Source organism: Acinetobacter pittii ANC 4050, from assembly GCF_000399685.1.
GTDB classification, from domain to species: domain Bacteria; phylum Pseudomonadota; class Gammaproteobacteria; order Pseudomonadales; family Moraxellaceae; genus Acinetobacter; species Acinetobacter pittii_E.
Window position 1 is genome coordinate 517545 of the sequence record NZ_KB976987.1, and the last position, 107641, is coordinate 625185.

Annotated in this window: 104 protein-coding genes and 4 pseudogenes (1 of these 108 running past the window's edge); 68 read left to right on the forward strand and 40 right to left on the reverse strand. The window is 37.4% G+C overall.

Annotation, left to right across the window (positions count from 1 at the left end; genetic code table 11):
- The 4 genes from yhbW to F931_RS06385 form a co-directional block, all read right to left on the reverse strand.
- On the reverse strand, positions 1 to 716 hold the 5' portion of the coding sequence (gene yhbW / locus F931_RS06370) for an LLM class flavin-dependent oxidoreductase (RefSeq protein WP_016140572.1). The gene continues 289 nt to the left of window position 1, outside the view; only the first 716 of its 1005 coding nucleotides appear in the window; the start codon lies at positions 714 to 716; the stop codon falls past the left edge of the window.
- A 133-nt stretch (positions 717 to 849) separates the two neighbouring features.
- Positions 850 to 1356, reverse strand: a complete 507-nt coding sequence (locus F931_RS06375; protein WP_016140573.1) for a hypothetical protein — start codon at positions 1354 to 1356, stop codon at positions 850 to 852.
- A gap of 237 nt (positions 1357 to 1593) precedes the next feature.
- The gene (locus F931_RS06380) at positions 1594 to 2013 is read right to left on the reverse strand and encodes a glycine zipper domain-containing protein (RefSeq protein WP_016140574.1); all 420 of its coding nucleotides are present in this window, start codon (positions 2011 to 2013) and stop codon (positions 1594 to 1596) included.
- 192 nt (positions 2014 to 2205) lie between these two features.
- Complete coding sequence (locus tag F931_RS06385; RefSeq protein WP_016140575.1) at positions 2206 to 3111, reverse strand: LysR family transcriptional regulator; 906 nt, start codon at positions 3109 to 3111, stop codon at positions 2206 to 2208.
- 119 nt (positions 3112 to 3230) lie between these two features.
- On the opposite strand from F931_RS06385, the gene F931_RS06390 reads away from it, so the two are divergent.
- The 3 genes from F931_RS06390 (at position 3231) to prmC (ending at position 6273) form a co-directional block, all read left to right on the forward strand.
- Positions 3231 to 4070: a type 1 glutamine amidotransferase domain-containing protein gene (locus tag F931_RS06390; RefSeq protein ID WP_016140576.1), complete on the forward strand. Its 840-nt coding sequence runs from the start codon at positions 3231 to 3233 to the stop codon at positions 4068 to 4070.
- Positions 4071 to 4363: 293 nt separating this feature from the next.
- The gene (prfA, locus tag F931_RS06395) at positions 4364 to 5452 is read left to right on the forward strand and encodes a peptide chain release factor 1 (protein WP_002119588.1); all 1089 of its coding nucleotides are present in this window, start codon (positions 4364 to 4366) and stop codon (positions 5450 to 5452) included.
- On the forward strand, positions 5452 to 6273 hold the full coding sequence (gene prmC / locus F931_RS06400) for a peptide chain release factor N(5)-glutamine methyltransferase (protein WP_016140577.1): 822 nt from the start codon (positions 5452 to 5454) through the stop codon (positions 6271 to 6273). The genes prfA and prmC overlap by 1 nt, the downstream gene beginning before the upstream one ends.
- Positions 6274 to 6280: 7 nt before the next feature.
- Here the strand turns inward: prmC and F931_RS06405 are convergent, their stop codons facing one another.
- Positions 6281 to 7309 (reverse strand): AraC family transcriptional regulator, encoded by a 1029-nt coding sequence (locus tag F931_RS06405; RefSeq protein ID WP_016140578.1) that lies wholly within the window; start codon positions 7307 to 7309, stop codon positions 6281 to 6283.
- Positions 7310 to 7478: 169 nt separating this feature from the next.
- Here F931_RS06405 and F931_RS06410 point away from each other — a divergent pair, with 169 nt between their 5' ends.
- Together F931_RS06410 and acads are read left to right on the forward strand one after the other, a co-directional pair.
- On the forward strand, positions 7479 to 8249 hold the full coding sequence (locus F931_RS06410; RefSeq protein ID WP_016140579.1) for a 3-hydroxyacyl-CoA dehydrogenase: 771 nt from the start codon (positions 7479 to 7481) through the stop codon (positions 8247 to 8249).
- Between the two features lie 19 nt (positions 8250 to 8268).
- On the forward strand, positions 8269 to 9405 hold the full coding sequence (gene acads / locus F931_RS06415) for an acyl-CoA dehydrogenase family protein (protein WP_016140580.1): 1137 nt from the start codon (positions 8269 to 8271) through the stop codon (positions 9403 to 9405).
- Between the two features lie 129 nt (positions 9406 to 9534).
- Here acads and F931_RS06420 read toward each other — a convergent pair whose 3' ends face one another.
- Entirely contained in the window at positions 9535 to 10113 is a 579-nt protein-coding gene (locus tag F931_RS06420) for a flavin reductase family protein (RefSeq protein WP_016140581.1), read from the reverse strand.
- A gap of 172 nt (positions 10114 to 10285) precedes the next feature.
- Between F931_RS06420 and moeB the strand changes: the two genes are divergently transcribed.
- From moeB to F931_RS06445, 5 genes are all read left to right on the forward strand, one after another.
- Positions 10286 to 11062 carry a HesA/MoeB/ThiF family protein gene (gene moeB, locus F931_RS06425; RefSeq protein ID WP_016140582.1) on the forward strand — a complete coding sequence of 259 codons (777 nt, stop codon included), beginning with the start codon at positions 10286 to 10288 and terminating at the stop codon, positions 11060 to 11062.
- 58 nt (positions 11063 to 11120) lie between these two features.
- Positions 11121 to 12419, forward strand: coding sequence for an ABC1 kinase family protein (locus tag F931_RS06430; protein WP_016140583.1), 1299 nt, complete (start codon positions 11121 to 11123; stop codon positions 12417 to 12419).
- Positions 12420 to 12434: 15 nt separating this feature from the next.
- The gene (gene folB / locus F931_RS06435; RefSeq protein WP_016140584.1) at positions 12435 to 12815 is read left to right on the forward strand and encodes a dihydroneopterin aldolase; all 381 of its coding nucleotides are present in this window, start codon (positions 12435 to 12437) and stop codon (positions 12813 to 12815) included.
- Positions 12772 to 13209, forward strand: a complete 438-nt coding sequence (locus tag F931_RS06440; protein WP_016140585.1) for a 2-amino-4-hydroxy-6-hydroxymethyldihydropteridine diphosphokinase — start codon at positions 12772 to 12774, stop codon at positions 13207 to 13209. The genes folB and F931_RS06440 overlap by 44 nt, the downstream gene beginning before the upstream one ends.
- A 281-nt stretch (positions 13210 to 13490) precedes the next feature.
- Complete coding sequence (locus F931_RS06445) at positions 13491 to 14039, forward strand: DUF2799 domain-containing protein (protein ID WP_016140586.1); 549 nt, start codon at positions 13491 to 13493, stop codon at positions 14037 to 14039.
- A gap of 43 nt (positions 14040 to 14082) precedes the next feature.
- Here the strand turns inward: F931_RS06445 and coq7 are convergent, their stop codons facing one another.
- Positions 14083 to 14718, reverse strand: a complete 636-nt coding sequence (gene coq7 / locus F931_RS06450) for a 2-polyprenyl-3-methyl-6-methoxy-1,4-benzoquinone monooxygenase (protein WP_016140587.1) — start codon at positions 14716 to 14718, stop codon at positions 14083 to 14085.
- A gap of 3 nt (positions 14719 to 14721) precedes the next feature.
- A complete protein-coding gene (gene lplT, locus F931_RS06455; protein WP_025470276.1) occupies positions 14722 to 16044 on the reverse strand; it encodes an MFS transporter in 1323 nt (440 codons plus the stop codon).
- A 166-nt stretch (positions 16045 to 16210) separates the two neighbouring features.
- Between lplT and ytfM the strand changes: the two genes are divergently transcribed.
- The 7 genes from ytfM to F931_RS06490 all read left to right on the forward strand — a co-directional run bounded on the left by ytfM (position 16211) and on the right by F931_RS06490 (position 30193).
- Positions 16211 to 18943 (forward strand): autotransporter assembly complex protein TamA, encoded by a 2733-nt coding sequence (gene ytfM / locus F931_RS06460; protein WP_016140589.1) that lies wholly within the window; start codon positions 16211 to 16213, stop codon positions 18941 to 18943.
- Positions 18944 to 18969: 26 nt separating this feature from the next.
- Entirely contained in the window at positions 18970 to 23478 is a 4509-nt protein-coding gene (locus F931_RS06465) for a translocation/assembly module TamB domain-containing protein (RefSeq protein ID WP_016140590.1), read from the forward strand.
- A gap of 318 nt (positions 23479 to 23796) precedes the next feature.
- Positions 23797 to 25032, forward strand: a complete 1236-nt coding sequence (gene ykgB / locus F931_RS06470; protein WP_016140591.1) for a lactonase family protein — start codon at positions 23797 to 23799, stop codon at positions 25030 to 25032.
- Positions 25033 to 25167: 135 nt separating this feature from the next.
- Positions 25168 to 25530 carry a hypothetical protein gene (locus F931_RS06475; protein ID WP_080649438.1) on the forward strand — a complete coding sequence of 121 codons (363 nt, stop codon included), beginning with the start codon at positions 25168 to 25170 and terminating at the stop codon, positions 25528 to 25530.
- A 253-nt stretch (positions 25531 to 25783) separates the two neighbouring features.
- Positions 25784 to 28423 carry a bifunctional aconitate hydratase 2/2-methylisocitrate dehydratase gene (acnB, locus tag F931_RS06480; RefSeq protein WP_016140593.1) on the forward strand — a complete coding sequence of 880 codons (2640 nt, stop codon included), beginning with the start codon at positions 25784 to 25786 and terminating at the stop codon, positions 28421 to 28423.
- A 228-nt stretch (positions 28424 to 28651) separates the two neighbouring features.
- Positions 28652 to 29086, forward strand: coding sequence for a hypothetical protein (locus tag F931_RS06485; RefSeq protein ID WP_016140594.1), 435 nt, complete (start codon positions 28652 to 28654; stop codon positions 29084 to 29086).
- A gap of 123 nt (positions 29087 to 29209) precedes the next feature.
- Entirely contained in the window at positions 29210 to 30193 is a 984-nt protein-coding gene (locus F931_RS06490) for an ion transporter (protein WP_016140595.1), read from the forward strand.
- A 25-nt stretch (positions 30194 to 30218) separates the two neighbouring features.
- On the opposite strand, the gene F931_RS06495 is transcribed toward F931_RS06490, so the two are convergent.
- On the reverse strand, positions 30219 to 31418 hold the full coding sequence (locus tag F931_RS06495) for an MFS transporter (RefSeq protein ID WP_016140596.1): 1200 nt from the start codon (positions 31416 to 31418) through the stop codon (positions 30219 to 30221).
- Positions 31419 to 31644: 226 nt separating this feature from the next.
- Here F931_RS06495 and F931_RS06500 point away from each other — a divergent pair, with 226 nt between their 5' ends.
- The 3 genes from F931_RS06500 (at position 31645) to metR (ending at position 34233) form a co-directional block, all read left to right on the forward strand.
- The gene (locus F931_RS06500) at positions 31645 to 32073 is read left to right on the forward strand and encodes a hypothetical protein (RefSeq protein WP_025470278.1); all 429 of its coding nucleotides are present in this window, start codon (positions 31645 to 31647) and stop codon (positions 32071 to 32073) included.
- A 153-nt stretch (positions 32074 to 32226) separates the two neighbouring features.
- On the forward strand, positions 32227 to 33024 hold the full coding sequence (locus F931_RS06505) for a DUF4198 domain-containing protein (protein ID WP_016140598.1): 798 nt from the start codon (positions 32227 to 32229) through the stop codon (positions 33022 to 33024).
- 288 nt (positions 33025 to 33312) lie between these two features.
- The gene (metR, locus tag F931_RS06510; RefSeq protein ID WP_016140599.1) at positions 33313 to 34233 is read left to right on the forward strand and encodes a LysR family transcriptional regulator; all 921 of its coding nucleotides are present in this window, start codon (positions 33313 to 33315) and stop codon (positions 34231 to 34233) included.
- A 62-nt stretch (positions 34234 to 34295) separates the two neighbouring features.
- Here the strand turns inward: metR and F931_RS06515 are convergent, their stop codons facing one another.
- Complete coding sequence (locus F931_RS06515; RefSeq protein WP_016140600.1) at positions 34296 to 34748, reverse strand: DUF441 domain-containing protein; 453 nt, start codon at positions 34746 to 34748, stop codon at positions 34296 to 34298.
- 252 nt (positions 34749 to 35000) lie between these two features.
- On the opposite strand from F931_RS06515, the gene F931_RS06520 reads away from it, so the two are divergent.
- The gene (locus tag F931_RS06520) at positions 35001 to 35219 is read left to right on the forward strand and encodes a hypothetical protein (RefSeq protein ID WP_016140601.1); all 219 of its coding nucleotides are present in this window, start codon (positions 35001 to 35003) and stop codon (positions 35217 to 35219) included.
- A 102-nt stretch (positions 35220 to 35321) separates the two neighbouring features.
- Complete coding sequence (gene rsuA / locus F931_RS06525) at positions 35322 to 36026, forward strand: pseudouridine synthase (RefSeq protein ID WP_016140602.1); 705 nt, start codon at positions 35322 to 35324, stop codon at positions 36024 to 36026.
- Here the strand turns inward: rsuA and F931_RS06530 are convergent.
- The 3 genes from F931_RS06530 to F931_RS06540 all read right to left on the reverse strand — a co-directional run bounded on the left by F931_RS06530 (position 36019) and on the right by F931_RS06540 (position 37889).
- Entirely contained in the window at positions 36019 to 36462 is a 444-nt protein-coding gene (locus F931_RS06530; protein WP_016140603.1) for a GNAT family N-acetyltransferase, read from the reverse strand. The genes rsuA and F931_RS06530 overlap by 8 nt on opposite strands.
- Positions 36463 to 36560: 98 nt before the next feature.
- Entirely contained in the window at positions 36561 to 36869 is a 309-nt protein-coding gene (locus F931_RS06535; RefSeq protein WP_016140604.1) for a type II toxin-antitoxin system RelB/DinJ family antitoxin, read from the reverse strand.
- Between the two features lie 111 nt (positions 36870 to 36980).
- The gene (locus F931_RS06540; RefSeq protein WP_016140605.1) at positions 36981 to 37889 is read right to left on the reverse strand and encodes a pseudouridine synthase; all 909 of its coding nucleotides are present in this window, start codon (positions 37887 to 37889) and stop codon (positions 36981 to 36983) included.
- 120 nt (positions 37890 to 38009) lie between these two features.
- Between F931_RS06540 and tsaE the strand changes: the two genes are divergently transcribed.
- The 5 genes from tsaE to F931_RS06565 all read left to right on the forward strand — a co-directional run bounded on the left by tsaE (position 38010) and on the right by F931_RS06565 (position 42987).
- Positions 38010 to 38483 (forward strand): tRNA (adenosine(37)-N6)-threonylcarbamoyltransferase complex ATPase subunit type 1 TsaE, encoded by a 474-nt coding sequence (gene tsaE / locus F931_RS06545; RefSeq protein ID WP_031945487.1) that lies wholly within the window; start codon positions 38010 to 38012, stop codon positions 38481 to 38483.
- Positions 38476 to 40425: a DNA mismatch repair endonuclease MutL gene (gene mutL / locus F931_RS06550; protein ID WP_016140607.1), complete on the forward strand. Its 1950-nt coding sequence runs from the start codon at positions 38476 to 38478 to the stop codon at positions 40423 to 40425. The genes tsaE and mutL overlap by 8 nt, the downstream gene beginning before the upstream one ends.
- A gap of 6 nt (positions 40426 to 40431) precedes the next feature.
- Positions 40432 to 41376 (forward strand): tRNA (adenosine(37)-N6)-dimethylallyltransferase MiaA, encoded by a 945-nt coding sequence (gene miaA / locus F931_RS06555; protein ID WP_016140608.1) that lies wholly within the window; start codon positions 40432 to 40434, stop codon positions 41374 to 41376.
- Positions 41377 to 41470: 94 nt separating this feature from the next.
- Positions 41471 to 41986 (forward strand): RNA chaperone Hfq, encoded by a 516-nt coding sequence (gene hfq, locus F931_RS06560; RefSeq protein ID WP_016140609.1) that lies wholly within the window; start codon positions 41471 to 41473, stop codon positions 41984 to 41986.
- A gap of 140 nt (positions 41987 to 42126) precedes the next feature.
- On the forward strand, positions 42127 to 42987 hold the full coding sequence (locus F931_RS06565) for a DMT family transporter (RefSeq protein WP_016140610.1): 861 nt from the start codon (positions 42127 to 42129) through the stop codon (positions 42985 to 42987).
- Positions 42988 to 43023: 36 nt separating this feature from the next.
- Here F931_RS06565 and nfsB read toward each other — a convergent pair whose 3' ends face one another.
- Entirely contained in the window at positions 43024 to 43680 is a 657-nt protein-coding gene (gene nfsB, locus F931_RS06570) for an oxygen-insensitive NAD(P)H nitroreductase (protein ID WP_016140611.1), read from the reverse strand.
- A 139-nt stretch (positions 43681 to 43819) separates the two neighbouring features.
- Here nfsB and F931_RS06575 point away from each other — a divergent pair, with 139 nt between their 5' ends.
- Positions 43820 to 44038, forward strand: coding sequence for a hypothetical protein (locus F931_RS06575; protein ID WP_016140612.1), 219 nt, complete (start codon positions 43820 to 43822; stop codon positions 44036 to 44038).
- A 7-nt stretch (positions 44039 to 44045) separates the two neighbouring features.
- Here F931_RS06575 and lpxH read toward each other — a convergent pair whose 3' ends face one another.
- Positions 44046 to 44765, reverse strand: a complete 720-nt coding sequence (lpxH, locus tag F931_RS06580; protein WP_016140613.1) for a UDP-2,3-diacylglucosamine diphosphatase — start codon at positions 44763 to 44765, stop codon at positions 44046 to 44048.
- Between the two features lie 15 nt (positions 44766 to 44780).
- On the reverse strand, positions 44781 to 45290 hold the full coding sequence (gene ppiB / locus F931_RS06585; protein WP_002122280.1) for a peptidylprolyl isomerase: 510 nt from the start codon (positions 45288 to 45290) through the stop codon (positions 44781 to 44783).
- A 167-nt stretch (positions 45291 to 45457) separates the two neighbouring features.
- On the opposite strand from ppiB, the gene F931_RS06590 reads away from it, so the two are divergent.
- Positions 45458 to 47185, forward strand: coding sequence for a glutamine--tRNA ligase/YqeY domain fusion protein (locus F931_RS06590; RefSeq protein WP_016140614.1), 1728 nt, complete (start codon positions 45458 to 45460; stop codon positions 47183 to 47185).
- A gap of 408 nt (positions 47186 to 47593) precedes the next feature.
- On the opposite strand, the gene F931_RS06595 is transcribed toward F931_RS06590, so the two are convergent.
- From F931_RS06595 to aldA, 3 genes and pseudogenes are all read right to left on the reverse strand, one after another.
- A complete protein-coding gene (locus tag F931_RS06595) occupies positions 47594 to 48316 on the reverse strand; it encodes a glutamine amidotransferase (RefSeq protein ID WP_016140615.1) in 723 nt (240 codons plus the stop codon).
- Positions 48317 to 48482: 166 nt separating this feature from the next.
- Positions 48483 to 48776, reverse strand: a pseudogene (locus F931_RS06600) (ethanolamine ammonia-lyase light chain EutC); the annotation flags it as partial.
- Between the two features lie 261 nt (positions 48777 to 49037).
- Complete coding sequence (gene aldA / locus F931_RS06605) at positions 49038 to 50549, reverse strand: acetaldehyde dehydrogenase ExaC (protein WP_016140617.1); 1512 nt, start codon at positions 50547 to 50549, stop codon at positions 49038 to 49040.
- Positions 50550 to 50691: 142 nt separating this feature from the next.
- Here aldA and F931_RS06610 point away from each other — a divergent pair, with 142 nt between their 5' ends.
- Positions 50692 to 51882, forward strand: coding sequence for a helix-turn-helix domain-containing protein (locus F931_RS06610; protein WP_016140618.1), 1191 nt, complete (start codon positions 50692 to 50694; stop codon positions 51880 to 51882).
- Here F931_RS06610 and F931_RS06615 read toward each other — a convergent pair.
- Positions 51879 to 52847, reverse strand: coding sequence for an alpha/beta hydrolase (locus F931_RS06615; RefSeq protein ID WP_016140619.1), 969 nt, complete (start codon positions 52845 to 52847; stop codon positions 51879 to 51881). The two genes, F931_RS06610 and F931_RS06615, sit on opposite strands and share 4 nt — an antisense overlap.
- A gap of 194 nt (positions 52848 to 53041) precedes the next feature.
- Positions 53042 to 54214 carry an iron-dependent methanol dehydrogenase gene (mdh, locus tag F931_RS06620; RefSeq protein WP_016140620.1) on the reverse strand — a complete coding sequence of 391 codons (1173 nt, stop codon included), beginning with the start codon at positions 54212 to 54214 and terminating at the stop codon, positions 53042 to 53044.
- 229 nt (positions 54215 to 54443) lie between these two features.
- On the opposite strand from mdh, the gene F931_RS06625 reads away from it, so the two are divergent.
- The 3 genes and pseudogenes from F931_RS06625 (at position 54444) to F931_RS0103670 (ending at position 57496) form a co-directional block, all read left to right on the forward strand.
- Positions 54444 to 56156 carry an AAA family ATPase gene (locus F931_RS06625; RefSeq protein WP_016140621.1) on the forward strand — a complete coding sequence of 571 codons (1713 nt, stop codon included), beginning with the start codon at positions 54444 to 54446 and terminating at the stop codon, positions 56154 to 56156.
- A 47-nt stretch (positions 56157 to 56203) separates the two neighbouring features.
- Positions 56204 to 56563: a 5-carboxymethyl-2-hydroxymuconate Delta-isomerase gene (locus F931_RS06630; protein WP_016140622.1), complete on the forward strand. Its 360-nt coding sequence runs from the start codon at positions 56204 to 56206 to the stop codon at positions 56561 to 56563.
- An 82-nt stretch (positions 56564 to 56645) separates the two neighbouring features.
- Positions 56646 to 57496, forward strand: a pseudogene (locus F931_RS0103670) (AraC family transcriptional regulator).
- A gap of 27 nt (positions 57497 to 57523) precedes the next feature.
- On the opposite strand, the gene thiM reads toward F931_RS0103670, so the two are convergent.
- The 3 genes from thiM to F931_RS06645 form a co-directional block, all read right to left on the reverse strand.
- On the reverse strand, positions 57524 to 58351 hold the full coding sequence (thiM, locus tag F931_RS06635; RefSeq protein WP_016140624.1) for a hydroxyethylthiazole kinase: 828 nt from the start codon (positions 58349 to 58351) through the stop codon (positions 57524 to 57526).
- Between the two features lie 35 nt (positions 58352 to 58386).
- Positions 58387 to 59544, reverse strand: coding sequence for a hypothetical protein (locus tag F931_RS06640; RefSeq protein ID WP_016140625.1), 1158 nt, complete (start codon positions 59542 to 59544; stop codon positions 58387 to 58389).
- A 149-nt stretch (positions 59545 to 59693) separates the two neighbouring features.
- Positions 59694 to 59951 carry a hypothetical protein gene (locus tag F931_RS06645; protein WP_016140626.1) on the reverse strand — a complete coding sequence of 86 codons (258 nt, stop codon included), beginning with the start codon at positions 59949 to 59951 and terminating at the stop codon, positions 59694 to 59696.
- Positions 59952 to 60268: 317 nt separating this feature from the next.
- Here F931_RS06645 and pepN point away from each other — a divergent pair, with 317 nt between their 5' ends.
- From pepN to F931_RS06685, 8 genes are all read left to right on the forward strand, one after another.
- Positions 60269 to 62875 carry an aminopeptidase N gene (pepN, locus tag F931_RS06650; RefSeq protein WP_016140627.1) on the forward strand — a complete coding sequence of 869 codons (2607 nt, stop codon included), beginning with the start codon at positions 60269 to 60271 and terminating at the stop codon, positions 62873 to 62875.
- Positions 62876 to 63438: 563 nt separating this feature from the next.
- Positions 63439 to 63969, forward strand: a complete 531-nt coding sequence (locus tag F931_RS06655; RefSeq protein WP_016140628.1) for a Csu type fimbrial protein — start codon at positions 63439 to 63441, stop codon at positions 63967 to 63969.
- Between the two features lie 71 nt (positions 63970 to 64040).
- The gene (locus F931_RS06660) at positions 64041 to 64745 is read left to right on the forward strand and encodes a fimbrial biogenesis chaperone (RefSeq protein WP_016140629.1); all 705 of its coding nucleotides are present in this window, start codon (positions 64041 to 64043) and stop codon (positions 64743 to 64745) included.
- A 9-nt stretch (positions 64746 to 64754) separates the two neighbouring features.
- The gene (locus F931_RS06665; protein ID WP_016140630.1) at positions 64755 to 67214 is read left to right on the forward strand and encodes a fimbria/pilus outer membrane usher protein; all 2460 of its coding nucleotides are present in this window, start codon (positions 64755 to 64757) and stop codon (positions 67212 to 67214) included.
- Positions 67205 to 68224 carry a Csu type fimbrial protein gene (locus F931_RS06670; protein WP_016140631.1) on the forward strand — a complete coding sequence of 340 codons (1020 nt, stop codon included), beginning with the start codon at positions 67205 to 67207 and terminating at the stop codon, positions 68222 to 68224. Before F931_RS06665 ends, F931_RS06670 begins: the two co-directional genes overlap by 10 nt.
- A gap of 241 nt (positions 68225 to 68465) precedes the next feature.
- The gene (locus tag F931_RS06675; RefSeq protein WP_025470280.1) at positions 68466 to 69227 is read left to right on the forward strand and encodes an SDR family NAD(P)-dependent oxidoreductase; all 762 of its coding nucleotides are present in this window, start codon (positions 68466 to 68468) and stop codon (positions 69225 to 69227) included.
- 9 nt (positions 69228 to 69236) lie between these two features.
- Positions 69237 to 69920: an SDR family NAD(P)-dependent oxidoreductase gene (locus tag F931_RS06680; RefSeq protein WP_016140633.1), complete on the forward strand. Its 684-nt coding sequence runs from the start codon at positions 69237 to 69239 to the stop codon at positions 69918 to 69920.
- Positions 69921 to 70577: 657 nt separating this feature from the next.
- A complete protein-coding gene (locus tag F931_RS06685) occupies positions 70578 to 71129 on the forward strand; it encodes a TetR/AcrR family transcriptional regulator (RefSeq protein ID WP_016140634.1) in 552 nt (183 codons plus the stop codon).
- 71 nt (positions 71130 to 71200) lie between these two features.
- On the opposite strand, the gene F931_RS06690 is transcribed toward F931_RS06685, so the two are convergent.
- Both F931_RS06690 and F931_RS06695 read right to left on the reverse strand, forming a co-directional pair.
- A complete protein-coding gene (locus F931_RS06690; protein ID WP_016140635.1) occupies positions 71201 to 73393 on the reverse strand; it encodes a TonB-dependent receptor family protein in 2193 nt (730 codons plus the stop codon).
- A 153-nt stretch (positions 73394 to 73546) separates the two neighbouring features.
- Positions 73547 to 74035, reverse strand: coding sequence for a hypothetical protein (locus F931_RS06695; RefSeq protein WP_031945489.1), 489 nt, complete (start codon positions 74033 to 74035; stop codon positions 73547 to 73549).
- A 302-nt stretch (positions 74036 to 74337) separates the two neighbouring features.
- Here F931_RS06695 and F931_RS06700 point away from each other — a divergent pair, with 302 nt between their 5' ends.
- The 6 genes from F931_RS06700 (at position 74338) to F931_RS06725 (ending at position 77472) form a co-directional block, all read left to right on the forward strand.
- Positions 74338 to 74562, forward strand: a complete 225-nt coding sequence (locus tag F931_RS06700) for a hypothetical protein (protein ID WP_016140637.1) — start codon at positions 74338 to 74340, stop codon at positions 74560 to 74562.
- Positions 74563 to 74711: 149 nt separating this feature from the next.
- Positions 74712 to 75086, forward strand: coding sequence for a TonB C-terminal domain-containing protein (locus tag F931_RS06705; protein ID WP_016140638.1), 375 nt, complete (start codon positions 74712 to 74714; stop codon positions 75084 to 75086).
- 307 nt (positions 75087 to 75393) lie between these two features.
- Positions 75394 to 75663, forward strand: coding sequence for a hypothetical protein (locus F931_RS06710; protein WP_025470281.1), 270 nt, complete (start codon positions 75394 to 75396; stop codon positions 75661 to 75663).
- A 254-nt stretch (positions 75664 to 75917) separates the two neighbouring features.
- Positions 75918 to 76376, forward strand: coding sequence for a hypothetical protein (locus F931_RS06715; RefSeq protein WP_016140640.1), 459 nt, complete (start codon positions 75918 to 75920; stop codon positions 76374 to 76376).
- 152 nt (positions 76377 to 76528) lie between these two features.
- A complete protein-coding gene (locus tag F931_RS06720) occupies positions 76529 to 76729 on the forward strand; it encodes a hypothetical protein (RefSeq protein ID WP_005073749.1) in 201 nt (66 codons plus the stop codon).
- Positions 76730 to 76899: 170 nt separating this feature from the next.
- On the forward strand, positions 76900 to 77472 hold the full coding sequence (locus F931_RS06725; protein WP_016140641.1) for a lysozyme: 573 nt from the start codon (positions 76900 to 76902) through the stop codon (positions 77470 to 77472).
- Positions 77473 to 77482: 10 nt separating this feature from the next.
- On the opposite strand, the gene F931_RS06730 is transcribed toward F931_RS06725, so the two are convergent.
- Positions 77483 to 77899 carry a carboxymuconolactone decarboxylase family protein gene (locus tag F931_RS06730; protein ID WP_025470282.1) on the reverse strand — a complete coding sequence of 139 codons (417 nt, stop codon included), beginning with the start codon at positions 77897 to 77899 and terminating at the stop codon, positions 77483 to 77485.
- A 110-nt stretch (positions 77900 to 78009) separates the two neighbouring features.
- On the opposite strand from F931_RS06730, the gene F931_RS06735 reads away from it, so the two are divergent.
- From F931_RS06735 to F931_RS06750, 4 genes are all read left to right on the forward strand, one after another.
- On the forward strand, positions 78010 to 78324 hold the full coding sequence (locus F931_RS06735) for a winged helix-turn-helix transcriptional regulator (RefSeq protein ID WP_016140643.1): 315 nt from the start codon (positions 78010 to 78012) through the stop codon (positions 78322 to 78324).
- A gap of 585 nt (positions 78325 to 78909) precedes the next feature.
- Positions 78910 to 79152, forward strand: coding sequence for a hypothetical protein (locus F931_RS06740; RefSeq protein ID WP_016140644.1), 243 nt, complete (start codon positions 78910 to 78912; stop codon positions 79150 to 79152).
- A 192-nt stretch (positions 79153 to 79344) separates the two neighbouring features.
- Positions 79345 to 80451, forward strand: coding sequence for a minor capsid protein (locus F931_RS06745; RefSeq protein ID WP_016140645.1), 1107 nt, complete (start codon positions 79345 to 79347; stop codon positions 80449 to 80451).
- A gap of 161 nt (positions 80452 to 80612) precedes the next feature.
- The gene (locus tag F931_RS06750; RefSeq protein WP_016140646.1) at positions 80613 to 80876 is read left to right on the forward strand and encodes a hypothetical protein; all 264 of its coding nucleotides are present in this window, start codon (positions 80613 to 80615) and stop codon (positions 80874 to 80876) included.
- Positions 80877 to 80931: 55 nt separating this feature from the next.
- On the opposite strand, the gene F931_RS06755 is transcribed toward F931_RS06750, so the two are convergent.
- Entirely contained in the window at positions 80932 to 81786 is an 855-nt protein-coding gene (locus F931_RS06755; RefSeq protein WP_016140647.1) for a DMT family transporter, read from the reverse strand.
- A 225-nt stretch (positions 81787 to 82011) separates the two neighbouring features.
- On the opposite strand from F931_RS06755, the gene dgdR reads away from it, so the two are divergent.
- The 4 genes and pseudogenes from dgdR to F931_RS0103675 all read left to right on the forward strand — a co-directional run bounded on the left by dgdR (position 82012) and on the right by F931_RS0103675 (position 84362).
- Complete coding sequence (gene dgdR, locus F931_RS06760; RefSeq protein WP_016140648.1) at positions 82012 to 82881, forward strand: LysR family transcriptional regulator; 870 nt, start codon at positions 82012 to 82014, stop codon at positions 82879 to 82881.
- Between the two features lie 183 nt (positions 82882 to 83064).
- The gene (locus F931_RS06765) at positions 83065 to 83196 is read left to right on the forward strand and encodes a hypothetical protein (RefSeq protein WP_016140649.1); all 132 of its coding nucleotides are present in this window, start codon (positions 83065 to 83067) and stop codon (positions 83194 to 83196) included.
- Between the two features lie 273 nt (positions 83197 to 83469).
- Positions 83470 to 83757: a hypothetical protein gene (locus F931_RS06770; RefSeq protein WP_016140650.1), complete on the forward strand. Its 288-nt coding sequence runs from the start codon at positions 83470 to 83472 to the stop codon at positions 83755 to 83757.
- Between the two features lie 241 nt (positions 83758 to 83998).
- Positions 83999 to 84362, forward strand: a pseudogene (locus F931_RS0103675) (NirD/YgiW/YdeI family stress tolerance protein).
- Between the two features lie 88 nt (positions 84363 to 84450).
- Here F931_RS0103675 and yhbS read toward each other — a convergent pair.
- The 4 genes from yhbS to F931_RS06790 form a co-directional block, all read right to left on the reverse strand.
- Positions 84451 to 84957 (reverse strand): GNAT family N-acetyltransferase, encoded by a 507-nt coding sequence (gene yhbS, locus F931_RS06775; RefSeq protein ID WP_016140652.1) that lies wholly within the window; start codon positions 84955 to 84957, stop codon positions 84451 to 84453.
- A 177-nt stretch (positions 84958 to 85134) separates the two neighbouring features.
- Positions 85135 to 86088 carry a HEAT repeat domain-containing protein gene (locus tag F931_RS06780; RefSeq protein WP_025470283.1) on the reverse strand — a complete coding sequence of 318 codons (954 nt, stop codon included), beginning with the start codon at positions 86086 to 86088 and terminating at the stop codon, positions 85135 to 85137.
- Between the two features lie 67 nt (positions 86089 to 86155).
- Positions 86156 to 86542, reverse strand: coding sequence for a hypothetical protein (locus F931_RS06785; protein ID WP_016140654.1), 387 nt, complete (start codon positions 86540 to 86542; stop codon positions 86156 to 86158).
- Between the two features lie 125 nt (positions 86543 to 86667).
- Positions 86668 to 87120 carry a hypothetical protein gene (locus tag F931_RS06790; RefSeq protein WP_016140655.1) on the reverse strand — a complete coding sequence of 151 codons (453 nt, stop codon included), beginning with the start codon at positions 87118 to 87120 and terminating at the stop codon, positions 86668 to 86670.
- A gap of 470 nt (positions 87121 to 87590) precedes the next feature.
- On the opposite strand from F931_RS06790, the gene F931_RS06795 reads away from it, so the two are divergent.
- From F931_RS06795 to F931_RS06800, 3 genes and pseudogenes are all read left to right on the forward strand, one after another.
- Positions 87591 to 88703, forward strand: a complete 1113-nt coding sequence (locus F931_RS06795) for an OmpW/AlkL family protein (protein WP_016140656.1) — start codon at positions 87591 to 87593, stop codon at positions 88701 to 88703.
- A gap of 45 nt (positions 88704 to 88748) precedes the next feature.
- Positions 88749 to 88847, forward strand: a pseudogene (locus F931_RS22355) (hypothetical protein); the annotation flags it as partial.
- Positions 88848 to 88868: 21 nt separating this feature from the next.
- Positions 88869 to 89297 (forward strand): hypothetical protein, encoded by a 429-nt coding sequence (locus tag F931_RS06800; RefSeq protein ID WP_016140657.1) that lies wholly within the window; start codon positions 88869 to 88871, stop codon positions 89295 to 89297.
- A gap of 65 nt (positions 89298 to 89362) precedes the next feature.
- Here the strand turns inward: F931_RS06800 and ydiF are convergent, their stop codons facing one another.
- Positions 89363 to 90949 (reverse strand): ATP-binding cassette domain-containing protein, encoded by a 1587-nt coding sequence (gene ydiF, locus F931_RS06805; protein WP_016140658.1) that lies wholly within the window; start codon positions 90947 to 90949, stop codon positions 89363 to 89365.
- Positions 90950 to 91209: 260 nt separating this feature from the next.
- Complete coding sequence (locus F931_RS06810; RefSeq protein WP_002115225.1) at positions 91210 to 91653, reverse strand: universal stress protein; 444 nt, start codon at positions 91651 to 91653, stop codon at positions 91210 to 91212.
- A gap of 288 nt (positions 91654 to 91941) precedes the next feature.
- Between F931_RS06810 and F931_RS06815 the strand changes: the two genes are divergently transcribed.
- From F931_RS06815 to F931_RS06825, 3 genes are all read left to right on the forward strand, one after another.
- The gene (locus tag F931_RS06815; RefSeq protein WP_016140659.1) at positions 91942 to 92169 is read left to right on the forward strand and encodes a hypothetical protein; all 228 of its coding nucleotides are present in this window, start codon (positions 91942 to 91944) and stop codon (positions 92167 to 92169) included.
- Positions 92170 to 92344: 175 nt separating this feature from the next.
- Complete coding sequence (locus F931_RS06820; RefSeq protein WP_016140660.1) at positions 92345 to 92518, forward strand: hypothetical protein; 174 nt, start codon at positions 92345 to 92347, stop codon at positions 92516 to 92518.
- 232 nt (positions 92519 to 92750) lie between these two features.
- Positions 92751 to 93194, forward strand: a complete 444-nt coding sequence (locus F931_RS06825; RefSeq protein WP_016140661.1) for an RDD family protein — start codon at positions 92751 to 92753, stop codon at positions 93192 to 93194.
- A 56-nt stretch (positions 93195 to 93250) separates the two neighbouring features.
- On the opposite strand, the gene F931_RS06830 is transcribed toward F931_RS06825, so the two are convergent.
- Positions 93251 to 94426, reverse strand: coding sequence for a benzoate/H(+) symporter BenE family transporter (locus tag F931_RS06830; RefSeq protein WP_016140662.1), 1176 nt, complete (start codon positions 94424 to 94426; stop codon positions 93251 to 93253).
- A 186-nt stretch (positions 94427 to 94612) separates the two neighbouring features.
- On the opposite strand from F931_RS06830, the gene F931_RS06835 reads away from it, so the two are divergent.
- Positions 94613 to 95086, forward strand: a complete 474-nt coding sequence (locus F931_RS06835; protein ID WP_016140663.1) for an Lrp/AsnC family transcriptional regulator — start codon at positions 94613 to 94615, stop codon at positions 95084 to 95086.
- A 51-nt stretch (positions 95087 to 95137) separates the two neighbouring features.
- Here F931_RS06835 and leuE read toward each other — a convergent pair whose 3' ends face one another.
- The 3 genes from leuE to yahB form a co-directional block, all read right to left on the reverse strand.
- Positions 95138 to 95788, reverse strand: coding sequence for a leucine efflux protein LeuE (leuE, locus tag F931_RS06840; RefSeq protein ID WP_016140664.1), 651 nt, complete (start codon positions 95786 to 95788; stop codon positions 95138 to 95140).
- Between the two features lie 73 nt (positions 95789 to 95861).
- A complete protein-coding gene (gene tal / locus F931_RS06845) occupies positions 95862 to 96851 on the reverse strand; it encodes a transaldolase (RefSeq protein ID WP_016140665.1) in 990 nt (329 codons plus the stop codon).
- A 130-nt stretch (positions 96852 to 96981) separates the two neighbouring features.
- Positions 96982 to 97875, reverse strand: a complete 894-nt coding sequence (gene yahB, locus F931_RS06850) for an HTH-type transcriptional regulator AceR (protein WP_016140666.1) — start codon at positions 97873 to 97875, stop codon at positions 96982 to 96984.
- A 90-nt stretch (positions 97876 to 97965) separates the two neighbouring features.
- Here yahB and aceI point away from each other — a divergent pair, with 90 nt between their 5' ends.
- A complete protein-coding gene (aceI, locus tag F931_RS06855) occupies positions 97966 to 98400 on the forward strand; it encodes a chlorhexidine efflux PACE transporter AceI (RefSeq protein ID WP_016140667.1) in 435 nt (144 codons plus the stop codon).
- A 64-nt stretch (positions 98401 to 98464) separates the two neighbouring features.
- On the opposite strand, the gene fadI is transcribed toward aceI, so the two are convergent.
- On the reverse strand, positions 98465 to 100033 hold the full coding sequence (gene fadI, locus F931_RS06860; RefSeq protein ID WP_016140668.1) for an acetyl-CoA C-acetyltransferase: 1569 nt from the start codon (positions 100031 to 100033) through the stop codon (positions 98465 to 98467).
- A gap of 234 nt (positions 100034 to 100267) precedes the next feature.
- Between fadI and F931_RS06865 the strand changes: the two genes are divergently transcribed.
- The 3 genes from F931_RS06865 to lipL all read left to right on the forward strand — a co-directional run bounded on the left by F931_RS06865 (position 100268) and on the right by lipL (position 103919).
- The gene (locus F931_RS06865; RefSeq protein ID WP_016140669.1) at positions 100268 to 101659 is read left to right on the forward strand and encodes a 3-oxoacyl-ACP reductase; all 1392 of its coding nucleotides are present in this window, start codon (positions 100268 to 100270) and stop codon (positions 101657 to 101659) included.
- 74 nt (positions 101660 to 101733) lie between these two features.
- Positions 101734 to 102588, forward strand: a complete 855-nt coding sequence (locus F931_RS06870; RefSeq protein ID WP_016140670.1) for a MaoC family dehydratase — start codon at positions 101734 to 101736, stop codon at positions 102586 to 102588.
- Positions 102589 to 102659: 71 nt separating this feature from the next.
- Entirely contained in the window at positions 102660 to 103919 is a 1260-nt protein-coding gene (gene lipL / locus F931_RS06875) for a serine hydrolase domain-containing protein (RefSeq protein WP_016140671.1), read from the forward strand.
- Between the two features lie 47 nt (positions 103920 to 103966).
- Here lipL and F931_RS06880 read toward each other — a convergent pair whose 3' ends face one another.
- Positions 103967 to 104545, reverse strand: a complete 579-nt coding sequence (locus tag F931_RS06880) for a TetR family transcriptional regulator (RefSeq protein ID WP_016140672.1) — start codon at positions 104543 to 104545, stop codon at positions 103967 to 103969.
- A gap of 125 nt (positions 104546 to 104670) precedes the next feature.
- Between F931_RS06880 and amvA the strand changes: the two genes are divergently transcribed.
- On the forward strand, positions 104671 to 106149 hold the full coding sequence (amvA, locus tag F931_RS06885) for a multidrug efflux MFS transporter AmvA (protein WP_016140673.1): 1479 nt from the start codon (positions 104671 to 104673) through the stop codon (positions 106147 to 106149).
- A 170-nt stretch (positions 106150 to 106319) separates the two neighbouring features.
- Positions 106320 to 107641: DNA polymerase III subunit gamma/tau (gene dnaX, locus F931_RS22360; RefSeq protein WP_016140674.1), on the forward strand; the 1322-nt coding region annotated here is incomplete at its 3' end.

The window sequence follows — 107641 nt, forward strand, 5'->3', positions numbered from 1 at the left end:
AAATATTGTGCTTCTTCATCCGTGTCTGCCACAACAACAGGCACACCCATTGAAACATATGGTTTATCTAGATATTCAGAGGGCTCAAAGTTCTCTCGATAGAGTTGAATCGCTTGGCCTAACATACGTGGTGCGAAATGCGAGGCAAATGAGTACGGAAGTCCAAGTTTTGCCGCAAGTTGTGCACTAAAAAGGCTAGATCCCAGTAACCAAACAGGAACATGTGTGCTTTGCCCAGGTGTTGCAATAATTTTTTGACCTGCCTGAGGTACATCGAAATATTTTAAAATTTCGACAACATCTCTTGGAAATTGATCTTCTGTTTCTTGATGACCACGACGTAGAGCTCGCATTGTGAGTTGGTCTGTACCAGGAGCACGACCTAAACCAAGTTCAATACGATTTGGATAAAGTGTAGCAAGTGTCCCAAATTGTTCTGCAACAACGAGAGGGGCATGATTAGGGAGCATAATTCCGCCCGAGCCTAAACGAATATGCTGTGTATGTGCTGCAATGAAACCGAGCAAGACGGCTGTAGCTGAACTTGCGATACCATCCATGTTGTGATGCTCTGCAAGCCAGAAACGTTCATAACCCAGCTTTTCTGCATGTTGTGCTAATTCTAGTGCGTGGCGTAATGAAAATTCGATAGTTTTATCATTACGAATGGGAGCAAGTTCCAAAATTGAAAACTTGGTATCTTGAAGTGATCGCATGCGATATTCTCGAATAAGGATATATCGAAATACTACGATATATGAAGTTCGATGTATATCGTTTTTTTTCGATATTAATTTTTATCATGCAATAAAAAAGCACCCGAAGGTGCTATTTTGACTCATATATAAATTAACGGTTTTTATACCAGCCACGGTGTAAGCCATTGTCATGGCGACGGCTACCACCTTTATAATAACGACGGTCACCATCGTAATATCTACGGTCATCACGATCATAACGACCACGGTCGTAACGGTCATCGTAATTACGGTCTTCAGCTACTTTACGACCGAGTGCCGAACCACCAGCTGCACCTACTGCTGCACCGATGTAACCACCATTTGTACCGCCCATATTTTTTCCAACGGTATAACCAGCACCACCACCTAATGCACCGCCAATCGCAGCTTCTGTACGATTGCGACGATCACTCGCTGCGGCTGCACCACCAGCTCCACCTAAAGCAGCACCAATTGTCGCTCCAGATGTACCACCAATGCTTTTACCAATCGCTGTACCAACTACACTACCTAAAGCAGATGTTGCAGCAACACGCGTACCATTATCTGCATGTGCAACTGTTACCATAGAAGACGTTGCAAGTACTGCACTAGCTAACCAAATATTCATTTTCATCTTGGAACTCCATGTCCTTTTTACTGAAAGGACAGTATTTTTATCTTGAGGTAAATGTAATAAAAAATTTCGTGATAATTATGGAGAAGCCAAACGGAGATACGAGTGTTTTGTGTCGGTTTGTATGGTTTGTATTAATATGTGGATAAATCATGTGCATACAAAAGGGTAGCGTGAAAATCTATCAAAAAGAAAAAAGCACCCGAAGGTGCTTAAATGTCTATTCATCAACTTTGATTAGTGATGACGACGGTGTTTTTTCTTCCAGTGCTTAGACGATCTGTCAGCATCACGGTCTTTAGAGATTTTATTACCTAAAGCAGAACCACCTGCCGCGCCTAAAGCAGCACCGATGTAACCACCGTTTGTACCGCCCATGCTTTTACCAACGGTATAACCAGCACCACCGCCTAAACCACCGCCAATTGCAGATTCTGTACGGTGACGACGATCACTTGCAACAGCTGCACCACCAGCACCACCTAAAGCAGCACCAATTGTTGCGCCAGAAGTACCGCCCATACTTTTACCAATTGCAGTACCAGCGACACTACCTAGAGCAGAAGCAGCTGCTACATGTGTTGTATTGTCAGCATGCGCTACAGTAACCATAGAAGTTGCTAAAACAGCGCTACATAACCAAGCATTTAATTTCATTTTCTACTCCGTGTCCTTAACTGCAGGACCCCTAATCTTTTGTTACGGCAAATGTAACAAAACACTTCTCCTAAAATATGGAGAACCATCTTTTGAGTATTGCAGTTTAGTGTCTGGTTTGTATGTTTTCTATTAAAATAGAATATTTAATACTCATGTAGAAAAAGTAATTCTCATTTAACATTCTTAAGTTTATTTACGGTCAGTTGAACACAAGAAGTCAATGAAAGCTCGTGTGGCGGAAGACATATGCTTATGTTGTGCATATAGTAAAGAGAAAGGGCGGGTGTGACCTGCATATGGCTCAAGTAAAGGCTGTAGCGTTCCTTGTTGAATTTTTTCATTAACGATAAAGTCGTAACTCTGGCATATCCCTAGTCCATTTTCAGCAAGAGAAACGACTCCTAAAATATCTTCTTTTACTAAAATCCGATTTGTTGGTATCCACTGAATTTCCTGATCTATATCTTTAAGAAACCATGGAGTGACCTTGCCATTACTTGGTAACTCAAAGGCTATACATTGATGATGATTTAATTCTTCTAGCGTTTTTGGAATACCCATACGCTTTAAATAAGTGGGTGAGGCAACAAGTTTTAAAGGGGCCTGCTCTAAAGGTCGAGCTACAAAAGAGCTATTTGGAAGATGTCCTTGACGAATAGCTAAATCAAATCCTTCAGCAATTAAATCAACGTTTCGATTAGAAATACTGATTTCAATTTGAATGTCCGGATATTGCAAAAGAAATTTTTCTAATAAGGGAGGTAACCGATAATGCCCATAAGTTGTAGGAACACTTAATTTAATCTTTCCAGAAATTTGTAGTTGTTCACCTTGAATCACACGCTCTGCATGGTCAATTAACTGAAAAGCATGTTGCATTTTTTCATAATAAAGTTGACCAGCTTCAGTCAGGCTTAAATGGCGAGTCGTTCGTCTAAAAAACTGTATCCCTAATTTTTTCTCTAGCCGTGTAATTGTTCTACTAATAACGGAGGGTGTGGTGGACAAATAAATTGCCGCTGCGCTAATAGAAAGCTTCTCAGCTACAATTAAAAACACTTCAACATCGGCAAGGTAGTCAAATTGACGAGACATTTTGTCCTCAAACGCAAAAAAGATTTGTAAATGGAGTTGTTTTTCTACCTCTGGGGTAAAAATAGAATATATCCATCCCAGTTATAAATCCAGCAAATGCTTGGAATGAAGGTCGAATAATGAAGATGTTAAATAAAATAATGTTTGCAATGATTACCGCTTCAGCAGCGTTAAGTGCAAATGCAGCTCATGTATTGGTTGTGTTGTCTGATGAAGCCCAATTAGAGCTAAAGAATAATCAGGTTTTTAAAACAGGTTTTTACCTTAATGAATTGATGCAGCCTACAAAAATGCTTTTAGATGCAGGCCACACAGTAACTTTTGCGACCCCTCATGGTAAAGCTCCGACTTTAGATGAGTCATCAAATAGTGCAATGTATTTTAACCAAGATGAAAAAGCGTTAAAGCAATATGCAGGTTTATTGCATAATCTAAAGTTAACCTCTCCTCAAGATTCTCCAGTTTTGAGTTTGTCTCGTATCGAGCAAATTGGGTTTGATAAGTTTGATGCGATTTATATTCCGGGTGGACATGCGCCCATGCAAGACTTATTAAAAGATAAACAACTTGGCAAAGTTCTCACGGCTTTTCATAAAGCTGGAAAACCTACCGCATTGGTTTGCCATGGTCCTATCGCTTTAATGTCAACTTTACCTAATGCTTCGGAAGTAGTTAGCCAACTAGAACAAGGTAAAACAGTCAAAACTGGTGAATGGATTTATAAAAATTATCGAATGACGGTGATTAGCAATCAAGAAGAAGAGCAAGCAAAAGCTTTGTTAAAAGGTGGTGAAATGAAGTTCTATCCGCAAACGGCTCTACAGTCTATAGGAGGTAAATATCAAAGTAATACAACTGCCTGGACTCCAAACGTGGTAGTAGATCGTGAGCTTATTACTGGACAAAATCCAGCCTCGGCTGTTCTTGTCGGTAAAACTTTGTTAGGGAAATTAAAATAAGATAACCGTGATAGAGAGGCTTTAGAAATAAAGTCTCTCTTGTCATAGACGCTTTAAAAAGCTGATTTATTATTCTTAATAAAAAGCAAAATTCTAGATTACTCGATAAATCTCATCTGAAATCATTGTATTGATATATCGCTACTGACTATGAAAGTTGATGAATTGGCTGATTATATATGTCATTTAAGCGCCATAATCTGTAAACTATGCGCTATTTTTACGATTTTGCTTATCTTCTATACTTACATAGCGTTCGATAAGCTTTTTGGACTTTTGAGATATTTCCTCTTATGAAAGCGTCACTCCGTTTACGACTTGATCAACTCTGTGATCGACATGAAGAACTTACTGCATTGCTTGCAGATGCTGAAGTGATCTCCGATAACAAACGTTTCCGTAAATTGTCTCGTGAACATAGTGATTTATCTGAAATTACCGAAGTTTGGGGTAAATACCGTCAAGCAGAAGAAGATATTGAAACTGCTGAGATGATGAAGTCTGACCCAGACTTCAAAGATATGGCAGAAGAAGAGATTCAGGCGAATAAAACATTGCTTGAAGAATTAGAAAGCCAGCTCAATATTTTAATGATTCCAAAAGATCCAAATGACTCTAACGCGGCTTATTTAGAAATTCGCGCTGGAACAGGTGGTGATGAGGCCGCAATTTTCTCTGGTGATTTATTCCGCATGTACAGTAAATATGCCGAGACACAAGGTTGGCGTATTGAAGTTCTTTCTGAAAATGAAGGCGAGCATGGTGGTTTTAAAGAAGTCATTTGCCGCGTAGATGGTGATGGCGTTTACGGTCGCTTAAAATTTGAAAGTGGTGCTCACCGAGTGCAACGTGTTCCTGCAACTGAATCACAAGGGCGCGTTCATACTTCAGCATGTACAGTTGCGATCTTGCCTGAAATTGATGTCGATACCAACGTTGAAATTAATCCGGCAGATTTACGTATTGATACTTACCGTGCATCTGGTGCAGGTGGTCAGCACATTAACAAAACTGACTCGGCAGTGCGTATTACCCACATCCCAACGGGTACAGTGGTTGAGTGCCAAGAAGAACGTTCACAGCATAAAAACAAAGCTAAAGCGATGGCTCTTTTGGTATCGCGTTTAGAAAATGCCAAACGTGCAGCGGCTGATGCAGCAACGTCTGAAATGCGTCGTGATTTAGTAGGTTCTGGTGACCGTTCGGAACGTATCCGTACTTATAACTACCCACAAGGGCGTATGACTGACCATCGTATTAACTTAACTTTATATAAGTTAGACGCGATTATGGAAGGCGATTTAACTGAGTTGCTTGATAGCTTACACCGTGAATATCAGGCAGATCAGTTAGCGATGCTTGCACAGGAAAATGGCGGCTAATGAATATTGCTCAAGCGCTTACAATTCGTGGTGAGCCTGACAGTTATGAACGACAAGAAAATGCTTGGTTACTTGAGCATTTTCTAAAAATAAATTCGCTTGAATTAAAGTTTAGACTTGAGCAAGAGTTAACAGCCCAACAAGAGCAAGACTACTTGGCTGGTATTGAACGTATTCAAAATGGTGAGCCTTTAGCTTACGTGACTGGTTCGCAACCTTTTTGGACGCTCGATTTAAAAGTAACGTCAGATACTTTAGTACCACGACCAGATACTGAAGTTTTAGTTGAAACCGTTTTAAATCTGAATTTGCCAAAGAATGCAAATATTGTGGATTTGGGAACAGGGACAGGTGCAATTGCACTTGCGTTAGCGAGTGAACGTCCAGATTGGCAAGTCACGGCAACGGATATTTATGCACCTACTTTAGAAGTCGCAAAAGAAAACGCACAAGCACATGATTTGCAACATGTGAAATTTGCTCTTGGAGCTTGGTTTGAAGCGCTGGAACCACAAAAGTTTGATTTAATTGTTTCTAATCCGCCGTACATTGATCCCGAAGATGAACACATGCAAGCTTTGGCTACAGAACCACGCCGTGCATTAGTTGCAGATCGTCAGGGGTTGGCTGATATTGAAATTATTATTTCTCAAGGTAAGAGCTGGTTAAACCCAAAAGGCTGGATTGCTCTGGAACATGGTTATGATCAAGGGCAAGCTGTTCGAGGCATTTTCGCAGAGCATGGTTTTAGTGAGATAAAAACTATTCAAGACTATGGCCAAAATGATCGGGTCACTTTGGCTTCATTATTAATAGAATAAGAACGATTTAATCTATAGAGTTAAAGGTTGCTTCCCGATAAGCACCTGGACTAACACCTGTCCATTTTTTAAAGGCACGGTGAAATGCACTTGGGTCATGAAAGTTTAGATCTTCACTAATATCTTGAATTGAGTCATTCGTTTTACTTAAGCGTTCAACCGCAATATCACAGCGGATTTCATTTTTAATTTGTTGATAACTAACTCCTTCATGTTTCAGTCTGCGTTGAACGGTAGCCTCAGAAATATTAAGTTGTTGTGCAACATCTTTGAGTTCTGGCCAGTGCGCAGGGTGGAGTTTTAATAAATGGCGACGAATAAGAACACTCAATGCATTCTCATTTTTAAAACGAACTAAAAGATTTTGCGGCGTTTGCTTTAAAAAATCATAAATCGCTTTTTTATCTTTTTTAATTTTAATATCTAAATAATGAGCATCGAATTCAACTCGATTTACCTCAGTATTAAATTGAATATCTTCACCAAAACGTACGAGATAATCCTGAATATCTTGAGGTTTAGGGCAGCGCACCATAATATTATTTAAGCCTATTCGTTGATCAACTAACCAACATATAAGTCCATGTACCAGTATTAAAAAGGTTGCATAGGTAAACATGCGTTTAGGCTGTTCACGATCATAAATAACCAAATAAGCTTTTTCTTGCTCTCGAATGAGTTCTGCACGTATGTCATCAAGCACAAAGTTAAAAAACTTCAAAATATCGTAGAGTGCCTTTTCTAAAGTTTCGGCCGTACTGACAAGTTTAGTCAGTAACTTATAGCTGCCACGACGCATAGAATGGCTATCCATGCCAAAAAACTCATCATTCATGGCATTGGCAAGCTCTATCCACAATTGGGCATAGGTTGTAACAGGCACACGCGCCTTTGGAGACATCAGTAATTCAGCGGGGATGCCTGCTTTATTTAGAATTATTTGTGTATTTAGACCTTTGGCATAAGCCGCACTCAGTGCTTCATGTACTAGTGCAATCGAAATTGTGCCTTTACTTAAAGAAGACTGAACAACCATGTCAAAGACTCATATTTTCTTCATATATTTCAAGTGAAATATTTCATATTTAAAATTTGGATTGATCAAAAGCTGCAAACATTTTGAGGCTTTTTGAAATTGTATCGGAAAACAACAACTTTTACTCTCACAACTAAAGTTAAAGAATATTTTTATAGGACGTTCCATAATGAAAATTCAAGGAAAACATTTCGTGATTACTGGTGGTGGCTCTGGTCTAGGTGCTGCTACAGCTGAGCATTTAGTAAAGCAAGGTGCTTCAGTCACATTGGTTGATATGAATGTAGAAGCAGGCGAGCAACAGGCGAAACAACTAGGGTCAAAAGCTGACTTTGTAAAACTTGATGTAACCGATGAAGCTGCTGCTGAACAGTTCTTTAAGGATGTTTTGGTAAAACATGGCAGTTTGCATGGTTTAGTTAACTGTGCAGGTATTGGTCCTTCTGCAAAAGTGGTTGGTCGTGAAAGTGTGCATGATTTGACGTTATTTTCAAAGACTTTAAATATTAATGTCACAGGTACATTTAACATGCTGCGTTTTGCAGCAGATGCAATGAGTAAAAACACGGTTGAAGAAGGTGAAGAAGACCGTGGGGTAATTATTAACACTGCTTCTGTTGCGGCATTTGACGGCCAAATTGGACAAGCAGCCTATTCAGCCTCTAAAGGTGCTATTGTGGCGATGACATTGCCAATTGCTCGTGAGCTTGCGCGACATGCTATTCGCATTATGACCATTGCACCGGGAATTATGGAAACACCAATGCTTAAGGGGATGCCACAAAATGTACAAGATGCTTTGGGGCAAATGGTACCGTACCCATCTCGTTTAGGAAAACCAGAAGAATTTGCTCGTTTAGTTGCTCATATTGCTGAAAATTCCTATTTAAATGGAGAAGTTATTCGTTTAGATGGTGCAATTCGTATGGCAGCAAAATAATAAAAATAAGGATGTTGAAATGATTTTAAATGCTGAACAAAGTATGGTTCAGGAGATGGTGCGTAACTACTCGCAAAATCAGTTAAAACCAACAGCCGCACATCGCGATAAAACCCATGCATTTCCTGCGCAGGAATTAAAAGATTTAGGCGCACTAGGCGCTATGGGGATGACCGTACCCGCTGAATGGGGCGGTGCCGGAATGGACTATGTATCTTTGGTGCTTGCAATTGAAGAAATTGCCGCAGGTGATGGTGCTATTTCGACTATCGTAAGTGTTCAAAATTCTTTGATTTGCGGTATTACGCTCGCGTACGGTTCGGAGCAGCAAAAACAAACATATTTGCCAAAATTTGCATCTGGTGAATGGTTAGGATGCTTTTGTTTAACTGAGCCACATGTCGGTTCTGATGCAAGCGCGATTTTATGTAAAGCTGAGCGAGATGGTGACTATTGGGTACTCAATGGCGTAAAGCAATTTATTACCAGTGGTAAAAATGCCCAAGTGGCTTTGGTCTTTGCGGTTACAGATAAACAAGCTGGTAAAAAAGGGATTTCATGTTTTCTTGTGCCGACCAATACACAAGGTTACTTGGTCACTCGAATTGAAGACAAAATGGGCCAACATGCTTCCGACACAGCGACCATTACTTTTGAGGACTGTCGAATTCCCTTAGAAAATTTGGTAGGGCAACAAGGTGAAGGTTATAAAATTGCACTTTCTAATTTAGCAGCTGGACGTATTGGGATTGCTGCTCAATCTGTTGGAATGGCAAGAGCTGCTTTTGATGCAGCGGTGCAATATGCAAATGAACGCAAAGCTTTTGGTGTAGAGTTAGTCCAACATCAGGCAGTGAGTTTTCGTTTAGCCGATATGGCAACCCAGATTGAAGCTGCACATCAGTTGGTTTTACATGCTGCAACTTTAAAAGATGCGGGATTGCCTTGTTTAAAAGAAGCTTCAATGGCAAAGCTATTTGCGTCTACTATGGCTGAGCGAGTGTGTTCGGATGCGATTCAGATTCATGGAGGGTATGGCTATGTCAGTGATTTCCCTGTTGAGAGAATTTATCGGGATGTTCGTGTAAGTCAGATTTATGAAGGTGCTTCTGATATTCAACGTTTAGTGATTGCTCGCGAAGTAACCCAAGTTTAAATATGAGATTTAAAAAAATAGTGAGTGAATGCAAAAGACCGCAATTGTTATGCGGTCTTTTGCAATTAAAACTGTCTAGTTTTAACTTATTTCAATGAAATTATAAAGTTAAAGCTAGCTTTTTGATGATTAAAGTTGAGCTTTGACTTCTTCACCAATTAAATAAAACGTTCCTCCTGCAATATAATGCAGACTTCGAAGTTCTTTCGGTGCATCTTGAAAATACCAGTGCCCATCTCTAAAAACGCGACTATCTGCCCAGGCACCTACAACAGAACCAATAAATAAATCATGTGCTGACTGATTATGCGGTTCTGGAATAAGTTTACATACGAGCCATGCAATACATCCTGATACAAGCGGACTGGTAAGACCTTCTTGGTAAAATAATTCAGTACCACAATGTTCAAGCTTTTCAGCGTCATCCAACTTACTAATGGTTCCAAGTTGCTTGGTCATATCAAGCTGTGCATAGCAGGGAACTTGTAGGGTGAAATAACCACTTTGCTCAACGAGCTGTCGGGTTTTAGTACTTTTGTCGAGAACCACAGACACTTTGGCTGGTTTAAACTCTAAGGCACATGCCCAAGCAGCAGCCATCACGTTGCGGTCATCGCCATGTTGCGCAGAAACAAGGACAGTTGGACCATGATTTAACAAACGATAAGCTTTTTCTAACTCTACTGGTGCAATATATGATTGCGTCATATTTAGCCTAAGTAATAAAGAAAATAGATATTTCTATTGTTGCAGAAAGCTTTATAGATGCAATGTTATTAAACAAGCTTTATAAGAATAAAAACTTGTTTCTATTTTATAGCTTTCATAATGATTGACTTAATCATAAAATCATTTCGCTTCTAAGTGAAAGGATTAACAAGTGACCGAGCTTCAAGATATCGATTTTGTAGAGTTAAGTGATGAAGAAATGCATCTCTATAGCCGTCAGATTTTACTCGATGGATGGGATATTGAAGCTCAGGAAAAACTCAAACTTGCTAATGTGTTGATTGTCGGTGCGGGTGGAATAGGCTGTAGTAGTGCAGAGCTACTTGCACGAGCAGGGGTTGGGAAAATTACACTGATTGATGCAGATACGATCGAGATAAGTAATTTACAGCGCCAAATCGCATTTGGTCATGAAGATATCGGACGTTATAAAGCAGAAATTTTGGCTAAACGTTTACAGAAAATTAACCCTTATATCTGTGTTGAATACTATAACGAACGCTTAGACGAACATAACATTGATAGACTTGTTGAACACCAAGATGTGGTTTTAGATGGATGTGATAATTTTACAACCCGCTATTTGGTAAATGCAGCTTGTAAGAAACATCAGGTGGTATTAATTAGTGCTTCAGCAATTGGTTTTCAGGCACAAATGTTTATGGTTGAAGGAGATTCGGCTTGCTATGAATGTCTTTTTCCGAAAGAACAACATAGTAATGAAGGCCTTCGCTGTGCAGAGTCAGGCGTACTTGCGACTACTCCTGTAATGATAGCGTCATTACAAGCACATCACACATTACTATATTTAGGGTTAAATCGTACCCCTTTAAGGCAGAAACTATTATTGTGGGATGGTTTAAATATGACACAACGTATTGTTAGTTTTGATAAAGATGTAAATTGCCCACTTTGTCAGGCAAGCTAATCAGTAAATGAAACAAAATTTGCTACACTCAACCTGAATGATTTGGTTTTGAAGAAATATGAAAAAAAATATTTTGTTTGATGGGCTGCGTTCAGTCGCCCGCATTGGTGAAACAGCAGTGGTTGCGGCCAAAGCTGGAATTAAATACGCAACTGAAAAACCAAGTAATGCCAAACTCATGCGAGAGACTTTTGAGTCGCTTGGCTCAACTTATATTAAGCTTGGTCAGTTTATTGCCAGTACACCATCGCTTTTCCCTCGTGAATATGTAGAAGAATTTCAAGGTTGTTTAGACCAGACTCCAACACTCCCATTTAGTTATATTCAAGGTGTGCTTGCATCTGAGTTTGAAGGACGTGATTTAAGCCAGATTTTTAGCTACATCGATGAAAAGCCATTAGCTTCTGCGTCAATTGCTCAGGTTCATGCCGCTAAGCTGACTACAGGTGAAGATGTGGTTATTAAAGTACAAAAGCCTGGTGTTGAAACCATTTTATATACTGACTTAAGTGTAGTGCATTGGGCTGCCAAGCTGCTTGAGCGTGCAGTACCAAAGATTAAATTTGCTGCTCTTTCTGAAATTGTTGATGAAATTAAAAGCCGTATGGTTCGTGAAGTCGATTTCATTGAAGAAGCACAAAACTTAGATGATTTTGTGGAATATCTAAACATTTCACAAAATAAAGCTGCAACAGCACCTAAAGTTTATCATCAGTTTTCTACGCGCCGTGTCTTGACCATGCAGCGTTTATACGGCGTGTCTTTGACTGACTTTAGTGTTGTAAAACAATATGCTAAAGATCCATCGCAAGTATTGATTACTGCCATGAATACATGGTTTGGTAGTCTCATGTTGTGTAAGAGTTTCCATGCTGACTTACATGCTGGGAACCTAATGTTGCTTGAAGATGGACGTATTGGTTTTATCGATTTTGGTATCGTGGGGCAGTTAAAGCCTGAAGTTTGGACAGCATGTATTGCGTTTATGGACGCCTTACAAAAGACCGATTATCAGGCAATGGCTGAAAATATGCTGAAAATGGGGATGACCCATAACAAAATTGATGTTCAGGTTTTGGCTCATGATCTAGAGCGTTTGTTTAATGGCGTATTAATGGCCGACCCACAGCAGATATTGTCTTCAAATCCAGCTGATTTAAATGACATCATGATGGATATGGTAGGTGTAGGCGAGCGTCACGGTATTAAATTTCCACGTGATTTTGCTTTATTATTTAAGCAAATGCTTTATTTTGATCGTTTTATGCGCGTACTCGCACCATATACTGATATTTATGCAGACCAACGTTTGAAAATGGTTCAAAATATGGAACCTGCTTCGTTGTTAAAGCATTAAGGTCAGTTTAAATTTATGGATGCCATTATTATTGAAGGCTTGAAGGTTGAGACAGTGATCGGCTGTTTCAACTGGGAAAGACAAATTATTCAACCTTTAATGTTGGATTTAACCATCCATAATGATTTGAGCCGTGCTGCAGAGTCTGACAAACTTGAGGACACACTCAACTATGCGCAGATTTGTGAGTTATCGGCTCAAACTATTCAAAACGCCGAACCTGAATTAATCGAACATGCAGCTCATCTGGTTTTGCAATGCTTATTTGAAACCTTTCCAACAATTGAAAAAATTATCATAACCATCCGTAAGCCAGCCATCATTGCAGAAGCTAATGCTGTAGGAATTCGTCTTGAACGCACCAGAAATAATTTTTGCGCTCGCTCTGGCGAGTAATTTAGATGCAGATCAGCACTTTAATTTTGCTTACACACAATTAGCAACATTGGGGAAAGTGGAGTTTTCATCTGTTTATCAAATTCCATGCCGAGATGGGATTGGAGATGATTATTGGAATTCGGCATGTCTATTAAAAAGCACTTTATCATGTGAACAAATTGAATCTTTTTTAAAGCAACTTGAGTCAGATTCTGGGCGTGTTCGTCCATCGCACCATATTTCTTTAGATGTAGATTTGATTGCGTGGGGAAGTGATCTGGAACATATGCAATTTAATTCTAAAAAATTGCCCTTAGCACTTGATGTAAAAATTCCTTTATATGAGCTTTGGCATTGTGAAACTTTAAAGGCTGACAATACGCTTTATCCAGTGGTTAATTTTAAAGTTTAATACTAATTATGAAATGGAACTTGTTTTGCATACGGTTACAGCCTTTATCATGATTTGAGCTAAGTCCAGTTATCTTATTTGTCGCTGATGATAAATATTGCAGGCTTGGCTATGAATTATAGTTCTTAAATTTGGTGAGATGATCAAACTACTTTAAACTTAAACGCTTATCCAGTTAAACATTGATATATAAATCTTGAATAGAGCAAGACTTATATAGTCCCTGTACTGGAATTTTATTTTTTGCGTTTTTTTAAATTTTATTTTTGAGTTCTCTTAATATGAAAAATATCGGTTTAGCCATTCTGGCCATCAGCCTCTCAGGTTGTGCTGCAATGAGCGTAGAAGAATGTAAGACTGCAAATTGGTCATTAGTGGGTGAGAAAGATGGTTCAAAAGGCTTGTCACCACGATTAGATCAATATTATAAAGCATGTGGAAAGGCTAATATTGTGCCAGATCAAAAGTCATATGATCGCGGGTATAAAGAAGGTCTAGGGTACTATTGTCAGCCAGCGAACATTTTTTATAATGCTTTAGAGGGGAATGGAAATATTAATGTATGCCCAGTTGAACAGCGTAGTCGTTTAAGACCTTATTATCGTGCAGCTTCCGATTACTACAATGCAAAAGCTGAATATGATCGTTATGACGAAAAGTTTAAGCAATATTCGGATAGTGCATACAACGAAAAATTAAAGCCAGAAGAGCGCGAACGTTATCGTAAACTTTTAAGAGAATTACAAATTGATCGTGACCGTATTAATCGCAACTATTGGAACTCAATTCGAGATATCGAACGTTTCAAATATGATCACGGTTTAAAATAATATTTGAAAAAGGATTGATCTGGTTAAGATCAATCCTTTGTTTTTAAAGGTAATAACTTGTTTTTGTCATTAACTTTGAAATAGCAGTCATACTGATTTTTACTGCATAAGGTAATTCAACACCACCTGCTTCAAGCGCAGTATGACGGTGGTGCAATTCATCCTCATTCATTTGCTCTAAAATTTTACGAGAGCGCTCATCTTGAGCTGGTAATTGATTTAAATGGTCTTGCAAATGCATGCTTACCTGACGCTCAGTTTCAGCAACAAATCCTAAGCTATATTTATCACCAGCAATACCTGCAAGAGCGCCCATACCATATGAGAGGCCATACCAGATAGGATTTAATAAGCTTGTATGGCTATTTAACTCTTTTAAACGATCTTCACACCAAGCTAAATGGTCTTGTTCTTCAATTGCTGCTTGCTGCATTTCACGGCGTACATTGGGTAATTTCGCTGTTAATGCTTGTCCATGATAAAGCGCTTGGGCACATACTTCACCACTATGATTAACACGCATTAGGCCTGCAACATGGCGAGCATCTTCTACACCAAGTTTTGTTTCTACTGTTTCAGCTGGGTTTTGACGCTGTGCTGCTGTTGCACCCGGAACAAGACTACGTAATGCTTGATCAAATGAGTTAATAAGCTGATCAATTCCAGTATAGTGGCGCATAAATTAGTCCTCCAAAGAAAGATGTGCTGTGGCAAGCATTGGCTTTAGTCGGGCAAGAAGCCAGATACTAAAGATTGCACTAAGTACAGCTGTAATAATAAATAGTATTTTAATATCAATTTTTAAAACACTTAAGATTAAGATTGAGAAAACTGCAGAAGAAACCATGAATACAGCATTTAAAATGTTGTTTGCTGCTACAACACGAGCACGATGTGAACGTGGTGAGTAAGCCTGCATCATGGCATATAAAGGAACAATGTAAAAACCACCGCTAATTCCCAATAAAGTCACCGCTAACATGACGTGGTAGTAAACCCAGCCTTGAGTGAAAATATCTTTTAAAGTCAGTAATGCTCCAGTTCGTTCAGGTACAAAAGCTAAACTGGCGGCAAGGTAAAGCGCAAAAACAGTAAGACCAATTGCACCGATCGGTACCATTTTAATATTAATTTCTGAACCGCCAATCTTTCGGCAAAGCAGTGAACCGATACCAATTCCTACTGAGAAGAAAGTCAGTAAGAGGCTAACGACATTTTCTGATGCATGCAGATTTTGTTGGGTCAGCTGTGGAATTTGAGTTAAATAAGTCGCTCCATAAAACCAGTACCATGAGTTGCCTAGCAAAATAGTAAATACTAACGGTAAACTTTTGGCATATTTAATCGTTTGGAAACTGGTACGAATGAAATTCCAATCAATATCTAAGCCAGGCGCGGCAACTTTTTGTGGCAAAATGAAGCGACTAAATAAATAGCCTATGCAAGCAATAGCCACTACGGTGATACTAATCCACAATAAATTTCCATCTGATGAGGCAATTACGGCACCACCCAAGATCATACCGAACAAGATTGCCATGGATGTGCCAGATTGAAATAGCGCATTACCTGACATTAACTCATTCGGTTTTAAGATTTCAGGCAAAATTGCGTATTTAATGGGACCGAAGAATGTCGAATGTGTACCCATTAAAAATAAAGCGAAAAGAAGTAGCCATAAGTGACCCCACATGAAACCAGCAGTACCGATGAGCATAATGATGATTTCTAAAATTTTAATGCCACGGACGAGTTGAGAACGCTCATATTTATCTGCAATTTGCCCAGCAGTTGCCGAAAAAAAGAAATACGGCAAAATAAATAAGAGGGCTGCCAAATTATTAAGTGTGCTTACAGGAGCAGATTGTTGCTGAATCCATCCATAAGTAATCACCAATAATAAAGCTTGCTTAAAAACGTTATCATTTAATGCGCCAAAAAACTGGGTAAAAAACATCGGTACAAACCGACGTGAGGTCATCAGGTGCTCATCTTGTTTCATCATGTGCAAACTTCATTGTGTTTTATAAAAAAATGTGACCGAGTGTTAATTTGCATCGAAAACCATGTATGATATTTTTAACGCTTGATTAAATGAAAAATCAATGGTTTTGAGTGAGTTTTACACTTACCTTGGTGCGTTTTATTAAAAAATAAGTCTAGAGTTTTCTATGCCTTCTAAAATTAAGTTTAAACAGTCAACTCTCTCACATTCTATGCATTTAATTTTAAAAATGCAGGGCATTCCTAAACTTATTTGTAGCAGCTTGTTGTTAAGTGTTTGTGTAACGCCAAGTTTTGCTCAAACTTCTGTTGAGAATAGTTCATCCACTTTAAACCAGACTGTATCTGATGAGTCAACTGAACAATTAGCTCAGACTAATCAACAATACTCTGCTCCAGTTACGGATATTGCTACGCTTGTAACCCAAGCTCAGCAGCAACAAGATAGCTTGGCCATATTGCAACAACAAGAACAATTTCCAAATCAAATTGACGAATTTAAGCCAATTACTCTTGATAATCTTGAAGATTTACCCGACATGCCTGTTGACCAAAACATGGCAAATGAAATTTATAGGGTAGCGGAAGAAGCTAAAAGTGAAGCACAGAACTTTCAAAATGGGGCACAAAAACAGCCTGAAGTTATTGTAAGCGATGCAACTCAATCTGAATTAAATCAAATTAATCAGGCACCTGTAAATATTGATCAGCTCATGCAGGAGATTAAATCTGATAGTAAGATTGTTGTCGAAGCCAATGAGACTGGGAAAACACTACCTGAATTAACGCCAGAAGTTGAAGAACCGCCTGAACAAGCTGGCTTCTTTAAGCGTATTTTAAATAAAGTGCGTCCGCCGCGTGCAATTCCAATGGAGCAAGTACCGCGTATTAATGCAGAAGTGGAAGGCGCTTCAGATGTGCTGGCTAAAAATATTAAAGGTAAATTATCAACCTTTACGCAAGAGTCTTTTGAAGACTTTAATGCTGCTTTACCTCAGCTTAGAACATTGAGTAATCAAGCTGCTCAAGCTGTTGGTTATTATAATGCTGAGTTTAAATTTGAAAAATTAAGTCCGACTCGGGTACGTGTCCGAGTTACACCAAATGAACCAGTACGGATTAATGAGCAAAATATTGAATTTACAGGCCCAGGTGAAAAGCAGCCACAATTTCAGGTTATTCGTTTAGTTCCTGATCAAGATGTCGGTGATATCTTTAACCATGGTTTATATGAAACCACAAAAAGCCGTATTGTCGATGCAGCATCTGATAATGGTTATTTTGATGCCTATTGGCGACTGCACGACGTGAAAGTGAGTCAGCCAGAAAATAAGGCTGATATTAATTTACGCTACGAGACAGGCGAGCGTTATAAATTAGATAAGGTCGAGTTTCGTATGAGTGATCCATCGAAACCTCTACCTTTAAATCAAAATATATTAGAAAGCATGGCACCTTGGAAAGAGGGGGATGACTATGCCTTCTGGCGTGTGAATGTGTTAGCAAACAATCTAACCAACTCACGTTATTTTAATTACACCTTGGTTGATAGTATCAAACCAGATCCGATTGAAAAGCCACTTGAGCTACCGCCAGATTTACAAGCTTTAGTCGATGAACAAAACATCGATGTTGATGAGTCTAATTTACTATCACCAGAACAACGACAACTTGCTAAAGCGCGTCAATTAGCGACGTCGAATAAAGAAGTTACCCAAAGCGTAGTAGATGAAAAACAGTTTGCTGGAACGCAAAATGCAAAAGAGGCAGAGCCTCAAACAGCGATGTTGCAAAGTGCAGCAGTTCCACCAGACGAACAAGAAACAGAACAAGACCGTTTACAAGCCCAAGCCAGAGAAACAAAAAGAATTCCGGTTATTGTGACTTTAAATGCGGATAAGCTAAATAGTTTGGAAACTGGTATTGGTTACGGCACCGATACGGGTGCGCGTCTACGTAGTCAGTATCGCCGTTCTATTGTAAATAAGTATGGTCATTCTTTTGATGCCAACTTGGAAGTCTCACAAATTCGTCAATCTATTGATGGTCGATATAGTATTCCTTATAAACACCCGTTAAATGACTATTTTAATATTGTGGGCGGATATGAGCGTGAAACACGTGATGATATTGGTCCAGATGTAAGTCTGTTAACTGAATCTGCTGTTGTGGGTGGTGAGCGCGTAATCAAACGTCCATTAGGAAATTGGCAACATACTATTGGGGTCCGTTATCGTTTAGACCGTTTGACCCAACAAGGGGATGTTGATATTTCTGAGTTACCGGATGCATTTAAAACGGCTGCATCTGAGCAAGAAGCATTATTATTTAGTTATGAAACATCTAAAACTTCGAGTAATACACGTTTAAACCCAACCAAAGCTTTTAAACAAACCTATAAATTAGAACTAGGTAGCGAGAGTTTACTGTCTGATGCCAATATGGCAATTGCGAGTGCAGGTTGGAGATTTATTTATTCTCTAGGTGAAAATGATGATCACCAATTCGTTGGAAGATCTGATCTTAGCTACATCTTTACGGATGACTTTGATAAAGTTCCGTACAATCTTAGATTCTTTACGGGTGGTGACCAAACAATTCGTGGATTTGACTATAAGAGTCTTTCTCCAGAAGTAGATGGATATAAAATTGGGGGCCAAGCTTTAGCTGTAGGTTCTTTAGAATATAATTATCAGTTCAAAGATGGATGGCGAGCAGCTGTTTTCTCTGACTTTGGTAATGCTTACGATAAAGACTTTAATAATCCGGCAGCTTATAGCGTTGGGGTGGGAATTCGCTGGAAGTCTCCAATCGGGCCAATCCGTTTAGATGTCGCGTCGGGTATTTCAGATGAAAATCATCCGATTCGTCTACATTTCTTTATAGGCCCACAACTTTAAAAATAAAATTTTATTAGGTTTATTTTATGGCGGAAGTAGAACAGCAGCCCACTTCGGCACCTAGCTCTCCTAAGAAGAAGCGTCGCATTTTGCGTAGCTTCTTGCTGACGATATTGATCATATTGTTATTATTGGCTTCTTCGTTGATCATTATGATGTCAACAGATCGTGGCAGTCGTTTTTTATTAGATCGGGTTTTAGAAGCTCAGAAAATAATTAAATATGAATATGAAGGCGGCAACTTACTGCGGGGCATCATCCTCAAAAATGTGTTAGTGCAATTAAAGGAAGTCGATGTCTCATTAGATCGAGCTGATGTAGGCTTAGGATGGCGCTCTTTATTATTAGAAAAAGAAGTGCATTTAAGCCATGCGGATGTACGTAATCTACGCATCATTGATAAAATGCCATCCTCAGATGAGCCATTCCAATTTAAACCAATTAAATTACCTTTTGTCTTGCGGGTAGATGAAGGGGATGTTGATCATTTAGAGATTAAACTAGCAACCTCAGATATAAGTTTTCATGACGTTCATTTGCAAGATGCACTTTGGTCAGAGACCAAATTAGAGTTTGAAAAATCCAGTATGGATATGGGTTATCTCTCAGTTCATAACGCGACAGGGAAAATGGATTTTAGTGGTAAATATCCATTAAATGCCACGGCAGATTTAAGAATCCCATCTTTAAACAGTTTAAATATTCAAAATATTAAAGTTGCAGCTCGCGGAAGTTTAGATACTTTAAAAGCTGGTGTAGCAACAACTACTCCTGATCTATTGACGGGTTGGGTTGTACTGCATCCTGTTCGCGATGAAGTTCCAATGCGGGGAGAATTACTGCTAAAAAACTATCACTTACCTTTGCTAGAAGAGCAGAAACTCTTTGCAAAAAATGGTGTGATCAAGTTTCAAGGTGATATTAAACAACTTAATTTGGCACTTGATACAGATTTAAAAGGTGAAAATTTACCTGAAGGTCAGTACAACGCTTTAATGAATACTGATTTGGTTGATCAGCTTAATATTACTAATTTTAACGGCCAAGTTATGAAAGGTGCCGTTAACCTTAAAGGTCTGGTGAATTGGAAAGATCATGTTACTTGGGATATTAAAGGCCGTTTAGATCACATTAATCCTAAAGACAAAGCGATTCCTCAGGTGGTTCAAGACTTTTTACCGCCAAGTTTAGATGCGGCTGTTGCCTCAACTGGGTCTTTGGAAAAAGGTACAGAAGTATTTGCTCACATTGACTTTGACCGTTATGAGTCGTGGAAACTCAAACTTAATCAGGCTCCAGAAAAGAATAATAAACCTCAGCCGATGCTCATGAATGTAGCTTGGACGAAAATAGACCGTGCAATGCCTTATATTGGATGGTTAAGCAGTGATAAGGGGCAAGTCGATTTAACATTACGTGACGGTCAGCAAGATATTAAAGTTGCAACAAAAGTATATCAGCATGAAAAAACTTTATTGCCAGCAGGACAATATCTAGCCAATTTGAATGTTAAAGATAATATCTTAAATGTTCCTAATTTTAGTTTCACTGCTGAAAAAGGTAGCTTAACGGGGCAGGCTAAAGTTTTATTACCTACTGAAAAACGTCAGCTCGCTTGGAATGCTTTGTTAAATGCAAAAGATTTTAATCCGCAAAGTATTCAGGCAGCAGCGCCAGTTAATTTGTTAAATGGTTCAATTAAGGCAAATGGTTTTGCTAAACCAAACCAGCAAATTATCCAATTTGAGAAAATTGATTTAACGGGTCGATTGGCTCAAGCAGGTCAAGAAACTGTAAGTTTAGGTGGAAAAAGTACTGCTGCATTATTATTTCATGATGTGAAAGCTGGTGGCGGGTTTAAAGGCTTTGCAGTTAATTATGACGGGTCTTTAAAAGCCTTAAAACAGGCAAATGGTTTGTTGAAGTTTTCTATAGCGGGCACGCCTGATTTTATTCGAATTAGCCAATTACAACACGATGGTGTGGCTGGGAAAATCTATGCTACTGGTTCTGTAAATTTAAAAGACCGTATCGCATGGGATATTAATAGTTCATTGGTACGCTTTAAACCTCAATATTTTGCCTCAACTGTTAAAGGTGAAATTTCAGGGAATCTAAAAACTCAAGGGGTTTGGTCTGATCACTTGAAGCGAATTAATATTCAGCAATTGAATCTTGCAGGCTTTTTAAATAATAAACCTGTTCGAGGTAAAGGTAATCTATCTCTATTGATGGATTCCAATCAAAATGGCTTTTTACCTCAGCAGTTTGAAGCAAATAACTTATTTTTAGTGTATGGGCAGAACCAGTTACAAGCTACGGGCAATGCACAAAATCTAAAAATTAAGCTGAATGCACCAGCACTCTACGAGTTATATCCAGGGCTACGTGGTCGAGCTTATGGTGATCTGAATGTTCAATCTCAACCACGTTTAAAAGCAACAGCAAATATTGCAGTAGATAATTTTGCTTTTAATACACTAGTCAGCGTAAAGAGATTGAGTATTCAAGGTGAGCTTCCAACTTCGGAAACAACACCGACTCAATTAACCGCAAAATTAGATAATTTGCGTAGTGGAAATAGACAAATTCAGTCTGCTGAAGTGAATTTAACAGGAACAAGAAAAGCGCATTTATTGAAAGTACTCGGCAATAATAGTATTTCTAAGTTCTATGTTCAGTTAGCTGGCGGTTTTAACCAAAATAATGATTGGTTAGGGCAAATCCAAAAAGGAAGTTTTGATTCAAGACGTATCCGTCTGGCACAAAATCAAAATGCTCCAGTAATTTTTTCTTCTGCTAAGTCTGAGCTATATGTGGGTCAACATTGCTGGCAAAGTACTAACAGTCAACTCTGTTTCGATCAGCCGGTACGAGTGAGTAAAGCACGAGGTAATGTTTCCTTTGTAACTCAGAACATGGATTTAAGCGACTTCGCAGCATTTATGCCAGAAGGTTTGGCAATGACTGGACAATTAAATGGCTATGCCAAGGCATCATGGGTAAATGGTGGTAATCCAAAACTTGATGCACGTTTAATTACGCGTAAAGGTGAAATTGGTTTAGCCGCTGAAGATCCGCAAGATCCTGCAACTACTCTGGCTTATGATGAGTTGGGGGTGATTGCAAAAAGTGTATCAGAAGGGCTGTTATTCCGAGTTGATGTTAAAACACCTGATATTGGTACGGGTTATGCGAACGTTATTGTTAATCCATTCCAGTCATCAATGCCAATGCATGGTGAGATAGCTTTTAATGATGTCCAATTAAAAGTCTTAAAACCATTTATCCAAGATGTCCGTTCAATGAGTGGTACCTTAGCCTTGGCAGGTAAAATCAACGGTACGTTAACTCAACCTCAGTTTACTGGTGAAATGCGTCTGAAAAATGGTGCAATCAGTATGATTTCTTTGCCAGTTAATTTAACCAATGTTCAGGTTTACTCATCAATTCGTCAAGATATGGCAACAATTGATGGAGCATTTAACAGTGGACAAGGTGTGGGTTTACTTAAAGGTAGTTTTGAATGGAAAGATGCACCACGCCTTCAATTAAATCTGAAAGGTGATAATTTATTGGTGCGTCAAGCTCCATTAATTACCGCGATTGCTAACCCGAACCTGACACTTGATATGTATCCTTTTGATAAGCGATTAAGTTTAAAAGGATCCGTAGATGTTCCTCGCGCACGTATTTCAATGCCAGAAACAACTGCACCAATTATTAATACCTCATCAGATGTTCGTATCGTACGCCAAGGTCAAGACCCACTTGCAATTTTACGGGCTGCTAAACCTTGGGATATTCGAGCTGATATTTCTGTTAATATTGGAAAACAAGTGATATTCCAAGGCTTTAACAGTAATATTCCATTGGTTGGCCGTCTAAACTTAAGCCAACGTGGCTTTGAGACGGCAATGAGGGCTAACGGCGCGATTGGTGTTAGCCAAAAAGTGAAAATTGAAGCTTATGGACAAAGTCTAGACTTGAACCGAGCAATTGCCCGTTTTAATGGACCATTGGCAAACCCGACTTTAGATATCGATGCGAATAAAAATGTTCAAGGTAGTATGGTTGGTGTTCGTGTGACAGGTACGGCGACATCACCAAACATTCAGGTTTATAACGATGCAGGTCTATCTGAACAAGAAGCATTAAATGCGCTTGTTACTGGACGTATTAATGAAGGTTCGAGTGGCTTGAGTAATGCAGAGGGCTTTAAATCTGATGTAAACAACACCATTGCGGCTGCAGGTATTAGTATGGGCTTAGGTGGTACACGTGCTTTAACGAATCAGATTGGACGTACGTTTGGTTTGAGCGGCCTTGCTTTAGATGCACAGGGTACAGGTGATGATACGCAAGTGAGTTTAACGGGTTATATCACACCAGATCTGTTTATTCGTTATGGTGTCGGAGTGTTTACGCCAGTAAATAAACTCACTTTACGTTATCAAATGAATCGACGTTTATATCTAGAAGCGAGTCAGTCTTTAGAAAGAGCAATCGACCTTTTCTATAACTGGCGTTTTTAGTGGGTGGAAATCAAGCATTAAAAGTACGTTAGTATCGGAAATGCCTTAATGGGTTTCAATACGACTCATAAATAAAAAGCTCACCTCAAGTGGGCTTTTTATTTGATAACATCTTCATAAGACTTAAAAAATTGAATATTTATCTTATACACGATCCATTCTCTTTTACGTCCGTAAACCTTGATCAGGCTTATGATTAAAGAAAATTCACTTGAAAATTGCTGTTTTATAAATTAGTTTTCAGAATTATCAAACGAAATTAAATTAATAATACCTTGTTGATAAGTGCAAATAAGGTAATTTTTCAAGGATATACTAGTGAAAATAGATACTTGTGTTGAAATTAAACATAGCAAGGAAAGCGATACAAATATTAAATATCGTGAGCTAATTCAAAAGTTAACAGCAACATTGTCATTGACGCTTTTATCATTGGGATGGGGCTCCGCCGTAAATGCCGCACAACAACAAATTGCTTTAGTCGGAACATGGACATCAATTCCTGATGCGCCACTTGTGCAAAAACCAAAACAAGCCAGTGAAGGTTTGTATCAGCTTCAAGTAAATAGCGATGGAACTTTAACTCCAGTTAATGTGTTGAAAATGAAAAGTCCTTCTTGGATTGTGAAGTCGAAAGATGGACGTTTTGCATATACCACTAATGAAGAAAATGAAGGAGCGGTGACTGCATTATCAATTCAAAATGGAAAGGTAGAAGTATTGAACACTGTGGATAGCCATGGTGGGCACCCAACACATGCATCAATCAGTTTAGACGGTAAATTCCTGTTTGTATCGAACTATTCGGCATTTGACAAAGGTCGTGGTGGTGTGGCTGTTTTACCAATTTTACCAAATGGCCATTTAGGTGAAAAAGTACAAAATATCGTTTTTAACGAAGGTTCTGGTCACGTCAAAGGTCGTCAGGACAGTGGTCATGCACATTCAACAACCTTCAGTCCAGACGGTAAGTATCTATATGCTAGCGATCTTGGAAATGATAAAATCTACACCTTCCGTTACAACCCTAACAAGCCTCAACCACTCGAAGCAGATAGCACTCGAGATGTGACTTTTACCCATGGTTCTGGCCCACGCCATATGGTCTTTTCACCAAATGGCAAACAAGCGTACGTTACCGCAGAAATGCGAAGTGAAATTGTGACATTTAACGTGCAAGATGGTCATTTGAAAAAAGTGGCTGAGCTGAAACTGATCCATGAGGACAAAACACCTGAATTTAAGAGCGCGAGTGGTATTATTCTTAGTCCAAATGGTAAATATGTGATTGCTGCCAATCGGGGGGCGGACAATAAACTCTTGGTATTTAAAATCCAACAGAATGGATTGCTTGGTAAACCAGTAGTTTATGAAGCCAATGGTATTGAACCACGCGCGTTCTCATTCGATGCATCTGGTAAATATCTATATGTGACCAATGTTTTTAGTAATAACATTAGTTTATTCCGTTTTGACACAAAAAATGGCACCTTAAAACCAGCTGGTGATGCAACAAAAATATCAACACCTACGGATATTAAGTTCTTTAATTAATCCGAATCATGAAACTGGCATTTCTAGTGCCTGAAATAAAAGACCGAGGTTGTGCTATCTCGGTTTTTTTATAGCAGTTTTTGCAAAAATGATGATTTTCCGTATGATATGAACAGCAATAATTAGTGTAGTGAAGTGATGAAAAAGATTTTATTGATCGCAGTGAGTTTGTTCTTTGTCGGTTGTTCAGAAAAGAAGCCGTTAACGCCAGAAGAGCAGTGGCACGGCTTTTGTACTAGCGTAGGAAATGCAGCTAGAAGTATTGTTTTTGATCGTCAACAAGCTATTGAAAAAACTCAGGCTGTCGAGCATGCAAATAAGATTGAAGATGAGATAACTAAAAAATTCATACTTAATATTATTGAAAAAGTTTACGCAATTCCAAAAGAAGAACTGACAAAAGATTCTCAAGCAATTCAAGAAAAAGTTAGAAAGCAAATGATGGATGAATGTTTGGCAACACCGCATGACAAAATGCCAAAATATAAATCGTTCTAATTGAAGATCAGATTATTGAATTTCTATCCAACTAAAGCTCTTTTTGCTTAAAAATAGTTCAAGTTAGTCCAGTATGCTCATTATTTATACACTGGTATTTAGATACAAAATAATGGGCATCACGGAGAAACACCCCGCGCTCATTAACTTTTACCTTGAACTCTAGTAAACTTTTGTAGTCCATATTACTTGTGAAGCTTTTAAGAAAGCTGGAATTTGCAAGTAATTTTTCAAAAAAAGAGGAATGAACACCGTGCTAGAAGCTTACCGCCAACACGTTGAAGAACGTGCCGCACTCGGAGTCCCACCGAAGCCACTTGATGACGCTCAAACAGCTCAGCTTGTTGAATTACTAAAAAATCCACCAGCAGGCGAAGAAGCGTTCTTGGTTGATTTGCTTGAAAACCGTATTCCTGCAGGTGTTGACCAAGCAGCTTACGTAAAGGCAGCGTTCTTGGCAGCGATTGCAAAAGGCGAAGCAACTTCACCACTCGTTTCTAAAGAACGTGCAGTTTACTTACTCGGTACTATGTTAGGTGGTTATAACGTAGCACCACTTGTTGAGCTTCTTGACAATGCTGAACTCGCAGGCTTAGCCGCTGAAGCATTAAAGAAAACTCTTCTTGTATTTGATGCATTCCATGACGTAGCAGATAAAGCGAAAGCTGGTAATGAAGCTGCTAAAGCTGTTTTACAATCTTGGGCTGAAGCAGAATGGTTCACTAGCCGTCCTGATGTTCCAGAAGAAATCAAAATCACTGTGTTCAAAGTAACTGGTGAAACAAATACTGATGACTTGTCTCCAGCTCAAGATGCTTGGAGCCGTCCAGACATTCCATTACACGCAAATGCGATGTTGAAAAACGAGCGTGATGGTATCAACCCTGAAAAACCAGGTGAAGTTGGTCCATTAAGCCAAATTAAAGAACTTATCGCGAAAGGCAATCAAGTTGCTTACGTAGGTGACGTTGTTGGTACGGGTTCAAGCCGTAAGTCTGCAACTAACTCTGTTCTTTGGTTCTTTGGTGATGAACTTCCACACATTCCAAACAAAAAAGATGGTGGTGTGTGCTTAGGTTCTAAGATCGCTCCAATTTTCTTTAACACTATGGAAGATGCAGGTGCATTACCTGTAGAAATCGACGTTGCTAACATGAACATGGGCGACGAAGTAGTATTGAAGATTGACCATGATGCTGCAAAAGTAACTGCTTTTAAAGATGGCGTACAAATCTCTGAAGCAGAACTTAAAACTCCTGTACTTTTAGACGAAGTACGTGCTGGTGGTCGTATTAACTTGATCATTGGTCGTGGTTTAACTGCTAAAGCACGTGAAGAATTAGGTCTTGCACCGTCTACATTGTTCCGTACCCCAGTACAACCTGCTGACACTGGCAAAGGCTTCACACAAGCTCAAAAAATGGTTGGCCGCGCATGTGGTTTACCAGAAGGCCAAGGTATCCGTCCAGGAACTTACTGTGAACCTAAAATGACAACTGTTGGTTCTCAAGATACAACAGGTCCTATGACTCGTGATGAGTTAAAAGACTTAGCGTGCTTGGGCTTCTCAGCTGACTTAGTGATGCAGTCTTTCTGTCACACTGCTGCGTATCCAAAACCAGTTGACGTAACAACTCACCATACATTACCTGACTTCATCATGAACCGTGGTGGTGTATCCCTACGTCCAGGTGACGGTATTATCCACTCTTGGTTAAACCGTATGTTACTTCCAGATACAGTAGGTACTGGTGGTGACTCACATACTCGTTTCCCAATCGGTATTTCATTCCCAGCGGGTTCAGGTCTTGTTGCGTTCGCAGCAGCAACTGGTGTTATGCCACTTGATATGCCTGAGTCTGTACTTGTTAAGTTTAAAGGTAAAATGCAACCTGGTATCACTTTACGTGACCTTGTACATGCAATTCCTTACTATGCAATTCAAGCGGGTGATTTAACTGTAGAGAAGAAAGGTAAGAAAAACATCTTCTCTGGTCGTATCCTTGAGATCGATTTATCAGAAATGGAAAATGACTTGACTGTTGAACAAGCATTCGAACTTTCTGATGCGTCAGCTGAACGTTCTGCTGCAGGCTGTTCAATCACACTTTCTGAAGAGAAAGTTGCTGAATACCTACGTTCTAACATCACTATGTTGAAGTGGATGATTGCAGAAGGTTATGGCGATGCACGTACACTTGCTCGTCGTGCTGAAAACATGCAGAAGTGGTTAGATAACCCAAGCTTGTTAAAAGCGGATGCGGATGCTGAATACTTAAAAGTTTACGAAATCGATCTAGCTGACATCAAAGAACCAATTCTTTGCTGCCCGAACGATCCAGATGACGCGAAACTTCTTTCTGATGTTCAAGGCGACAAGATTGATGAAGTATTCATCGGTTCTTGTATGACGAATATCGGTCACTTCCGTGCAGCTGGTCAGTTACTTGACAAAGTACCTGGTGGTTCATTGTCTACTCGTTTGTGGTTGGCTCCACCAACTCGTATGGACGAGCACCAATTAATGGAAGAAGGCTTGTACAACATCTATGGTCGTGCTGGTGCACGTACAGAGATGCCTGGTTGTTCATTATGTATGGGTAACCAAGCACGTGTAGCACCGAACACAACTTGTGTATCGACTTCTACTCGTAACTTCCCGAACCGTTTAGGTCAAGGTGCAAATGTTTACTTAGCGTCTGCTGAGCTTGCATCTGTAGCTGCGGTTCTTGGTAAATTACCAAGTCCAGAAGAATATCAACAGTATGCGTCACAAATTGACAGCGCATCTGCTGACATTTACAAATACTTAAACTTCGACAAGATGAGCGAATATACTAAAGAAGCTGATCAAGTTGATACTAAGAAAATCCAGGCTGCTCAATTGACTTAATATGTCGATTTAGTACAAAAAAGGAGCTGATTATTCAGCTCCTTTTTTATTTAAATGAGACTTTATACATAATTAGTTTTAAAAATAATAAATAGATCAAATTTTATTTAATGAAAATGTAAAAATAAATATTACTCTAGATATTAAAACGTTTTTTGCTTTAAAATAATTGAATGAACTTAATAATAATTAAAAAAAATATGAGTATTTTATATAGGGAACTTAAGAATGTTAAAGACAATTGTTGAATTTAAATTTGATGATTATCAATTATATGATCAAAAATCTTATGCTAATGAAGGAGGTATTTTAGTTCAAAAAACTGAAGATATTGCGCAATATATTTTTAGTATATTAAAGAATAGATATCATTTAAATATAGAACTATATAGTGAGAAATGGGGGTGGCAAATTGAGATTCCACTACCTGAAATAACAATGTATCTTGGCATCAGCGTTTATGAAGAATATAGCAATGGATTCGCAATTTTTATTTCTCCAAATACTCCAATTTTAAGAAAATTTCTATTTAGAAAGCTTGATATTACACATCATATTATGGTGCTGCAAAACTATATAAATATCATTTTAAAATCACATCCTGGCATCTACGATGTGATGTGGTGGGAAGAAAATGAATTCCGGTGTGTAGCCGCGGATTGATGCACGAAGTAAAGTTTAAGCCTTAAATATGGATGTAAGTAAAAGCAAAAATTGTTAGAGACTATATTGGTGAATACAGACTAAGCGCTTACTATAACTACAATATCAAGTGGTCAGAGCCATATGCAAAATTTAGCTTTGAAGGGATTGCGTAAGTTTTTCTATAATAATCTTCATAACCATGACTATGAAACTACGGTAAGTAAATGCATTAACTATTTTTTAGTTGTTTTAATTATTGGTAATGTCGCTGCGGTCTTATTGGAAACAGTAAATGATCTGTACACAAGTTATCGTATTTGGTTTGACTACTTTGAGAATATTTCAATCGCAATTTTTAGTAACGAATATTTATTAAGATTGTGGAGTATTGCTGATCGGGATACGACACAGCCCTCATGGAAAACCCGCTTGAACTGGATGAAAAGCGGTGAAGCTATAATTGATTTGATGGCAATTTTACCGGCTTACCTAAATTTCTTTGTACGAATCGACCTTCGTATGCTTAGAATCTTACGTTTACTCCGCTTATTAAAATTAACACGCTATTTCATCTCGCTACAGATACTGTTATGCGTGATTAAACGTGAGAAAGGATCTTTTCAAGCCGTTATCTTTATTTTAATTATCATGATTATTATGACTGCTTCTGGAATTTACGTAGTTGAAAATAAAGCTCAGCCAGAAGCTTTTAGTTCAATACCTAAATCTATGTGGTGGGCAGTGGTTACTTTAACTACAGTGGGTTATGGTGATGTCACTCCGGTAACTAGCCTAGGAAAGTTATTAGGGGCGCTTATTACTATTTTGGGTGTGGGTATTGCGGCTTTACCAGCCGGTATTTTGGCATCTGGGCTCGCAAATGAGCTTAATCAACGTAATCAAAGATTAGAGCAAGAGTTTCGTGAGTTACTTCAAGCACGAGGCATAGATATTTTACATGATGAACTTGAAATAGAGCGGGTCCGTCAAAAAGTAGGATTGCCAAAAGAGCAGGCGCATAACCTGATTATTCAAATTATGCGTGAAAAAGTATTAGAGGAAGAAGAGTCGGTCCGAGAGAAAAAATGTTATTGTCCACACTGTGGTGGAAAGCTAACTGATTAGAAAAATAAGTTAGCTTCACTCTTAATTAAGCTTTTTTGCTAGCTTTTTCTACTGCAAATGCAATAAGTAAAATGATAAGACCACCGAGACTTAAAACAAAACCCACCCAGATTGGTGCGATCCAACCCATTTGATGACTGAGCACCCAACCTCCTAAAAATGCACCTAAGGCATTGGCCATATTAAAGGCAGAGTGGTTGAGTGATGCTGCTAAAGTTTGAGCATCGCCCGCTACATCCATTAGACGAGTCTGTAATGCTCCACCTAATCCCATTACCGTGAGACCAATTAAGAATAAAGAGGCAATAGCAGTATAGATATTACTCATTAAGAAGCTAGCAACCACAAAAGCGATAGCTGAGCTAATTAATACGCCTACTATAGTTTTGTTGAGGTTCTTATCTGCAAGCCATCCTGCCGTTAGACCTCCAATAACCATACCAACACCCCAAATAGCCAAGGCGATAGGAACGATTTGGATATTAACTTGTGTATATTCAGTCAAAATAGGGGAAACGTAGCTATAAACAGAAAACATGCCTCCAAAACCGATGGCACCTACTGCTAGTGTTAACCACATATTAATATTTTTAAGGCCAGCTAATTCTGTTTTTATACTGGCAGTAGCTTGGACTGGAATATTAGGTACAAAGAAGCCAACAGTAATTAAAGTAACAAAAGCAATGGTGGCCGAAAATTCAAAACCTGCTCTCCAACCAAAGTTTTGGCCTAGCCACGTTGCGAGAGGAACACCAATTACAGTTGCGACAGTAAGTCCCATCATCATTTGAGCAACTGCAGAAGCTCTTCTTGATGGACCCGCTAGTTCAGCTGCAACTAACGCACCAACTCCAAAATATGCTCCGTGTGGTAAACCAGCGATAAAACGTGAGATTAAGACAGTTTCAGGAGTATGAGCCAAAGCGGTACAAGCATTAGCAATTCCATAAAAAAGCATTAAGCCAAGTAATAAAGTTTTTCTAGGTACTTTGGCTCCAAGAATAGCGATAATAGGAGCACCAATAACTACCCCTAATGCGTAGGCACTAATAAAGTGGCCAGCTTCAGGTACTGTAATATGTAAATTATTTGCAATTTCCTGAATGAGTCCCATTGCGACAAATTCAGTGGTTCCAATACAAAAACCACCCACAGCGAGTGAGAAAATTGCTAAAAAGAGAGAATAATGTTGATGTGTAGAAAGAGGGGATTGCGGGGACGCCATAATAAGTTAAGGGAAGACACAAAAAAGAGAAGTATAAGGGAAAAGTGAACAGAATAATAAAAAACTAAAATATTGAGAGAATGATTACATATTCTAATAAAGTAAATTTAAATTTTATATGGAATAATTCATCGAAAAACTTTTAAAAATTATATATGATTAGCGCGTAATACTTTAGGCATTACAACAAGTTGTATAAATATCCAAAAAATAGAGATGCTAAAACGTGAGAAAATTATTTATTACCTGCCTTATAGGTATGGCTATGTTATCTATGTCTGGTTGCGCAGTTTTTATGGCAGGTAATCAACCAAGTAAAAAAAATTTAAATGTTCTAAATCCAGGCAGCTCTCGTAATTATGTGATTGCTGAGTTTGGTGCGCCTGTACTTTCAGAATACCGTGATGGAACACGTGTTGAGATCTATACTTTTCAGCAAGGGTATTCAAAGTGGGTGAAAGTTGGCAGAGCGTTTGGTCATGGTGTAGCAGATGTGGCTTCAATCGGCCTTTGGGAGGTTTTTGGGACTCCAACAGAAGCATATTTTAATGGTAAAGAAACCTCATACGAAGTATCTTACGGACCAGATGATTTAGTGAAAAGCTATAAGCTAATTGATTTCGAGCAGACATTTCCAAAAGTGAAGCAGCAATAAAATCAAATTAAATAAGAAAAGACCTACGGGTCTTTTTTTGTATAAAATTAAACCCATTAATGATAATAAGAATTATTTTTATTTGTGTATACTGTATGTGCTTATACTTTGTCTGAAATTATTTAACTTTGTGTACAACAGGATTTTGTAATAATGAATAGATTTCTAATAACGTCACTTGCATTGATATGTACAACAGGCTTCGCTCACGAACCTTATGTAGCACCTATAGCTTATAAAACCGAACAAACCCAAGTGCCCGTAATTGCTGGTTATGCTGAAGAAGCATTAAATAGTGAATATGCTTTAAAGGACGCGAAACTTACCGTAATCACACCTAAAAATGAGCTTAAAACTGTCAACTCAGAAGCTTTGCATAAGTCTGTAAGTGTGTTTGATGTAGAGCTACCCGAAGAAGGTACATATATTGTTCAAACTCAGGCGAGTTATCCTTTAAAATATGTATATAACCAAAAAGCTTGGCATCTATTTTTTGATTTGCCAGCTGACAAAGCTCCCCCTAAAGCAGAGCGTGAATATTTGATTCCGACTGATCTTAAAACAAAGACAATTAAAACAGAGCAAGTAACACGTGAGTGGATATTGCAGAGTTATCTTTCTAAAGGAAAAGTTTCAGATATTCAGCTTCCAAATACACCGATTAAAGTTAGTTTCTCTGTACACCCAAATCAAATTAAAGCTGCTCAACCTGTTAAATTGGCTATCACTGAAAAAGGACAACCTTTAGCTTATGCGGAAGTTAATTTAAGAGAAAAGGGTGCAACTGACAAACAGGTTCAGCAGTTTAAGGCAGAGAACAACGGTCAGGTTGAGCTTGTATTTCCAAAAGCTGGAGAATATCTAGTAGAAGTAACCGCTCCTTTAAATTTGAAATTAAAACCTAAAGATCAGAGCTATACAATTATTAGTTTAAATGTATTACCACAGTAGCTTTTAATGTTTTAAAAAATAGACCTTTATAAGGTCTATTTTAGTTTTTCATACTTTTTTAACTACTTAAAAAAAATTCATAAAATCGTGTTAATTTTCCTACTTTTTTGAAGATACCAAAATTCATCGTAAATAAAAATAGTGAAATAAAATTCATGTTGAGACAAACTAACTAATTTTGTGTTAAAGTGAATAAAATTCATTAATAAAGATTTGTCGAAAGTTTTATGGAAAAGTAAAGATGAGCTTTATCCATTTGTAGATAAATCTCTTTTTTAGGCTTGGCCCATGTTAGAAATTCGTCACCTTAAAACTTTAGTTGCTTTACGTGAGCATGGTTCATTAGTTTCGGCAGCTAACGATCTTTGTTTAACACCATCTGCAATTTCCCATCAATTAAAAGAATTAGATCATTGGTATGGGGTAGAAGTGGTTAATCGTCGAAGCAGGCCTGTTAGCTTTTCTAATGTTGGACAGCGGTTACTCAAGTTAGCTGATGATGTTTTGCCACAAATTCAGATTACTCACAGTGATATCACACGTATTATTCATGGGCAGACAGGTAGAATTATTTTTTCATCGGAATGTCATAGTTGTTTTGACTGGTTAATGCCTTTGTTAAATCAGTACCGCCAGCAATATCCAGATGTTGATTTAGACTTTGCCTCAGGTTTTGAGGCTAATCCGCATGAACTTTTACAAAATGCAGAATTTGATTTATTGATTACAGCTGACCCAATTGCTTTAAAAGGAATTGAGTATTTTCCAATTTTTGAATATGAATCACGTTTAGTCCTATCAAATACTCATCCTCTGGTGCGGGCTGAAAATATTACAGTTCAAGACCTGGCCGAAGAAGTTTTAATTACTTATCCAGTTGATAAACATCGTTTAGATATTATGTCTAAACTTTTTATTCCTGCGAATATTCAGCCTAAGCAAATACGAACAACAGATTTAACTCAAATGCTTATTCAACTTGTTGCAAGTGGACGAGGTATTGCTGCTTTACCTGATTGGGTCGTAAATGAATATGAACAAAAGGGATGGGTCACAAGTCGTCGTTTAGATTGTGTTTCTCCTACAGGTTTAAGACGAACTTTATATGCAGGTTATCGAACTGAAGAAAAAGAGAAAAGTTATTTTGAAGGCTTTTTAAAGCAGTTGGAAAAGTTCTCTTTAAAACGAAACGCCTATTATTCTGGCTAAAATAGTTAATTTAGCCTAAGTATTTAAAAAGGTGCTTAATTGCACCTTTTTATTTCGACTTCTTATTTACCAATGAATAAAGAGAGTAAACCTGCTGCAATCAGAGGACCGACTGGTACGCCGCGGAGTAAAGCAACACCAGCGACCGTACCAATGAGTAAACCTGCAACCACATCGGGTTGGCTCGACATTAGTTTTACGCCACGACCACCTAACCAAGCGACTAATAAGCCAATTGCGATAGCCACCAGTGATTTAACACTAATAAATGATTTTAAAATACTCTCGCCGCTGAGCTTGCCACTGGCAATTGGAGTAAGTACACCAATTGTTAAAATAAGAATTCCTAAATTAAGACCGTGAGCTTGAATATAGGGAAAAAACTCATTTAATGGCGTAATTTTAACGACAATGAGCACACCTGCTGCTATCGTTACAGCTGCATTTTGACTTAATAAGCCGCAAATCAGCAGGACGAGTAAAACAACTAAATTCACATCAAATTGGGCAAGCATAGGGAGTGCAGAGGAAGTAAATAAGTGGAATTGTATAATATTTAAGAGTGTTGACGTAAACGCTTTAAAAGATATAGCTGATTTTAAATCTTATTTTTGATAAAAAAATCATTGTATATCTATAAATGATAAAGATTTTTAATTTCTGGTTACGCTTGGAAACAATGTTATATAAATTAACAAGTTAAAAAAAATAGTTTCTTAAAGTTGTGATATAAAAATAGTCATTACTCATGAGTACAGGATAATTTTATGGATATTATAGATATTAAGATTAAAGACCAGTTTGACCAGATTCATGATGCAAAAGCGCAACTAAAGAAAAATTTAGTGGAACATGAAAATGAGCCTTTAAAGCTGAGCCAACGTATTGAGCATATTATTGTTGATAATGAAATTATTTTGCCTACCACTGAATTATTGTTTGAAAGTGAACAAAACGAAAATATTTATCGAGTAGTGGAAGAGTAAGAGAGCGCCTTAAATCAAATAGATGAAAACAGTAGAGAGTAGTGTTTAGTAAAAAATAGAAACTACGTTAAAATAACAGCTTAGTTCTAATGAGAAAACTTCATGCTGCTGGAAAAAATTTTACAAACACAAGGGTTTGGTTCACGTAAATATTGTCAGCAGTTAATAAAAAATGGATCTGTAAGTATTGATGGAGAGGTTGTAAGTGAACTTAAAAAACAATTCTCTCCTGAAAATTTAGAATTTTCTCTTTTTGGAGAAACTTATCAATATCGAGAAAAAGTTTATCTCGCTTTAAAAAAACCAAAAGGTTTTGAATGTTCACATCAGCCTCACCATCATCAAAGCGTATTTAGCCTTTTACCGGAAATCATGATTCAACGTGGTGTCCAAGCCATTGGTCGTCTAGATCAAGATACTACAGGCTTACTTTTACTTACCGATGATGGTAAATATCTTCAAGCTTTAACCCATCCTCGTAAACATGTCCCAAAGGTTTATCATGTTACGACTATAGATCCAGTCACACCTGAGCAAATTGAAATGTTGAGTCAAGGCGTAAGTTTGCATCAAGAAAAAGGTGTGTTTGCTGCAACGGATGTAGAGATATTAGCAACTCATCAATTAACTATGACAATTCATCAAGGTGTTTATCATCAAGTAAAAAGAATGATTGCAGCTGTAGGGAATAAAGTAGAAGCATTGCATCGCCATCAAGTAGGGCAATTGGTTTTACCTGAACTTGAAGATGGAGAATGGGTGTATTTATCTGAACAACAAAAACAGCTCGCTCAAAATATTATTTGAGGAAACAATGAAAAGTTTGGAACTCACTATCTCGAATGAATCCCATTTGTTCATATAAACGATGAGATTCATGGTTGTTACTTTGAGTTTCTAAACTAATTCGCAAAGCATTTTCTTGTTTTGCAAATAAGATTGCTGTATCGATGAGCTGTTTAGCTGAACCTTGACGACGGAAAACGGGTGTAACATAGACATCATCTAAGATATAGTAAGTTGAACAAGCAACTGAAGAAAAACCTAAATAGAGTAAAATAAAACCCGTAATTTTCTCGTCTTTAATATGAATGAAGAACACACTTTCTCTGTTCTCAAAACGTTGTTTAAGGAAGTGAAGAGATTCATTAAAATTAGAAGAAGCCCCATAAAATTGGCGGTATTCATCAAATAAAACGGCGAGTTGCTCTAAATCTTCAAAAGTCGCTCGTCTAACGATCATTTGGCACTCCTTGTAACTTATCATTATGTTTTTACAAAGAGAGCATAACGAAAAAAAGAGCTTTTTGACGTTAAAACTTGTTTATAAATGCAACAGTGTTAAGTTTTGTCGCTTTCGCCAAGAAGAGCATTCAGTTCTTCAAATAAATCTTCATGGTCGTCATCTTCAGCTAAAGTCAAAGGGTTTCGGTTCAATGAAGATGCTTTTGCTTTTCTCAGCTTTAATAATTGTTCCATATTAATATTCTGATTTTCGATCGCAAAAGGAATAGATTTAGTGAGTACGACCTGTTTGAAAAAAAGTCGTACCGCTTGGGCAGGGGTAATTCCAAGTTGTTTAAAAACAGCAAAAGCCTGCTTTTTTTCTTGGGAGTCAAGTCGAACCTGATAAACTTCTGTTTTTCGCATGAATAACAAAACCAAATGATTTTTAATTTTTAGGAATTCATTTTAAACCATCGCAATGTAATTTCAATGTTTTTTGGCATAAAAAATAATCTTTTTGTCATTACGGTTGCATTACAATGTCAATTCAAACTCAGAATTAAAAGACATTCCCTCTTTTGTTAGAGGATCTATAAATGAAATATGCTTAGCTAAAAGTTGTAAGGGTTCCGAGAAATCATCTTCAGCTTTGTGCTGAACTATTGGATAAAATGGATCATTTTTAATCGGGATGCCTAAGTAATTAAGATGCACGCGAAGCTGATGCTGTTTCCCAGTTGTTGGGGTTAAACGATATTTTGCCCAAATCTGATTGTGCTCGATCAGCTCGATATAAGTCTGAGTATTGGCTTTAGCATTTTCTATAACCTGCATGGTGTAAAAAGGATGACCTTTATCTAAATGCAAATGTAAGGTTTGAGGAAAATTTAAATCTTTTTTATAAGGTGCAGTAGCGTGATAAATTTTATTAACTTGGCGCTCTGCGAATAATTGTTGGTAAAGACCGCGCGACTCAACTCGCTTGCAAAATAAAACCACACCAGCAGTTTCACGGTCTAAACGATGAATAGGGGTTAAAAATTCATTACCTGTTTGTTTTTTTAGACGAACTAAAAGCGTTTCTTGAACATATTGTCCAGTCGGACTAATCGTTAAAAAATGGGGTTTATCGACCACTAATAAATCATCATTCTCAAATAAAATCCGATGTTCAAATGGAACATGTGGTTCATAGGCAAGAAAGCGATAATAAAAAATATGGGTGTTACCTACATAGGGACTAGTTAAAGTTAATTTGTCCCCATTTGCTGCATATACAAGCCCGTCTTGAAATCGTTGTTGCCACTCTTGCACTTTAATATGTTGGAAATGTTGACATAGATACTCATAAATCGTTTGAGTGTTTGTTTGTGCAGGAAGATAGACTTGGCTTGCACTTACACCATCAACCATAGGCGGCAAAAAATCGTTCGGACTAGACATAAGAAAGTATGAATATTTAAGAAAATTGATATAAAAAAAGCCAACTTCTAGGGCTTAAGTAGGCTTTTAAGGCAGGGCAATGTTATCATATCGATTATTTCGAATCATGTTATGTGTGCTATGTCGTATTCATTGAAATTGGTCTTAAATCATGAAGAAGATACTGAGCGTTTAGCTCAAGCTTTGGCGCAGCATGTTCAGTCGGGTGTAATTTATTTAATTGGGGACTTGGGTGCAGGTAAAACCACACTTACGCGCTATTTCTTACAGGCTTTAGGTCACAAAGGCTCTGTTAAAAGCCCAACTTATACACTCGTTGAGCCATATAAAATTAATGATAAAGAAATTTTTCATTTTGACTTGTATCGCTTGAATGATCCGTACGAACTTGAATTAATGGGAATCCGTGACTATTTAGATATCACTGATGCTTTATTTCTGTTTGAATGGCCCTCTAAAGGTGGTGATGAAATTCCGCAAGCGGATATCATCATTGACATTCAAAAGTCAGATGATGAGTTGAGCCGGTTCGTAACGTTAACTTTACCAACAGAAAATTTATACCAGACTTTGCAGGAACAGCTTCATGACTGATGAAAAGCTAACAAAACGTCGTATCCATACATTAGACGCAGCGTTAGCGAACCAGATTGCAGCGGGTGAGGTAATTGAGCGTCCTTCTTCTGTGGTCAAAGAATTATTAGAAAACTCTATCGATGCCGGCGCGACTGAACTGATTGTACGAATTGCACAAGGTGGTTCGACTTTAATCGAAATAATTGATAATGGGCACGGTATTCATCCGGATGATTTGGCGCTTGCTGTCATGCGTCATGCCACAAGTAAGATTAAAACCGCTGAAGATTTACATGCGATTGTGAGTTTGGGATTCCGTGGAGAAGCCCTAGCTTCGATTGCTGCTGTCTCAAGATTGACTTTAACCAGTAGCCAAGATGAAAGTGGTATTGGTCACCAGGTTGAAGTAAACGGTACAGCATTTGATCATCAAGAGGTACAAGCTGTTGCAGCACAAAAAGGTACCCATATTCGAGTTCAGGACTTATTTTTTAATGTTCCTGCGCGTCGTAAATTCTTAAAAAAACCAACCACTGAATTTGGTCATATTGAAGAAATCGTTCGTCGTCTAGCCCTAACACATTTCGATATACGCTTTGTGCTTGAACATAATGATAATATTAGAATTAATTTACCTATAGCAGATAGCGGAGAACTGCGTTTTCAGCGAGTTCAGCAATTATTAGGTTCGCAATTCGTACAAAATGCATATTGGATGGATGCCGAAAGTATTAGCATGCGTTTATCAGGTTGGCTTGGTCATCCTTCAGATGCACGTGCACAGGCCGACATGCAATATGTCTATGTGAATGGCCGTATTGTCAAAGATAAAACAATTTCACATGCACTACGCATGGCCTATGATGGTATTTTGCATGGTCATCAACATTCATCTTATTTACTTTTCTTAGAAGTTGATCCTGAAAATATCGATGTCAATGTCCATCCGACTAAACATGAAATTCGCTTTTTAAATCAAAGAGAAGTACATGAGTTTGTAAGGCATTATGCAAAAGAAACTCTAGCGCAATTTCAGACAGCGAGTGCTGATCTAGCTCAAGCGATGAAAACGGATGAAAGCTCAGATTACTCGGTACAACCGCAGCCTAAATATCAAGAACAATTTTCATTGCATCGAGCAAATGAAACTTTAAATCCAGATCATAAAGAACGAATCCAGCCTACACCAACAGAGTTGTTAACCGATTTTAACGCTAGCCGTCCGCAAGCAGTTCAGTATGCAGATCAAACACCCAAATATAATGGTTCTGCTCAATTAAATAATGCTTTAAAAACTTATTTAGCGCCTCTGCGTGATCAACCTGCGAGTTTCTCGGTAAATGAAGATATAGAGCCAGTTGCTAAAGTAGATGAGTTTCCATTAGGGATCGCAATTGCTCAACTACATGGAATTTATATTTTAGCCCAAAATACCGAAGGGCTTGTTATTGTTGATATGCATGCGGCCCATGAGCGTATTTTATTACAGCAAATGAAAAATGCTTGGGATAAACCGGAATTTTGGACATCTCAGCAATTGCTTATACCTAAAGTGATTTCCATTAGTCGTATGCGAGCTGTTAGGGTCGAGGAATTAAAACCTCAGCTTGAGCGCCTAGGTTTGGAAATTGATTTATACGGTGATGAGCAGGTTATTGTTCGTGGTGTGCCAGCCATTTTGCAAAAAGCTGATTTTGAAAATCTTATTCCAGAACTTTTAAACGATTTAGATCCGAATGATGAAGCACAAGGATTACTTCAAAAAAGAGATGAGTTACTCGCTGGAATGGCATGTCATGGGGCAGTGCGTGCACATCGACAACTCAGTCTTTCAGAAATGAATGCTTTACTTCGTCAAATGGAACAAACCGAATTTGCGAGCCAATGTAACCATGGGCGGCCAACTTGGCGTGCATTTCCATTATCTCAACTAGATAAATTATTTGCTCGAGGAGAGTAGTTTTACATGTCAAATCAATTGCCCGTCATCAATTTAATGGGACCAACTGCGAGCGGGAAAACCGCTTTGGCATGTGAATTATATGAGCGTGGAAATTTTGAACTAATTTCTGTTGATTCCGCTCTCGTCTATAAAGATATGGATATCGGTACTGCTAAGCCAACGCGTGAAGAACAAGCGCTCTATCCTCATCACCTCATTGATATTATTACTCCTTTAGAAGTCTATTCAGCTGCTCAATTTGTCGAAGATGCCTGTAAATTAATTGATAACATGCATTCGCGTGGGAAAACTCCTATTTTAGTAGGAGGGACAATGCTGTATTTCAAGGCATTATTAGAGGGCTTGTCTGGTAATTTGCCAAGCGCAGATGCAGAAGTTCGAGCCGCAATTGAAGAGAAAGCTCTAAATGAAGGATGGCAGGCAGTTTATGATGAGTTGGTTTCTGTAGACCCAGCCGCGGCTATAAAGTTTAATGTGACTGATAAGCAACGGATTATTCGGGCTTTAGAGGTTTATAAAATAACGGGCGAACCAATTACTAAATTACAGGCAGAACAACCAAAAAACGTACCATATCGATACATATTTCATAACTATGCTTTGCTTCCAGATCGGGTAGAATTACATCAACGCATTGAGCAAAGATTAAGCAAAATGTGGGATATCGGTTTTTTGAGTGAAGTTGAATCTCTAATTGAAAAATACGATTTAGATGAAAATTTACCCTCAATGCGTTCAGTGGGTTATCGACAAGCACTAGAATTTTTATTAAAAAGTGACTTAAGTCTCAAAAGTAAACGTGAAATGGAGGATAAAGCTTTATTTGCAACACGACAACTTGCCAAACGTCAATATACGTGGTTACGTTCTTTGCAAGAAATACACGATTTTAAAACTTACTTGACGATAAAGCAGGCGAAAGAAGACTTGCGAAACTCTTATGGATAAAGCAAAATTTGCACACTGTCTTTTTATAATTTTTAGTTGAAAAATAAAGATAGTTTTTTTGCGCTGATTTAAAAATTTTTTTTTGGAGTTAAAAATGTCTAAAGGTCAAACTTTACAAGATCCGTTCTTAAATTCTCTCCGTAAAGAACGTATCCCTGTTTCTATTTTCCTTGTGAACGGTATTAAATTACAGGGTCATATTGAATCTTTTGACCAATATGTTGTTTTATTAAAAAATACTGTAAGTCAAATGGTTTACAAACACGCGATCTCAACTGTTGTTCCAGCACGTAACCCACGTCCAGCAGGCGCTCAAGGTACAGGCTTCCCAGCACAAGGTGGCACTCAAGGCGGTTTTGGTGGTCAAGGTAGCGGCTTCGGCGGTGCTCAAGGCGGCGGCTTCGGCGGCGCTCAAGGTGGCTTCGGCGGCGCTCAAGGCGGCTTCGGTGGTCAAGGCGGCTTCGGTGGTCAAGGTGGCGGCTTCGGTGGTCAAGGTGGCTTCGGTGGTCAAGGCGGCTTCGGTGGTCAAGGCGGTTTCGGCGGTCATCAAGGTGGTTTTGACAACGATACTAAATTTGAAGATGGTCAAGACGACGAAAATAATCGTTAATTGAAATCTAAAAAAGAAACCAGTCAGATAATGACTGGTTTTTTTATGTGTATTTAAAAGTTGCTTCCAAATATTTAACTGGTCATGGGTAAAGATTTGAACATGATAGCTAATATATTTAAATAAATAGGACTTAACAAATGATATTAATATTAGCTGCTGCTTTAAGCAGTGTCTTGGTGTCTATCCTATTAAAAAATTTAAAGAGAAAAGGTTATCAACCCTTACAAATGATTGCATGGAATTATGCAAGCGCAAGTCTGCTTTGTTTTTTGTGGTTTCAGCCTGATATTCAACATGTTTCAATACAACATACGCCTTGGTGGCTAATTATTGCCTTAGGGATAATTTTACCTAGTATTTTTTTATGTCTTGCTAAATCATTAGAATATGCCGGAATTGTTAAGACGGAACTTGCCCAAAGACTTTCGGTTGTTCTCTCTTTACTTGCAGCATATTTCCTTTTTCATGAGCAATTTAATGCATTAAAACTGTGGGGAATAGGTCTAGGAATTTTTGCAGTCTTACTTGTCTTATTTGGACAAATGAATTCTTTCTCAAATCATCAGTCTCGAAAAGCGATATTTGCTCTATTAAGTGTATGGTGTGGTTATGCAGCGGTAGACATTCTCTTAAAATATACAAGTAGTCTAGGACTTCAGTTTACCCTCACTTTAAATCTTATTTTTATTACTGCTTTTATATTATCGATTTCATATTTACTCGTACAGAAAAATCAAAAGTGGCAATTTAAAAGTACGCTAGCAGGATTAGTATTAGGCATACTTAATTTTTTGAATATTGCTTTATATGTAAAGGCTCATATTCTTTTAAAAGATTCACCTGCAATTGTTTTTGCAAGCATGAATATTCTTGTGGTGTTATTGGGGATTGTCAGTGGAGTGATCTTATATAAAGAAAAATTAAAATGGCCTACTATTTTGGGGATTCTTTTAGGAATAAGTGGGGTAATTTGTTTGGCAAGTGCGATGGCTTCATAGTTCAAGAGAGTCGAATCTCTTGAACTATTGAGATCTTTATAAGTATGTGAAAATCACTTCATCTGGCAAACGTGATTTAGGAAGTTTGGCATTAAAGTCATTTTCACTACGATAGCCTAGTGAAACAATCACAGAGCTTCTTAAGCCTCCTTTTTCAGTTAATCCGAGCTCAGTATTTAAAACTTCTTCATCAAAGCCACCCATTGGAGTTGCGTCAATGCCTTCTAAGCCGGCAGCAAACAGTAACTGTCCTAAAGCAATGAATGTTTGGTTTTCCATCCATCCATATAAATTTTTCTGTTCATTTCGATAGAATTCAACATAGCCATGGCGAGTATCTTTTTGACCAAGCTTTGCTTTTTCATCTTTAAAACGACCACTTAAATCATCTTGTTCAAGTAATTGATTTAAATATTCAGATGAAATATTTGTTTTTGTGCAGAAAACAATTGTATGTGATGACTCAAGCACTTTGGGTGCATTGTAAGCATATTTGCCTGTTAAGGCTTTCGCGATACGTTCTTTAGCAGCGAGATTATCTGCAACTACGAAATGCCAAGGCTGAATATTTACTGAAGAGGGAGTGAAACGTAATATTTCTAATAACTTATTAAGTTTTTCTTGGGGAATTTTTTTCTCAGGATCGTACGCTTTGGTAGTGTAGCGACTTTTTACCGTATTTAATAAATCCATACTTTACTCCATATCAATCTTATTACAATGGAAGGGTTCTAATCTTTGGCATCATACGCGTTTTTAGAGAAAAACCTCTGCATTTTAATGTGCTAAGGAAATATAATACTTATATAAAATTTTTACTAATTTTCTGAAAATGTTTGATTTAATGCCCAAAGATGCAAAGAGTAAGTTGCGAGAAATTAGAATTGTTAAAGCCTTTCTAATTTTTGCATTTGTATTGTGTCTTTTAATTTTATACATCGAATATCAGAAGTATGCACATATAAACTGGAAATTTGTATTCCTTACCTGTCTATGTATGATCTGGGATTTTGATTTAAATAAACAAGCTAAACATTTGAAAAATAACTGATTGTTAGTTAATAACGCCAATCAGTTAGTTTGATTTGCTGCAGATGTGAAGAGGGATCAATTTCTAAAATTTGTGCATGATCTTCTTTCCAGTCACCTAGTACAATCCGTTGTTTGTGCTGTACTTCATGAATAGCTGGACGGTGAGTATGGCCGTGAATCAGTATATCTGCATCTCCTAAAGCAGAAATAATAGCTTGTTCATTCACATCCATAATTTCATAGCTTTTTTGCTCTTTATCAGCAGAGCTTCTTTTACGAAAACCATTCACCAGTTTGGTACGAAAACTGAGAGGTGTCCGGCGTAAAAGAGCAACTAAGAGCGGATTTCGAATAATCTTCTTAAATCTTTGATAAGAAATATCATCTGTACATAGGGCATCACCGTGTTCTAAACGGTACTGATGTCCAGCAATATTGAGATAATAAATGTCAGGTAGTAATACACCTTTAAATTTATTAAGGAAAACCTGATTTAAGGCAAAATCACGGTTGCCAACTTGAAAGTAAACCCGATTTCCTTTTTTGCTAAATTCTTTTAATGCTTCAACAATTTCATCGAGCCATGGTGCTGAATAGTCATCGCCAATCCAAGCGTTAAACCAGTCACCTAAAATGTAAAGCTGTGTTTGTTTATTTTGATAATGCACCAATAAATCTAAAAACCCTCGAACAAGTCGAGGGTGTTCAGGTGACAAGTGTAGATCTGAAATAAACAGATAAGTCACAGCTTATTCCTAAAATTATTCAGAAATAATTTTAGCAGATTCGATTACAACGTTTTCTAAAGGAACGTCAGCGTGGTAACCACGGTTGCCTGTACGAACACCTTTGATCGCTTCAACAACATCCATACCTTCAACAACTTTACCAAATACAGCATAACCCCAACCTTGAGCAGTTTTAGAGGTATGGTTTAAGAAAGAGTTATTTTTTACGTTAATAAAGAATTGTGCAGAAGCAGAGTGAGGTGCTTGAGTACGTGCCATAGCGATCGTACCAACATCATTGCTTAAACCGTTGTCCGCTTCGTTTTCGATAGAATCACGAGTTGCTTTTTCTTTGAAGTTTTCGTCCATCCCGCCACCTTGGATCATGAAACCATCAATGACACGGTGGAAAATAACGCCGTCATAAAAACCGTCACGTACATATTCTAAAAAGTTTGCTACTGTTTTTGGTGCTTTTTCAGTATTTAGTTCAAGAACAATACGACCTTTATTGGTGTTTAATTCGACTTGAGGAAAACTCATTACATTAATCTCCTAAACATGGGCTTATGACCATGGGTTTTTGGTTGAGAGAAGCATAAGCAAACTGTAAACTACAAGGCAAGTAAAAAACGTTAAAATCTTTGTGAAAAATGAAGATAGCGTTTAAATTTTTCGAAATTTATCTACAAAGAAGTGATTGATACACTATGAAGCCTAATGATGTTGTCTCGAACCTGCCAAATAACCCGACATCGAATACTCATGCCTCTGTCGATTCTGCGCAGCAAGAACAACAGGCTGGCTTAGATTTTGTTCGCCAAGTCATTACTGATGATTTAGCAACGGGTCGTGCAAAACAGATCGTAACGCGTTTTCCACCAGAACCAAATGGCTATTTACATATTGGCCATGTAAAAGCAATTTGCTTGAACTTTGGTGTGGCTGAAGAGTTTGATGGTTTGTGTAATTTGCGTTTTGACGATACAAATCCTGACGCTGAAGAACAAGAATATGTTGATGGTATTGCGAATGATGTGAAATGGCTTGGTTTTAACTGGAATGGTGAACCACGCTATGCATCAGGTTACTTTGATCAATTATATGCATGGGCAGTTCAATTGATTGAACAGGGCGATGCCTATGTAGATTTACAATCTCCAGAAGAAATTAAGTTAAACCGCGGTAGCTTTGTTGAACCGGGTAAAAACTCTCCATACCGTGATGCCTCTATTGAAGAAAACCTTGCTCGCTTTGAAAAAATGCGTAATGGTGAGTTTAAAGAGGGTGAAGCAGTTTTACGTGCCAAGATTGATATGGCAAGTTCAAATGTACACATGCGTGATCCGATTTTATATCGTGTATTGCATTCAGAGCATCACCAAACTGGCGATAAATGGAAAATCTATCCAATGTATGACTACGCTCATCCATTGTCTGATGCCATTGAAGGGATTACTCATTCACTTTGCACATTGGAATTCCAAGACCACCGTCCGTTTTATGACTGGGTTGTAGAAAAAGTAAAATCTAAAGCAGTTCCACATCAATATGAATCTTCACGTTTAAACGTTGATTACACTATCACCTCAAAACGTAAACTACGTAAATTGGTGGAAGGTGCCTATGTAAATGGTTGGGATGATCCTCGTATGCCAACCGTAGTAGGTATGCGCCGTCGTGGTTTTACTCCTGAAGGTTTACGCGATTTCTGTAAGCGTGTAGGCGTGTCAAAAACTGATGGTATTGTAGATGTTGCAATGCTTGAGTTCTGTATTCGTCAATCTTTAGAAAACACTGCTGCGCGTGGTATGGCTGTTTTAAGTCCACTTAAAGTGACTTTAACTAACTTACCTGAAGATTTAGATCTTACTCACGCTCGCCATCCTAATGTGGATATGGGTGATCGTGTGATTCCTTTAACTAAGGAAATCTATATTGACCGTAAAGATTTTGAAGAAGTACCACCAAAAGGCTTTAAACGATTAATTCCTGATGGTGAAGTGCGTTTACGCCATGCTTATGTCATTAAATGTGATGAAGTAATTAAAGATGCAAACGGTGAGGTGATTGAGCTGAAGTGTTCAATCGATCCTGAAACTTTAGGTAAAAACCCTGAAGGTCGTAAAGTAAAAGGCGTGATTCACTGGGTGTCTGCAACTAAAGGTATTCCTGCTGAAGTACGTATTTATGATCGATTATTTACAGAAGCTGACCCAGAAACTGGTGATGATTTCTTAGCAAACTTAAATCCAGATTCTTTGAAAGTAGTTCAGGCAGTCATTGAACCTGCTTTAGCTCAAGCGAAGCCAGAAGATCGTTTCCAATTTGAGCGTGAAGGTTATTTCGTTGCTGATCAATACGATCATACTCCTGAAAAGCCTGTGTTTAACCGTGTTCTTGATTTAAAAGACAGCTTTAAGCCTGAGAAAAAGTAAGACACAACATATTTGGATTAAATTTTAGCTAACAAAAAAGCCCAACTGTAAAGTTGGGCTTTTTTGTTAGAAGTCTTCTCATATTTTCTTTTTCTTTATGATTAACGTCCTTGGCAAAGTAGCTTAGGTTGGGTTAATCACATAAAAATAAAGAACTAATACGGTAAGAAGAATACATGCAAGCAATAAATAGGTATTTACCGTATTAAAGCTTTTAATAAATTTCCAGATGTCCATAGTAAATCAGCGTATATTTTATGTTACAAAATTAATAAATTTATAATACACGTAATTTAAAAGTAAATGTTCCCAAAGATAGATTAATAATCTATCTTTGGGTAAAAAATAAACATTCAGTTTATAAATATAATTTGATTAATATGTTAATTTGTAGATTAATTAATATTATTAACCACTATATCCAATGCGTTTTAGAAATTTTTGAATTACTTCAAATGCTGCATGTTCGAGTGCTTGAGCATGTTGTAAGTTTTCTTCTCGAAGTTTTGGAATTGAAATATTGGCATTGCGAAGTTCGCATGTATGGCCAACCAACCATTTCTCAAAATTTTCTTCTGTCGTTTCAATATGGAATTGCAATGCAAGAATATTATTCCCAACTTCGAATGCCTGATTGGTATAAATCTCTGAGCTAGCTAATAGCACAGCATTTTCAGGAAGATCGAAAGTATCGCTATGCCAATGTAGAACATGTACATTATTAAGCAAAGGAGATAACACCTGATTGGCACGTAGGCTTAAACTCAGCGGTCCCCAACCAATTTCTTTTTGATGTCCTGCATATACTTTTGCGCCAAGTGCATGAGCAATAAGCTGCGCACCTAAACAAATACCAAGTGTAGGTTTATCTGCTGCCAAGCGTTGTTTGAGTAAAGCGATTTCATCTTTTAAAAACGGATAATCTTCGGTTTCATAAACCCCGATTGGTCCACCTAAAATAATAGTTAATCCATCGTGTGCAAAAGCAGCAGTTAAATCATCAACACCAGCTTCAAAATAACGGACGCGAAATCCAAGTTGATAAAAGACATCTTCTAATGAACCTAGGTCTTCGAAAGCAAGATGCTGGATGGCATAAATAGTTTTAGGGAAGGCGTTTGTTGTGTTCATACAAATGATTCATAGAAGATCAATAGGTGGAGTATAGCGATAAATATAAAGAAGAAAATATCTGTATAAATCGTCAATACCTGAAAATTGATATTTTTCGTTAAGAGAATATTGTTATGCAAAGGATTATCTATTTTTCAATAAATCTCTTTGTATATTCCATTGCTTAAAATAATAGCTTTTGAGTTTGTTCGAAGCCTATATCTGGAAGTTGATGTTCATCTTTTAAATTAACTCCTGAAAAGCCGAGCTGTTTTGATTTTTGCATTAATGCCATTAAACGTTGTACTGCAACTGGAATACTTAAACCTGCTGAGCGAACATTAGAAATACAGTTACGTTTGGCATCGAAGCATCCCGAATATGCATTCCATGTGTAGTAAATTCCCATACTTTCAATGGAGCTTAAATCAGGGCGTTCACCAATAAGTATTACTAACATGGATTCTTTAAAGATTTCAGTGGTTGGCGAAATAACTGAAGGTGTTTCTGGTTGATTCATACAATACTCCTGCGAGTGGGTTTGTATGAATTAATGCAAAAGGAATGCCTAAATGAACAGTTTAAAAGAATTGATGATGGTTTTTTATGCCAAATGATAAAACGTCAGCTTAACAATCGTAAGTAAAGAAGCCAGCAATCTAAATTACTGGCTTCTCATATAATTAATGACCGTACTTCTTTCTAATGTTGATAATTTGGTATCAACTTGGTGCGAGACTTAGAAGAAGCCCATTGGTTTAGTTGAATAACTCACTAATAAGTTTTTAGTTTGTTGATAATGATCTAGCATCATCTTATGGTTTTCACGGCCAATACCTGACTTCTTATAACCACCAAATGCAGCATGTGCAGGGTAGATGTTATAACAGTTTGTCCAAACACGACCCGCTTCAATAGCACGACCCGCACGATAAGAAATATGAGCTGAACGTGACCATACACCTGCACCTAAACCATACATAGTGTCATTGGCAATTTTGATTGCATCGTCAAAGTCTTTAAACGTTGTCACAGCAAGTACAGGTCCAAAAATTTCTTCTTGGAAAACTTGCATGCTGTTGTGACCTTTAAAAATAGTCGGATCAACATAGAAACCATCGCCTACTTCTTTACGGCCATTACCACCAAGTAAGAGCTCTGCGCCTTCTTCACGACCCGTGTTAATACAACGTAAAATTTTCTCTTGTTGTTGTAGCGATGCTTGAGCACCAATCATGGTTTCAGTATCAAGTGGATGACCAGTCTTAATACGTTTTACACGTTCGATAGCCATTTCCAAGAACTGATCGGCAATACTTTCTTGTACTAAAGCACGAGAAGGGCAAGTACATACTTCACCTTGGTTTAAGGCGAACATGGCAAAACCTTCAAGCGTTTTTTCCAAGAAGTCATCTTCTTTATCCAAGATATCTTCAAAGAAAAGGTTTGGTGACTTACCGCCCAGTTCTAACGTTACTGGAATAATATTTTCGGTCGCATATTGCATCACCATTTGTCCAGTTTGAGTTGACCCTGTAAATGCAATTTTGGCAATACGTGGATTTGTCGCTAACGGGCGGCCGACTTCTGCACCGAAACCATTGACAATATTAAGGACACCCGGCGGTAAAATGTCTTGGATGAGTTCAGCGACCAGCAAAATACCCACTGGAGTTTGTTCAGCTGGTTTAATTACCACACAGTTACCCGCTGCTAATGCAGGTGCAAGTTTCCATGCTGCCATTAAAATTGGGAAGTTCCATGGAATAATTTGGCCAACAACACCGAGTGGTTCATGGAAATGATAAGCAATGGTATCTTCATCAATTTCAGAGATACCGCCTTCTTGGGCACGAATACATCCAGCGAAATAACGGAAATGGTCAATCGCAAGTGGAAGGTCAGCTGCCAAAGTTTCACGGACTGCTTTACCGTTATCCCAAGTTTCTGCAACAGCAAGCATTTCAAGATTTGCTTCTAAACGATCAGCAATTTTTAAAAGTATATTTGAGCGTACCGTTGGTGAAGCTTTATTCCATGTTGCTTTCGCTTTGTGTGCTGCATCTAGAGCGAGCTCAATATCTTCGGCACTAGAGCGTGGAATACGTGTAAAAGCTTTTCCGTCAACAGGAGATACATTATCAAAATATGCACCCTTTATAGGTGCTACCCATTCACCGCCAATAAAATTTTCATATTGTGATTTGAATTGAACTTTTGAGCCTGGTTGATTTGGATCGATATAGCGCATATAAATATTCCTTTGCTTTTTAGGACTAAAGACTAACAAGAACCCTGTCAGTAGGTACTTTCGTACTTTGTATAATTAGGATATAAAGAAGAAGGTTGGAGAAAGGTTGGAATAGAAATGTGGATATATAAGGAATTTACAAATGTTCACAAAAAAGGATTTATTGCAGCAACGGACGTTGATTGATCAACTGCGCACGCAAAATAGTCTCTCTCCTCAAAACGCTGCCAAACTCGGCCAAAGTATTGCAAGCTCTTGGGAACGATCAGCTTCTGCTGCGATTCCTAAAGAACGTTTTGCTGCTCCACTCGTCGAGAAAAAAACTGCTTCACAGAATGCTTTAGATCTGGCTTTAAGCCAATGTGCCGACGACTTGCGTCATATTGCAGAGCAATCTTCAATGGTGATTGCTGTCGGTGATATCGGTAGTACCATTATTTGGACGGCGCCAAGTGCTCAAATGCAAAGTGCTGCTGAGCGTGTGCATTTTGTACAAGGTGGACAGTGGCGTGAAGAATTTGTAGGCACTAATGCTTTGGCTTTATCTTTAAAAACTCAACAATCAAGCTGTGTTTTTTCAAATGAACATTATATGGAATCAATTCATGATTGGGTGTGTTATGCGGCACCAATTATCGATCCATACTCGAAACAAACTCTTGGTGTCGTTGATTTATCGACGACTTGGAAGAATCATAATAGTTTAGGAATATTGGCTGCTGAACGTTGTGCATCCATTATTCAATCCGCTTTGCTAGAGCAGCAGCGCCAGCAATTACATATTCGTGCTTTTTCGACACCGCAAGTTAAATTTAACGGCAAAAGCTTGTTATTAACGCCGCGTCAAATTGAGATTTTAACCATATTGGCGTTATGTCCACATGGTTTAACATTAGAGCATCTTTATCAGGCACTCTATGGCGAACGTAAAGTCAGCATGGGTACACTTAAAGCTGAAATGTCTCAACTACGAGATATTTTGGGGGGCTTACTTGGTTCTCGTCCATATCGCCTACTTGTGCATGTTGAAGCCGATTTTTTACAAGCTGAACAGGCACTGGATGCAGGATATGCGGCTTCTGCTTTGCAGCTTTACACAGGCGTATTTCTGGCAAAAACTGAAAGTCCATTTTTATGTGCATGGCGTGACTGCCTTGAGTCACGCTTGAGCGATGCAATTTTTAAAACCCAAGAAACAGATTTATTACTTAAGCATCTCGCCCATTTCCCTGAAGCAATCGATGCGGTAGAACGCCTTATGGAGCTATTACCGAGTGAGCATCCTGCGCATCAATTGCTGGTGAAATACCTTGATTCACCTAAACTCAGTTAAGTGATTTTTTGATCCAGCCACTGGAACAATTGTTGATAGACTTGTTCTCGTACTGGCTGGGCCGAAAGGACTAAATCGTGCAATCCATTTTGAATAGGGACAATAGAGACGTCGCCTTTGATTTTTTTACCAAATTTCGCAATGTCTTTAACGTCTAAAATCACATCGCTTTGAGTCGCATCTGTTCCCCATTTTTTAGGATTTTTAGTTTGATGTGAATGCATAATGAGTGCGGGAATATTCAGTTTAACGCCGCGGTGGATTTCTTTTTGTGCCGTATGAATTGCATATAGAAAGCTGAGTTGAACCGTAGGGGCAGAGGTAGGTTTCCAGTCCAGATTAAAGTCCCATTCGCCCTTAAGCTGTTTGTGAAGGCTGGTGGTGTACCATTTGTTAAGTTTGCTTGGAAATTTAACTTTAGGCAGATATTTTCCTACTCGACTGAGCACTGGTATACCGAATTTTTTTTCGACTAAGCTTAAATTAAAATCGTAAAACGGACTATTCGCCCAGAGCGCTTTAATAAGAGGATGAGCTGGATGATGGGCAGCATAAAGCGTCGCAGTTAAACCGCCAGTAGAATGTCCTGCAAGTAAAACTTGAGTGTGCTGTTCTTTGCCAATAATTTCTAATGCTTGAGTAATTTCGGCATCATATTCATTTAAATCAAGTACATTATAGAAAATTTGATGAGGCAGCTTTGAACGCCCGTATTTTCTTAGATCGAGTGCATAGAAGTCGTAACCATGGGCATTGAATTGCTCAGCCATTTCAGTTTGAAAGAAATAATCTAAAAAACCATGAATATAAAGTACGGCTTTTTGAGACGGTTGAGAGGCCTTTTTACGCACTAAAGTTGCTACAACTTTACCTTCATAATCACTAGGAAAGTTGAGTGTGAGCTGTTCGTAGCCAGTACCTAAAATATCTGGAACATAAGTTTGATTAGCTAAAGATGTATTCATTTTTATCGAGCTATTGTCATTAAGTCATGCAGAGTATCCTTCAATGAAATGGGCGAATTGTCAATCAGGTTTAGAGAAGGTTGGAATAAAGGTACTAAAAAAAGGGAATACCGCTGGAGCTAAGTATTCCCAAAAAAGTAAGTCAACGGTCGGAGGGATTTGACTTACTAGAGGGATATGCCATTACATCAGTATTAAAGTGCTGCTTTGAAAATCTCCACAACTTGTGCATGGTTTGCTTTACGAGGGTTGGTGAGCATACATGCGTCTTTTTGAGCGTTATCTGCCATCACTGCAAGGTCTTCAGTTTTCACCCCAAGCTCTGTTAAACCAGATGGAATACCAATCGATGAAGACAGTTTGCGAATGGCATCAATTGCAGCATATGCAGCTTCTGTTAGAGTTAGCCCTTGAGTATTCACACCCATTAACTCAGCGATTTTTGCATAACGATCTGGACAAGCAATTAAGTTAAATTCACATACGTGTGGTAACAAAATTGCGTTACACACGCCGTGAGGTAAGTTGTAAAAACCACCTAACTGGTGCGCCATTGCATGAACATAACCTAAAGATGCATTGTTAAATGCCATACCAGCCAAGTATTGTGCATAGCTCATTGCATCACGCGCTTCGATGTTTTCACCATTGGCAACTGCAGGTTGTAACCATTGACTAATCATCGTGATGGCTTTTTCTGCACAGGCATCGGTAATAGGATTTGCCGCCGTAGAAACATATGCTTCAACTGCATGGGTTAGCGCATCCATACCTGTTGCAGCGGTTAAACCTGCCGGTTTTGCAATCATAAGTTTCGGGTCATCAATCGCTATAAGTGGGGTACAGCGCCAGTCAACGATTGCCATTTTCACGTGAGTGTCTGTATTGGTAATAATACAGAAACGAGTCATTTCAGATGCAGTACCAGCCGTTGTATTCACTGCAATCAATGGCGTCATCGGGACTTTACTTTTATCGATGCCTTCGTAGTCACGAATATGACCACCACCTGCAGTAACTAAGCCAATCCCTTTTGCACAGTCATGAGATGAACCGCCACCAAGAGAGACAATAAAGTCACAGCCATTTTCGTTATAGGCATTCACACCGTTGTGAACATTAATATCGGTTGGGTTAGGTTCTGCACCCGGGAAAATATGGCTCGCGACGCCTGCTTCAGTTAAATAGTTCGCGATAAGATCTGCAACACCAAATTTAAATAAGCCTTCATCGGTCACAATTAATGCTTTTTTTGCGCCGAGGTTTTGTGCCTTTATACCTATTTCTTTGGCACATCCTGGTCCAAAGAGTGATACACATGGGATATAAAAACCGTTTGTTTGATCTGCAATATTTTTAAAAGCCATGGAGTGATTCCTTTTCCATAAATCCATTGTTTGTTATTACAGGTGAGCCTCACCATGGCCTTAGTATTGTGATGTGAAGATTATTTTCCTACCTACCAAAAACCTACCAAATATTATTTGTTTGTTAATTATTGATTTATAAATGCTTTTTAGAAAGTTTGGCACATTCATTTAATTTTTTCGGGAAAATCGTTAAGCTATGGGCTGTTGAAGATGTACATATGAGATTATGAAACAGGAAACTGCGCTTAAACTGCTTAAAGCAGGTGAAAATGTCTTTTTAACCGGTTCGGCTGGTGCAGGGAAAACCTATACACTTAATCAGTACATCCAATACCTAAAAGCACGTAAAGTGCCTGTGGCGATTACGGCATCTACAGGTATTGCTGCAACGCATATGAACGGTATGACTATTCATACATGGGCTGGTATCGGTATTAAAGATCAGTTAACCGATGATGATCTAAAACGCATGAAAGAGCGTAAATACCTCAAGGAACACCTTGAAAATGCGCAAGTTCTTGTGATTGATGAAATCTCGATGCTCCATGCGAAGCAGCTTAATTTGGTCAACCAAGTTCTAAAATATTTTAAAGAAAGCGATGAAGCTTTTGGTGGCATTCAAGTTATTGTGGCTGGAGATTTCTTCCAGTTGCCACCTGTTGGCCGTAATGGTGAAGCCAATCGCGACAAGTTCTGTTTTATGTCAGATGCATGGGTCGAAGCTAAATTTCGCGTATGTTATTTAACAGAACAGCACCGTCAAGACGATGAAATTCTGAACCAGATTTTAAATGCTATTCGCGCGCAAAATATTCAAGCAGATCATTTACAAGCACTACGTCAATCACGCTCACACGATATTGGTGAGACCTTTACGCGTCTTTACACGCACAATATGGATGTCGACAATATCAATTATCAGCACCTAAATGAAATTGATAATGAAGGGCACCAATTCAATGCTGTTTTAGATGGTAATGAAAAACTATTAGAAACTTTAAAATCTTCTGTTCGTGCGCCAGAAGAGTTAACGCTTAAAAAGCATGCCAAAGTCATGTTTGTAAAAAACAACTTTGATATGGGTTATATCAACGGAAGTTTAGGCGAAGTCATCGGCTTTGAAGAAGATGACGAAAATGGCTTACTGCCGAAAGTAAAATTGACCGATGGCACAACATTATTGGTTGCTCCTGAAACATGGTCAGTTGAAAATGAAGCAGGTAAGGTTATTGCAAGTTTTCAGCAGATTCCACTTCGCTTAGCATGGGCGATTACCATTCATAAAAGCCAAGGTATGACTTTAGAAGCTGCCGAAATTAACCTCATGAACACTTTTGAAAAAGGTCAGGGTTATGTTGCACTTTCGCGCTTAAAATCTTTAACGGGGTTAAAGCTATTAGGTATTAATGAGCAAGCTTTAGAATTAGACAGTTTAGCTGTCAAAGCCGATCGCCGTTTTCAAGAGCTGTCTAAAGAAGCCGAAGATAACTTTGCAGATGTAGATTTAACTGCTCAGCATAAAGCATTTATACGTCACTGTGGGGGTACCTTAAATGAAACTGAGATTTCTCGTAATGAGAAAAAACTCGCAAAAGGTGGCAAGCAAAATTACGCTACGGCAACGCTAGACGAGACACGTGTCTTGTTTGAAGAAGGCTATGAAATTGAAGATATCGCGCATGAACGTGGTCTAACCCCAGCGACGATTATTAACCATTTGGCTCGACTTCATAAAGAGCAAAAGCTAGATATTTCGGTTGCCCATCCGGGTGAAGAAGTGGTCGAAGAAATTCGTAAAATTTATAAGAAGCTTAAAAAACGCCAAAATCCAGATCATTTTTCTGATGATGGTTCGATCAAACTAAGACCAATTGTTGAGGCAACCAGCCCTCGGATGGGATATGATCAAGTTCGATTAGCTTTATTATTTATTGAGTAAAGTTTAATTCGCTTAATGACTTATTTATTATATAAATTGAGGTGGCTATGCCGCACGTTGTAGTTGATTATTCAGAAAATTTAACTGGATTAAACGCAAAACAATTACTTGAAGAAATTAATACCACGCTTATTGAGACAGAGCTATTTAGTCCAGAAGACATTAAAAGCCGTGCGCGTAAAGATGACGTTTTCCTCATTGGCTTAGGAGCTGATCAAGCCTATATTCATGTAAAAGCCTACATTTTGTCAGGAAGAACAGCCGAACAAAAACAACTTATGGGTGAGCAGTTATTAGAGGCACTCAGCAACAAAAAATATCTACAACCAGATTTTAATAAAGAAATTCAATTGTGCGTTGAGCTTATCGATATGCCAAGAGAAGATTATTTTAAGCAAGTTGTATAACACTAAAAAAGCGCAATTTCGATCAAGAATAGAGATGAGCACTATGTAAAAGTAGTGCTATCGAATGAACAGACATAAATGTATGGCTGTATATATACAAAAGTTGCAACGGGTTTGCGATTATATTCAAAGACATTTAGATGAAGATTTAGATGTTGATCGACTGAGCCAGATTGCGGCCTTATCCAAGTTTCATTTTCATCGAATTTTTGCCATTCATATTGGCCTAAATGTGATGAAGTTTATTCAATTTTCTCGTTTAAAGCGGGCCTCTTTTCAACTGGCATTTGAACCTGATCTCAAAATTATTGAGATTGCATTGCAAGCAGGGTTTGATAGTCCAGAGGCTTTTACTCGTGCATTTAAGCGTTCATTTGATCAAACTCCTCGGGCTTTTAGAGAGAAACCAGACTGGGAATCTTGGCACCAGAAGTTTGTTTTTACGATTCCAAAAAGTGAGTTAAAAATGAATGTAAATATTGTTGAGCGGCCTGCTGAAAAGATTGCCTATCTGTCGCATTTAGGCAGTCCAGATAAAGTCTTTGAAACGGCTGCACGTTTTATTGCTTGGCGTAAAGAAACGGGTTTATCACCTGTGACCAAATCTAGAACTTATGGTATTCCGTTTGCTGACCCTGAACAGACGCCATCTGACGAGTTTAGATTTGATATTGCGGGTTCAATTGAAAAGGCTGTACTCAAAATACTTACGGCGTACAAACAGGAGAAATTCCTGCGGGTCGTTATGCAACCGTAAGGCATGTTGGTAGTCATGACCAGATTAAAGATAGTGTGTATTACATCTTTAGAAACTGGTTATCCGAGCAATCAGAAGAAGCTGGGGATTATCCTGTTTTCTTTCACTATCACAATTTTGTACATGAGGTGAAAGAGTCCGAGCTTATTACAGATATCTACTTACTTTTAAAGTAAGTGTAAGTGATACAGGTCTAACTTAGGTTATGTCTGTAGGTTTAAAAGCTTGATATCAGCATATTGCTCAATTAAGTTGGCATCTAACATATGGATATAATCCATAAAGAGGGTACTAAAACTTCCCATAGTTTGTGCCTGATTTGCTGCCAGTTTACCTGCAATTGCGAAGTGAACATGAGCTGAAAGTGCGGCAATGCTTGGGGTAGTCACAGCGCTATATGCTGCGATTAAAGCTCCTAATGCACAGCCCGTTGCCGTAATTTTAGGTTGCAACGGACTTCCGCCGTTTACTTGGATAACGATGTCTAATTCTTTAGATAAAATGTAATCTGACTCGCCCGAAATAGCGATACAGTCTGCATGCGTTAAGAGGGAGAAAGCCTGTTGATAGGCTTGATCACTACTTAAGGTACTATCGACACCTTTAGATTGAACTTGGTTGCCTGCAAGCGTACTGATTTCTGAGGCATTACCACGTATAACGCTTGGCTTAAATTGTAAAAGCTCGTCTGTCATTTGACTGCGCCAAGCTAAAATTGGTCCATAGCCGACTGGGTCGAGTACCCAAGGAATATTATGAAGCTGTGCAGTCTTTGCAGAGATTTGCATAGCTTGCATTTGCTCTGAAGTTGGCGTGCCCAAATTAATGCTTAAAGCTGATGAAATCTTGGTAAAACTTTCGGCTTCATAAGGATTATCAATCATGGCAGGTGAAGCACCAGAAGCAAGCAACACATTGGCTGTATAGTTCGCTGCAACACTATTGGTAATACATTGCACAAGAGGCGTTTTTGCCTGCATGTTTTGCCAAGCTTCAATTACTTGCTCAATTAAAGTCGATGCTGATGTCATATTATTATCCTTATCAAGCCAAAGTGATTAAAGATTTAGTGGGTGAAATAGTGATCTTGATGCTTACATCTTTGGCAAATCAAAGAAACATAATCAGCCGCATCGTAATCAACAGTTAAATCATTTGAACCACAATGCATACAACGTTTAACCGAATAAAAGTTTAAACGCGGTTCAATTTTACGCCATGCTTTCCAGACAGGTTGTACGAATATCTGTTCGTCGTAGCCTAAGAAGCGGTTAAGCAAAATATAGCTCATTTTACTGTAAGGAATATTGTGAGGACGAGGCAGCATTGAGGTTTCCCACTTTTCGGCTAAGGCTCTCTCACGATATTGTTCTAAGGTTTTCTTTAATAAATTGGTATTAATAAATTTTTCATTGCGCGGCTGTAGAGCCTTTTGTTTATAAAGATATTCGAGCGCCGTCTGAATCAAATAGTAAATTTGTCCAATCGCTAATGAATCCATTAAACGGTAGCAAAAAGATTGGAAATGAGTACTTCCTGCAATTTGAACGCCCCATGTTCTACAATAGAACTGCATAAACTGGATAATTTCTTGATAGAGCACCTGAAATAGCACATCTTTCACTTCATCGGCGCTACGAAATGGTATACCGAGACTTAAGTTTTCATAAAACCAATGGCGTAGTTGCTGGGCAACACTAAATAAACTTGGGTCGCTATAACCATCTAGTCGAATATTTAGATAAAAGCATTGAGGTTCATCCGCTTGGTCTTGAGCGTTTAAAATTCCATCTTTATGAAGTTGTTTAATTAGATAGTTTTGAAACATCCAGTTCGGAGTAATGTGATGGGATTTAATCCGGTCCCAGTGAATGTATTCATCATGTGCAATATCATCACGGGCATAGTCATCAAGTACACTAAGTAAAAATAATTTATGTAAAAAACTCAGTTGTTCCAGACTTCGCTGTGGTTGATCTTTTGACTTAAATTGGCGTTGTTCTTGTAAGCGTGTTTGCTGTAAAAGCTTTTTACGTTGTTTAGTACAAGTTTCACAGTGGCACGTCATTTTTTCATCTTTAAATATGCGGTGCTGACAATGACTACATTCATGAAATTGAATGTCTTGTTCAAATTGCTCGGCATCTACCCAGTACATCGAAGCTTGGCAGAGAGGACAATGGCTACTTTCATCTAGCTGTTTCTGTAGAATTTGTAAGGCCATTTTGCTCCGAACATAAAATAAAAAATGAAAGGGCTATTATACACAGCAACGCTGTCGATGGCTGAGATTGTCTTTTTGTTTGCTGCTAAAATAGAAAGACCTAAAATCTATGTTTAGAGTTTAGGTCTTCATCATAATTCGAAGTTTAATTAAACAGGGCACGGCAAACTCTCATCATGTTGACCAAGTTTTTTAGCGTTGATAAGTGCCTGTACTTTTTTACTTGGTAATTTGACTTTACCTAAAGCATCGTAAGTGTTGATGATTGTGGTTACCTCTTGAGCAGTCATTGAAACGCCCTCGGCAGATAGAAAAACTGCAATCACGTGGTGATCAAGTCCTGCTGCGTCTAAATCATGAATCGCTTTAATATTTTCTAAGCGATGAAAATGTGCTTTTAATTCCATGTTAATACCTCTTGTCTCATTGAAATATTCATATTGGTCTATGAGATAAGGCAAGAACCATGCCCAAAATGTAAGCTGACTCTAAAAAATGTTAAAAGCTGAAGTTGTTTTATTTTTATTGTATAGATTGATTATATAAGCAGCGATTATCGTAAATTTGGTCTAATCTGTGCTAATAAAAGACGATTCTAATTTGAAATGTATAAATGAAGTCCCATTAATTTTATAAAGGTAAGTAAACACAGTATGTATGATTGAATATGGTCAACTCATAACAACTCGTACTACGGTTTCCGAAAAGTATATAAGGAATAAAGATGAATATTGCGGCACAGCCTCCAGTTCAGGCAGATCAAACAGTTTATTTAAAAGATTATCAAAAACCTTCATTCTTGGTTGAATCTATTAATCTTGATATTCAAGTTTATGACGATAAAACAATTGTTGATTCAACATTGGTGATGAAGCGCCAAACTGCTGGAGATCTGGTGTTATTGGGCCGTGATCTTGAGTTGCAATCTATTCAGCTCAATGGTCAAGTTCTCACTCCTGCACAATATTCACTCGATAGTGAGCAACTGGTGATCACTGATGCACCAGATGAAGTCATTTTACAGACTCAAGTCATTATTCACCCTGAAACCAATACTCAGCTTGAAGGTTTATATAAAGCAGATGAGTTATTTGTTACGCAAAATGAGCCTGAAGGTTTCCGCAAAATTACATTCTATCCAGACCGTCCGGACGTACTTTCTGTCTTTACAACACGTGTAGAAGCAGACAAAAAATATCCGGTATTACTTGCCAATGGTAACTTGCTTGAAACTGGTGAAGTGGGTGAAAACCGTCATTTTGCAATCTGGCAAGACCCGACTAAAAAGCCAAGCTATTTATTTGCTTGTGTCATTGGGGATTTAGCTGTACTTAAAGATCGTTATACGACTTCTGAAGGGCGTGATGTTGCTTTAGAAATCTATGCAATCGAGAAAGACATTCCAAAATGCCATATCGCGATGGAAGCATTAAAGCATTCTATGCGTTGGGATGAAGAACACTATGGCCGCGCATATGACCTCGACAACTATATGATTGTTGCGGTGAGCCAGTTCAACATGGGTGCAATGGAAAATAAAGGTTTAAATATCTTTAATACTTCATGCGTGCTGGCCGATGAAGAATACACCACGGACGCTGCAATTATGCGTGTGCAGTCTGTGATTGCCCATGAATATTTCCATAACTGGACAGGAAACCGTATTACTTGCCGTGACTGGTTCCAGCTATGCTTAAAAGAAGGTTTAACGGTATTCCGTGATCAATCTTTTTCTGAAGATTTACAATCTGCTGCGGTACAACGTATTGATGATGTTGCGGTACTTAAATCGCACCAATTTCCTGAAGATGCAGGTCCATTGTCGCATCCACCGCGTCCGGACCATTTTGTCGAAATTAATAACTTCTATACAGCGACAGTCTATGAAAAAGGTGCGGAAATTAACCGCATGATGTCGACTTTGTTGGGTAAAGAAAAATACCGTAAGGGTACGGATGAATATTTCCGCCGTCATGATGGCCAAGCCGTGACAGTAGAAGATTGGGTTGCTGCATTATCAGCGGGTTCAGGTGTCGATTTATCTGCATTCTTAACTTGGTACAACCAACCGGGTACACCAAAGCTTGAAGCAAAAGGCGAATATGATGCCGCAGCACAAACTTACCGTTTAAGCTTTAAACAAAGCCTAAAAGCACACCCTAAATATCCAAATTTAAAAGCTGTTCCGATTCCTGTAGCTTTAGCCCTATTTAATGCGAAAACAGGTGAGCAATATACATTGCACAGTGACAGCCTGTTCGTAAATGATGTTAAAGATGGCGTGTACTTGTTTGACCAAGATGAGACAACCATTGAATTTACAGGGGTGACTGAGCAACCCGTAGTGTCGTTACTGCGTAATTTCTCTGCTCCGGTAAATCTTGTATTTGATTATAGTGATGAAGAATTAGCATTCTTAATTCAGCATGAAACAAATGGTTTTAACCAGTGGCAAGCAACACAAACTTTGCTTGAACGTATTTTGTTAGAAGACCATTCTGCAGATGCGTACATCCAAGCGATTCAAAGCACTTTACCTGAGCTAGTTAGCCGTGACCCGCTTTTAGCTTCGCGCTTATTTGATGTACCAAGCGAAGGTTATTTAGGTAGCCGTATTGATCAAGACTATGCACCAGCCGATATTCATGTAAAACGTGAAGCCTTACTTAATCGTTTGGCACAAGAATTAGGTTCATTCTGGAAAGATACTTACCTAACGCTTGACCCAGACCTGCAAAAAGAATTTTCTTTGGCGATGGGTGTACGTGCGTTAAAGAATATTATGCTCATGATGATGGCTCGTCAGGGTGACCAACGCGCATTTGAATTGGCGCATGTGCAATATCAAAACACAGGTAATATGTCTGAACGTTTAGGTGCTCTACGTGTATTGGTTTGGCAAAATGCGCCTCAAGCTCAAGAAGTGCTTGCTGATTTCTATGACCGCTTTAAAGATGAGGCTTTGTCTTTAGATCAGTGGTTTATGATTCAAGCTGCGAATCCAAATGCGACCGCAGAAACAATTGAGTACTTAACTCAACATCCTGACTATGATTTAACAACGCCAAACCGTATTCGTGCTGTAAGCGGTGGCCTATCAAATAACCCTGAAAATACATGGGGTTTTGGTGTAGCTCACTTTATTAACCTTGCACAATATCTAGACGAGAAAAATCCAATTTTAGGTTCGCGTCTATTACAGGTATTGTCACGCTGGTATACGCTTGCAGAGCCTCAGCGCACTCAAGTTCAGCAGGCTTTACAAGCATTACAGCCTAAAGTGAAATCTAAAAACGTTTCTGAAACTTTAAATAGTATGCTGAGTGTTTAATTAGTTTGAAATAAAATAAATAAAGGTCTCATATGAGGCCTTTATTTTATATCTCTACAGAAAGATAGTATTCAGAAATTCTTTCTATAGTGATTTTGCTGTAGATAGATTGTTTAATATTTTGCTGATGGCTTTAATCATGATTGTTAATGATCTATTTAAAATATACCTTTAAATAAATCTAAAAAGAAAAGTAAACATAAATAAATGTGCTAAATAATCTTTTCTTATGGATTAATTTAATAAAATCGATTGACATATTTATTTAAATTTTTTCTAATAAATTTTATTGTAATTTAATTAATGCATTTAAAATCAATAGCTTAATTTTTATAATGTTAATGGATTGTTATTGGTGGTTAATTTAGGTAAGTATATTTTATTATTTGAAATTTCCAATAAAAATGCTGTCAAACATTTTAATTTTTTTTATGTATTATGCCAAAAATAGGGTAAAAAATATAAGCTCTAAAAGAGCAGTCAAATTAAAATGATTGTAATGTTAAGGGTTAATTTTTTTACATCTATTAATTTCAACAATTTAATGTAAAAAGGTTTAGACCATGAAAAAGACTTTTTATTATTTATCAGCAATTGCTGTAGGATTATTTTCTCTCAATACAGCAAATGCCGCTACAGCAACAGGTACATTGACTGTTAGAGCGACAGTAACAAATAGCTGTGTTCTAAATACCTCAGCCACAGGCACAACTTCAAATGCAGTCTTAGACTTTGGAACATTAAGTTCACTTGCGAGCAATGTAGACGCAGATACCACAACCACAGGTGGTACTCCAATCAGAGTACTTTGTAACAACACCGTGCCGTGGACTTTATCATTTGATGGTGGTCAGAATGTTTTATCAACCCAACGTCGCATGATTGGTGGAGCAACCACTACAGAATATATTCCTTATAACCTTTTCTCGGACACGGGACGTGCAACAGCAATTGGTATTGCTACAACTGCCTACAGCGGAACCGGTACGGGTAATGTGCAAACTGTAAATGTGTATGGTCGTATTCCTGCCGGGACGACTTTACCAAGTGCCGGTAGTTATTTAGATACAGTAACAGTGACCGTAACTTATTAATTTTTATAAATAAGAAATACTGTTAGCCCTTTTAAAGGGCTAATGCTTTAAAAGATTTATTTGGGCAAGTCATGAAAAAAAATATCTTTATTATTACGAGTTTATTCTTATCTCTATCTAGCGCTTTGAGTGCGGCTACAATCCGAATTTCACCTGTGAATGTAGAAATATTGAGTAATCAGAGTGCTTCTTCGATTAGTTTATTTAACCAGTCGAATGAAAGTACTGATTTGCAGATTCGTGTGTTTGAATGGAAGCAGAAGGATGGACAAGATCAACTTATCCCGACAGATGAGATCGCGATTAGCCCGCCGTTTTTAAAATTAAAACCGAATGATTCTTATAATTTGCGTGTTGTCAGAATTAATCCGGCAGCGATTACTGGTGAAAAAACCTATCGTATTATTATTGATGAGTTGCCAAAACCCGCGGATAGCCGTAAAGCAGCTCAAGGAATAAATGTATTACTACGTTCGTCATTGCCTGTATTTGTAGTAGATAAAGACGCGATTACTAAACTAAATTGGAAAATTGATCCTAATCAGAAATCACCTTCTTTAAATATTAGCAATATTGGAAATCGACACGCGCTTTTAAATAATTTAACGCTTGTTGATATGACAGCGAAAAAAAGTTATCCGATTAAAGTAAACACCGTAAATGGCTATATTCTTGCGGAGCAGAACCGAAGTTACACTATTAATAATTTTACATATCAGCCAACTCATAAATACAGTGTGTCTCTGACAGTTAATGGTAAGAAAACAACACTTTAAGAGGCTTATATGAAATACATTATAGGTGTCTTATGTGTTGCATATCTTCCTGCATATTCTTTTGCTGAGCAACTTCAAGATCATACGAACACCGTAACTCCTCGTGTTCCGGATGCTGTAAATAGCAACAATGAATATGCGCAAGCGAAGGGTGATAAACAGGAACAAGATCTTAACTTTACTCAGCTTTTTTTAAATATTTCTATTAATGCAAATGCTTCTGAAGACTTGGTTGCTGTCAAACAATCTAAAGATGGTAAGTTATATATCCGTGCCCGTGACTTAAAAGCTTTAAGGCTAAAAATGGATGAGCAGACTGCTGACAGTCAATTGGTATGTATTAATGATCTAAAAGGAATCCAGTTTAAATATCTAGAGAATGAGCAGTCTCTAAATTTGCAAGTTCCGTCAAACATGTTGACGGGTTATGCAGTGGACCTCAATGGTGAGCAGATTACTAGCCCGCATTTACTTAAGATGAAACCGTTAAACGCGGCTATTCTTAACTATAGCCTGTATAACAGTATAACCAATGACGAAAATACATTTTCAGGTTCGGCTGAGGGAATTTTTAACAGCGCGATTGGTAACTTTTCGTCAGGGGTTTTATATAACGGAAGTAATGAAGATAGTTATAGCCATGAAAAATGGGTACGCCTAGAAAGTAAGTGGCAATATGTTGACCCTGAAAAGATCAGGATTTATACCCTAGGGGATTTTATTTCTAACAGTTCCGACTGGGGTAGTAGTGTACGCCTTGCAGGCGTCCAGTGGTCGAGTGCTTACACCCAGCGCGGTGATATTGTCACCTCGGCACTCCCGCAATTCTCCGGTTCGGCTGCACTGCCTTCAACTTTGGATTTATACGTTAACCAGCAAAAGATTTATTCAGGACTGGTACCTTCAGGCCCATTTGACATTAAACAGCTCCCGTTTATTTCAGGCAACGAAGTCACGCTAGTGACCACGGATGCAACAGGACAGCAGAGCATTACCAAAAAGCCTTACTATTTTTCATCCAAGATTCTGGCAAAAGGTATTAATGAGTTCTCTGTAGATGTTGGTGTTCCTCGTTATAACTATGGTCTCTATTCAAACGATTACGACGATGCCACCTTTGCATCAGGTGCAATCCGTTACGGTTATAGCAATTCACTGACTTTAAGCGGAGGAGTGGAAGCTTCAACAGATGGCCTGTCGAATCTCGGTACAGGTTTTGCCAAGAACCTATTTGGTTTTGGAGTGATTAATGCCGACATTGCAGCGAGCCAGTATAAAGATGAAAACGGCTATTCTGCCTTGTTGGGTTTAGAAGGGCGCATCAGTAAAAATATTTCATTTAACACCAGTTACCGCAAAGTATTTGATAACTATTTTGACCTTGCCCGTGTGTCTCAAGTCAGATATTTAAAAGATAACCAGATTAATGCCGAGTCACAAAACTATCTGAGCTACAGTGCACTGGCCGATGAGATTTTTAGGGCAGGGATTAACTACAACTTTTACGCAGGCTATGGGGCTTATCTGGGATATAACCAGATCAAATATAGCGACAATTCCTATAAATTACTGTCTGCCAACTTAAGCGGAAGTCTTAATAAAAACTGGGGATTTTATACTTCTGCCTATAAAGATTATGAAAATAATAAGGACTATGGCGTTTACTTTGCGCTGCGGTATACACCGTCTAACAAACTCAATGCGATCACAAGTGTATCTAATGAGAGTGGCAGACTGAGCTATCGCCAAGAAATATTTGGTTTATCGGAACCGAAAATCGGTTCATTTGGATGGGGTGGTTATGTTGAGCGAGATCAGGATGCACATGACAATAATGCCTCGATTTATGCCTCTTACCGTGCGCGTGCTGCTTACCTGACAGGTCGTTATAACCGATTTGGAGATAACGATCAGGTTGCACTTTCAGCAACAGGTTCACTGGTTGCGGCAGCGGGACGTATATTTGCGGCCAATGAAATTGGAGACGGTTATGCAGTTGTCACCAATGCTGGACCGCGAAGCCAGATTTTAAATGGTGGGGTTAATTTAGGTTTTACTGATAAGTCTGGAAGATTTTTGATTCCTAGCCTTATGCCGTATCAAGAGAACCATATTTATTTAGATCCGTCTTATCTTCCTTTAAATTGGAGCGTTAAGGCAACAGATCAAAAAACAGTGGTCGGCTATCGCCAAGGAACCCTAGTTGACTTTGGTGCTCATCAGGTTATTTCAGGATTAGTAAAACTTGTTGATCAAAACAATTCACCATTATTGCCAGGTTATACGGTTCAAATTAATGGGCAGCAGGATGGGGTTGTTGGCTATGACGGTGAAGTATTTATTCAAAACTTATTAAAGCAAAACAAACTTGAAGTCGATCTTATGGATCATGGTTCGTGCCAAGTTGACTTCACCTATAACAGTAATCAGTACTCAACTAAGAAATTGGGACCTTATGTATGTCGATAAGTATTTTTGATAAGGCTCAAATAGAGAGCTGCAAGAGAATTCCATTGTTTTTGAAATACCTCATCGGTATTTGCTTATTTTATCTCGGTTATGCATTTTTTAGTCCAGCACATGCTGCTTGTACGGTAAGTGGAACCACCAATAATACTTTTATCTATACGGCAGCAAATATTAATAGTGAGGCAACTGTAAACCTTTCAGGAACAATTACTTGTACAAATTTGGGACTTCCCCAGATTTCTGCTTATATGTGTATGAAAACCGTCTTTACTGGAACAACGAATAGCCATAATAATGTTTCACTACCTTATACAGTAGCGGGTACAGTAGGTGGAGCAGGTTCTACCACCACAAACCAAACCTCCAATGTTTGGTATGGTCCAGTAAGAACGGTTGCTTCAAATAATATTGTTAACTACTCGGTAAATGTAAAAGTGCCTGCCCGCACAGGTTCACTTATTGCATATCCTCAAGGAACATATACGGCTACGGTGCGGCTATATTGGGATATGGATGCTCTGGGCTTAATATGCGGTGATTTAATTGGTGGCTGGGATTCTGGCGATACATTACTAACAGCGAACTTTGTGGTTCCAAGTCTGTGCCAATTAAACTCAACTTCAAATGTTGATTTTGGCAATATTAATGATATCGGTATTACTAAGAAAGATTACACAGCTCAAGGAGCTGTAAATACAACTTGTAATTTTGGAACGCCATACAGTATTTATTTAGGAGACGGCAATAACCGTATCACTGGTGGGTTCAGGCGTATGGTTAATAGTAATAATGAATTTATTCCCTATCAGCTCTATAAAGATTCTAACTATAGTACGGTCTGGGACGCTACAGGTGGCGTAACCAGTGTTGGGGGAACGGGAGGAGTCTCAAAAACGGGTACAGGCAGTGCTCAAAGTACACCTGTTTATGGAAAGATTCCGCAAGGTACTTCCATTGCAAGTAGACCGGGCACTTATTCTGATAGTGTTGTTGTGACAGTGACTTATTAATTTTTTTAATCTACGCGCGGATCTTTTCACTGAAGGGATCTGCGTAATTTCAATATATTTTCAGTCTTTGAAAATTACCTGTCATCAAAAACAGTTTGACTTGAAAATACATACTGTATATTTATTGATTAGTTCTAAAAAAGAACTAGAAGAGAGTACAGGCAATTAAATAAAGGTGAATAAATATCGGTTCATCCTTTGATTGGATTAGGGTATAAAAAACAAACAGGGTGAAATGTCTATGACATCAGCAACACTAAATAAAAAACAAGATTGTGTGGTTGTCATTGGCGTCGGGGCATCACAGGGGATTGGTGCAGCGGTGAGTCGTCTTTTCGCCAAAGAAGGTTTAAAAGTTTATGTTGCTGGGCGTACTTTCCAGAAAATTGAAGCAGTGGCTGCAGAAATCCATTCCAATGGTGGAGATGCTGTAGCGTTCCGTCTGGATGCAGAAGATATAAAACAAGTACAGGCCTTGTTTGACACCATCACTAGTCAGAATGAGCGTATTACTGCTGTCATTCATAATGTGGGAGGAAATATTCCTTCTATCTTTTTACGCAGTCCATTGTCGTTTTTTACTCAAATGTGGCAATCCACTTTTTTATCGGCCTATTTAGTTTCTCAAAGCTGTCTAAAAATATTTAAAGATCAAAATCACGGTACGCTTATTTTTACTGGAGCGAGTGCTTCATTGCGCGGCAAACCTTTTTTTGCTGCCTTTACCATGGGTAAATCTGCTTTGCGAGCTTATGCTTTAAATCTCGCTCAAATTTATAAATCACAAGGCATCCATATTGCTCATGTGATTGTTGATGGAATGGTCGATGGCGATAGAGTCAATAAAGCCTTATTAGGGCTGGGGCGTTTAGTCCGCCTTACGCGTGGCACGGGTGGCCTCAATATCGATGCGATTGCAGAAAACTATTGGATGCTTTACCAACAAACTCCGAAGCTTTGGACACATGAACTAGATTTACGCCCTTATCAAGAAAAGTTTTGAGAGACTAAAATGCTAAAAAAAATATTTCAAAGATTTCAAAAAAAGCAGGGCTGTGTAGTGGTCGCGGGCCATGACCTACAACTGATTGAGCGTGATTTTGTAATTTTAGATAAAAATGCGCACTTCCCATTACACCTTTATCAGGTTGTGCATGATTCAGCCGTGCAGAATATGAAAATTCATTCTATAAATGATGGCGTGACCGCAGTTCACTTAAACTTGGTGAATGCAGATCATTTAAAAAGCTTGGTGCGTTATATTTCTAGTCATGGGCATACTATTGAGCTCTGTGTATTTCAGCCAAGTTTCTCATCTTCATCAAACATCGAAGCGTTATCTTTAGAAGAAATTGAATATAGCTGGCAGACCACAGGTTTAAGTGCTGTGAGTGTAGCTCAGGCTGTGATTAAGCCGATGCTCAAACAACAGCGAGGGACCCTTATTTTTCTTGGCGCACCCTCTAGTCAGTCGACTCAATACGATGTGTTAGGCCAAAGTATGTTTGCGGGTATTCGCGCTTTATCGCAGTCATTGGCAAGAGAGTTTCAGCCTAAAGGTATTCATGTTGCTTATTGCATGATTGAAAAATGGGAGGGGCAAAATCAGCACTTTACCTCATCTCTTAAGCAAGTCTGTCAGCACATCTATCAGCAGCCTGATTCGGCATGGAGCCAAGAACTTAGCTTGTCTTGAAATTGACTTGTTCAATATTCTCAACTTAAAGCAACTGATAAAAACTTTAGTAAGATGTTGAATAAAATTAAGTTAAGAGAATAAAAAACAATAATTATTTAACTGTTTTCTAGCCAATATCACATTGACACCCAAAACCGCTCCGATTATCCTTTGCCTGCTGGCCACATTGCCAGTCGGTTTTAGCAGACCGTTTTCATCTAGGACATCAAAGAAGCAATTTTTTGGTGTCGAACTCGTTCGTCTCCCTTCGTAGCGGTAGGACGGAGGAGGGACGCCCTCGGGCGTGCCGGTTCCTAGATGACTGGTCTGCTAACCCTTCTTCGTTCTGCCACCATAATCATTTAGCAGTGATTTGGCAGAACTTCTATTTCATCTAGGAGTTCGTTTATGCGTACTAATTCTTTTTCTTTATTGGCCTTTGCCAAAGTCCCTTTAGTCATACCATCCAACAGAACTTTAAAAAGGTTTAATCGACTATAGGTTTTAATCTCTAGATCAATTACGACTAAAAATCATAGCGACAATAAACTTGAGATAGGCGAGCACACCTTTTTTGTGTCGTTTTTGCATGCCTGTTTTTAGCGCTCAATTTAAGAGTGACGGCACTTCTATCTCTTTTACATACAACAAAAAAATATTTTAAACGGTATAAAAATGCCAAATTTAGAAGCATCATTTAGAGCATTACGCGTGCTCCACGCGGCAAAAGATTTATTTAATCAACATGGGTTTTACATCGGGGTCGATCGAATTGTTGAGGAAGCCAAAATTCCTAAAGCCACTTTTTATAACTATTTTCATTCCAAACAAAGGCTCATTCAGATGAGCTTAACTTTTCAAACAGATGCATTAAAACATGAGGTGTTTTCTATCATTCACTCGTACCGTGAACTTATGACATTCGATCAGCTCAAGAAAATTTACTTTTTACATGCAAACTTAGAGGGCTTTTATCGTTTGCCATTTAAAGCCATTTTTGAAATTGAAAAGCTTTATCCCGTAGCCTACAAAGTCGTTAGCGACTATCGGACTTGGTTTGTTCAAGAAATTTATAAGTTACTTTTAACTGTAAAAGTTACCGCTACAGTTGAAGATGCCTACATGTTTTTGTTTGTGATTGATGGGGCAATGGTGCAGCTTTTAAGTACAAATAAGATCGATGAAAGAGATAAATTATTAGAATATTTTATGTCGACACTTACTTAGGTTGATTAATACTCTAGCATTTAACTTATAGAAAAGCCCTCGGAAGAGGGCTTTTTCAACTTAATTGAGCTTTAAAAGTCAAAAGATGTTTGGAGATAGAACGTACGTGGCTGGCCTACATACTTACCGCCCGTAGAGTCTGTTGAGCGAGTAAAATATTGCTTATCAAAAACGTTCTTAATTCCACCAGCGATTTTTAAACCTTTAACTTGTGAACTTAAGTCATAAGAGGTACGTAACGCAAAAGTGGTGTAACCCGGAATATCTCCGTATTTGCCATCTGCAGTTTCTTCTGTTTGATAGACATCACTATCAGGTACATCTGGTGAATGCTGCTTAGACTGAGCAAACATATCGGCATTTAAAGACCATTTATCCACGGTATAACCTAACCCAACATTACCGACATGGCGTGAGTAAAACGGTAGATCTTTATCTTTAAATTGACCCGCTTCAGCAACTGCTTTGGTAAAAGTATAGTTTCCATATACTTTTAAGCCTTCTAACGCATCTGTTAAATGACCGAAATCATAACTAATACCCGTTTCGACACCTTTATGGCTAGTTGCACCTAAATCTGTCCAGATTCCGTTATTTCCAGCATCACGTACTAGTGAAAGCTCTTTATCAAAGTCTAGGTAGAACACCGTAAATTCGGCGTTTAACCCATTACCTAGATATTTAGTTCCAATTTCATAGTTATTAGACTTTTCAGGATGTAAGCCATCGGTTGTAGCAGTCGCAGTTGTTCCTTCAAGACGTGCTAATTGGCTGTATTGCTGTGGCCCGAAAGATACACCTGCGTTTGCAAATATATTCCAGTTTTCATTTGCCGAGTACATCACAGATAAACTTGGTAAAAATTCGTCTGAATCAATTTTTGGATGAACCGTATTCGCTAGCCCATTTTTATCATAACCAGTGAAGCTATTATGAGTTTCGATTGATTCGAAACGTACGCCCGGTGTGATGGTCCAGCGGCCGAGTTCCATACGGTTATCAACATATACCGCATGCGCTTTGGTGCCGCCTTCGCTGCTACTACGTGGAGCAAAATTTGGGGCTGATGAACCAGCAGCATAAGAAGCAGTACGCCCAGCAAATTCAGAGCTTTCTTCTTTTAAGTAACGATAGCCTACCGTTACTTCATTTTGAGTATTACCTAGTTGATAAATACGAGAGTAACGCGGTTCAATCGCATAGACTTTATAATCACGTGGAGCAGAGTCGAGACGCTTGTCACCACTCGCTAAAGTAGTTTCAAGATTACTTGTACGGAAAGAGTCGATGTAGTAACTCAGAACTTCGAAGTTATTTTTTTCATCTTTATGGTTATAACGTAAAGAGACATCTGTACGACGACCTGCAAAATAGTTTTTTTCACCAGAAGACTGGTATGGGTTTTCAGCATATTGCGCTTGGGTTAAACCCTCTGGCATTTCGCCGCGACCTTCATAATGATGCAGATTTAAAGCAACCGAGTCTTTATCATTAAATTGATAAGCAGACTTTAGCATTACATCATCGATATCAATCTTGTTATTTGCTTCTCGATAACCGTTACCTTTAGTCCCTGAATATAACAGGGCAAGGCCTAATCCATTATCTAAAGTTCCACCCACAAATAGATTAGGACTAAGTTTTACTTGGTCAGTGCCAGAGGCATATTCTGAAGTTAAGCTAACAGTTCCACTAAAATCTTGAGGAATTGATCGAGTGGCAAAGTTAATAATTCCGCCTACGTTTTGAGGTCCAAAACGAACTGATCCCGCACCACGGACGACGTCAACTGATTCAATATTACCAATTGAAACAGGAGCTAAAGATAATTGTGGCTGACCATAAGGCGCAAATGAAAGCGGAACGCCGTCTACTAAAACTGTTGAACGAGGTGATAAGCGAGATGCTAGACCACGGACACCAATATTGAGTGAAACATCACTACCACCTGTTCCGCTGCTATCTTGAGCTTGAACTCCAGGAATTTGTTTTAATGCTTCTCGAATTGAAGTTGCAGCTGTTTCATCCAAACGTTTGCGGTCAACAATAGTTCGAGCGCCAGCATGTTTGTGAACGGTTTCAGCATTAGCTTCTTCTAGCCAGTTACCTTGCGCCTTAATGGTGATGGTCGGTAATGCACTGGTAGTTGTATCTTCAGCATGAGTAGGAAGTGCTAAATAAGTACACGCAATTCCGATTGCATAGCTAAGTGTAGAAACTTTGAACTTAAAATTTGGGAGTGAAAGAGCAGATGAGCGGTCCATGTTGATGTATCGAAATCCTAAACGATAATTATAATCATTATAGCGAAAAAGTAACAAAATTTTATAAATGTAATTTAATTTTTTTTAGAAAAACTAAACATAGATTTTATCTAATCATTTTCACAGAACAGCCCTCCGAAGAGGGCTTCAAATTTATTTAAAGTTAGGTTGATTTAAGATTTTGTAGACCTTTTCTTTATATACATCATTAGAAATAACACCTTTATCTCGCTGTTGTCTTAGCGATTTAAACTGTTGGCCACGAATTTCTCTTTGAATACCCACATTATCATGATGTCTAATGTAATAAAGACTACGCTCATGATCACTCATATTCACTGTTTCATCAGTAAAGGAGGAAGGCCTCGTTTCATTTTCTTGATATTGTTTTGCAATTTCAAAAAAATCTACATTTTGTTGTTCACTCAGCTTTTGATCTTGAGAGTTTGCGTTCACTTCAAGCATGCTTTTATGCTGACTAAATTTAGGGCGGTTATATTCTTGTTTCGTTTGAAATATGTTTGTTTCAGCAAATGCGGAAGAAGAAAAAAGCCCAATATTTAAAAATAAAAAAGTTAATAAAAATCTATTCATTTCTTTGGAAGTCCAATTGAAATTGAGTAAATCACTGTATTGTAACATTAAAATTTGGAATTTTGGGGCCGTTTTTTAGACCAGATGATCAATTGGTAAATAACCAAGGGATATATAGTGCTGTATATGAAGCTCTATTGATGACTTCAGATAAATATTAAGATTTAAATTAAAAAAATGTTCAATTCAAAGCAACTGTCTATTATCTGATTTAATATTTATCTATCAATAATTTACTTTTTTAAAAGATTGTAAGTGCTTAATTATTAAGTAAATCTAAACTATGCTGATGTGACAATCGTTATTTAATTTGCTAGATTGTTTGGTTTTTATAAAAGTGGGCGGAATTTATGAAGACATTTTTAATTATTTCTTTATTGGGTTTTGGGCTAGTTGGTTGTGCCTCATCTACATATAACTCTCAAGAAAATTATTTAAATAAACCTCCAGTTGTCCCAGTCAATAAAGCATTTAATAGTTTTAAAACACCAGATCATGGACTTTTTACTGATCAAGATATCTATAATATGCCGGAAAATTCCAATATGAATTTCCGTTATGAAATTGCTTTTTAAAGCAAACCAATTAGTAAATTAACAAAAGGATGAGCAAAGGTGGCTTAACACCTTTGCTGACTCAAGATAATGAATAATCGATATCACCTTTAGGTAGTTTTTTAAATTTTAAACTGTTAAATTTTAATGATTGAAAAAAGGTACTTTATATGAAAAATTTTACTATTATTGCTTCTTTATTTTTGTTAGTTGGGTGTACTATAGGTCATAAACAAACTACTCCTGTTCAAGTGACTGATACTAAAATTACCTCAGAAGCTGAGAAATATAAAAAACAATATCAAAAGAAAATTTATAAAATATGGGATATTCCAAAGTCTTCTACAGGCATGAGTGCAAGTGTAAAAGTCTTTTTAACGGATAGTGGTGAAATTGAGCAAATTATCTTTTTAGATAAAGAAGAGCAAAAATTTAAAACAAGTATTGAAAAAGCAATATGGCGTGCAAGTCCATTTGTTTTACCCTCTAATCCTGAGTCAAGAAAGCAGGCAAGAAAATTCAATATGAAATTTCAAGCAAAATAAGTTAGTTATGTATAAACACTGAGAGCAGATTATAATTTTTAAGGGAAATTAAATTTGCTCTTTGGTTATTTATAGCCTTGATATATTAGGTTTTAGCTGCGTTGAAGTGATCTTTAAGAGCTAAATTCAACTTCAAAAGTAGCAAGATAACATTTCAGTGTAGTTAGAAAATAAGACATATTATTTATAAATTAAAAAAATATAAAAATTAATTACATTACTATCAAAAGGTAACATAAACAAAACTTTAAAAGAGTAAAAATCATTATAAAAAATAAGTGAATTTATAAAAATGTCTAGAAAATATATGAGTGAAGTAATGAAATCTCATAGCGAGAGTAAAGCTACTAAAGTTGTAGCGTGGTGCATAATTTTATTCGGAATTGTTTTAGGAATTTCCTTTATTTTGTCATATGGGCAAGTTGAAACAAGAAATGATAATTTAGACATTATTCAGGTATGGTCCACAGAAATGATTACCATAGGTCTTTTTATTATATTTAATGGACTGTTGTTTGGTTATTTACTTCTAAAAATTAGTAGTATTTTGAATCATCTAGAAAATAATAAAAATTAAAAATTTTATTTAGCAAAAATTATTAATAATTTTTAGCAAAGATTGAAAGTAAATTTTTCAAAAAAAACTTTTTATATAAGAATTTATGTGATTTATTTGGCATTTTATTATTGAATGTGTGATTGGTTTTAATGTTAACTTGCAAAGTACCTATACTTTTTACATTCGGTTTATGAGTTTTACCCTATATTACATAAAAAAATAATAGATTAAAAAAGTATATGAATATACTCATAAGAAGATAGGAGGTTATGATGCCAAAATATCTAGCTATAGCGGATAAGGTTTATAAAAAAATTAAAAATGACAACTTGTTTTCTGATGACATGATAGAGAACTTAAATTGTTTAGTCGGTCTTATTCGTAATACCATAAAAGGGACTGAATTTAAATTAAAGTATAACTTTATTAATTTTGAAGACTGTTTAACCAAACCTACTGAGCAATGCTCAGTAAAAATTGATTTTAGTCTTATACCTAAATTTGAAAATGAAGGGGAATTTATTTTATGGTTAGCGGGATTTATTGAAAGGATCACTGAGGGTGGAAAACCTAAATTTCCCCCAATTTCACAGTTAGTGCCTCAAGGTTTTAGTTTGGGAAGTGAAAGTATTCCCGTAACCACTTTACCTGAAAAAGAAGAAAATGCAGAAATGATTGTTAATTATTTTAAATCAGATGATTATCTTAAAAATAATAAATTGCCCTCTTAAAATGTATAAAATTTATAAACCGCCTTTTATGGCGGTTTTTTTGCAAATGTATCTTAAAGTGTCTGTTACACAAATGGTGAATGTTTAGGGTTGAATATATCTTTCAATTATTTAAGCATGGAATAACACAAGTTAAGTAAAGGATAAATCTCATGATTGATGAAGAAAAACCCTTAAATTTTGACGATGATGAAGAACCTCTTGATTTTGCAGATGAAGAATTTATCGATGATAAAAAAGAGGATGAGTTATATAACACCATTACCAAAGATGGCTCTAGTGTAGATCCGGCCGATGATGGTGAGCGGCATATTCGCCCTGAAGATGGTGATCCGATAGAAGTTGAAGAGTAATCCATAGCCCAATTCAATATTGGGCATTTTAATTTTTAGCGTATTTTAAAGAGTAATCAATACTAGATATTGTTCTACCATTAATGACTTAAAAAATTGAGAGTTAAGTCATAAGAGTAGAGATGTTTGGCTATATCTTTCTAGAAAAAGGTAAGATGATTGGGAATTAAATGCAAAAAATATTGGATTATCTTCGCAAACTTTTTACTGCTATGTCTCGGTCAAGTGATGCTAATAATAGTCTCATTGCTACAGCAACTGATAATGGCACTGAAGAAGTTGGTTTCGCCGTTGATGAGATGTCTCTTAGTCAAGTCGGTATAAACCACATTTGTAATTTTGAAGGACTAAGACTCAACGCTTATGACGACGGAGTAGGCGTGTGGAGTATCGGTTATGGAACAACACGATATCCCAATGGTGTGAGCGTTCAAAAAGGTGACACATGTACCCTTGAGCAGGCCAAGGCTTATATGCAACATGATTTAAAAATATTTGAACATGCCGTAAATAACGCTGTAAAAGTTCCTTTAAAACAAAATCAATTCGATGCATTAGTATCTCTAACCTACAACATTGGGACAGGTGCTTTTAAAAACTCAACCTTACTAAAAAAATTAAATTCAGGTGATTACAAAGAGGCTGCAAATCAGTTTGATGTATGGGTAAACGCAGGAGGTAAGCGTTTACCGGGATTGGTGAGACGGCGTGCCATGGAAAAGAAATTATTTTCATCTCCATAGCTTTAATGAATTAAGCTTTATCCCCTAAGGTAATTCTAAGCCTGTTTAATGCTCCCATGAGTGAAATACTAGCTGTTAACTCTACAATCTCTCTTTCACTGAAATATTCTGCTAAGTGAGCTTTTACAGTTTCAATATTTTCAGATAGAAAAGTGACTGCTTCTGCAAGTTCAAGTGCAAGAAGTTGTTTCTTAGAAAAGACATTCGAATGTTTATAGCCCGGAATTTTATCAATAACTTCTTGGCTCATACCCATGTCTCTTAATTCCTGTGCATGAAAAGCACAGCAGTAAGCACAGCCGTTAATTTGTGACACATACAACTCAGCTAAAGCTATTAATTGTGGATCAATTCCAGAGCTTCGAATTGAGGCATGTGCAGAGTACAAATGATTAATCGTTTTTTTAGCAACTTCTTTATATTCCATAATATAGGCCAGCATTTGCGTGATAAAAATCTATTATTTATCACTAGGTATAGATTGTAAATTAGGCACTATTTTGTTATATAGGTATATTTTTTATACCTACATCATCAATGAAAGATAATATTTCTGGCTGTTCTGTAGAAGAGGCAATGACTGTATTGGGTGGTCGTTGGAGAATGTTAATTATTTCATTTCTCATCGAACGACCTATGCGTTTCAATGAGTTAAGACGTGCCATTCCTAATATTTCTCAAAGAATGTTAACTTTGGAATTGCGTTTTCTCGAAGAGGAAGGATTTATTAATAGGGAAGTTTTTGCGGAAGTTCCTGTTAAAGTTGAGTACTCTTTAACTGAAGATGGCAAGAAATTAAACGGCTTGGTTGAGGTGCTAAAAGAAGTAGGCACTTGGTTAAAAGCAAGATAGTTCAGCTATTTTTAGATTATGACGCCAGAAGATGAAATTAAGTTAAAGAACAGTATCTATAAAATTTTAGGCATAAAAAAAGCCTGATGCTACGAATCAGGCTTCAGTATTCATCGACAATAGGAGTTGATGAACAAGACCAATCTAACAGACCTGCTCTGTAAAGGCAAACTGAGGCTTGAATTGCTGAGTCAGCTAAAATTAAATTTTTCAGAATATACGCATTAAAAAAGCCCTTGCTCGAAAGCGAAGGGCTTAGTCATTCATTGATCTACCAATGAACTATATAAGGCTCATCTCATACTAAGAACAGTATAACTGAATTTAGGGGAGTAGAGAAGAAAACCTTTAAATAGCTTACTTATTCTATTTGTACTTAATTTATTGAGGCATATAGCAAGTTACATCAATAGTAAACCAAGACACAAAACTTGCACTTTGTATTCTGGAGTGTGTGGTATTTGTGTGTAAGCCCCGATTAGATTGGCTTTGGGAACGAAGCAATAGCGGTTAAATGATTCAAATAACGTTTGGAGTGAACATTTTGAAGAATCAGGGCGGATGTAAGCAAGGAAGTAAATAAATATGAATTTGATTAGATTAGAAGAACTCTCATTGATGAGTAATGCGGTTTTGACACCTCAATTAAACAATTGGCCATATATACAATCAGCAAATTTAGAAGATACTGATTGTCAAAAGCATAGAGACAGTTTTTCCGAACAATCTGATAAAAAATTTCATAAGGAATGGCGAAAACAACAAAAGAAAATACTTAAAAATATTCCGAGTAATGCTGTGTTACTCAGTATGAATGACTCTATTTAGTCTAGACGTCAGACAATTTTATAAAGACATAAATTACAAGGATGAGCTGTTAGCTAAATAACTTTACGTAGCTACACTTGTTAGTCATAACTTCTTCTAGAGATACTGAAAATATTAATAAATAACGAATATGTAAGGTAAGACGGGCAAATAGAAAATAACAAAAAAGGCACTTCTGTAGAGGTAATTTTTATGGTTAATCTTCACCAGAAATCACTTTTTGATGTTCTGACTCAACATCAGGCTTATCTATATCGAGCATCCTCAAGATCGGTCAATGAGCTTCTTAATTTATTTAATTCCGAAACGGTTAGCATGCTTACCAAGTTAAGTAATTTGTTAGAGGGACTAAATGAAAAGGAAAAAACAGCGCTAGCAGGTGGGCTTTACTCAACAGCTCCATTAAAAGAGATACGTACACTAATTTCTCAATGGTTTAATGTAACGAATGATGCACTGATTGATACGTTTACCGTCTCTGCTGTGGCATTGGCTGTCTATGAAGCCAGATATATGTCAAAAATTTTTGGTGGTAAACATAAAGAGTTAAAAGGTGAACAGCTCTATAAAGCTGCTAAACGTATTCCTTTAGCAGGTGGCGCATTGGTAGATGAGTTGCTCTTGAAAATTGTAGAGGTGGCGCGTCAACGTGTCGAATATGCAATTCGGGATGGTCTTAATACTGGAGCCACAAATCAACAAATTATTCAAAGAATTCACGGCACTAAACGCCTTAAATATGAAGATGGACTATTAAATAGCACAAAGGCGGATATTGAACGAACTGTACGTACAATTCGAAGCCATATATCCAATCAGGCCTATTTAAATAGCTATAAACAGTTAAAGTTTGAATATGTCAGATTTGTAAGTGTCCTTGATGGAAGAACCTCTAAAGTATGTGCTGCGCTTGATAGTAGTGTCTGGACCATCAATGATCCTACAAAGAAAGTTCCTCCTCTACATCCTCATTGCCGTAGTATTTTAATTCCAACACATGAAGATGGTCAGCTCGTAGGCAGCCGAGCTTTCATTATGGATGAAAGAAAATTTAAGGATATTCCTAAAAGTGAACGTGAACAATTAACTGGTCAATTAGATGCAAATACTTCTTTTAAAGAATTTTTTAAATTGACAGATGATTTTTTTCAAAAAGAGTGGTTAGGACCTAAAAGGTATCAACTATATAAAGAAGGGGAATTCGATTTTGATAAGTTTTTTGATCCAGAAGGGCGATTATATACACTTGAGGAGCTTAAAGAACTGGATGAGCGGGCTTTTAAAGCTTTGGGATTGTGATTGAGGATAGCAGCATTTGGATAGGATTTTTATCTTAAATAACTTTTTTGGTTTTAACTAAATATACACACTTAAACAATTAGTTGAAAAAAGTTTCCATTATTTAGTCAGGTAGCATGTTAAGTTTTTCTCAATCATAAAAAGTTAAAAAGGATGAGAATATGAAATTTTCCTACCAAGATCTTGACGGAAATAATGTTGAAGTGGAATGTGAAAGTTATATCCATATCCCATCAGGAGCGGCTGTAAAATCTACAGAAGCCGGCAATTATCATATAACTGAAAATTTTAGCTTCTATAAAAAAATAGAAGCTGATTCTGTACCCATCTATCGGTTTGCTATTGATCGTAATTCTAATGTGTTTAACAGTGATGAACTTCCCGCACTGGCTCAAATCGGCAAAGATTGGAAAAATTTAGACTAGTTTTCAATCCTTCTAAAGCCCTCACCCGAGGTTTTTAGACTAAATTTTAAATGATTTATTTCTTTTTAAATACAAGCATTAAGCCTATTAAAATTGTCATCATTCCAATTAAACCTGCCAGTGGCAACTTATTTTTCAAAATTAGAAAATCTAAAATTGCAGTAACCACAGGGACTAAATAAAACAAGCTTGTAACATTTACAATATTACCCTGACTTAGAAGTCGGTAAAGTAAAAGTTGAGCAACTACAGAAATTAAAATTCCAAGAAATAACACAGAAATAATGAGTTGTGAATTCCACGTTATTTCAAAATGTTCAAACGGAACTATAAATAAGCAAACGACAAGACTAACTACATATTGGAGCGGTAAGATATCAGTTGGAGCTTGTTGAATATTCTTTTGCATGATGGCGCCAAACGTTATACAGATCAGTGCAGCCAAGGCAAAGAATATGCCGATTGGAGCGATAAAAGACATAGTTAGACTTTTCCACACTAAAAGGATGAGTCCAGCTAAAGCAATAAATAGCCCTAATAATCTTTCTTTTTGTAAATTCTTTTCTAGAAGACAAAGCGTCAAGATTGGCTGTATTCCCATGATTGTTGCCATTAAACCAGGAGTAACCCCGTGAGCCATCGCTTTGAAATAACAGATTGAATAACCTGCAATCATAAGCAATCCAGTCAGTAAAACTTGCTTTCGAGTTCCGTGCTTGGGTAAGAACCTTTTTCTGAAAATCGCAAGTAACAACAGAACAATCAAAGCGATAGAAAATCTTAGAATTAATAATGCTATGGGTGAGGCATTATCGAGTCCCCATCGAGTAAAAATCGCGGCACTTCCCCAAAGTAAAACAAAAATAGATGTCGCACTTTGTGATGCGAGCAGCTGTTTATTTAGGCGCATAAAACCTCCTCCTAGTGCGTAATATCTAAGAAATACGAAGTGATAAAATGATTTGTAAGTACAGTGATTAAAGGTTTATTTAGTCATTAAGCAATTCATGGATAACTTCTTTAAGAAAAATGAATTGGTTTAACTTCTTCTAATTTCAGTATGAGAGAGACAACAAATAAAGAAAAGCGCATAATTCTTTTATATACTATTTGAAAATCGAATAGATAAATCCTAATGAATTTAAAAAACCTACAGATCGATTGGTTAAAGTGTTTTGTCACCGTAGTAGATACAGGTTCACTATCGAATGCAGCCCCTGAGTTATACCGCTCACAGTCTGCTGTTAGCATGCAATTGAAAAAACTAGAAGAAGCGCTACATTGCCAACTTTTAATACGAACACATCGACAAATTGAATTAACGTCGCAAGGGCAGCTACTTTTAGGTTATGCACGTCGTATTCTTGACTTGCATGCTGAAGCTCAAATGGCATTTCACGGAGATGAACTGAAAGGGCGTATACGTCTTGGGGTACCCGATGATTATGCAGCGAAATATTTAACGCCCGTACTGAAGCGTTTTGCACCACGTTATGGAGGAGTTGAAATCGAGTTGATCTGTGAGCAATCTACTTCGTTAATACCGCGGGTAGAAAGTGGGGATATAGATTTGGCATTAATTTCAAGAGATAACGCTCGTCAAGGCACACTTTTATTTCATGAACCGATGGTGTGGGTAGGCTCCCCACAGTTTGAGCTTTGGCGAGAAGACCCACTTCCAATTGCAGTTTATGAAAGTACCAGCCAAGCAAAAAAGAGTGCGATTAATTCCTTAGCATTACAAGGACGCCGTTATCGTGTGGTATATAACAGTTCAAGCTTAGCAGGCCAAATTGCAGCAGTTGAAAGTGGTTTAGCAATTGCTGTGTTCACACAGTGTAGTGCACCCGAGCATTTAACGATATTGGGGGCTGATCATGGCCTTGGACCTTTAGAACCGATGGAGGCTGCTGTCTATCGAAGTAGGGCATCTTTAGAGTCAAAAGCTGTAGATCACTTATATGACTTACTCATCAAAACACTTCGGCATTCGGTTAATGTTTGATTTTAACATTTTGGGGAACTACTTATATTTGTTTGCACATTTTGTTTTGAAATTTAAGATATATCTAAATAGCTTTACATTTTTGCGTTAAATCTACAAAAAAGCCTAGAAACCTATGCTGATCGTAAAACTAATAAAAAGTATTTATTAACTCATTAATTTAAACAATTCATGAGGTGAAACATGACAAAAATTATAGTGTCTTTAGGTTTAGCTGCTTTTATTGCTTTAAGTGTGAGCGCTTGCCAAGGTGAAAACGACACAAACCAGCAAGATAAAACCACGACTCCACATTCAATGGATAAGGATTCATAACCTAGTTAAATCCCTAAAGCCCGTCGTAAGATGGGTTTTTTTTATATCTTTTATTTTTATGCCAAAGTGTGATTTGTAACTCAAAATATTTATTTTTAATGGCACTGTTCAAAATATGTTGACTAGTACACTAGGTTTTAAATATATTTAAATTCGAAACTCATTATTTTAAATAGAACTCTATATTTAAAATAACTTGTTTAAATATCATCAGTTCAGAAATTTAACCTTTAAATTTGATTATAAAAATATAAATGAATCAAGGAGGTGGGTATGGATGCTAAATTTCACTCTGAAAATGAATATGGTTTTATATTAAATATATTGAACCATTATGTCGTGATAAAAAAGTCATTAAAAGATGACCATTATCCTTATGATTCATTTGGTTATCTTCTTGCTCTTTATCAGCCGCTAAAAGTCTATATTCCCCAACTTCCACAGCCGAAAATTTATATTGAGATTGGTGGAATTTCTTATGACAGAATAATTGTTATGCAAACAGAAGAAGAGACAGAAGCCATGAATGTTTTAATGGATTTAGGACAGCTTGTTGTTTAAAAATTAGTTTTTTTTAAATGAGTTCAATTTACTTACGGACAATTTTTCTTAAGTAAATTGAACAAAAAACTTTAAGTGAAAATTAGATTTAACCAGAAGAACTCATAAAATTATTCCTTGTTTTAATTTATCTTTTTTAAACAAAGCCTCTAATAAGATACAAAAAACCACAAAAGCTAAATCTATAACTTTAAAAGAATTTGTTTATATAACTAAGACTATTATAAAACAGGTAATTGTAATGAAAAAAATACTTTTAACAGCATTGGCTGGATGTGCTTTATTAGGTAGTAATGCTGTGATGGCTAAACCAGATGCTGCTTTATTAAAAGAAGCGACAAAAAATGTAGTCACAGTATCTAAAGTAAAAACTTTGGCTGATGAAGCTGGAGTAACTTTAACAGGAACCATTGTAAAGCATATTGCTGGTGATCATTTTGAGCATCAAAGATGCAACAGGTTCCATCATTATTGATATCGACGATGACTTATGGAAGCCTTTACAGTTAAAAGCAGGGGATAAAGTCCGTGTGGTTGGAGAGGTAGATAAGCATAGAGTTAAACCTACCGATATTGAAGTTTTTCAAATTGAACGAGTTAAATAAAACAGTTTAATTTGCATAAATTGTGTTCAGGTTAGTAAAAGAAAAATCCTAATTTTAGGAGTTTTCTTTTAAAGGCAATAACTTTCTATTATTGGGTCGCATTAAATGCCTCATGGTATGCAACATTCGCTTTTGGAATATTGCCGGAGAAAGTTAGAGCTTGAAAATACTCACTCGGTACATCAGGCAGAATTAGCTCAGGATAATGTTTAAAACCAAATCGGTTGTAATAGCTTGGATCACCTAATAAAACACATCCTTGTGCTCCGAGTTGTTTTAATTTTTCCAATGACTTATTCATGAGGAGTGAGCCAATACCACGACCTTGTCTAGCGGGGTGAACAGAAATAGGACCTAAACCATACCAACCTATTTCACCTGAACTCATTTGAACGGGTGAAATAGCAACATGGCCAATAATAGAGCCATCTTCAATTGCCACTAGAGAAATAGTGAGTTGACCGTGAGTTCTTAAACTATTAACAATAAAATGTTCGGTATGACTTGTGTGCTCAGCATTTTCAAAAGCTGCTTTTGTTAGTTTTTCTATTGCTTCAATATCTTTATCTTGCTCATCACGAATAATAATATTCATTAAAAATTCTTCCAGATTTATTGTTTAGCTATACGGTTTAACAAAGATATGCAAGAGTGCAGATCAGGAAACGAACGTGGTTGCTTATAATTCTATTCTTTAAAAATATTAAAGGGATAGGAGTCGCCTAATAAAAAGCCAGCTAAATAGCTGGCTTTCTTGTGATTTGAAATATTCTTAGCTACGGCTTTCAAGAATATTTAATGTATTGTTCCATTGATCCTTTTGACTACTATAATTATCACGTGAACCTTGTGGTGGATTGTTTCTAATAAAATTCATTAACTCAGTGCGTTGTTGAGTGCTTGGTACTGAAATAACATCTGGATTTTCTGCAATACTAGTTCCAATACTATTTATAACACTGTCTTTCACTGCAGAATCTTTTTTATCTAATACTGACAATGTACCCGAAAATTCTTTCCCATTTAGGACAGAGGAGGCAACAAAACTGGATTCATTTGGAGAAATTTCATCTTGCTTAAGTATTTCCTGATTCATTGCGTGAGTATCTTTTGATGATGGATTTGTTGACGCGTAAGTTGAAATTAAGGCTTGTTTTACTTCATCACTAGTAGTTGAAGCTGCTTTAAGTTCATTAACGGATTCGGCTATTCGCTTACGTACAGCTTCATTCTCAGGTAGCGACTTTTTAAGTTCATGTTCCTTTTCAGTAAGTAGTGAAGCATTATTAAGAGCACCCAAAGCCGCACTTTGTACTTTCGGATTAGTATTTTTTAAATATGGAATGATATCGTTTACTGCTTCAAGTGGATTTAATGCAGTCAAAGAAATTAGAAGTGCACTTAAAGCATCAGAATTTGATTCATTTTGTTTTAATAGATCAGCTAATTTATGAATTTTATCTTCACGTGTATATGAAGAATTATCATTTATAGCCATCATGCTTTGTGCCCATTTAGGGGGAGAACCATAAGGAAGATTTTGTGTATTCTCGGAAGATTCATTATTAACTAGAGCACTATTAGCGTTGATATTAGTCTTTTCTTTAATTTGGTTCTCGTCATTTTGAATTCCCATATCATTTTGCTGGGAGAAAACAAAGAATCCAATAAGTGCTAACACTACTACCGTAAAAACAAAATAAATTAACTTTCTATTATTTTTCATACTACTCACATTTTTCAAATAAGAATGCCCTTAAAAGATAATGTAAGGGCATCAAAGCAATTTTAAATTAAGTTCGAGTAATTGTTAGCAACGAACTACCAAATGTCGTATTTGGGAAGCTACCGCCTAAATTACCATTACCTGTTTTAGTATATAACCACTTAACAAAAGCATCGCAACGGAATGAACCTTTCTTCCATGTGTATGCAGTACATGCACCACTTGAGCTATATGATGCACAAACTTGAGTGGTGGGGTTTGGTGTTGACGACCATAAATTATATGCAACATGCGGCTTCTGCTGATTAGAAAGGTTATTAATCTGACTGGTAGCGGAAGTAAAAGAGGATGACCACGTAAACCTAGATCGCGCTTTTGCACCCCAATATGTATCCACTTTAAATCCAGCTACAGTGACATTTTGCACAATATTTACATAAGGTGTCGCATTCATTACTTGCACAACATTATTAGATGAGGCAAGAAGCCCCAAATGGCCTAATGAGCCAAAACCAGTAACTGATAAATCACGGCCTAGTTTTATATATTAGAAAACCAGCTAATTAGCTGGCCTTTTACCTACCTAACAAAATTACGAGCAACTTTAGACAGATTTTTAATAATCACATCTCTTTCATAGCGAAAATCGAATGTTTTAGGATTTTGAACATTTAAAACTTTCTGTTGAGCCAGTGTTAGTGGAATTTTTTCATTTTTATTACTAACAAGAGAGTTATCAATATCAATCAAAATGTTCAGCTCATCAGTACGTTGAACATCTAGCCATTGGATTTGAACATTCATTTGGGGAAAATTGGCATTCAGGAAAGGACTAAATTTTTTAGTATTTACTATAATTTCTTTACCTTCTAATTCAATAAAAAGCGTTTTATCTGTATTTGATAGCAACACATCTTGATAAATGTGACCATTTGGATGTGAAAAAATTTTATCCCTATCAAGTCTTATCTGTTGACCTTCATAATCAAAAAACATTTTTAGATTCCATCTTATCATTGAAGTTTCGGCCATTCTGTGTGGCCTATGATTTACTTGTATCATTTATTTAGATGAAATGTGTAGTTTAACCTACATATGTACATTCATTTCTCAACAAAGAATATGTTCTATTACTAGAAAAGACCACAATCCGACATTAGGTCGGATTTTTTATTGTGTTATCTTAATTTATATAGGTTGTAACAATCTCGAAATATATGTCAAAAATCTCACATTAACTGTCATCCAGCGTACAATTATGACAGCTAACTCATATAAGCCTTATTTTTGTTATTTTACCAAACGTTAAATTATTTTTAACTTTATTTGTGCCATTCGTCAGAAAAATTAGATAACTATTTCATATAATTAATGCTATAAATTGATAGAGTTATCTAAATTAATTTTGTTTAATAAATATACTGATTGATAAAAAAGGCAACTTGGCTATATTCCATACATATATTGCAAAATCAGCAATATATTTCTAGGATGGAATAAAAATGAAAAAAAGAGTAATAAAAATAGCAATAGTGAGCTCATTATCTGTAATAACAAGCATGAGTTATGCGGAAGGATTTAAAAGATTCTCTGTATCTGCTGGATGGTTACATGTAATGCCACAAGGTAAAGCTAATCCGTTTAATATTAATACCGCTGTTAAAAATGGAACTGCTGCTAAAGTTGGCACTATTTCAACAACAAGCTTTTTAAACTCTGTTGATCCAAATGCCACAGAGGTAGATTTGGGCGGCGGAGTCTTTAATCAAAAAGAATTTCTAGACCTGGTTCTCAAAGAGGAGTCTATGCGAGAAATTATTCTTGATGCAGATGGCAATATTAAACCTGAAGTTTCAGGTATTGCGACGGTTCGAGGAATCGAAAACTGGCAACAAAGTGATGCAGGCCTTGAAGTTGATGATGTAGATACGTTGGGATTAACCTTTAACTATTATCTGAATGATAATGTGTCTTTACAATTTATTGGCGGAATTCCACCTAAAGTGGACGTTAAAGGTAAAGGAGAAATCTTAGCGCCATTAAGTGGAGTCGCCATGTCTCCGTTTGACTTGGTAAAATACCTTTTCCCGAATGGGATTGCCTTGGGCCAAGCGATTCCAATTACTAACTTAGGAAATAAATCTAAAGCTGCATCTATTCGAGCATGGACACCAACGATAGAAGCGCAATATCAATTTGGTAGAAGCGGAGTAAATAAGTTTAGACCTTATATTGGTGCGGGCTTAATGTATGCTCATTTTAATGATATTAAACTTAATGATGGGATTCACTCTGATTTAGTCTCCGCAGGTCATATGATTCAAAATGTCTTAGATGGTAAAGCGGGAGCGGCTCTAGATCGAAAAGAGTCGAGCGGAAAAATGGTGGTTAATGTCGATACAGATGACGCAATAGCCCCTATTTTTACTGCTGGTTTTACCTATGATTTTAATGACTCATGGTATACGGTTGCTTCAGTATCTTATGCAAAACTAAACAACAAAGCACAAATTGATGTAGTTAATCAAAATACGGGCACTCGCTTAATACATGCAACAACAAAAGTTGATATTGATCCGCTGATTACCTATTTAGGGGTAGGGTATCGATTCTAAGTTTTAAAAAAAGGTATCTCAGAATTAATAATATTAAATTTTTGAGATACCTTATTTGTTACTATTTATAAAAAACAACTATTACTTATTAAACTTATACATAACGTAAAATTCTATAAAACTATTTTTAATATAATAATTTAAAAATATTTTGAGGGTTGGAAATTGAAAAAAATCATTAAAACTTTATTTTTAACATCATTAATCTCAATGACTTCATTTACTATTTATGCAAAAAATATTGAACAAAAAGTTAATTTTTTACAAGGTTCACCGCATACTAATTTAACTGGAAAATTTCAGGGCTATGATGATGTGCGGTATAGAATTTATGCAAAAAAAGGTCAAATATTAAAATTTGATATTAATAGCCTTGGTAATTTAGCCTACGTTAATATTTTTGCACCCGGAACAAAGCCTGGTAAAGATACAGCATTATTGATTGGCTCAACAGTAGGTTTTAAAGGAGAGCTAATTTTACCAGCCGATGGTGATTATATTATTCAAGTTTATCAAATGCGTAATAGTGCCCGTAAAAATAAAACTGTGAAATATAATTTAGACCTTGAACTTTTAAATAAAGTAAAAAAATAAGAATTGATAAAATTTACTAGCTCTCAAATGAGAACTAGTAAATTTGCACAATAGTCTGAAAAAAACTATTCGGCTAATGTAAATGACTCACTTATACCGCAATTTTCTACAAACAATGGGTCGTGTGAAATGAGTAATACGGCACCTTCATAACTCTGAATTGCATGAGCGAGTAATTCTCTAGATTCAATATCTAAGTGATTTTCGGGTTCATCTAATAACAGAAGTTCAGGTGTAGGTTTTATCTGACTAAGGGCCAATAAAGCTACTTTTAGTTTTTCACCACCACTTAGCTGAGACAGTAGTTGTGTACCTTTATCACCGCGGATTCGGAGTTGACCTAATAAATTCCGCCACTCCACTTCTGAAAGTTCACTATTCATGTGGCTTAGATTTTCAATCACCGTCATTTCATCACATAAAAAGCTAAAGTTCTGGTCGAGATAAAAACACCCTACAGATAAGTGGATGCTGTCACATGGCTGCTTGTTCTGTTCATAAATTGCTTTAAGCAAAGTTGACTTTCCAATGCCATTTTGTCCAGTTATGTGAATTTTTTGAGCAGCTTGTACAGCGAGATCAATGGGTCTTTGAGTTCCATGTTTCAGTTTAAGTTTTTTAATACGAAGTATTTCACCTGATTTCTTCTGAAAAGTTGGGAATACAAACTGTTGAGGTTTGACGGTTTCAAGAAGCATTTTCTTGTCTTTTAATTCATTTTGACTGTTCGAAATTTGTCGTAGATGTTGAGTCTGTAGAGCGCCAATACTTTGGCCTGCTTGTTCCTTTTTAAAGTCGAGCAAAATTTTGGCTTGAGAATTTGATTCTCTTAATTTATTACCAGCACGCTCACGTTTTTGAGCTTTCATTAATACATCATGCTGCTTTTGCTTCATGTGTTTAACTTCACGTTGGTTTTGTTGAATAGATTGCTCTAGAGCAGCAATATTTAACTGATATTGCTCATAAAATTTTTCATAGTTTCCTGTGGTGTGATGTAGTCCATGTTCATTTAAATGATAAATATGGTCTACTTCATTTAATAAAGTCCGATCATGGCTAATAATCAGTCCACCTGCTGGGTGTTTTTTCAAATGACTAATTAACCATTGCCTAGATTCCTGATCTAGATGATTGCTAGGCTCATCAAGTAATAGATAGTGATCTGTTTTTAGAAATAAACAGCTTAAAGCTAACTTGGTTTTTTGACCTTCACTTAAATTTTTAACTGGAAAATCTAAATCTGTTGGTAAACCAGCATTTTCTAATAGGGTATTCCATAAGGTGGGTAAGTCCCATTTACCTTCTAATAAATCATAATCTTCAAAACTAGCATCACCTTGTTCGACTCTTTTAAAAGCCTGATAAATATTTAAGATATCTAATGCTTCGGCAATGGTCAGCGCCGTCAAACGATGTAATTGAGGTAAATATGCATGCTTCACATGCCAAGATATTTGGCCAGAAATAAAAATTGAATCTGCTGCAAGCGTCTCATTTAACATTTGCATAAGCAAAGATTTACCTTGGCCATTACGACCAATTAGTGCAGATACCTGATTTGATTCAAGACTAAAATTTAGATGCTTAAACATTACCTTTGAAGGGAATTCTAAGGTAAGTTGCGATATTACACATGCCTGTTGAGTCATAAAAAACCTCATAAATACAGGATGTACAAAATAGGATAATAATAATTTTTAGGAGAGATGGTAAATCACAAAAATAGTCTATTTTGCACATCAAAGAAAGAAAAAATTGATGAGAAAAAAGACTTACTTCATTGGCGTGACTCACAAATTTGGGGGAATAATGAACTATTCTATAGAGGTTTTAGGTAAGTGTAAAATTTCTCGAAGTTATTCTGTTAAAAAGCCCAATCATTAGATTGGGCTTTTGTCTTTCTAGGGTTTTACTCTTTTACGACTAAAACTTGAATTTTAGTGCTATTTAAAACATCTTGAGCAAAACTACCTAATATTAGTTTTTGGAAGCCTTTACGACCATGTGAACCAATCACAATCAAATCAGAACCTAAGTCTTCTACAGCTTTCAAAATACCATCTGAAGAAATTTCACCTTGGATAATTTGAGTCTCTGCATCAATACCTTCTTCTGCACATAAAGCTTTTACTTTAGCGAGAGTCTTTTCTGCATTGGCACGTGCTTCAACAAAATAATCTTTTACAACAGGTGAGATGTAATAAAAATCTACGCCACTAAAAGGGTCTACCGCAACCAAACTAATGGCGGTCAATTTACTACCAAATGCCTTTGCAATATGGGCTGCCTGTCTAGCTGCTGCTAAAGAAATTTCAGAACCATCTACTGGTACAATAATATGTTGATAATTCATGATGTTATTCCTCTTATTTACAGTTGTTATATGTATGAAGCTTTTATTAATTAAAGATTAACATATTTCATTCTTTGGAGACATCTATTCAATTGAAAGTAATTGAAATTAAACAAAAACAATATAAATCATTATTTTGAATTAATTTTCTGCTTCGCTGTAAATGGGTGACCACACTACAGAAGTAAATCTTTAATATCTGCATGAAAATTACAAAAAATTACTATTCATATTTCTGTCACATAGAACCCGTATAACAAAATAGTAAATTTAGGGGGAGAAAGGAAGATGGCAAATTTAACAGCAAAGAAAGTAAATAAGCTCATTGAAGAGTTTCGTCAAACAGGTAAAGAACCCCAAAAATTAATCATTGGCTACAAAACTTATGCCCGACTCATGACGGAAGATAAATTTGCAGAAAAAGTTGTTCCTTCACTCGAAGATTCAAAAGAACGTTTATATAAAAATTTAAAAATTAAACTTGTAACTGAAAAACATTACTTTGAAATTCGTTAAAAATTATGTGAACTGCATCACTGGTTATTAAAACAAAGTAACACTAATTAAGTTTAATAACATGATTATTGTATGATGATACAAATTAATAGTGTAACCAACATTTGAAAACAGCAATCGTTTATAAACTCGATAAAATAAATTGCTTTTATTTTAAGTAGTGGAATAAATTGAAATGCCAACATTCAGCGTAATTATATTCTATATATTAGCTATATTAGGTGCTATAGCTATTATTTGTGGACTATTCAGTTTAAGTGTTTTTTTAATTGTCATTGGGTTAGGTGTATTATTTGCAGCATTACTATTAAAAAATGAGTTTAAAATAGATATTTTATTTTGGGAATAAATATAATATTTATCTTTAATTTAATTTTCATCGACTAGAAAAAGTATTTCAATATAACTGACATAAAAAGTGTCAGTTTTAAAAATATTAAATTAAGATTTATTTTGATCAAAATAATTACAATAAAATATTAAAGTTATTTAAGTATTTAAAACTAAAAAAGTTTCCTTTAGGATAAAAGTAAAATTGTAAGAACGTTTTAGCTATTAAACAATAACAAAGTGAGGTGAGCATGTCTTATAAGTATGAGTATGCAGGGTTTTGGTTAAGATTTGGTGCAATGATTATTGATAGTCTGATTCTTTTTTTAGCAATTATTCCAGCGGCATGGATTTTTTATCGGGGAGATTATGACTTGGTTTTTGCTACTGGCTTAAGTAGTCAGCCACAAAATTATTTGTTCGATCTTATTGTGAACTATGCATTTCCTTTCTTGTATTCAGTTTTATGTTGGTTGTATTTTGCGGGAACACCTGGTAAACGTTTAATGCGATTAAAAGTTTTAGATGAAAAAACAGGCAATAAGCTCACTGTTATGCAAAGTATTATCCGCTACATTGGCTATATTCCATCAATTTTAGTGTTTGGCATTGGCCTTTTCTGGGTTGCATTTGATTCTAAAAAACAAGGGTGGCATGACAAAATGGCAAAAACAGTCGTAGTCAGAGAGCTATAAGAATTATGGCAAAGGCGTTCATAGCATTGAAAATAGCAGGCTATGAACGCTTTTTATTAGTTTCTTTTGGTTTTAAATTTAAGTATTACAAATACAAGGATACCGACAATTAATCCCCAAAATGCTGAACCAATACCGAAAAATTGAATACCCGAAGCACTACATAAAAAGGTAAATAATGCGGCTTCACGTTCTTCAACTTGAGCAAAGGCAATTGCAACGTTGTGGCTAATCGTACCAAGTAAAGCAATGCCTGCCAAAGCTACAATAAAAATGTGAGGAAATGACATCAATAAACTTGTGAGTGTTGCAGCAAACAAGCCCATTAAGATGTAGAAAAATCCGCAGCTCATGCCCGCAATATAGCGTTTGTTAGGGTCAGGATGAACTTGATCATCTAAGCTTACCGCAGCACTAATGGCAGCAATATTTACGGTGTAACAACCAAAAGGGGCAAGTAAAGCTTGAGTTAAACCTGTCCAGCCAATGAGTTGATTAACGTGTGGTTTATAGCCATAACTTTTGATCATGGCAATTCCTGGTAAATATTGCGAGGCCATATTAATCACAAACAGTGGTAAAGCTAAGCCCAACAGTGCCGACCAACTAAAGTCTGGACTAATCCAAACAGGTTTTGCTAAAGACCACTGAAGTGTAGGCATATGAAATTCTAAAAAAATGGGGCAGAGGGCAATCCCTGCAATTGCGGTAAATACAATGCTGTAACGCGGCCACAATCTTTTTGTAATGACATAAATGCTAAGTAAGGACAAAATAAATGCCCAATCATTTTGTAAACTTGCGAAAAGTGAGATACCAAATTTGAGTAAGACCCCAGCAAGCATGGCACTGGTTAAGCTTTGAGGAATATATGACAAAGCTTTTTGAAAAATACCTGAAAAGCCCAAAATAGCAGTGAGTAAACCACCCACTAAAAAAGCACCAATCGCTTCATTTAAACTATATCCACTGCCTGTCGCCATAATTAAAGCAAGACCAGCGGTTGACCATGAAGTCGCTACGGGATATTTAAATTTCCAAGAAAGAATGAGTCCCGATAAGCCAATTCCTAGACCTAATGCCCAAAACCAAGAGGTAATCTGTTCAGGTGAAGCACCTAAAATTTGAGCCGCTTGAATGACTAAAACGGCCGAAACACTAATACCGATTAAAAAAGTAATAAAGCCAGCAAATACTGCCGGAATTGAAAAATCTTGAAGAATCTTTTGCATAATACGTGTTCTAAATCCAAGAAAAGTTTATAGGCTTCTGCCATTGCTTCCAGTTGGGGTGAATTTAACAATTTTTTTTAAGAAGGTGCTTTCTATTTTGAGCATAAAAAAGAAATAATATTTTTAAAATATTGAATAATGCTATTATTTATTTCGGAACTAATAATTAATTTGGGATATTATTTTATGGAAGAGCAAGCTGAAAATTTAACACCCCTTGAACTGAAAATTATGCGTGCTTTACAAGAAAATGGACGTTTAAGTAATGCTGAGTTGGCAAAACTTGTAGGCATTAGTACATCATCTTGTTGGAATCATACTCAGCGCCTTTTTAAGATTGGGGCCATCTTGGATGTTCGTGCTCGGATCAATCCCAATACCGTTCAACGTGGTACTGTGGTGTTAGTCGGTGTAGTTTTGGATCGTTCAACTCCTGATAGCTTTCAGGCTTTTGAACAAGCATCGGGTGATTTGGAAAATGTTTTAGAATGTTATCTGGTAGCTGGGGAAGTCGATTATTTTCTCAAAATCCGTGTTAAAGATTTAGCTGCGTTTAATCGATTTCATAGCGAAAAGATTATTGCTTTACCCGGAGTAAGACAAGTCAGAACATTTTTTGTGCTAAATGAAGTTAAAACTGATGGCATGCTGGCATTTTAATGGCTCATCATGCTTTAACTTTCTAATACAAAAACTGATAGAGTAAAATGATTAAATCGTTGAAGTTGCTAGCTTCAAACCAAAGCCAAAAAATAGAATTCCTACGAGAAAGATTCCGCTCGCTGCAATTTTATGGTTCTCTTTAAAAAATGCCGAGAGTTTTATGCCAGAGAAGATTAATGCAGTTAAATAACTAAAACTAATGATCTGTAAAATAATCGCTAAAATTAAAAAGCTCAGAGCAGGATAAGCGTAGTCTGGTTCAACAAATTGAACAAAGAAAGAGAGGAAAAATAAAATTGCTTTAGGATTGAGTAAACTGATACTAAGTGCTGTTTTATAAGGATGAATTTTATCTAAAGCGGGTAAATCGGCCATTTCTGGTTGACGTTGATTACGTTGTTTCCAGCGTTGAATACTGCCTTGTAATAGTTTAAAGCCTAAGTAAGAAAGATAAAGTGCACCTGTTAATTTAAGAATAACAAATACCCATGGAAAGGCTTTAAGTAAAGAAGCAGCACCAAGCACTGTACACAGCATTAAAATAAGGTCGCCGGTGAAAATACCGAATGCACCCATATATCCGGTTTTAATACCATAGCGTGAAGCAATTGACATCACATAAAGAGAATTGGGTCCGGGCAATAACACAATTAGGAATGTACCAATAATATATGTTGTTAAGTCTGTTATGCCGAACACGAGAAACCCAATAAAAAACCGATTTTTGTCATGATAACAAAAATCGGTGATTTTGTATGAAAAGTGCAGTTTTTTAAGATTTTATTTCCGCATCAATTCCAAAAGACTGACGTAACAAAAGGCTTAATTGGTCACGTGCTTTGATAAAGCCATCAACACCACCTTGTAAAAGCTGAAATGCCATTAAGTCATGGTTAAGTTCATCTTTAAAGCTTTGTTCATCTTGCGCTGGTCGAACAATCGCTTCTGCTTGTTTTGCTTGAGAGGCATCAAGTGCCGCATCAACTGTACGTGTATCTTGCTCAAGTTGGGTAAGTAAACTTGGTGAGATCGTAAGTAAATCACATCCAGCAAGACCAAGTACTTGGTCGATGCTACGGAAGCTTGCACCCATCACTTGAGTTGGAATGTTTTGCTGTTTGTAATAGGTATAGATTTTCTTCACTGATACAACACCTGGGTCTTTTTCGATTGGGTAAGCATCTACACCTTCAGCTTTTTTGTACCAATCTAAGATACGACCTACAAATGGCGAAATTAAAGTTACTTTTGCATCTGCACATGCTTGAGCTTGATGTAAACCGAAAAGGAGGGTGAGGTTACAAGCAATACCTTCAGCTTCTAATACTTTAGCAGCTTGAATACCTTCCCAAGTCGAAGCAATTTTAATCAGAATACGTGACTGATCAATCCCATAACCTTTGTAAAGTTCACATAATTCATGTGCTTTTTGAATAGTTGCTTCAGTGTCATATGAAAGTGCAGCATCCACTTCTGTTGAAACTCGGCCTTCGATCAGTTTTAAAATTTCTACACCAAATTTTACGGTTAGAATATCAATGGTTCTTTCGATTAATTCATCATTGGTATAGCCTTCTTCTTTGGCTTGATAATAAGCATCTTCAATGAGCTCTTTACTTTCTGGTTGTTCTGCTGCTGCCGTAATCAATGAAGGATTAGTCGTCGCGTCTAATGGACGGAATTTACGAATTGCATCAAGGTCACTACTGTCGGCAACAACGGTCGTTAATGTTTTTAATTGGTCAAGTGCTGTATGAGTCATTGATATTCAACATCTTCAGTAATAAATCTTATGTTTTCTTTATAGCACAAAGTCTATTCATGCTGTCGATATATCAATTGTTATCTTTCAAAGAAAAACGTTTAGGTTCTGCATCTAAATTGAAATAATTTTAAGGCACCTGTTGCATTCTTTGCGTACGGATATACTCAATGAGATATCTAGCAGCGGCACCAAGTTCACTTTCCCGGCTCCAAACCAAGTCGACATAATATTCAAAGCGTGGAGTGAAATCCAATAAATCCAATACTTTAAGTTTATTTTTTAATTCAGGGTTTTCTTTAAACATTTCTTGAGGAAGAACACCCCAACCTAGATTACGTAAAATCATTAAACAAGCAGAGTGGTGGTTGTCTGTACGCCAATAATGTTTTGAAAAAAGTAATTCAGGCTTTAAAGTCTCATCACGACTTGCGACTACAATTTGTCGTGTAGTGAGGATCTGCTCATAAGAAACCTGATTTTGGCTGGCTAGAGGATGGTTATTTGAAATGACTGGAATTAGAGCCTCACGTTTTAGTTCTACAAATTGTTCTCTATTATCTAAGTTCTCGCGTTCAAACATCAGTGCAAGTTGGGCAGACCCGTCCAATAGCATTTGGAGCGCATCTTCTTGAGGGGCAGACACAATATTAATTTGTAAGTCTGGAAAGCGGTTCTCTAAAAGACAAATATAGTCAGTCCAATTGGTATGTAAGAGTTCAGAGACAATCACTATAGTTAAATTAGCTTCTAACCCTGTACTTAATGCATGAGCATGTTGTTTCCATTGATTCATCTCAATCAAAAGCTGAGATGTCTTTTCATATAAAACTCGTGCTTCGTCAGTAGGAATAGGTTCACGGCCTTTACGGTCAAATAATGTTAAGTTCAGATCAATTTCTAAGTTGGCAATAGACATGCTTACAGCCGAAGGAACTTTGCCAAGTTTACGGGCTGCTGCAGAAAAAGAGCCAGTTTCAATCACAGCTTGAAACATGAGTAGTTGTTCTTGATTAATATTCATCTGTCAAAAAAACTGAAAGAACCTGATTGGATTAATCAATATTATAAAAATAAAATGCACATTATCCAAGTAATTATTGAGTATTTAAAAATGTTGATTTCCAAGAGAAGACTCATTCATGCAATCAGTTATGAAGGAATTTTATTGGTCATCATTGCGATTGCATTAAGTTTTATTTTTGATATGCCGATGGAAGTGACCGGAACACTCGGTGTGTTTATGGCAGTGGTTTCAGTTTTCTGGAATATGATTTTTAACCATTATTTCGAAAAAGTAGAGCATAAATATAATTGGGAAAGAACGATCCCTGTACGGATTTTACATGCGATTGGTTTTGAAGGCGGTTTGCTGATTGCGACTGTACCGATGATCGCCTATATGATGCAGATGAGTGTTATTGATGCATTTATTTTAGATATTGGCTTAACCTTATGTATTTTGGTTTATACCTTTATTTTTCAGTGGTGTTATGACTATATCGAAGATAAATTTTTCCCCGATGCTAAAGCTGCATCACTTCATTAAGCTAATCTATTGAAATGAAATAAGCACCCAAAAGGGTGCTTATTTTGTTAGTTCATTATAGAAATTATTTTTCTACAATCGCAACCACACCTTCACCACCTGCTGTACAGATCGAGATTAATGCGCGGCCTGAACCTTTTTGATTAATCAATTTAGCAGCAGTAGCTAAGATACGACCACCAGTTGCAGCAAATGGATGGCCTGCACCTAAAGATGAACCATTTACGTTCAGTTTAGAGCGATCGATTGAACCCAAAGGTGCATCTAAACCAAGACGTTCTTTACAGAATTTTTCATCTTCCCAAGCTTTCAAAGTAGATAACACTTGAGATGCGAATGCTTCATGGATTTCGTAGAAATCAAAATCTTGAAGTTTAAGATTCGCACGTTTAAGCATACGAGGTACTGCATAAGCAGGAGCCATCAATAAGCCTTCTTTAGGACCGTTCTTGCCAATGAAGTCAACAGCTGCTGTTTCAGAGAAAGAAAGGTAAGCTAAAACTTCATGACCGTTTTCTTTTGCCCATTCTTCAGAAGCAAGCAAGACAACAGAAGCACCGTCAGTTAACGGAGTTGAGTTACCAGCTGTCATTGTTGCAGTTTCGCCTTTACCGAAAACTGGTTTTAATTTAGCTAGCTTTTCAACTGTGCTGTCTGCACGTAAGTTGTTGTCACGGTTAAGATCTAAGAATGGAGTCATTAAGTCATCAAAGAAACCACGCTCATAAGCAGCAGCAAGTTTTTGATGGCTGCTAGCAGCTAACTCATCTTGTGCTTCGCGAGTGATACCCCATTCTAAAGCAGTGATTGCTTGGTGCTCACCCATTGAAAGGCCAGTACGTGGTTCACCGTTACTTGGTGCATCAAGAAGCTTTTTAAAATCAATTTTTGTTAAAGCTTTAAGACGGTCTTTACCAGTTTTAGCAACATTGAGTTCAAGTAAAACTTTACGTAAACCATCACCTACAGCAATCGGTGCATCAGACGTGGTGTCTACACCACCGGCAATACCTACGTCAATTTGACCAAGTGCAATTTTGTTTGCAACAACAAAAGCTGCTTGTAAACCTGTACCACAAGCAATTTGAATGTCATAAGCAGGAGTTTCAGGAGCAAGATCTGTGCTCAATACAACTTCACGAGTCATATTGAAGTCACGACTATGTTTTAAAACAGCACCCGCAACGACTTCACCAATACGCTTACCTTGTAAATTAAAGCGCTCAACCAAACCGTTTAATGCTGCTGTCAGCATGTCAGAATTAGACGCTTTAAAATAAGCAGTATTTGAACGTGCAAATGGAATACGGTTGCCACCAATAATTGCAACGCGGCGAACAGTGTTTTGGCTCATGGTTTTATCCTGTTGAACAGAAGTTTTGGTTTTTGTTGCTTTTGGTTCTGCAGCTACATTTGAAGATGTAGAAGTAGTTGCTGTAGCGGCACTCTTAGTACGGGAGCTACGTGCAGGTGCAGTCGTTGAACGAGTACGTGTCGTTTTTGGAGTATTAGTTGCTGCTTTAGGAGTAGTACTGTTACGCTTAGCCGTGTTAGAAGCCGGCTTTGATGTATTTGACACTTTTTCCTGAGCAGAATTTTCGACTGCTGGATTTTCTTGAGTTGGTTTGCTCATAAGGCTTTTCCAAGCATATTAACGATATTCTTATAAGCTACCTTAACACAATTCAAATAGACCTGTATTGACTAGAATGACATTGTAGATAGCATTCAGGTCAAGACATCAAAAGATGAACTCAAGTATGATTTGGGATGACTCTAATGAACGGCCGCTTTCATATTGTTCCTCTCCATTTCATAACATAATGAAGCCTGTCGTAGAAAATCATTTTTTTGAGAGATAATAATCATGACTGATCAATACCAAGCATTTACACAATCTCCTATTGGTAAATTCGTTGTCAAAAATCTGGGTTTACCATCACCTGTTGTATTAGAGCGTTTTGAAAGTGCTCAGCCAGTAGTGAATGGTGCAGTATTGGTTGGCGCAGCGCCGTCAAGTGTATTGTCTGGTGCGATTGCACAAGTACTTAGCAATATTCATGCAGATAGCTATGTAGGTAATCATGTTGCATTACAGCAAGAAGCTGCAAAAGTTGGTTTAAATTTACGCCCATTTAATGCAGGCGATAAAGAATCAAAATTCAAAGCAGTAGTATTTGATGCGTCTGGTATCCAAAACTCAGAACAGTTAAATGAACTTTATAAATTCTTTAACCCGATTGCACGTCAAGTTGCGACTTCTGGTCGTGTGATTGTTATTGGTACAACACCTGAAACTGCAAAAACTGTAAAACAGGCGATTGCTCAGCGTGCACTTGAAGGCTTTATCAAATCTGTAGGTAAAGAATTTAAAAAGGGTATTACTGCCCAAGTTGTATATGTAGATGAAGGTGCTGCTGCAAACCTTGAATCAACTTTACGTTTCTTACTTTCTCCACGTTCAGCTTATGTGTCTGGTCAAGTAATTCGTGTTTCTAAAGCAGATGTAGTTGATGTTGATTGGGCAAAACCGCTTGCTGGTAAAACTGCGTTGGTAACAGGTGCGAGCCGTGGTATCGGTGAAGCAATTGCACATGTATTGGCACGTGACGGCGCGCATGTTATTTGTTTAGATGTACCTCAACAACAAGCTGATCTTGACCGTGTAGCTGCTGATATTGGTGGCTCTACATTGGCAATTGACATTACAGCTGCTGATGCGGGCGAAAAAATTAAAGCTGCTGCTGCAAAACAAGGTGGTTTAGATATTATCGTTCATAACGCGGGTATTACTCGTGACAAAACTTTGGCAAACATGAAGCCAGAGCTTTGGGACTTGGTAATTAACATTAACTTGTCTGCTGCTGAACGCGTAAATGACTATTTATTAGAAAATGGTGGTCTAAATGCAAATGGCCGCATTGTTTGTGTATCATCAATTAGCGGTATTGCGGGTAACCTTGGTCAAACCAACTATGCTGCATCGAAAGCTGGTGTAATTGGCCTAGTGAAATTTACTGCACCAATTCTAAAAAATGGTATTACCATCAACGCAGTAGCTCCTGGCTTTATTGAGACACAAATGACAGCTGCAATTCCATTTGCAATTCGTGAAGCTGGTCGCCGTATGAACTCGATGCAACAAGGTGGTTTACCTGTTGATGTAGCAGAAACGATTGCATGGTTTGCATCAACTGCTTCTACAGGCGTAAATGGCAACGTTGTACGTGTGTGTGGTCAAAGCTTGTTGGGCGCTTAAGCACTTTTAGCGAAATAGGGGTGCTTGTGCATCCCTTTTTTATTCAAGAATCTATAAATTATAAAAGGTTAGGTATGAATACTCGTCATTTTAGCCAGCTACCAAAAGCGGCATTGGCTTACCCAAAAGTAGTACAAGGTTTAATTTTTAAAAAGCCTAAAGGCCCAAAAATCTTACCGCAAGTTGAATATGTGGTTGATGTTCTAGAAATTGATCAGAACCATCTCAAAGCATATAACGAAGTATGTGGCTTTCAAAATAATGGCTTTGTGCCAGCAATTTATTTGGCTGTGCTTTCTCAAAGTTTGCAAATGCATATGATGACGGCAGAAGCCTTTCCATTTCCAATTTTAGGTTTAGTGCATATCCGCAACCAGATTAAACAGACTAGACCAATTGGTGTAACTGAAAAACTAACTTTGTCATGCAAATTTGGGGAACTAAAACCGCATGATAAAGGTGTTCAGTTTGACTTTATTACCACAGCAAAAGTTGGTAATGAAGTGGTGATGGAGGGCTTAACCACTTATTTATCTCGCCAAAAAGTCGAGAAAAGAGTGGGTGAGAAAGCTAAAGAAGAACAAGCACCTTCTTATGTTCCAAAAGCCCAGTGGGATATTTTAGAAAACACTGGCCGCCGTTACGCAAAAGTGTCTGGTGATTTTAACTTAATCCATATCCATGCCATCACAGCAAAAGCATTTGGTTTTAAACAAGCAATTGCTCATGGTATGTGGAGCAAAGCAAAAGCTTTAGCTAATCTTGAGCTGCCAAATGCTTATGAAGCAGATGTGTGGTTTAAGCTGCCGATGTTCTTGCCATCAAAAGTTGAGTTTTTAACTGCCAATGCAGACAAAAAGACTGATTTCTTGATTCGTAATGCGAAATCACAAAAACCGCATGTTGCAGGAACAGTAAAAGCATTATAAAAATATCAGCAGCCTAAGCAAATGTTTAGGCTGCTTTTGAGCAAAATAACAAAAAATGCAAGGAACTTCATGTGATTAAAGAAATTTTACTGGCCGATACCCATAACTATCACGGTATTTTAGATGAACGTTTTATTGATTTAGCTCACCAGTTCAGCCGTCTTCAAGATGCTAGAACAGGACAAGGTGGAGCTGCTTTAGCGGTTTATTTTAGAGGCCAAAAAGTTGTAGATATTTACACCGGTCTTCAATCACAAAATGAAGCTTGGCAACCCGATACCTTGGCAGTTTGCTACTCTACGGGTAAAGGTGTACTTGCAACTTTAGCGCATATTTTAGTAAGTGAAGGTTTTTTAGAATACGACAAACCGATTACGACCTATTGGCCTGAGTTTGCTCAAAATGGAAAAGAGCAAATGACATTACGTCATGTGCTAAGCCATCAAAGCGGCATGTTTGATGTTCGTAATATCATCGAAAGTGCGAGAGAAATGCTTGACTGGTCACATATGTTAGATGTGGTTGCGGCAACTAAGCCTAGATTCCTTGCGGGAGAGGGAAATGCCTACCAAGCCTTAACATTTGGTTGGTTGGTGGGTGGTATACTTGAAAAAGCAACTGGTCAATCTTTACATCAGCTCATGCAAAAATATCTGGTTGAACCTTTGCAGTTAGATGGTGCTTACTTTGGAACGCCTGTAAGCGAGTTAGATCGTGTAGCACGTTTAATAATTCAACCGAAACCAGAAAAACCAGCGTCTACTCAAGCTGAAAAACCTAAAAAGCCTCAGCCCCGTAAAAGTTCACTTTCTGAAAAAATGATTACGTGGACTGGACAAGACCCGCAAGATTTTCAGGATGCCATGATTCCAAAAGGAATGAAAAATTTTAGTTTCTTTAGTGATGAGGGACTTCAAGCAGTCATTCCGGCAGCGAACGGCACGTTTACTGCAAATAGCCTTGCTAAAATTTATGCGATGCTGGCAAATCAAGGCGAATGGGATGGGCAGCAATTGATTCGTCCAGAAGTATTTAGAGAGCTTAGTACCATTCAAAGTTATGCACGTGATCGTGTCATGCCAATTCCGATGAATTGGCGTTTAGGCTATCACCGTATTATTACCATGGGTAAACGCGCTAAGAATGGCTTTGGACATATTGGCTACAACGGTTCAGGGGCGTGGTGCGATCCTGAGCGTGATCTTAGCTTTGCCTATACGCATAACTTCCAGATTGGTTCAATAACGGGCGATTACCGTTTATGGGGACTGACTCAAGAAGCCTTACGGTGTACCGACCAAATTTTAAAAGGCCGTAAAGGCTGGTTCTAATTTTAATATTTTAAAGCTGGTATTTTTAAGCAATGCCAGCTCAATATTTATAATAATTCTAGTCGAATAATCGCTTCGGTATGGCGCTTGAAGTCTTCTTCAGCTAAACCTTGTAATCCAAGTTGATAAATACCTTCTAATCCGCACACAAAGGCAATGAGTCGCCACGCAATGTCTGTTGAGTTGGATATGTTTTTAAATTCACCTTGTTGTTTGCCACATTCAATGGCCTGCACAATTGTTTCATGCCAACTCTGCATAGCAAGGTTATAAGCCTTTCGTATTTCAATATCTTGTTCAATTAAGAGTTCAGCTTCATTCCATAGGCGTAGGTAGGGCTGAAGTCTATCGATGTTTTCTGCACCCAATAAAATGAAGACTCTTTGAAATTGGCTAGTTGTTTTTAAGGTTTGTTCAATTTCATCAAGCTGTTCCATCAGCTTTAAAAAAGCTTCAGCTTTTAAATGAGATGCCGAAGAAAAATGATGATGAACTTGTCCTGTGGAGGTTTGTGCTTCTGTTGCGATTCGACGTACCGTCATAGCTGCAAAACCTTCAGCCAAAGCAACTTGCATGGCGGCTTGCAGAATCATTTCTCTGCGTTGATCGCGATTAAGATAGGCCATGTTTATTTCACCTGACTGAATTCGACACAAACTACATTAAAATTAAAAGTTGGACAAGTGTCCAGTTGTGTATATAATAACCACAATTTGAACACATGTCCAAGTTCTGGATATCGAAGAGCGTTATGCAAAAGAAATGGTTAATCCTGACAATTATCGTCCTTATATATTTACCAGTTACGATTGACGCAACAGTGATGCATGTTGCAACACCATCTTTAAGTGCAGCATTGAATTTAACTGCCAATCAGCTTTTATGGATCATTGATATTTATTCACTGATTATGGCGGGTTTGATTTTACCGATGGGTGCACTCGGTGATCGTATTGGCTTTAAAAAATTATTATTTATTGGAACCGCAGTTTTTGGTGTTGGTTCGCTAGCTGCTGCTTTTTCTCCAACTGCCTACGCCCTAATTGCTTCCCGTGCTGTTTTGGGGTTAGGGGCAGCTATGCTTATTCCTGCCACTTTATCTGGCATTCGTAATGCTTTTACCGAAGAAAAGCAGAGAAATTTTGCACTCGGGCTTTGGTCTACAGTAGGTGGTGGAGGGGCAGCTTTCGGTCCATTGGTAGGTGGTTTTGTACTAGAACATTTTCATTGGGGAGCCGTGTTCCTCATTAACTTACCGATTATTTTAGTGGTTTTAGTCATGATCGTGATGATCATTCCTAAACAACAAGAGAAAACCGATCAGCCTATTAACTTAGGGCAAGCTTTAATCTTGGTTGTAGCAATTTTAAGTCTTATCTATTCAATCAAATCGGCTATGTATAACTTCTCGGTACTTACGGTTGTGATGTTCGTAGTGGGTATAAGCACATTAATTCACTTCATTCGAAGCCAAAAAAGAAGTACGACGCCAATGATTGATTTGGAGTTATTTAAACATCCGGTGATTTCTACCAGCATTGTCATGGCTGTTGTTTCGATGATTGCTTTGGTTGGGTTCGAATTACTTTTGTCTCAAGAGTTGCAGTTTGTACATGGGTTTTCGCCGTTACAGGCAGGGATGTTTATTATTCCATTTATGATTGCAATTAGTTTAGGTGGTCCACTCGCAGGAATCTGTTTAAATAAATGGGGACTTAGACTTGTATCTACTGTTGGTATTTTAATAAGTGGATTTAGTTTATGGGGGCTCGCTCAGCTTAATTTCTCGACCGATCACTTTTTAGCATGGACGTGTATGGTCTTTTTAGGCTTTAGCATTGAAATTGCCTTATTGGCTTCCACCGCTGCCATTATGTCATCTGTACCACCTCAAAAAGCGAGTGCAGCAGGTGCTATTGAAGGGATGGCCTATGAGCTTGGCGCTGGTTTGGGGGTTGCTATTTTTGGATTAATGTTGTCTTGGTTTTACAGTCGTTCAATTATTTTGCCAGAACAGCTTCCGACAAGCTTAATTGAAAAAGCGAGTATTTCTATTGGTGAAACCATGCAATTAGCATCTAATCTTGAAAACCCTGTGGGTGGACAATTAATTGCAGTTGCCCAGCAAGCTTTTAGCTATGCACATAGTTGGGTGCTTACCATCTCAGCCATTTGTTTCTTCCTTTTAACTGTATTTGTCTGGTTTAGTTTTCCAAAGAAAGTAAATTAGAATATTTCATAGTATTTAAAGTTTCGGTAGACAGTTTTTCCGAAACTTTAAAATTCATTGATAGTTCAGACAAATGGTGTAGTTCGCAGTTTATCTGTACGGATATGAGCTTTATGCGTTCACTCTCTTTTAAAAACAAAGTATGCTTATGCCTGTAACAAGGAGCATACATGTATCAAGTACTTGCTAGAAAATACCGTCCACGTAATTTCAATGAGTTAGTGGGGCAAAACCACGTTTCTCGTGCATTAAGCAGTGCATTGGAACGCGGTCGACTTCACCATGCTTATTTATTTACAGGAACGCGTGGTGTAGGTAAAACTACAATTGCACGTATTTTAGCCAAGTGTTTGAACTGTGAAACGGGTGTGACTTCTACGCCATGTGAAGTCTGTGCCACTTGTAAGGCGGTAAATGAAGGCCGCTTTATTGACCTAATCGAAATCGATGCTGCTTCAAGAACAAAAGTAGAAGATACGCGTGAACTTTTAGACAACGTTCCTTATGCGCCAACGCAAGGTCGTTTTAAAGTTTACTTGATTGACGAAGTACATATGCTATCGACGCATTCTTTTAATGCGTTATTAAAAACACTCGAAGAGCCACCAGAACACGTTAAATTTTTGTTTGCAACCACAGACCCGCAAAAGCTGCCAATTACGGTCATTTCACGTTGTTTGCAATTTACTCTGCGTCCTTTAGCTGTAGATGAAATTACCAAGCATCTTGGCGCTATTCTTGAAAAAGAACAGATTACTGCTGACCAAGATGCAATTTGGCAAATTGCCGAATCTGCTCAAGGTTCATTACGTGATGCATTATCTTTAACTGACCAAGCCATTGCTTATGGACAGGGTGCGGTACATCACCAAGATGTTAAAGAAATGCTTGGCTTGATTGATCGCACCATTATTTATGATTTGATTTTAGCGATTCATCAGAACCAACGTGAGAAAGTTAGTCAGCTTTTATTGCAATTTAGACATCAAGCGCTAGATGTTTCACTGGTGCTGGATCAGTTGATTTCGACATTGCATGAATTGGCAATTTTGCAATATTTGCCTGATTTGAGTTTGAAATATAGCGATGAAATCAATCGCAAAATCATGCAGCTGTCTAAGCTGATTTCTGCTCAAGATTTGCAGCTTTACTATCAGATTGCATGTAAAGGACGTTCAGACTTACAACTTGCCGTGACGCAAGAGCAAGGTTTTGAAATGTGCGTTTTACGCTTATTGGCATTCCGTCCTTTAGCACCAAATGAAATTGTAGTGTCAGAGCCAGTTCAGCAAAATGGGCAAGCAGTGGTAGCTTTGAGTCAACAGACTCAGCCCACAGCTCAGGAGATTACTCCAGTAAATACTGTTCAGCCTGTTGAAGTTATTAGCCAACCCGCTATGGTTGAACCTGAACCTGAACCTGAACCTGAACCTGAACCTGAACCTGAACCTGAACCTGAACCTGAACCTGAACCTGAACCTGAACCTGAACC

Bases quoted from the DNA above. Each gene is read 5' to 3' on its own strand.
- F931_RS06375 (WP_016140573.1), bottom strand. From the start codon at position 1,356: ATGAAAATGAATATTTGGTTAGCTAGTGCAGTACTTGCAACGTCTTCT.
- F931_RS06380 (WP_016140574.1), bottom strand. From the start codon at position 2,013: ATGAAATTAAATGCTTGGTTATGTAGCGCTGTTTTAGCAACTTCTATG.
- F931_RS06385 (WP_016140575.1), bottom strand. From the start codon at position 3,111: ATGTCTCGTCAATTTGACTACCTTGCCGATGTTGAAGTGTTTTTAATT.
- F931_RS06390 (WP_016140576.1), top strand. From the start codon at position 3,231: ATGAAGATGTTAAATAAAATAATGTTTGCAATGATTACCGCTTCAGCA.
- prfA (WP_002119588.1), top strand. From the start codon at position 4,364: ATGAAAGCGTCACTCCGTTTACGACTTGATCAACTCTGTGATCGACAT.
- prmC (WP_016140577.1), top strand. From the start codon at position 5,452: ATGAATATTGCTCAAGCGCTTACAATTCGTGGTGAGCCTGACAGTTAT.
- F931_RS06405 (WP_016140578.1), bottom strand. From the start codon at position 7,309: ATGGTTGTTCAGTCTTCTTTAAGTAAAGGCACAATTTCGATTGCACTA.
- F931_RS06410 (WP_016140579.1), top strand. From the start codon at position 7,479: ATGAAAATTCAAGGAAAACATTTCGTGATTACTGGTGGTGGCTCTGGT.
- acads (WP_016140580.1), top strand. From the start codon at position 8,269: ATGATTTTAAATGCTGAACAAAGTATGGTTCAGGAGATGGTGCGTAAC.
- F931_RS06420 (WP_016140581.1), bottom strand. From the start codon at position 10,113: ATGACGCAATCATATATTGCACCAGTAGAGTTAGAAAAAGCTTATCGT.
- F931_RS06430 (WP_016140583.1), top strand. From the start codon at position 11,121: ATGAAAAAAAATATTTTGTTTGATGGGCTGCGTTCAGTCGCCCGCATT.
- folB (WP_016140584.1), top strand. From the start codon at position 12,435: ATGGATGCCATTATTATTGAAGGCTTGAAGGTTGAGACAGTGATCGGC.
- F931_RS06445 (WP_016140586.1), top strand. From the start codon at position 13,491: ATGAAAAATATCGGTTTAGCCATTCTGGCCATCAGCCTCTCAGGTTGT.
- coq7 (WP_016140587.1), bottom strand. From the start codon at position 14,718: ATGCGCCACTATACTGGAATTGATCAGCTTATTAACTCATTTGATCAA.
- lplT (WP_025470276.1), bottom strand. From the start codon at position 16,044: ATGATGAAACAAGATGAGCACCTGATGACCTCACGTCGGTTTGTACCG.
- ytfM (WP_016140589.1), top strand. From the start codon at position 16,211: ATGCCTTCTAAAATTAAGTTTAAACAGTCAACTCTCTCACATTCTATG.
- F931_RS06465 (WP_016140590.1), top strand. From the start codon at position 18,970: ATGGCGGAAGTAGAACAGCAGCCCACTTCGGCACCTAGCTCTCCTAAG.
- F931_RS06485 (WP_016140594.1), top strand. From the start codon at position 28,652: ATGTTAAAGACAATTGTTGAATTTAAATTTGATGATTATCAATTATAT.
- F931_RS06490 (WP_016140595.1), top strand. From the start codon at position 29,210: ATGCAAAATTTAGCTTTGAAGGGATTGCGTAAGTTTTTCTATAATAAT.
- F931_RS06495 (WP_016140596.1), bottom strand. From the start codon at position 31,418: ATGGCGTCCCCGCAATCCCCTCTTTCTACACATCAACATTATTCTCTC.
- F931_RS06505 (WP_016140598.1), top strand. From the start codon at position 32,227: ATGAATAGATTTCTAATAACGTCACTTGCATTGATATGTACAACAGGC.
- metR (WP_016140599.1), top strand. From the start codon at position 33,313: ATGTTAGAAATTCGTCACCTTAAAACTTTAGTTGCTTTACGTGAGCAT.
- F931_RS06515 (WP_016140600.1), bottom strand. From the start codon at position 34,748: ATGCTTGCCCAATTTGATGTGAATTTAGTTGTTTTACTCGTCCTGCTG.
- F931_RS06520 (WP_016140601.1), top strand. From the start codon at position 35,001: ATGGATATTATAGATATTAAGATTAAAGACCAGTTTGACCAGATTCAT.
- rsuA (WP_016140602.1), top strand. From the start codon at position 35,322: ATGCTGCTGGAAAAAATTTTACAAACACAAGGGTTTGGTTCACGTAAA.
- F931_RS06530 (WP_016140603.1), bottom strand. From the start codon at position 36,462: ATGATCGTTAGACGAGCGACTTTTGAAGATTTAGAGCAACTCGCCGTT.
- F931_RS06535 (WP_016140604.1), bottom strand. From the start codon at position 36,869: ATGCGAAAAACAGAAGTTTATCAGGTTCGACTTGACTCCCAAGAAAAA.
- F931_RS06540 (WP_016140605.1), bottom strand. From the start codon at position 37,889: ATGTCTAGTCCGAACGATTTTTTGCCGCCTATGGTTGATGGTGTAAGT.
- tsaE (WP_031945487.1), top strand. From the start codon at position 38,010: ATGTCGTATTCATTGAAATTGGTCTTAAATCATGAAGAAGATACTGAG.
- mutL (WP_016140607.1), top strand. From the start codon at position 38,476: ATGACTGATGAAAAGCTAACAAAACGTCGTATCCATACATTAGACGCA.
- miaA (WP_016140608.1), top strand. From the start codon at position 40,432: ATGTCAAATCAATTGCCCGTCATCAATTTAATGGGACCAACTGCGAGC.
- hfq (WP_016140609.1), top strand. From the start codon at position 41,471: ATGTCTAAAGGTCAAACTTTACAAGATCCGTTCTTAAATTCTCTCCGT.
- F931_RS06565 (WP_016140610.1), top strand. From the start codon at position 42,127: ATGATATTAATATTAGCTGCTGCTTTAAGCAGTGTCTTGGTGTCTATC.
- nfsB (WP_016140611.1), bottom strand. From the start codon at position 43,680: ATGGATTTATTAAATACGGTAAAAAGTCGCTACACTACCAAAGCGTAC.
- F931_RS06575 (WP_016140612.1), top strand. From the start codon at position 43,820: ATGTTTGATTTAATGCCCAAAGATGCAAAGAGTAAGTTGCGAGAAATT.
- ppiB (WP_002122280.1), bottom strand. From the start codon at position 45,290: ATGAGTTTTCCTCAAGTCGAATTAAACACCAATAAAGGTCGTATTGTT.
- F931_RS06590 (WP_016140614.1), top strand. From the start codon at position 45,458: ATGAAGCCTAATGATGTTGTCTCGAACCTGCCAAATAACCCGACATCG.
- F931_RS06595 (WP_016140615.1), bottom strand. From the start codon at position 48,316: ATGAACACAACAAACGCCTTCCCTAAAACTATTTATGCCATCCAGCAT.
- aldA (WP_016140617.1), bottom strand. From the start codon at position 50,549: ATGCGCTATATCGATCCAAATCAACCAGGCTCAAAAGTTCAATTCAAA.
- F931_RS06610 (WP_016140618.1), top strand. From the start codon at position 50,692: ATGTTCACAAAAAAGGATTTATTGCAGCAACGGACGTTGATTGATCAA.
- F931_RS06615 (WP_016140619.1), bottom strand. From the start codon at position 52,847: ATGAATACATCTTTAGCTAATCAAACTTATGTTCCAGATATTTTAGGT.
- mdh (WP_016140620.1), bottom strand. From the start codon at position 54,214: ATGGCTTTTAAAAATATTGCAGATCAAACAAACGGTTTTTATATCCCA.
- F931_RS06625 (WP_016140621.1), top strand. From the start codon at position 54,444: ATGAAACAGGAAACTGCGCTTAAACTGCTTAAAGCAGGTGAAAATGTC.
- F931_RS06630 (WP_016140622.1), top strand. From the start codon at position 56,204: ATGCCGCACGTTGTAGTTGATTATTCAGAAAATTTAACTGGATTAAAC.
- thiM (WP_016140624.1), bottom strand. From the start codon at position 58,351: ATGACATCAGCATCGACTTTAATTGAGCAAGTAATTGAAGCTTGGCAA.
- F931_RS06640 (WP_016140625.1), bottom strand. From the start codon at position 59,544: ATGGCCTTACAAATTCTACAGAAACAGCTAGATGAAAGTAGCCATTGT.
- F931_RS06645 (WP_016140626.1), bottom strand. From the start codon at position 59,951: ATGGAATTAAAAGCACATTTTCATCGCTTAGAAAATATTAAAGCGATT.
- pepN (WP_016140627.1), top strand. From the start codon at position 60,269: ATGAATATTGCGGCACAGCCTCCAGTTCAGGCAGATCAAACAGTTTAT.
- F931_RS06655 (WP_016140628.1), top strand. From the start codon at position 63,439: ATGAAAAAGACTTTTTATTATTTATCAGCAATTGCTGTAGGATTATTT.
- F931_RS06660 (WP_016140629.1), top strand. From the start codon at position 64,041: ATGAAAAAAAATATCTTTATTATTACGAGTTTATTCTTATCTCTATCT.
- F931_RS06665 (WP_016140630.1), top strand. From the start codon at position 64,755: ATGAAATACATTATAGGTGTCTTATGTGTTGCATATCTTCCTGCATAT.
- F931_RS06670 (WP_016140631.1), top strand. From the start codon at position 67,205: ATGTCGATAAGTATTTTTGATAAGGCTCAAATAGAGAGCTGCAAGAGA.
- F931_RS06675 (WP_025470280.1), top strand. From the start codon at position 68,466: ATGACATCAGCAACACTAAATAAAAAACAAGATTGTGTGGTTGTCATT.
- F931_RS06680 (WP_016140633.1), top strand. From the start codon at position 69,237: ATGCTAAAAAAAATATTTCAAAGATTTCAAAAAAAGCAGGGCTGTGTA.
- F931_RS06685 (WP_016140634.1), top strand. From the start codon at position 70,578: ATGCCAAATTTAGAAGCATCATTTAGAGCATTACGCGTGCTCCACGCG.
- F931_RS06690 (WP_016140635.1), bottom strand. From the start codon at position 73,393: ATGGACCGCTCATCTGCTCTTTCACTCCCAAATTTTAAGTTCAAAGTT.
- F931_RS06695 (WP_031945489.1), bottom strand. From the start codon at position 74,035: ATGTTACAATACAGTGATTTACTCAATTTCAATTGGACTTCCAAAGAA.
- F931_RS06700 (WP_016140637.1), top strand. From the start codon at position 74,338: ATGAAGACATTTTTAATTATTTCTTTATTGGGTTTTGGGCTAGTTGGT.
- F931_RS06705 (WP_016140638.1), top strand. From the start codon at position 74,712: ATGAAAAATTTTACTATTATTGCTTCTTTATTTTTGTTAGTTGGGTGT.
- F931_RS06710 (WP_025470281.1), top strand. From the start codon at position 75,394: ATGAGTGAAGTAATGAAATCTCATAGCGAGAGTAAAGCTACTAAAGTT.
- F931_RS06715 (WP_016140640.1), top strand. From the start codon at position 75,918: ATGCCAAAATATCTAGCTATAGCGGATAAGGTTTATAAAAAAATTAAA.
- F931_RS06720 (WP_005073749.1), top strand. From the start codon at position 76,529: ATGATTGATGAAGAAAAACCCTTAAATTTTGACGATGATGAAGAACCT.
- F931_RS06725 (WP_016140641.1), top strand. From the start codon at position 76,900: ATGCAAAAAATATTGGATTATCTTCGCAAACTTTTTACTGCTATGTCT.
- F931_RS06730 (WP_025470282.1), bottom strand. From the start codon at position 77,899: ATGGAATATAAAGAAGTTGCTAAAAAAACGATTAATCATTTGTACTCT.
- F931_RS06735 (WP_016140643.1), top strand. From the start codon at position 78,010: ATGAAAGATAATATTTCTGGCTGTTCTGTAGAAGAGGCAATGACTGTA.
- F931_RS06740 (WP_016140644.1), top strand. From the start codon at position 78,910: ATGAATTTGATTAGATTAGAAGAACTCTCATTGATGAGTAATGCGGTT.
- F931_RS06745 (WP_016140645.1), top strand. From the start codon at position 79,345: ATGGTTAATCTTCACCAGAAATCACTTTTTGATGTTCTGACTCAACAT.
- F931_RS06750 (WP_016140646.1), top strand. From the start codon at position 80,613: ATGAAATTTTCCTACCAAGATCTTGACGGAAATAATGTTGAAGTGGAA.
- F931_RS06755 (WP_016140647.1), bottom strand. From the start codon at position 81,786: ATGCGCCTAAATAAACAGCTGCTCGCATCACAAAGTGCGACATCTATT.
- dgdR (WP_016140648.1), top strand. From the start codon at position 82,012: ATGAATTTAAAAAACCTACAGATCGATTGGTTAAAGTGTTTTGTCACC.
- F931_RS06765 (WP_016140649.1), top strand. From the start codon at position 83,065: ATGACAAAAATTATAGTGTCTTTAGGTTTAGCTGCTTTTATTGCTTTA.
- F931_RS06770 (WP_016140650.1), top strand. From the start codon at position 83,470: ATGGATGCTAAATTTCACTCTGAAAATGAATATGGTTTTATATTAAAT.
- yhbS (WP_016140652.1), bottom strand. From the start codon at position 84,957: ATGAATATTATTATTCGTGATGAGCAAGATAAAGATATTGAAGCAATA.
- F931_RS06780 (WP_025470283.1), bottom strand. From the start codon at position 86,088: ATGAAAAATAATAGAAAGTTAATTTATTTTGTTTTTACGGTAGTAGTG.
- F931_RS06785 (WP_016140654.1), bottom strand. From the start codon at position 86,542: ATGAATGCGACACCTTATGTAAATATTGTGCAAAATGTCACTGTAGCT.
- F931_RS06790 (WP_016140655.1), bottom strand. From the start codon at position 87,120: ATGGCCGAAACTTCAATGATAAGATGGAATCTAAAAATGTTTTTTGAT.
- F931_RS06795 (WP_016140656.1), top strand. From the start codon at position 87,591: ATGAAAAAAAGAGTAATAAAAATAGCAATAGTGAGCTCATTATCTGTA.
- ydiF (WP_016140658.1), bottom strand. From the start codon at position 90,949: ATGACTCAACAGGCATGTGTAATATCGCAACTTACCTTAGAATTCCCT.
- F931_RS06810 (WP_002115225.1), bottom strand. From the start codon at position 91,653: ATGAATTATCAACATATTATTGTACCAGTAGATGGTTCTGAAATTTCT.
- F931_RS06815 (WP_016140659.1), top strand. From the start codon at position 91,942: ATGGCAAATTTAACAGCAAAGAAAGTAAATAAGCTCATTGAAGAGTTT.
- F931_RS06820 (WP_016140660.1), top strand. From the start codon at position 92,345: ATGCCAACATTCAGCGTAATTATATTCTATATATTAGCTATATTAGGT.
- F931_RS06825 (WP_016140661.1), top strand. From the start codon at position 92,751: ATGTCTTATAAGTATGAGTATGCAGGGTTTTGGTTAAGATTTGGTGCA.
- F931_RS06830 (WP_016140662.1), bottom strand. From the start codon at position 94,426: ATGCAAAAGATTCTTCAAGATTTTTCAATTCCGGCAGTATTTGCTGGC.
- F931_RS06835 (WP_016140663.1), top strand. From the start codon at position 94,613: ATGGAAGAGCAAGCTGAAAATTTAACACCCCTTGAACTGAAAATTATG.
- tal (WP_016140665.1), bottom strand. From the start codon at position 96,851: ATGACTCATACAGCACTTGACCAATTAAAAACATTAACGACCGTTGTT.
- yahB (WP_016140666.1), bottom strand. From the start codon at position 97,875: ATGAATATTAATCAAGAACAACTACTCATGTTTCAAGCTGTGATTGAA.
- aceI (WP_016140667.1), top strand. From the start codon at position 97,966: ATGTTGATTTCCAAGAGAAGACTCATTCATGCAATCAGTTATGAAGGA.
- fadI (WP_016140668.1), bottom strand. From the start codon at position 100,033: ATGAGCAAACCAACTCAAGAAAATCCAGCAGTCGAAAATTCTGCTCAG.
- F931_RS06865 (WP_016140669.1), top strand. From the start codon at position 100,268: ATGACTGATCAATACCAAGCATTTACACAATCTCCTATTGGTAAATTC.
- F931_RS06870 (WP_016140670.1), top strand. From the start codon at position 101,734: ATGAATACTCGTCATTTTAGCCAGCTACCAAAAGCGGCATTGGCTTAC.
- F931_RS06880 (WP_016140672.1), bottom strand. From the start codon at position 104,545: ATGGCCTATCTTAATCGCGATCAACGCAGAGAAATGATTCTGCAAGCC.
- amvA (WP_016140673.1), top strand. From the start codon at position 104,671: ATGCAAAAGAAATGGTTAATCCTGACAATTATCGTCCTTATATATTTA.